Source organism: Aquibacillus halophilus, from assembly GCF_009649745.1.
Lineage (GTDB): Bacteria > Bacillota > Bacilli > Bacillales > Amphibacillaceae > Aquibacillus > Aquibacillus halophilus.
This window is the reverse complement of the sequence record NZ_WJNG01000010.1, coordinates 1-115,343: the sequence shown is the minus strand read 5'-3', so window position 1 is coordinate 115,343 and position 115,343 is coordinate 1. Positions and strand designations below refer to the sequence as shown.

The following is a 115,343-nucleotide window of genomic DNA, read 5'->3' as shown; positions in this document are numbered from 1 at the left end:
ATCATATATATGGCAGGTTTTGCAAGTGTACCTAAAGATGTTTTAGAAGCTGCTAGTATTGATGGAGCAAATTATTTCCAGGGCTTACGAAAAATTATAATACCCCTTTCGATTCCATCAATTATTATCTGTTTCTTTTTAACGATTACTCGCGCATTCTTAGCATATGATATTAATCTATCATTGACTGATGGCGGTCCTTATAATTCTACTGAAATGGTTTCTTACCATATTGTTCAGAAAGCCTTTTTATCTAATGATTTTGGCGCAGGACAAGCCGAAGCAATCGTTCTTTTCCTTGCAGTAGCACTTATTGCAATAACACAGACATATATACTTAAGAAACGGGAGGTAGAGGCTTGATGGTTAAAAAGAGTAATAGTCTTATAGCGTTTTTTAAAACAATTGTTTTATACTTCACGCTTCTCATCGTTTTAATACCTTTTGGCATTGTCGTAATGAATTCATTTAAAACAACACAAAAGTTTATTGAAAGTCCGTTTTCATTACCTGAATCATTTAAAATTTCAAATTATGTAGATGCTTTCCAAAGTATGAATTTTATGCAAGCCATATTTAATTCATTGATTTTAACAGTTGGTAGTATTGTTATCATTGTATTTTTTTCCGCTATGACAGCTTATTTATTTGCTCGCTTTAAATGGAAAGTTAATAAGATTCTCTTTTTTGCTATATTGTCATCAATGGCACTTCCATTTCAAGTTTTAATGATTCCTCTTGTCATTTTATACGGCGAAATGGGTCTTTTGAATATGCGTCCAACTTTAATGTTTATGTATGTTGGATTTGGATTACCTTTAGGTGTATTTATTTTTCATGGTTTTATTAAAGGGATTCCTTATGAATTAGAGGAAGCGGCTTTTATTGAAGGTTGCTCAAGATTAAGAACTTTCTTTGTGGTAGTTTTGCCATTATTAAAACCCGTTATGGTAACACTGATTATATTAGAGGTTCTAATAATTTGGAACGATTATCTTTTAGCTAGTCTAATATTACAATCGCCTAATCTTAGAACGTTGCCATTATCTGTATTTAACTTTTTCTCATCCTATTCTGTAGACTATGCACCACTAATGGCAGGATTACTTATGGCAATGGTTCCTGTATTGGTTTTATATTTGATACTACAAAAACATATTATTCAAGGGCTTGTAGATGGGGCACTAAAATAATTTTAATAAAATGACAGAAGTAATCACGTAGAAAACACTTGGATTACTGCAACTAGTTACTCATACATTTTTATTCACCTAATGATTTAAATAAAAGTTTGTTGGAATTGAGGAAACAAAATGACAGTAACGATTAAAGATCTTGCAGAAAAGGTAGGAGTTACCGTTACTACTATTTCCAGAGTATTAAATAATCGTGGATATATAAGTGATGACCTTAAGAAAAGAGTACAACAAGCCACCAAGGAGCTCAATTATCAACCTAATGAGTTAGCTAGATCGTTATCTAGAAAGAAGTCAAATATTATCGGGTTAATAATTCCTGATGTTTCTCATCCTTTCTTTGCCGAGTTAACAAAGCATATCGAATATTATGCATATGAGCAGGGTTATAAGGTACTCTTATGTAATTCTTTGCTCAATAAGAATAAAGAAAGAGAATATATAGATTTATTAAAGGCAAGTCAAGTAGATGGTATCATCATGGGGAGCCAAACGATAAGCGTAGAAGATTTTGAATTAATTAACCTGCCAGTTATAACTATCGATCGAAAAATTTCTAATCAGATTCCATATATTTGTTCTGACAATTATGATGGTGGAAAAATAGCAACTGAGTTATTAATTGATAAGAAATGTAAAAAAATTGCACATATTAGTGGGAATTTGCAACTAAACTTATTAGCAAAACAAAGACATGAAGCCTTTGTAGACAAGGTAGTCCAAAACGGAATTGAATATGTAGTGGTAGAAACTGATATCAATGGTTTTGATTTAAAAGATTACGAAAAGCTAGTCCATAAGCTATTCCAGGAGCATCCAGACCTAGATGGCGTATTTGCAAGTAGTGATATGATAGCTATGCAAGTAGTGAATGAATGCCAGAAATTAGGTTATCGAATTCCTGAGCAAGTAAAGGTTGTTGGGTACGATGGAATAGCACAAGGTTATAATCGCAATTATATGATTACAACGATAGAACAACCTATTAAAGAGATGGGTAAGTTAGCAGTTGAAAATTTAGTGCAACAAATATTAACAAAAAACCCTCCTATGGAGACGATTCTTCCGGTTAAATTATTGGAGAGAGAAACTACTTGAGTTATGGCCAAAGAAATAGTTTTAAGAACATTAAAGATGAGAGAATTTATTTAGAACGTTTTAGTTTGCACATGTGGTGATCCAGAAATGCAATATCATAGATTCATTACTTTAGTTAGTGGATTTAATTTTAGTTAAGCTAGGAACAAATGTCGATAGAAATGGATCAGTTGCAGAGTCTAGTAAAAGGAGAGTGTGTACAATCGCATTGATACAGGTTAATTTTCAATCAAAAGCCTTACAAAGAGAAGTAATATTTAATGCACTTATTCCAATAGACACCATGGAGATACCAGGTAAACAGAAAAACAATCAAGGGCCAATGAAAGCACTTTATCTGTTACATGGATATTCAGGTGGTTTGACTGATTGGATAAGCTTTAGTAATATTCGAGAATTATCAGACAGGTATCATGTTGCAGTTTTTATGCCCGTAGGAGAAAATCATTTTTATATCGATGATAAAGATAGAAGAGCATTATACGGAGAATATGTAGGAAATGAATTAGTACAGTACACAAGAGAGTTATTTCCATTATCACACCTTAAAGAAGATACATATATTGGTGGTTTTTCTATGGGTGGGTATGGTGCAATTCGCAATGGATTAAAATATGCTGAAAATTTTGGCCGTATTATAGCTTTATCTTCAGCTATAATTACATATAAGATACAGAATGCAGGTACCGATTATGACGACGGTATCGCAGATTATAAATATTTGAAAAGTGTCTTCGGTGACTTAAACCAACTTCAGGGGAGTGATAAAGATCCCGAAGCATTGTTAAATAATTTAAAAAACACAGACATAAGTATCCCTAATATTTATTTGGCTTGTGGTACAGAGGATTTCTTATTGGATGTTAACCATAAATTTCGTGATTTTTTACAATCTGAAAAAGTAGACCACTCTTATTTGGAATCCCAAGGAGAGCATTCTTGGGATTTTTGGAATGAATATATAGAAAAGGCCTTTTTGTGGGCGATTCAATAGTTTTAATTAAATAGATGAAATGTTGTTTTAATATAAAACATCAGTAAAAAGTTTTATCGTATTAAAAACGTTTTTAAAAAGCCAAGGAATTAAAAATAGGTGAGGGTGCTTATCGATTAAGGGTGATAGTAGTACAGGGAAAAAAAGTAAGACAAGTATCGATAAATCTATTGAATATATCTCTACTAATATTATCAGATAATGGATTAGATGAATTACGGAAAAAATAGGTTACTAAATAACAAGTCACTTTATCAAAACTTTAAAAGGAAGAAGAATTCTATGGTACAGAAATACAAAGTACCTTTGTGCTTAATATGTAATGACTAGAGTTTGTTGGTATGTTTGTAGTAATTAAGTGTTATTTCGAAAGGGTAGAATTATGAAAGTTACTGATAATATTTTTTATAAGGCATCTGAATGGATTACAAGGTTTGCTTTTCTAAACATCTTATGGCTTATTTTTTCTCTTGCGGGTTTAGTTGTTTTTAGTTTTTTTCCCTCAACAATGGCGATGTTTTCTGTTTTACGAAAATGGATTATGGGGGATAGGGATATACCCATATTCCGTACTTTTTGGAAATATTTTAAAACCGAATTTATATCTTCTAATTTAATGGGAGTAATCATTTTACTTATCAGCTTTACTGTATATTTAAATTTAAAATATATAGATCATACTTCTAGTAATGAACTTCAGTTTTTTCATGTTCCGATTTACGTTGTTATGATTTCACTAATTTTAACAATTTTATACCTTTTTCCAACTTACACTCATTATAAATTAAATTTTCTAAACTACTTTAAGAGAGCTTTCATTATTATGTTTACAAATCCGGTTGCGAATCTATTGATGATTGTATCACTTTTTATCAGCTACTCTATTATGAGTGTAATTCCAGTGATATTTTTAGTTTTTGGAGGAAGTATAACAGCCTATATTATTATGAGATTTTGTTACAATACATTTCAAAAAGTTTGAATAGATCTTACAAATTTATTATCTTTTAAGAAATGTCTAATAATCAAAAATGCTAACATTTTGCTAATACGATCAGATGAAAAGTTATATATTCCCTTAAAGGTGTTATTGTCATAATTTGGGGAAGTATTGATATACCATACTTTCACCGTGGTTCTCGGAACATATGGTTGATGGCGATTAACCTGGTGATTTGTTGAAACCAAGCTGCAGCATATTTAAAAGAACATCCTGAAGCAAAGGTGATCGTCACAGGTAAGGGACGTGGGGATTACACCGAAGCGGAAGTAATGCATCAATACCTTGTCAACGAAGGAATCGAGGCAGAACGTATATACCAAAGAGGCTCACGCACAAAGTACAAAGGAAAATTTTATTTTTTCCAAAGAGATCATCCAAGAAGAAAATTTGTCAGATCAAATACTATCCGTAACGAACAATTACCATCAGATGCGCTCCTACATGTATGCAGAGCAAAATGGAATTAACGTAAAGACCTTGTCTGCACCAACAACTTGGTACATGCTGTTTCCACTTTCGGAAAGAGAACGCCATATCATTTTGACTGAATGGTTGGGCTTAACTCCTGATTTAGTGAATAAGTATCAGGAGATATAGTAACGTAAACTGCGGAACTGATAGGATTAATATTATATTTTTTTATGAGTGCGAGGTACCGGGAGTGTGGCCAAGAGTCTGCACGAGGTGGCTCGCACTATTTTTTGCGCATCTTTTATTTATGTAGAATTAGAAGAATGAAATTTCAATGGCTCCAATAAGATTACGACAAAACAAAGATCAAACGCCAACCACTTTGTGTGAGTGTGTGATATCAATTGGAAGTCTAGGACTAGGATTTGGAGGTAGTTTAAGAAGTGATTTGAATACAGAATATTCTCAATTAATCACTCGAGTTGGTAAATTTTCAGCTGACACTGTTACTATTGCAATTAATAATAAGTGATTTGAGAAACCACCACAAATACCTGATAGAAAAAAACTTCAAAATTAATAAAACAGATCCATAATATAATTATGATTTGTATCTTGTATCTTTAACCCGCTGTGTAGTACGGTGGGTTTTTGGCGTACAAAAATTTAAAAACTTATCGTATTATAGAAAGCCGTGAGGAAAATGGCTGTTACTAATGAGAACTTTCATGGAGATATCTACTACTTACACAAACGTATAACGAAAAAAGGAAATGCATCCTATCACTTTTCCAATAAGAGCGCTGATGCGGATGTGGACAGAGGCCTATGAAATCTATCAAAATCCAAATGGTAGGGTATTTTGCGCAAGGCAAGTGCGACGAGGGGGAGAGGGGTACTACGCAATAACCACAAAACAAAATAAGCGAAAGTTGATAAACACCTCCGCTTATTCCAATAAGGTTAATTATGCGTTGTTACAATAAACTCTATCTTTCTAAAAGTCATCCGTAATATTTATAATCTAAATATTAGAACAGCCAATATGCTTCAGCCCTAACTTGTCTCGATGGTTAACGTAGACATTATAATAGTGTTTAACTAAGACAGTATAATCCTCAAGGTAAAATTTCGTATTTAAAGATTTTTCTCAAAATCATTAAATAATTTAAATACCATCACTCGTTCACCTGTATTAGAGCTTATATCAGTATGAAAACTTTTCACTTTTTCTCCGGTTATAGTTAAAATAGTATCCTTAAGATTTTCTACACCTGATTCAACTAATTCCGAACGAGTTTTCTTTATGGTTAACATTCCCTCTTTTGTTTCACAAACGGTGTATTCAGCTGGTGTTAGAATGCCTTGTAAATTCACAATTATCATATCCCGTAATATATCTGTCTTAACGGATACAGATCCACGCCCAAGAAAGTCCTTTTCCCATTGTGTAATCGCCCAACTTATCTCAGATTCATAAGAACCTTTAGATTGTTTCATATACTATACAACTCCCTATCGAATAAAAAATCGGCCTCTTTTATTTGCTTTTTAAAATTTATTAGATGATATTCCTTCTAAAGTTGAGCACCCGTCTTAAATTTTCAATTAGAAGAAATCTCCTTATTGCATCGGATAGATAGACAAGTATAATTCTTCTAACTCAACAATTAAAAATCTATTATAACATGTAATTCCTATAGACCTTTAATATCCATCCAACAAAATCTAAATTTAGTATAACAACTAAGGCATGGGAAGGGAAATGCACCTTATCTGGGAAATAATTAAGTTCTAATTAGTAACAACCTCAGCCTTTGAGTACTTTCCATTTTTATTATTTATTATTAAACCTCTTACTCTAACATCCGACGGTACTAATGGGTGGTTGCGGATGATATCAACACACTTTTCGATATTTTCACTAACATTTTCTTTTCCAGTTAGCCATTCATTAACCGTATCATCTAAAAAATCAGCCATACTATTTTGAATGGAATCGTCTAGTTTAAGAATTTCATCTTTTATTGAATCAACTTGGGTTAGTGAATTAACTGAGGTAATGCCTTTGTCTTTTATTCCTACAACAAAAATCTCCTTTACATTGGCCTGATAAATAGCCAAGACAACAGACCTCATTATATCCCCGAAAAGATTTGAGATTACGGGACCATAGCTTTGTATGGTCACCATGTTTTCTGGTCGGATTTTAGTCGCTTCTTGTAAAATAGGCTCTAATCCGTTTTCAATGTCTGTTAGAAACAATACCTTTTGATTAGTATCTAAATTCATAGTGTACACTTCCTTTTATACGTTGATAAATTGTTGATTAAATATTACCAGTTACCAGTTTTCCCAACGTCCTTCTGGATCAATACTAGCAAGTCGAACCCATCCATTTTGAACTTTTTCACGTAATGCGGAATCATTCTTTAATAACCGTTCTACATATTCATTAGGTGAATGGATGACAATCAGCAAACGTAGAGGAGAATGATAAGCCTCGTAATCTGATTGCATGACGGATTGCCAAGGTAGTCCAGCTAACAAGTCACTTGCATTCCCCTGCATAACACCGAGCCCTGCCGTAACGGTTTGCGTCGCTTTATTTCCACTACCATAATAATGAGGCACTACCGTTGACGCGTAGTATTGTAGATTAATCCATTGGGTCACCGTACCTGGTCCCGCTATGATGTTAGCTAGGAGATCACCACTTTCATCCTGCTGCCAATCATAATTATGAAGGAAGGCTCTCCCTTCCAAGTCACAATCCTGAGTTAGTTCACGTTGGCCGATAATAAAAGCGGCATTACGGGCTAATCCCCATTCCGGACGTATTTCACTCCAATCTTCCGCAAATCGATGCGCCTCAGCTCTTGGACTTTTAATTTTTGAATAAAAATTCGGTAATTGAGCTAGACGGTCTGCATTTGCATTTTGGCTCACTTTAGGCATAATAGCTTCAATACGGTCAAATGCTTCTTGTGCAGATACGGAAAGTTCAGGAACATAAATCCAGTGTAATTCATCTACCGTTGTTTTATGCTCAGCTGCTACGAAAACGGTGTCCTCAGGAATTTCAATACTTTCAAAAGAAAGCTTTTCTCTTACTTCTGGGAGGTTACATAAAGCAGCTAAAACCCTTGCATTGAATCCACCTGCCGCTCCACCGCAAGCACCACAGTCGAGAGCAGCAGCATAAGGGTTGTTTGTGCTTTGACTACCATGACCGCATATTACGACTAATGATGCAAAATTATCTGTTAGTCCCATCATTTTTAGAGCCTGGTGCGCATAATTCACTTTTTCTTCTTCAGAAAATCCAACAGGTATCTCTGTCTCTGTGTTATGAACATGATTAAGCGAGAGCCTTGTATCAGGTTTCCGTAAGTAATTCTCACGAAGGTTACGAATGAAACGATCTGCTCTTCTAGGCGCAAAGCTCCGGGCTACCATTTGTAGACTGAGCCAAGGTCCACTTAGTTCAGGTAAAAGTAAGCTCGCAAGTACGTTCTGTTTCATTGTTTTAAATGTATTGCTTAAGGAATTAACTGCCTGCTTCCGTTGTTGATACGATTTGAGTTCATTCTCATCAGCCGACTCTTTTATTTTGTGCTGAGGCTGTAGTATAACTGGCAAGGAAGGGTGACTGTGTTTACTTCCGAGTTCATTAGTTGCAATTGGTAAACCAAAGAAACCAGCAATTCCAATCGTTTCAAATGGACCTTCTTTTTCAAGTTGACGACGAAAAGGTTCTGATCGTACATCAATACAGAATGCTAATTGAGCTAATGTAGATTTTTTTTCATTGGTCTTCCGTTGTTTAGAGCTGATTTTCTGACTTAATCGATCTGTGTGTGTTTGTTCCCAAGCCTCTAACCAAAGTTTCCTACGAAGGTTCTCGTCAAAGCTGTAAGCAAATGATAAATATTCGTTTTGTTCAGCAGCTGACATCTGTGACCATGCCTCGGTTGTAAGGTCCCCCCAATGAATCCAAGCTGCTAATAGGGGAGTAATTGATTTTTTTTCCTCTGATTGTTGATTGGACAAAGGTAAATAAGGCTTTATTAGAGCGCACTCCATGGAAATTCGAACAGCTAAATATTCTGTTAGGAGTGCATGTTCATGGCTCGATTGTCGAGAGCGCCAAAGCATCATCCCTGCCCATCCAGGTAAGGCAAGTAAATGACCTTCAAGATAAGTCTGTATCTCTGATTCAGGGATTTCTAGTACGGATAATGCTTTTTTTATAGCTATATGTGGATCTTCGGGTATGTCCTTTAAGCTTTTGCGCTGATTTTTACTAAGTGCTGGATCATATGCTATGAGACGCTTCCATGCACGAAAGAAGCCTTCCTCACGATTTGGCATTGTCCAACCAGCTTGAGATTCATCAAGATATAATTTACACCACTTAATAATATGATGATCGAGAATGTTGACTAACCTTTCACCATTTTGATTCTCAATACGTGAACTTATTGGTTGCATCGGAGAATTTTCGATATTATCGGTATTAAGTTCACTGATTTCCTCTACCAATTTATCCAGCTTATTTGATGATAAAAGGTTAGAGGGTATTGGATCTAATTTTAGTGCTGCACGACAAAATTGCTCTGCCACGTCCCGCGGGATATGGAAGGAATGTGAATCAAGCCAGCGCTGCAGATTGATTTTCAGAAAATCTTCATCTATTTCACCTTTGCTATTTGCTGATAGAATCATAGAAGCACTAGGGTAGATATCTATATCACGAGTATTTTTTAACCACTCTGCAACCTGATCAAAAGGTTGGTTTTCAAGTCCCATCCAGGGATTACGTGCTGCAAAAGTAGAAATTGGCCAAAGTGGTGCAATGACTCGGCTAGCAGCTTCAATTAAAACGTTAATATCACTTTCTTTATGAATAATACTTGTATCTTCTTTTACATTTTCTTTTATTAATACAGATGTTCCGCCCATCACTAATTACCTCCTTGTGATAAAAATTTTTTAAGGTAGTCTGGATGACTTTCTACTGACTTTGGTTTTGCTTCACCTAGTCGTACTAACCAAAGATAGAGTATTGAGAAGGAAACTGAAGACCGATGACGAGCAATCCACATACCTATAGCACTACCAAATAGTAAGAGACATACGACAATGATGACAACTGACATTGGTGGTTGGCCACTTTGAAAAACGGTTGTATGCAACCATTCATAGAAGAGGTTATGAACGATAAAATAAACGATGGCAGCTCCTCCTAAAAATGATAAGCCAACAATTCGGCCAATTTTCCCCTGTCCAAAAGCTACGAGCTGTGTCCAAGAAACAGACAATGACCACCCTAAGATTAGCGCACTAATCAATCGATATCCCTCTCCGGGAGCCATGGACCAAAAAGCAATCCCTGCAAGTAAGCCTAAAACGCGACCAGCCATAACCCATAAATAGGATGATCTTTCATTAACGCGAGACGGTGCTTCGGAACGACGTACTGCCGAACCAGCCTGTAAAAACAATGTAGCTTTGAACAGACCATGTAAAATAAGATGAATAATAGCTGCTATATACGCTCCTAATGCACATTGAATAAGCATAAATCCCATTTGCCCAATCGTGGAACCTACTAACTGACGTTTATAGTCAACCTGCACTAAACCAATTCCGGATCCAATCAATACAGAAATGCTTGCAAGAATAACTAAAATAATCGAAGCTATATCTCCGTTAAAAAGAGGTGAAAATCGAGTTAGCATAATTCCCCCTGCATTTACTAATCCTGCGTGCATAATCGCCGAAACAGGAGTTGGAGCAACAACAGATTCGATTAACCACCTTTGGAAAGGCCATTGGGCTGCAGGAATTATCACTGCTAGAACAATTAATAAATTAATCCCTGTTCTGTCCCAAGCTCCAAGCTGATTTAAATTATCATTTGTAAGAGCTAGAGATAACTGCCATTGACCTGTAACTTGAAAAATCCAGATCACGGCAACTAATAATGCAACCCAACTTAATGTAAATAAGCGACTAGAAACCTTGGCAGCTTCAGAGGCTGCTTTCCATCCACGGTTTAACCTCATTAGTAAGATTAAACAGAAGAGAGTCGCTCCCCAAGATATAACCATCAAGCGGAGGTCACCACTTAACCATGCAATTGATGCAACAGCTGTAGTGAATGTAAAAAGCATAAAATACTTACGATAAGAGCGGTCACCCATTAAGTAACGCACAGAAAAACGCTGAATGATTAAGCCAATTGTAAGAACAAAGAAAGCCATTAACCAAGCTAAAAAATCCAAGTAAAAAGGACCAACATTTTCATTCACACCAGTATTAATAAGAGCAAATAAGGAAACCAAAGGCGGTAAAGCAACGATACCAATATGAATCCGAATAAAGCCCAGTGGTACTCGTGGAAGTAAAAACAATAGTCCACTTAGCCCAGAAGCAATTAGCATAACAAAAAATAATGTTAACAATGATGACGAACTCAACGAAACTAACACAAGACATTTTCCTCTCTAAAATGATTTTATTTCAAAAGGTCATTTCGCATATTTATCTAAAAAAACCATTCTTTTTATCTGCTCTATTACGACTTTTGAATAGATTTGTATTTTCTCAAAAAAAAAACCGACAACTTCAATATTCAATGATGTAAATTCATTGAAATATTGAAAATTGTCGGTTTTCCCTCAACTAAACTCAACGAAGTTTTTTTGAAGAACTACCTTATTTGATATCAAATACATTTTGTTTATAGTTGCCTTAGCGGTAAATTGCTAATCTAATAGTATAGGTGATTTACGTTACTTTTTCGTTCTTATCCATTGTAAAGCTTTTTCATCCGTTCAATAAAAAAATTAAAAGAATGCTAAAGCCCAACTTATTTAAGAAACAAAAATTAAACATCTATCGATTATTAAGTTAACTAAAAGATATCCTAAATATTAAAAGTTGTCAATATGGGGACGGTTCTTTTGTGTCACACATTTTCAATAAACAGGAAATGTGTGACACAAAAGAACCGTCAGAGTCCAAGTGAAAGGCTTGCGTTTTCTTATTGCTCTTTATTTCTAATTGGAAAGAAGAAACGGGCCACAACTGTAAAAGGTTATATCGTTAGAAAGTCGCTTTTTGCGTGATAAGAATTAGTAGTGCAAGGATGCCAGTAAATTAAACAGAACTCCTTCATTGTTTTATTATAATTGCTCGTCAATAAGTTCTAAATAAATCGTAACCATTCCTATTTACAAACAGGAATGGTTACGATATAATTTGTTTTTAGCAGAAGGGGATGAAATTTTGAAAATTTTTGCGAGATTAATAGTTCTTCTATTGATTGTTGTTCTGAGTGCATGTGGAGCGAGGGATGAGGTATCATCCAACTCCAGTGGAGAAGTTCAGTTGTTAACCATTTATACGTCCATGTACCCGCTAGAATATTTTGCAAGTGAAATCGGTGGGGCTCACACAGATGTGATTTCTATTCTGCCAGCTGGAGCCGATGCCCATACATACGAACCCACTTCAAAAACGATGATTGATATTGCTTCTGCAGACGCATTTATATATAATGGTGCAGGTTTGGAGGCATATGCTGTAAAAATTAACCAAACTTTAAAAGACGAAAATGTAATGATAGTTGAAGCAACAAATGGTATTGTATTACTAGGAAGCAACCATGAGCATGAGGATGAACCAGATGTTCATGAAGAAGATGCTCATGAGCATGAGGATGGAATAGATGATCATGAAGAAGATGTCCATGACCATGAGGATAAAATTGATGATCATAACCATGGAGATGTAGATCCTCATGTATGGCTAGATCCAATTCGTGCGATTACTCTTGCAGAAAATATAAAAAATGTATTAATAGATATTAAACCTGATGCAACAGAAGATTTTGAGGAGAACTTCCAAGACTTGAAATCTAGACTTGAACAATTAGATGAAGAGTTTCATAGTAAACTAGAAGCACAAGAAAGAAACAAAATTTTGGTTACCCATGCAGCTTATGGCTATTGGGAAAATGCATATGGATTAGAACAAATAGCAATCAATGGATTATCACCGTCTGATGAACCATCACAAAAAAAGATAGAGAATGTAATAAAATTAGTTGATAAACATGACATAAATTACTTATTATTTGAACAAAATGTTCGACCAAAAGTAGCAGAAGTTATTCAGAGTGAAACAGGTGTAGAATCTAGGGAAATCCATAATCTTGCTGTATTAACAGAAGATGATATCGAAAAAAATGAGAATTATTTTACATTAATGCATCAAAATCTAGAAGTACTATTGAGCGTATTAGAAAAATAAAGGATAATGTGGGGATATTTTAATTAAATATCCCCACAATGTTTATGTATGGGGGAAAACAATGTTCCGTATATTCCGATCAAGTTTAATAGATTTTACTGGAATTATATTATTCGGGTTGGCAATTTTTTTAATAACATCTAGCGAATCCTTGCGTGATGCTATTAACCTGCCTACTTCGGTGTACAATATGAATACAATCTTCTTGAGTATCCTAATCGAGGCTTTACCGTTTGTGTTAATAGGTGTTGTTATTGCAGGCGTAATTCAAATATTTATAACAGAAGATCATATTAAACGGTGGATTCCTAAAAATAAATTAATGGCTATAATAATGAGTTGTGTGGTAGGTGCATTCTTTCCAGCGTGTGAATGCGGAATTGTACCAATTGTTCGAAGGCTAGTTGCAAAAGGGGTACCGATCTATGCTGGAATTGGCTTTCTCCTAACTGGACCTCTTATAAACCCTATTGTTATCTTATCAACTTACATGGCTTTTGGAAATGACTTGAAGATTGCCTTATCACGTATGATTATTGGTTTTTTTGTTGCAATATTAATTGCTTTTGTAATTAGTTTGCTTTTTAAATCAAATCAATTAAAAGTTGGTTTAACTAATTCTAGCTGTGGACATACCCACTCAACTCCTACCGAATCGATTACAAGAAAAATCGCTAATGTGCTTGTGCATTCAGTTGATGAGTTTTTTGACATGGGAAAATACTTAATTATCGGTGCGTTATTAGCAGCCTTTGTACAAACATATATCTCTACAGGAGCATTAGCAGCTACCGGAAATGGTGAAGTAGCTTCTAGTATAGCCCTGATGATGGGACTAGCCTATATATTATCGCTCTGTTCTGAAGCAGACGCATTTATTGCTGCTTCCTTTAGTAATGTATTCCCAACAGCATCTATTTTAGCATTTCTTGTCTATGGGCCTATGATAGACTTGAAAAATACGATGATGATGCTAAGTGTCTTTAAGGCGAGATTTGTGGTAACTTTCGTATTTATTGTAACCGTAATTGTATTTGGTACCTTTATTATTGTACAAGGTTTGTACTGAGAAGGGAGAGACTAAACATGCGCTTTCATATGCAACAAGCTTTCAGAGCAATTATTTTATTACTTTTTGCAATCTATATTATAAAGTTACACTATACAGGTGATATTTTAAAATTGATAAATCCTAAGTATGATGTAATTAGTCAACTCGGTGTAATAATTTTACTAGTTTTGTTTGTAGCTCAACTACAAAGAGTCTGGTCGGCTAAGAGTGAAGACCATGATGACGATCACGCTGATCATAATCATGATCATGGCTATTCTTCCATGAACATAAAAAAATTGGTTTCCTACTCTATTGTTGTATTTCCGTTATTAACAGGATTTCTCCTTCCACCTTCTACTTTAAATGCATCGATTGCGGAGAAGAAGGGTGCAATGATGTCAATAACAAATAGTGCACTTAATAATAAAAAAGAAGAAGAAGAGTTAGCTGCTGAGGTAGAAAGTTCTCAACCCGAAATTAATTTACCAGACGACCAAACACAAGGAGAATTAGAAAATCCGCCTGAAAATGACTTGCTGTCAGATGATAATCCACCAGACCCTAATCTTGATTCAAATACTTATTCACAAGAAGAATTTAGGCAAATGGCCCAAGACCTTGAGAAACAATCAACAGTTCATATGGATGATTCAGTGTACACTTTAAATATGGACATAATTAGTATGAATTTAGAAAAATATGAGGGCAAAGAAATTGTTTTAAATGGCTTTGTATATAAGGAGGAAGGCTTAAAGGACAACCAATTTGTGTTAGCAAGGTTTATTATAACGCATTGTGTCGCGGATGCAGGTGTAACTGGCTTTCTTTCTGAACTTGATGAAGCTGTAGATTTACAGGAAGATACTTGGCTGGAAGCAAAAGGGACTATTGCAATTCAAGAATATAATGGTGTGGACTTGCCAATGATTAAAATCACAGAATGGAAAAAGATTGAAGAGCTAGAACAACCTTATATATACCCACACGGTATTATGATTAGATGATGTATGGGGACGGTTCTTTTGTGTCACATGTGACACAAAAGAACCGTCAGAGCCCCAGTGAAAAGCTCTCTCTGCTTCCCGTTCACTAAATTGTCCAAATAAAATCGTTAGGTTATGGTGTCGGGTACCACGTTGGGATACGTGATATTACCGGCACTATTTTTTTGCGGGACAAGGGACCTGACCCGACTTGACCTTTGTCCCGTTACAACGTAGTAATAATCGGTCCTTCTTTCGTAAGAATAATTGTATGTTCGTATTGAGCGACAAAGCTTTCATCGGTTAGATAGGTCCAGCCATCATCTTCGGATAGGAAAACTTCCTCTTCAAGTGTAGAAATAAAAGGCTCAAAGGCAATTACCATACCTTCTTTTAAAATTTCGTCATCCCAGCGAGCGAAGTAATTGAAAATATGATCTGGTGCTTCGTGAATCGAGCGCCCAACACCGTGTCCAGTAAGATTTTTAATGACAGTCAAGCCATGCTGTTTGGCTACGTCCTCTACAGCTTTTCCGAGAGCGTTTTTTTTCAAACCCGGTTTTGCCTTCTCAAGTCCAGCGTCGAATGCTTCTTTAACAACGTCACATATTTTCTGTAAAATTATTTCTCCTTTGCCAACTACAAAGGAAATTCCAGTATCTGCGAAATAGCCGTTTTTAGAACCTGAAACATCAATATTTACAATGTCCCCTTCTTGAATGGTCCGTTCACTCGGAATCCCGTGTGCTACTTCTTCATTTATGCTAATGCATGTATATCCAGGGAAATCGTATATTCCTTTTGGTGCAGATTGAGCCCCTGCTTTTTCAAAAAGCTGCCCAGCAATTTCATCGAGTTCTTTTGTAGTAATTCCAGGTTTAGTACGCTGGACTAATTCGTCTCGAATCGCTCCACAAATTTTGCCAATTTCTTTTAATCCATTAAAATCCTCTTCAGTCTTTGCAATCATGGTGAATCCTCACTTTTTAACGTATTTTATGATTATCATTCCATTTAGATTCTAGCATAAACGGAAAGATTTTTTCTTCAACAAAATGTCCTGATTGTAGATGTAAATCACATATTACCACATACCTTCAATAAGTATCCTACTGATTACACAGACTTTTGTGGTTTAAGGCAAATCAGAAAATCTAATCTTAACCAAAAAAGACCGGGCAGCAATGGTCGCTTTTTCTTTTATTACCATAGTTTTATTTTATTTTTTTCTACTGTATAATTGAGTTAATTAAATCAAATATAAATGAGGTGGTTATTCATGACTGCTGATGAAATTTTGAAAGCAATTGAAGAAATGGACAATGGTGAACGGATCAAATTACTTAATAAGTTATTTGATAATTATTTTGATAGCAGACCTCCAAAAGAGCAAATTATAAGAGAGAAAGAAGAAATATTTTGGGGTAAAGAAGGTGAGTAAAGCAGGTAAACGTGGAGAGGTTTGGACGGTTGAGTTAAATGGAAAAAGAAGACCAGTCGTAATTGTAAGTAATGATAATGTAATAGTAGAATTAGATCATTTAATAGCAACAGTTACAAGTCAACATGAAAGAAACGAATTTGATGTTGTGATTGATTACTGGAAGGAAGCTGGATTAGCAAAACCCTCCATAGTTAGATGTTCTAAACTAAACACTGTTCACTACAAAGAGTTACTATTTAAAATTGGGAAGTTACAGGATCAAGACTTAGAGAAAGTATTGGTAGCAATCCGAAATTACTTTTAATCTTTGTGTATATGATGTGGAAAATGATCGTCGGTCTCATATTTGATATACAACTGTTCTTACTATAATAAAACTCGAACTAATAAATTAACGGGTTCCTTTTCCAATTGCGAAACTCATGAATGTGATAGGAATCGTTAGCTAAATTGCGTCTGAAATGCACCACTTATTGTGGTGCATTTTGTTTTAGTAAAATAGAGTCTAGCACGTTTATCTGTAGTTATTGTTTTTTATACAACTTCTCACTAACCTATTACATAGGATATTTAAACACTTGTATTACATAGTCATTTAAGATGGGGAGGCAAATAAACAGTGAAAGTCACTTATAGAATGATTGATAAGCAGTTAAGGATTAAAGGGATGCTATACAATCTATTAATAAACAAACCTAGTGAAGAGAAGTATATAAAATTTATGCATACTGTCAAAAAACAAATGGAGAAACGAAAGGGTCAAGACGTTGAAGGATTGCAGTTTAGTGAAGAGTGGATTACACGCAAGGATGGCACAAAATTGCGTATCTGTATTTATAAACCCCTTAATCCTAAAAAGGAAATACCTGGAGTACTTTGGCTACATGGTGGTGGATATTCTCAAGGAATCCCCGAGTTGTTCGCTAACACCTACAAAAGATTAATTGGTGCGAGGGACTGTGTAATAGTAGCTCCTGATTATCGTTTATCTATTGATGAAGCACCATATCCAGCAGCACTAGATGATTCTTACACTGCCCTTTTATGGATGAAAAGTCATGCAAAGGAACTTGGCATCAGGGATAATCAACTCATCGTAGGCGGGGAAAGTGCCGGAGGGGGATTAACCGCTGCGATTACTCTTTATGCCAGAGATCAACAAGAAGTAACTATCGCTTTTCAAATGCCTTTATATCCGATGATGGACGACCGAATGATAACGGAATCAGCTAAAGAAAATAATGCCCCTATCTGGAATTCAAGAACCAACAGGTGGGCATGGAAGTTATACCTTGGAGAATTATTCGAGAAAGATGTGCCTGTCTATGCAGCACCTGCTAGAGCAACAGACTATAGTAACCTCCCACCGACCATTACATTTGTTGGTGATATAGAACCCTTTAGAGACGAAACAATTCAGTATGTTCAAAACCTAAAACAAGCAGGAGTCCCAGTCGATTTTGAATTATTTAAAGGATGCTATCATGGTTTCGATATTATTAACCCTAAGGCAAAAATAAGTAAACAAGCAATCTCGTTTTTCATTCATTCATTTCAATATGCAGTAGACCATTATTTTGCCGAACAGAAATAAATGCATGGGGACGGTTCTTTTGTGTCCAAATTGGCGCATGCCAATTCACTTTTTCACAGGTAGTGCCTGACACCAACCCCCTTTGTGTGCCGACTATTCAACATCCCTAAAATTACAGGTGAACTAAAAATGAAAATACCGCATTTGGTTTCTCGATATAATCAGAATCTAACTATCCTATAAATAATAACTCATCAAATGGTAATAGTAAGGAATACTATGCTTCTATTCCATTGATTGATAGCCAATTTTATTTAATTTAAAGTGAGGTACTTAATTTGAAGAAAATACTATTGTTTTTAATAACTTTGGCATTATGGTTTGTTTTTGCGGGCCGCGTTACTATCGAGGTATTTTTGTTGGGAACTATTATTTGTTCTATACTATCGCTTATGTTTGTAGATAATGGTTTTAAATTAGTTCAAATGAAATATGAAACGAAAGAATTCCTATTAAAGATATATTACATATTGTTGGTGATCATTTCTTTTATCTATGATGTATTTTTATCTGCAGTCAGAGTTTCGAGACATGCATTTGAAATTAAACCTTCATTTTCTCCCCGAACAGTTAGAATCAAAACATCTCTTGAAAATACAAACAGTATGGCAATGTTAATCAATTTTATTACATTACCTCAAGGGACCTTGGCTATGGATTTCGATAACTTATCTAAAAACTATTTTATTCACTGGATAGATGTTCACAGTGACGATGAAGCAGAAATAAAGAAAGCACGTATCAGTAAACATGAGAATTTGGTATCTAAACTATTTGGTTAATCAGTTTAACTATCTTATTTTCAGCTTTTATTTACTCAATCTGGAGTGTGATCATAGTGCTTTATTTGATACTGGCAATTGTCTTATCTGCTATTTTGACCTTTTATAGGGTAATTAAAGGCCCCAGTGTACCTGATCGAATAGCTGCTATGAATTCTATAGGTGTCATGTTTTTATTAGTTTTGGTTTTATTAAGTTATTATTTTGAAAGAAAAATTTTTATCGATGTGGCTTTAATTTATGGGGTTTTCTTATTTATAAATGTTTTAGTTATGTCTAAGTACTTTAGTGAACCAGAGAAAGGAGGAGTTGGTGATTGATTTCATTCATAGTTTAAGCCAACTACTTGTTTATGTATTTTTACTTACAGGTATTTATTTTTTGTTTAGTACTGCTCTGGGAATGATTCGTTTTCCTGATTTTTATACCCGGTTACATGCTGGCTCAAAATGCCTGATGGCCGGAGGTATTGCAGTTTTAATGGGATGTATAGTGCTGGAAGGGATTGGGTTTGTTTCGTTAAAGCTTATTGTACTCATACTTTTTTTAGTAATCACTAATTCGATAGCCATTCATGTGATCGCCAGTTTTGCTGATAATTATAATATATTACCCAAAACAATTGTAGAAAACGATAGTGATGAGTAATTGGAGGTAAAGTCTTGATTAATCTTATATTTAATCTGTTAATGATATTTTTAGTAATTACCGCTTTTTTTATGGTATTTACTAAAGATATATCCAACTCAGTTATTGCTCTCCCCGTATTCGGTGTTATTCTAGTAGTTATTTTCGTAATTCTCCAGGCTCCGGATGCTGCTATGGCTGAAGCGATAATAGCTGCCGGCTTAACTACTGTTTTTTTTGTAATTACGATAAACAAAACGGAGTATTGACGACATGAGTAAAATTAATGAAAGGCTTAAAAAACTCCATACGATAGCCCTTGTTGTAGCGCTGGCTGTTTTCTTATTAGTTGTAGTTTATGAAATACATAATCTAGATAACAATAGCAAAAGATATTTATCTGAACACTATATTTCTGAAGGGGTACGGGAAACCGGAGCGATAAATCTAGTTACTTCAGTCCTATATGATTACCGGGCTTTTGATACTTTGGGTGAAGCAACGGTGATTTTAACAGCTGCTGCTATTCTATCTTTACTGGTTCCCGTAAGCAAAGCAACGATGCTAGGTACTAAATTTTCCATTATTGTTTATCAAACTACAAAATTTAGTATTCCATTTCTAGCAGTTTTAGGAGTACATTTAATTTTTTTTGGTCATCTCAGTCCTGGTGGGGGTTTTGTAGGAGGAGTTGTTCTGTCTATAATTCCCATCCTGCTAACAATAACCTATGGTGTTGAATTTTCTGAATCTAAATTAAAACCTGCCAAAAAAAAGTTGGTTGAGGATATAGGAGCAATAGGTTTTATTTTACTAGGATTACTAGGAGTAGTTACTGGAAGCAATTTTCTGGCGAACGGGCAAGCCAATTTTGGTCCGGGAAATACAGGGGAATTGATCAGTGCTGGGTTAATACCTTACTTAAATGTAATGATTGGTATAAAAGTAGGAGCTGGTCTAGCAATAATTTTTAATAGTTTGATTAAGGAGAAATAATAGTGGTAATCCCATATGTTGTAGTAATCATTTTGTTTTCGCTTGGAATTTACACTGTCATTAGCAAAAAAAACTTAATTAAAATGGTTATTGGATTTACTATTGTAGAATCTTCTTTGATTTTATTATTAATACTAATCGGTTATAAACCGAGTGGAACTGCTCCTATTCTAGACAGGCAATATGAAATAGTCGTTGATCCTATCCCTCAGGCACTGGCCTTAACAACAATTATTATTGGGGGAAGTGTTACAGCTGTAATGCTAGCCTTGGTGATTAAGATATATAAAAGATATGGAACTTTAAATGTTGATGAGCTTCGAAAATTGAGAGGATAATTTTTATTTTGGGGAGGTCCATAATGGAAGCGGCTGTCTGGGTTATAATTTTACCTTTATTAACCGCATTTTTTCTTGGAATTTCTAAGTTATATTTTAAAAAGATCCTTTTTCCCCTGGTAACCGGTAGTGCGATCATTTATCTTTATCTATTAATTTCAGTTAGTACTAATAGTTATCCCCCCAAAGTATACAGTGTTGGTGGTTGGGGGCTCTTGGGAATAAATTTAATGGTGGATCCTTTTGCCGCCATGTTTTTGTTAATTATCGCTATATTATTTTTACCCGTTATTCTTTTTTCTCTAAAATATATCAAAATTGATAAACATGACTATTTTATTCTTACCTATTTAATGATAGGCGGTATTGCCGGAATGGTACTTACTGCTGATTTATTCAATCTTTATGTATTTTTGGAAGTGACCTCGCTGAGTTCTTGTGCTTTGGTGGCGATAAAAAAGACTGATAAAGCAATAGAAGGTGCTTTTAAGTATTTGATCATGTCTACATTAGGCAGCTTTTTTATTTTACTGGCTACAATCTTAACTTATCATTTAGCTGGGACTCTAAATATGGCAGAAATTGCCCTCGAATTTAAAGAGCTCCCTTTTAAGCTAAAAAGTATCCTTATGGCCTTGTTTGTTTTTGGTTATGCATTAAAGATAGGGTTAATTCCTCTTCATGCCTGGCTACCAGATGCTTATGAAGATTCCCCTATTCCTTATAATGTTTTATCTTCGGGATTAGTGATGAAAGCTGCTGTATATGCATTAATAAGAGTATTATATATCATTTTTGGAATTGATTTTTTGAGTGAAAGTGGAATGTTAGCTATTGGTGTTTTCTGGGGAGTAATTACTTTTATTATTGCTCATCTCTTAGCATTTCAGCAAACAAATTTAAATCGGCTGCTTGCGTACTCCAGTATTGCACAAATAGCGTATATCACGATCGGATTATTTGTGGGCACGGATGGAGGATTAATTGGTGGAAGTTTCCACATTCTAAATCACGCAATAATGAAAGGGACGTTATTTTTAGTTATCGGAATTTTCTATTATAGTTTAAGCGCTATTAATATAAAAGATATTAAAGGGCTGGGTTATCAATTTCCGATAATTTCATTTACATTTGTGGTTGCTTCCCTGTCAATAGTGGGTCTGCCGCCCTTCAATGGGTTTATCACTAAATGGCTTATTATTGAAGCAGCTCTAGAAGCCGGCTTTGGTTATGCTGCCTTTTTTATTCTTGTGGGAACATTTTTATCTTTAACGTATTATTTAAAAGTAATTGTTACATTATATACCAAAACCGAAAAGAAAATAGTCATAAAAGACCCAGGTTTATCTTTAAGATTACCGACTATATTTCTGGGCAGTTTATGTATTGTATTTGGGATAGTACCTTCGTTACCTCTAAGTCTAATTAATAAAATTCCGCAATTTTTATTGGATCATAGTGAATACATAAGAATATTACTAGGTGGTTGAAAATGATTACTCCAGGTTTGTTATATCTATCAGGTGCTTTACTATTATTTTTGCCCATTACTAATAGAATAAAATACATAATGTCTTTCCTTATTACTGCAGGGGCCCTTATTGTTACTTTTTATTTAATACCTGGTTATAGCTTAGAACTGGATTTTCTTAAATATACTTTAGTTCCGTTTAAAGTAGATAATATCAGTAAATTAACGGGATTGATTTTTGCTGTCGGTGGAATGGCGGCTGTAATTTATTCAATTAACTTATGTTCCCTAAGTAATTTAAGGCTAATATTTGTGTTTATTGGTAGTGCTTTGACCGTGGTTTTTGCCGGTGATCTGTTTACTCTTTATGTTTTCTGGGAGTTAATGACGATCAGTTCATCTTTTATAATTATAATGGCAAGTGATGTAACTAAAAAAACAGGTTATTTTTACTTTCTAGTTCAGTTGGTAGGAGGGTTAAGTTTATTATGGGGGATATTTTTACAGTATTCGGCTACAGGTAATTTATCTTTACATGCGATAGAAGCTGGACTCCCTTTTTTTATGATTGCGATCGCAATTAAACTGGCCTTTGTGGGTTTCCATACTTGGCTGCCATTGGTTTACAGCAAAGCACCTTTTTATGTTGCAGTAGTTTTGTCCATATACACGACAAAAGTGGGAGTGTACGTCATGTTCCGCCTGCTATCCGGGATAAATATTTTGGCTTATGCCGGTCTTATTTCGGCTTTGTTTGGAGTTGTAATGGCCTTAAGGCAAAAACAGGTCCTTAGATTATTGAGCTATTCCATCATCATCCAGGTAGGATATATGATTATGGGTATTAGTATTGGTACTGAAGAGGGAACAACAGGAGCGATTTTTCACTTAGTTAATCACATATTATATAAAACGGTATTATTTATGGCAGTGGGTGTTGTCATTTATACAACAGGGAAGGATAGTTTTGAAAATTTAGGGGTCATGGGCAGAAAACTTCCGTTAACTTCAATCGCAACACTGGTAGCTTTTCTGGGGATAGCTGGAGTTCCTTTTTTTAATGGGTATATGAGTAAAACGATTATTAAAGATGCTTTGCACGAACCATTATTAAAATGGGGGTTGGACCTAATGAGTTTTGGGACTTCTCTAATATTTTTAAAATTTATCTATTATGCATTTTTCAAAAAAAGTACGATTAACATAGATAAAAAACCAGCGATCAGCATGCAATTTGGATTGGGATTTTTAACTGTTTTTATGATAGTGATTGGTATTAATCCTTTTTTATTAGAAAATTTAACTACTATTAATTTAGGTATTAATTATTTCGATAAAAAACATCTGTTAAGTGGAATTCAGCCCTTTCTCTGGTCCATTGCTGCATTTATTTTATTAAAGAAATATGTAGTGAAGAACTATCAGAGACTTCTCTATTATGATGGATATCGTAAAATGGCTAAACTATTTGTAGCTACAGGCTATAAGTTAAGTAACTATCATGACGGAAAATTAAATAGATATTTGGTATGGGCAACTTCCACTTTAATCGTCCTACTGTTATTGTTAATGTTTTGATGTTCATCTCCTCTTATGATGAATTAAATTTGTATCTATTAGAAGAGTTACTGGCTAAATAAGATCAGTGGCTAAAGATAATCACAATAAAGGCACGAGAGCCCGTATGTAGCAACTATCCACATACGGGCTTTGGCTATTTGGAAATTGATCTATATAGTTGTCTCACTTTCAAACGATATGATTCTCACAAAAAACCATATCATTTTGAACATCTTCAAGAACAACATCGAACATATGTAATAAATCACTGACTTGTTGATTTCTAAGACCGTAATATATGTATTTTCCTTCCTGTCTTCCTACAATAAGCCCACAGCCTTTTAAACATGCTAAATGTTGGGAGATACTTGATTGACTAACATTTAAAGCTGTAACAATTTGAGATACCGTTTTTTCTTCTTCTTTAATATTTTCTAGTATTTGTATCCTGACTTTATTTGAAAACCCGTGTAAAAACTTTATTTTCAAATCTATATCAACTTTTACCATTCGTTAAGCCTCCAATCATATTAGACATCTCTAATGTGTTCTGATACTATCACATTAGCAATACCTAATATGTGTGTCAATCATTATACCAACTCGAAGCGTATGAAATTGGATTCGAATTTTAACCCTAAACCTTGGGCAAAGGCAGAAAGTATCATCCTTTTGTTGATACTCTCGGCTACAGCTGTTCTGGGACAACAATCCCCACCACATGATATTGATACAACAATAAGAAGTACAGGAATGTCTGAAATATTCACAGTTCTCTACCAAGGTACTATTCATTCCAGTATGGATGTTTCAATCCAATTAGGGGTTTATAGTGTGTTATTTATTATAGTGAGTGCATTGTTTCTAATTTTAACTCTATTGATGTTTGTAAAAAAAGCTCCAGTTTTACTATGTTTTATAACAAGTATGTTATTTGTAGTAAATGTCTATTTGGCATTAATGCTAAGTGTTATCTAGAAAAAAATAGAATTGAGGTAGTATATGTATGGCAAAAAGAAAAAACTCTCCTTTTAAAATGGCAGTTATTATTACACTCGTTATCTTTGCTGCAATGACAGCTCTCGTTGTGATTAGCACTAATAATGATTCAAATACAGAAACTTCATTTGAAAAACAACCACCTATTGATGGACAACCGATTTTAGGTGATCCTAATGCTCCCGTAACGGTTGTGGAGTTTGGTGATTTTAAGTGCCCAGCATGTAATGCTTGGGGTGAAAGTATTTTCCCGCAACTTGTAAATGACTATGTAGATACTGGCAAAGTAAAGTTTGCTTATATAAATGTATTATTTCACGGTAAAGAATCTGAGTTAGCATCACTTTCTGCGGAAGCTGTATATGAACAAAGCCCAGAAAATTATTGGACTTTCCATAAAGAACTATTTAACGCACAACCACCAATGGAAAATCATGATGAGTTATGGATTACTAATGAAAAGCTTTTAGATATAGCAAGTAATATCTCTGGCATTGACACACAACAGTTACAAGAGGACATCGAGAACCAAACGACAATAGAAAAAGTAAATTTGGACTCCGCACTAGTTGAGGAATTTGATGTGAGTCTTACACCAACTATTATGGTAAATGGTACGATGCTTGAAGATCCATTTGACTACGAGAAAATAAAAAGTCTTATAGAACAAGAACTGGAAGGAAAATAGAGCATGGTAAACATCAGACAATACTCTTTGTATATTGCTTGGGTAGTCTCTGTTATTGCAACGCTTGGTAGTCTGTACTTTAGCGAAATACGTGGATTTATACCGTGCGAGCTATGCTGGTATCAACGTATTTTGATGTATCCATTAACCTTAATACTTGGGATTGGGACATTTCAAAATGATCCATCTGTTAAAAAAATTGTCTTACCAATGGCGGTCATTGGATGGTGTATCTCTCTATTTCATTACCTTGAACAAAAAGTTCCAGGATTTGCGCCAATTAAGCCATGTGCCAGTGGTGTGCCTTGCAGTGCGGAGTATATTAACTGGCTTGGTTTTATCACCATTCCATTTTTAGCATTAACGGCATTTACTTTGATCATCATATCTATGTTTATTTTAAAAAATGAAAAGGACAAGGCTTAATAAGAATGACCTGTACCTTTGCGTTGAGCTTTCAGAAGAATTGCTGATTAGAGGTGCCGATTAGGAATAAAGGCGCTAGATCCCATACGTTGGCTAATGTCATAGAATTTAAATCTAGGATTATTTACAGACATTTGATGCTCGTATCTTGGTTCATGCTTATTTCAACGATTCCTACTTACTTAAATGCAATATCTTAAATCCTGACTGCCACGATTTTGTGTGCAGTTTTTCTTTGGTTCAGTTATATTTGATACTTTTCCGAAAACACAGGACCAAAACACAATCTCAAATACAGACAGTCCAAGTTTTCCCATTTCATCGACACTGGTCGTTTGCTACCGCTTTCATTAGTTATTATAATGGAAACAGAGTTTCATAAGGAGGAAGTAATATGGCTTTTGAATATCATGTAGCAAAAAATGGCTCGGATCTTGGTGAAGGCACAAAACAAAATCCATTCTTAACAATTAATAAAGCAGCTTCAATTGCTGTAGCAAAGGATACTATTGTTGTTCATGAGGGAGAGTACCGGGAATGGGTGAAGCCCAAAAATCAAGGGTTAAGTCCGACGAGAAGAATTACATACCAAGCTGCTGAAGGCGAAAAAGTAGTGATTAAAGGTTCCGAACGGGTTCAAGACTGGAAACAGGTGGAAGGAAGTGTATGGAAAACCGTATTACCAAATAGTTTTTTCAAAGACTACAATCCATATATAGAAGAAGTTTTCGGCGATTGGCTTTATAAATCAAAAGTACCAAAGCATTTAGGGGATGTTTATCTAAATGGCATGTCCTTTTATGAGGCTGAAAGCTTTGAACAACTAGTAAATCCTAGTGGTCAAACGGAAGTAGTAGATAACTGGACAAGACAGGTTGTTCCAGTACATAACCCGGAGCAAACGAAATATATCTGGTTCGCTGAAGTGGATAATGATACGACAACTATTTTTGCTAATTTTCACGAGTCTAATCCTAATGAAGAATTAGTGGAGATAAACGTGCGAAAGTGTTGTTTTTATCCGGAAGAAACGGGTAGGGATTATATTACTGTAAAAGGCTTTGAAATGGCTCAAGCAGCAACGCCATGGACGCCACCTACTGCTGATCAGCCGGCGTTATTAGGTGCAAATTGGAGTAAAGGATGGATTATCGAAGACAACATAATTCATGACTCCAAATGTAGTGGAATTAGTATTGGTAAGGAAGTCTCAACTGGAAACAACTATAGTTCGAAGCGAAAAAATAAGCCGGGTTATCAATATCAGATCGAGTCTGTTTTTCATGGGATAAAATCTGGTTGGAGCAAAGAAAAAGTAGGTTCCCATATTGTTCGTAATAATACAATCTATGATTGTGGTCAAAATGGTATTGTCGGTCATCTAGGCTGTATATTTAGCGAAATCTATAACAATCATATTTATAATATTGCACTAAAACGAGAATTTTACGGGCATGAGATTGCAGGTATCAAGCTACATGCAGCAATCGATGTACAACTAGTCAACAACCGAATTCATGATTGCTCTCTAGGCACATGGCTAGATTGGCAGACACAAGGGACAAGAATTAGTAGAAATCTGTTTTATCGAAATAATCGTGACATGTACATAGAAGTAAGTCATGGTCCTTACATCGTAGATCACAACATTCTAGCTTCAGAGTATGCATTAGATAACTATGCTCAAGGCGGGGCTTATCTAAATAACTTAATTTGCGGTAAAATGGTTCACCGGAAAATTCTTAATCGATCCACACCATATCATGTGCCTCATAGCACAGAGATCTTAGGATTTGCTGTTGTTCATGGTGGAGATGATCGATATTATAATAATATTTTCATTGGGCATGAATCCTTCGAAGGTGTTGTTCCTGGTCGAAATGATTCAATGGAAGGTGTTGGTACGGCACATTTCAACGGTTATACGACATCCGAAGAGGAATATTTGGAGAAAGTACACCAGAAACCTGGTGATGTAGAAATATTTTTAAATGTAGATCAGCCTGTTTATATTAACAAAAATGCCTACTTCAACGGGGCTGTACCTTTTGAGAGAGAAAATGAAAAGATTGTTGACGACAGCTTTAATCCGAAATTTAACATCACCGAAGAAGGAAGAGATGTGTATCTTTTTTGTGAGCTTCCTGAAAACTTTGAGAAAGTGCTTGGAGAAATTCACTCTACTAAAACCTTACACCCCGTGCGGATTGTGGATGCAGACTTTGAGAATCCAGACGGTAGTGAAGTAACAGTGGATAAGGATTTAGTAGGAGAAAAAAGGTCAGAAAAAAGCGCTTTAGGTCCAATCAGTCAGTTGCAATCAGGAAAAAATCGTGTAAAGGTCTGGGAATGACAGAGTACCAGCCAACACCTAAGGGGAGATTCTTTATGAAATCGCAAGAAAAAACAGGTAGGAACGTAACGGTAACGGATGCATTTTGGAAAGGAAAAATGGAAGTTATTCGTGAGCATGTAATCCCGTATCAGTGGGAAGCATTAAACGATCGATTACCAGATACAGAACCTAGTCATGCAATAGAAAACTTTAAAATTGCAGCTGGTGAAAAAACGGGTGAATTTTATGGAATGGTCTTCCAGGATAGTGATATAGCAAAATGGTTAGAGGCTGTCGCATTCAGTTTAGAAAACACTCCAGATGAAAGATTAGAAAATACTGCTGATGAGGTCGTTGACTTATTAGAAAGAGCACAAGGAGAAGACGGATATTTAAACACGTATTATACCGTTAAAGAACCGGAAAAACGTTGGACAAATGTTCGTGATAATCATGAATTATATTGTGCTGGCCACTTAATGGAAGCAGCGGTTGCTTATTATAATGCGACAGGAAAACGTAAATTTTTAACCCTAATGTCTAACTATGCAGATTATATTGACACTGTATTTGGTGAAGAAGAAGGGAAGATAAAAGGGTATCCAGGTCACCAAGAAATCGAGCTAGCGCTAATAAAGCTTTATGATGTAACAGGAAATGAGAAATATTTAAAGCTTAGTAAATTCTTTATTGATGAACGTGGCAAACAGCCCAACTACTTTGATATTGAAAAAGAAAAAAGAAACGATAAAAATCCATTCTTTTTTAACGATAGTTATGCTTATAACCAAGCTCACTTACCTGTTCGTGAACAAAAAGAAGCAGTTGGCCACGCTGTTCGGGCTGTTTACATGTACACGGCAATGGCAGCCCTAGCTACAAGAACAAATGACGAGTCCTTGAAGCGCGCGAGTGAAACACTTTGGGAGAATGTCACACAAAAACAAATGTATGTAACGGCGGGTATCGGCTCCATGGAATTCGGAGAAGCCTTCTCCTTTGACTATGATCTTCCCAATGATATTTCCTATACCGAAACCTGTGCGTCGATTGGGTTAGTATTTTGGGCAAAGAGAATGCTTGAACTTCACGCCCATCATAAGTATGCAGATGTGATGGAACGAGCGTTATATAACGGAACGATTAGTGGAATGGACTTGTCTGGTAAGAAGTTCTTCTATGTCAATCCGCTTGAAGTTCAACCAGAAGCTTGTGAAAAACGTCATGAGAAAAAGCATGTAAAACCGGTGAGACAGGAATGGTTTGGTTGTGCGTGTTGCCCACCTAATATCGCTAGACTCATTGCGTCCATTGGTCAATATATCTATACGCAAACAGAAAATGAATTATTTGTTCATTTATATATGGGTAATCAGACGAATGTCACTATGGGAGGACATCAAGTAGAGATTAGCCAACAAACGAATTATCCTTGGGATGGCTCTGTATTAGTAACAGTGTCACCTGAAGCAGAAGCAACATTTACACTAGCTGTACGTATTCCTGGATGGGCTAGAAGTGCACGTGTAAAAGTGAATGGAGAAGCAGTTGATTATCTATCACTACTAAAAGACGGCTATGTGTACCTGAATCGGACGTGGAAAAAAGACGATACAGTGGAATTAGATTTTGAAATGACGATTGAACGTATGCAAGCGAACCCATTAGTACGTGCGAATGTGGGTAAGGTTGCCATCCAACGTGGTCCTGTAGTTTATTGTCTGGAAGCAGTAGATAATGGCATCAACTTACCAGCGATTTTCTTGCCAAGGGGTTCTGAATTACGAGCCGAATATAAAGAAAATCTATTAAACGGTGTTGTTGTGATTACAGGTGAAGCGGAACGACTGAATGCTAATGCATGGGGTTCTGAACTATATCGTCCAGCTAGCCAAACAACAGAGACAGTAACCATCCAAGCAATACCTTATTATGCATGGTGTAATCGAAAACCAGGTGAAATGATTGTCTGGGTGAATGAAAGATAGAATCCTAGTTTCAAGCACTTGATAAGGACATTCGTCTTTTTCAAGTGCTTGTACTTTTTTGTGTAAGTTGATTTTTAGGGCGAAGGGAGAGACCTTCTGGTAAAGATCAAGAAATTCACATGATTTTGCTATACCTAATTATTGTCTAGTGAATCCATATTGGGCGATATGTTCAGCAGCATCTGTGGAAGTGACCACTCAAATTTTTAAATATGATATAATTTCAAAAGTAGTTTTATTTAATCAATTATGTGCGCCCAAGTAAGGGAAGGAGAAGCAATGCATGAATTTAATGACACCATTTTCCTATAAAGGACTAGAGTTAAAAAATAGAATTGTCATGCCGCCAATGTGCCAATTTCAAGTAGAACGCGAGGATGGTATCCCTAATGAATGGCATTATGTCCATTATGTCAGTAGGGCCGTTGGTGGAGCAGGATTGATTGTTTTTGAGATGACAGATGTCGAGCCAGACGGCCGCATTACAAATCGTGATTTAGGGTTATGGTCGGACAAGCATACCGAGGCATTCAAAAGAATCATTGATCAGTGTAAAAGCTATGGGGCAAAGACCTGTATTCAAATTGCTCATGCAGGTCGTAAAGCGGAAGATGCTGCAGTACCTGTAGCTCCTTCACCAATTCCTTACTCTGAAACATCCAAAGTTCCTCGTGAATTAGATGGCCAAGAGATCCAACGATTGGTAGACCTTTTTCAAGCTGCTACGAAGCGGGCTATAGAAGCTGGAGTAGATACGATTGAACTTCACGCGGCGCATGGATATTTGCTCCATCAATTTCACTCCCCCCATATTAATCGAAGAAAAGATAACTATGGCAAGGACCTTGCTCTATTTGGAGTGGAGGTTATTCGGACAATGAAAGCAGTGATGCCAGAAGATATGCCATTGATTATGCGGATTTCCGCAACTGAGTATATTGATGGCGGCTATGATCTCGATTATGCAATGGAGCTATGTAAACGATATAAAGAAGCGGGAGTAGATATGTTCCACGTTTCCACAGGTGGAGAGGGCCCGTTATTAACACAATTTAGTTCAAAACCGGGTTATCAAATTCGTTATGCGGATGAGATCCGTAAGCAACTGAACATCCCTGTAATCGCTGTAGGTAAATTAGATGACCCTGAGCTTGCCAATAGTGTTGTGGAAGAAGAAAAAGCTGATTTAGTTGCAGTCGGAAGAGGTATGCTCGATGATCCATATTGGGCTCATCATGCTGCCATTAAGCTTGGATTTGATTATCAAGCACCTGGTGTCTATCAGGAACATATAAAATAAAGAGAGTAAAGATAGGTTAAAAATGCCAGGTGTTACATATGGACGAAGGTTCATATGTGATACCTGGCATTTTTTTGATTCAACGATAACAAGAAAGAAACAAAGAAGATCATCCGCATTCGAATCATAGCCTTGTTTCAAATTTTTTAAATTCCCCATTTAAGATACATGGTTAAGGTACAGCATTGCGCCCCTTGAGCATCTGCATGAATCGTCAATAGTATTCCAGTTGGGTTGTATTCAGTTGTTATAGGTGCGGTTGTTCCTATCGACTTGATTAATCGGTCAACTTCGCTTTGATTTCCATGTTGGGCTGCTTTTAATAATTTATAAGTGAATTCGTGATCATTAAACTTTTCAAGGATAATAATCGATTCATTAGCTATTTTTTGAAAAGCAGTTACCGACTGTTGAAAAATATCAATGTCAACCGGGGGATATTGCCGTTCTTGGTAATACCCTTGGTATTGAGGATAAAGGCCTTGATGTTGTGGGTGAGGATAACAGTTTGGATTGTAATACATAAAGCACCTCCTAATTTCTAAGAGTATTTTATGCTTCTTGCTAGTATTGGTGCCCGGATGTTAAAACAGATCATCGGCACCTGGTACTTTAGATGGATAATGTCGTTTGAGAGTACTGGGTACCTAATTTTCTCATCATAAGAAGCCAGTTCCTCTATGTGACAAATGTCTTCATAGAGGAACTGGCTTTATTGCATTACTATAAATCGGGACAAGGTCCCTCGTTCCATCAAAGAGAATCCAGGTATTCCTCAGCTGCCTCTTTAGTAGGAAATATTTTGTTTTGTCCCATTTCATCTAATCTTTTTTCCAAATAGGGAATTAGATAAGATGAACTAGTGTACGAGGCAAGGGCCTTGACACCCTTTGCTACGACTATTTTTCGAAGTTCTTCCATTTGTGGTTCAACATCTGGCGTATTAGTCATTTCACTCATCATGTCAATAAGGATAGTGAAGCCAGGAGAGGCATGTTCTAAGCTTTCTTTAATCGCATTGCAATAGATATCTACATTTTCCTTGGTAATCATCTCTCTAATTCGGATGAATTGTCTATTTTTTGTTACATCAAAATAGACCACGAACTTCGATAAGTAATACCAATAAGTTAATTTTGTTTTAATACTTGGTGCTTCGGATTCCACTCGGATAAACGCTTCATTTTGTCTACCGTCAAAAATCATTGCTTTAAACAATTGTAATTGGACATCTTCAATCGACTGGTGAAAAATGAGGGAATCGTTATTCTTTATACCTTTAGGACTCCAAGTGATCCATCCCAATGCATCGAGCTCAATTAGGAATTTACGAAATTTACGTTTTGTGTATGATAAGGTATCAACTAACTCATTTAAATCCACTTCAATTTGTTCTCCGTTGTCATGATTAGAATAATAATTTCTGAGTTTAATATATAATTCTTCTATATTCACGCAATCACCTCAGGGAAAGGGCTTATCACCCATTAAATAGTATCATTTAATTTGAATCTAACTGCTAGATAATTCCATTTTATTATACCACTTTTATTTGAGCTAGCGCTTTAAAATAAATATGAAAAATTAAATCTAGGGTGAGTTTTTCTTCAGAGGGTGAAACAAGCAATCTCTAAAAATCGAATCTGTTCAATGATGCATCTGGTCCTTATTAAATAGGAATTGGTTCAATAAATAATTCTACATTAATAACGGACAATCTGTTTGTACATGAAAATTACTGATCAAGTTTTACGATAGGTGACTAAAGGGAGGCGAAGGAAAGTTTTTAGACTGTCTCTTTTAAATCACTTTTTTGATGCTAAAAAGTTTCCGACCAAATTTTGGTCGGAAACTCTTAGACTATTATTTATAGTAAATCTATTAGATTGTCATCTGTACCGTTTCACCATCTTTATCTAATTTAAAGCTTACTTTTTTATCTCCATAAACCAGATCATACTCACCAAGGAATCCTTCAAATGAAAGCATCCCATTGTCATCTGTTTTACTAGTCATAGTTGTATTCCAATCACCTTTAATTAGTTTCTTCAATACTTCATAAGAAGGTTTTGGGCTATTATCTTTTCGTAAGAATCCAGCCGGAGCACCAAGCCATGCCCCCTCATCACTGAATTTCCAGGTTGTAATCGCTTCTACCTGAGGATGCTTGAATAGAATCGAATACATTTCTTCTACCTCTTTAGCCTGACGCTCTTCGAATTCTGGTGTCGTTGGCCAATCATCAATCTGATAATCATTCAGGTCTTCTATTTCAGGTGGCATCAGATGTCCTGATGTTAAGGTGTTTTCGGTAAAGTGAATTGGAAGCCCAAAATGTGAGAAACGATCTAGCACTTCTTCTAATTTCTCGCGGCCCCAATAGCCTTGATGTTGATGGGACTGAATACCAATCGCATCAATTGGAACCCCTGCGTTTAAACACCCATCAATTAAGATTTCAAAGTTGATTGATGTATTAAAGTCATTTAGCAATAGGGTCGCACCAGGATTCGTTTCGCGGGTTTTAGCGAACATCTCTTTAACAATACCAACACGGCCAAGATCTTTTGCAATTCTCGTAATCCCATTGTCATACTTATCAAAGATTGGCATGATTACTACTTCATTGAGAACATCCCATGTATCGATTAAACCTTTGAAGTCGGATACGTCCCTCTCAATTCTCGCAAACTGTGCTTTCAGTCTATCCTCACTGCTCATATCTAAAAGCCATGGAGCAGTTAAGGTGTGCCAACAAAGGGGATGCCCTTTCAATGCTATGTTTCTTTTCTTTAACCACTGTGCAGCAACCTTTAATTCTTCTGTTCGGGGTTTTCCTTGTTCAGGCTCGAATTGCGCCCAGTAAAAAGGTAATGTCGCAAAATTAAAAACATCCATAAACTTGTCCATTTTATCTTCCAAAAATGCAAGTCTGTCTGAATCTACACTTTTATTTGCTACTTCAATCGCATCAAAAGTGCTGGCACCAAATAAGAACTTATGGTTTGTTTGTTTTAGTCCCACTTCCTTTCCTGCTACAGGATTACCTGATGCATCTACAAGTTTAATGGTTTTATTGGCCTTACGGTGCGCGTACTCATTGGTCTGTCCCATTATGTACCCTCCACTTTCATAATCGATTTTCAAGCTACATTAAAGAAAACGCTTTCTTGTTGCTAATCCAATTCTACCAAACTTTGTTCATCCAGCAAACTAACTAATCATTAATTGGTACTTTTTTTTAAGCTCAAGCATTTCAAGATTAAAATATAACGATTTTTGGTACACTTAAATCATAGAAGAAAATGGAGGGATTATTATGCATATTGAAATGTGGACTGACTTTGCTTGACCATTTTGCTATATTGGCAAAAAGCGTCTGGAGGACGCTATTAAAATGGTTGATTACCCAGTTGAGGTTACTTATCGAAGTTTCGAATTGGATCCAACAGCGAAACGGGATATAAATGAAAACATGTACGAAATGCTAGCCAACAAATATGGAATGAGCCTCGAGCAAGCGAAAGCAAATTCCAAGAACGTCATTAACATGGCCGAAGAGGTTGGTTTGGATTTCCAATTAGATTCGCTTATCTTAACCAATACATTTGACGCGCATCGCTTGGCTACTTTTGCAAAAAAATACAGTCTGATGAAAGAAATGACCGAAAGAATTTTACATGCTTACTTTACAGAGTCCGAGCATATTGGTGACCATGGCACATTAACAGAATTAGCGGTGGAAGTTGGATTGGATCGTGAAGCAGTAGTTAACATGCTGGCGAACGGTGAGATGACGGATGAAGTACGGGCAGATGAACAACAAGCTAAGGAACTACGGATTACTGGTGTACCGTTTTTTCTTATTAATAAAAAGTATTCTCTTAACGGTGCTCAACCAGCGGAAGCGTTTGTGCAAGCCTTTGAACAAGTGAAAGCAGATAACGAAGCATAAAAAGAAGCCTGCTATTTTTGCAAATGATGCAAAAATAGCAGGCTTTTTACTGTTAGGTGCATGTATAAACTGAAAATTTACTAGGGGAATCTCACAACTCTTAAGCATCCGACAACGCTCTATACCTATTTGGTGAGTAATTTGTAATTTTTTTGAAATTACGATTGAACGATCGTAAATTGGTATACCCGCAGTTTATAGCTATCTCACCAATTGACCGCTGACTATTTTTTAATTGATAACATGCCTGTGAAATTCGATAATGATTCAGGTATTCGGTGAAGGTCATGTTCGTCATTTGTACAAACAGCTTGGACAAATACGGATAATCATATTGTAAGCTTTTGGCGACAGCTTTTAATGTGCAGTCATCGTAATAATTTCTATCGACAAAAAGGAGAATCTTATGCAACACCTTGGTTTTGGTAGAGTGTTCAACAGGAAGAAAAGCGGTCTGATCAACCAACATACTGCAAATATCGTACAAGAAACTTTTTTGGCTATAAATGGAATCTAGTGCATGTAGGTTAGGAGCATGACTTAGATGTAACACATTATTTCCTGGGACATAGCCCTGATAATTCATAAAAAAATGTCCAATTAATTCAGGGGAAAAGAGGACAATGGTAATTTTGGAATGATCGATTGTTTTAAATTCATGCATTTGGTTATGAAAAATAAATGCCAAATCATTTTCTTTTAACACATACTCTTTTTGATCAATCGTTACTTCTAATTCCCCTTCATTGACGATGATCAGTTCATACGCTCGGTGAAAGTGTAGGGGGAAGCTTGAATGAACTAGTGTGAAATAGTGAAAGGATTCTTTTTCTTCGACTCCGTGATGCTCAAAAAATACCATACACTTCTCCTCCTATGATAAAACACTAATATTGTCTTAAATTATACTATTTTTCGAGTAGAAATATAGTCTTTTAACTTACTATAATGAAGATAGATTTGTGATCAAGGAGGAAGTAAAAATGGCTTTTGAATTTCATGTAGCAAAAAATGGTTCGGATATAGGAGAGGGAACGAAACAGAATCCATTCTTAACGATCAATCAGGCAGCTGGTGTTGCTGTAGCTGGAGATACGATTGTTGTCCATGAGGGTGAATACCGGGAATGGGTGAAACCGCAGAATGCAGGATTAAGTGAGACGAGAAGGATTACCTATCAAGCAGCAGAAGGCGAGAAAGTTGTCATTAAAGGCTCTGAGCAGATTCAGGACTGGGAGCAAGTCGAAGGAACCGTTTGGAAAACTGTTTTAGCTAATTCATTTTTCGGTGATTATAATCCCTATACAGAAGAAATCTTTGGAGACTGGGTCGTCTATAATCCAGGTAGACATCTAGGCGATGTGTATTTGAATGGGAAGTCTTTCTATGAAGCGGAAAACTTTGAACAGTTAAAAAATCCTAAAATAGAAACGGAAGTATTGGATCGCTGGACAAAGACAATCGTACCTGCTCACGATCCAGAGCAAATGAAATATACTTGGTTTGCAGAAGTAGACGAAAATCAGACCACCATTTTTGCTAATTTTCATGATGCTAACCCGAATGAAGAGTTAGTTGAGATAAACGTAAGAAAATGCTGCTTTTATCCAGAACAAACAGGCATGAATTATATTACGGTAAAAGGCTTCGAGATGGCACAAGCGGCTACGCCTTGGACACCACCGACAGCTGATCAGCCAGGATTAATTGGTGCTCATTGGAGTAAAGGATGGATCATTGAAGACAATATCATCCATGATTCCAAATGTAGTGCAATTAGCATTGGGAAAGAAGTTTCGACAGGAGACAACTTTCGTACGAAACGCAAAGACAAACCTGGTTATCAATATCAGTTAGAATCTGTCTTTCTTGCCAAGCAAGCTGGTTGGAGTAAAGAAAAGATTGGTTCCCATATTATCCGAAACAATACCATCTATGATTGTGGTCAAAACGGCATCGTCGGTCATCTAGGCTGTATATTTAGCGAAATCTATAACAATCACATTTACAACATTGCCTTAAAGCGTGAGTTTTACGGACATGAGATTGCAGGTATCAAGCTACATGCAGCGATTGATGTGCAAATACACCATAATCGTATTCACGATTGTTCACTCGGAACATGGTTAGATTGGCAGACACAAGGAACAAGAGTGAGTAGTAACCTGTTTTATCGTAATAACCGTGATTTATTTGTGGAGGTTAGTAGTGGGCCTTACCTGATCGATCACAATATTTTAACTGCAGACTATGCACTAGATAACCATGCGCAAGGTGGAGCATACGTAAACAATTTGATTCGCGGAAAAATGGTTCATCGAAAAATGCTTGATCGTGCCACACCATACCATATCCCTCATAGCACGGAGATCGCAGGATTTGCCGTCGTATATGCTGGTGATGATCGCTTTTACAATAACATTTTCATTGGTGATGACCATCTAGAAGGTGTTGGTACTGACCATTTTAATGGGTACACGACATCACTTGAGGAATACATTGAGACCGTCCATAAGGATGAGGGTGATCATGAAGCATTCAATGAAATAGAACAGCCTGTTTATATTAACCATAATGCTTATTTGAATGGGGCAAATTCATTTGATAGAGAGAAGGAAAATGTTGTAGCAGCAGATTTTAATCCGAATTTAGAGATTATTGAAGATGGCAACGACGTGTATCTTTCTGTTGAGCTTCCAAAAGAGTTTGAGAATTTACTTGGGGAAATTCAAACAACGCAATCATTGAAACGAGTTCGAATTGTTGATGCAGAATTTGAAAACCCGGATGGAAGCGAAGTAACCGTAGATACAGATTACCTAGGAGAAAAAAGATCAGACAAAAGTAACCTGGGACCAATCAGTCAGCTACAAGCAGGAAAAAATCGTATAAAAGTTTGGGGATAAAATCATAGGGACGGTTCTTTTGCTTCCTTTAATTTGTTTACTACCGCACATAAATTATTGGACGTGCAATCATGAGTGAAACTATCAATCGAGTAAACAGTCCGAAAAATGGGTAAGCATTATTTCATTGCTAGTGGGAATTATGTCATTTGTTATCAATTCCTTTTACCTCTGGAGTGTTGTTGTGATTGGATGGGGATTTCTATCACTAAGACAAAAGAATCAGAATAGACGAATAGCAATGGCGGTATCATACTGGTTTTTGCTAATCCTTTATTAGTTACTTTGATTGGAATAGGGGTTGTTTATCGACAGTTAGCTATAGCCCTTTTAAAAAGACCAGTTAACTTATTATTTCTAAACTAACGACGGGCGGAAACAAAAGAACCGTCCCCATGAATCTAAATATGGTGGTGCTGACAATGAAAAAACAAGGATTTAATCCATATCTTCCTTCATGGGAATACATTCCCGATGGTGAACCGTATGTTTTTAATGATAGAGTCTATGTTTATGGTTCACATGACCGGTTTAACGGACATGCCTATTGTTTAAATGATTATGTATGCTGGTCTGCTCCGGTGAATGACTTGGCTGACTGGCGGTATGAAGGTATCATCTACAAAAAAACAGATGATCCATTGAACCAAGCCGAAACTATGTGCCTCTATGCACCTGATGTCACAGTTGGCCCGGATGGAAGGTATTATTTGTACTATGTACTAGATAAAATTTCTATTGTATCAGTGGCCGTTTCTGATACGCCGGCAGGAACGTATGAATTTTATGGATATGTCCATGATGCAGAAGGCGGTCGTCTAGGGGAGAGAGATGGAGATGAACCCCAATTTGATCCGAGTGTGCTGACCGAAGGAGATAAAAATTATCTATATACTGGATTTTGTGCAGTTGGTGATAAATCAAGAAGTGGTGCTATGGCAACGGTACTTGGGCCGGATATGCTAACCATTTTGGAAGAACCGGTATTCGTAGCACCGAGTGAACCTTATAGTGCAGGAAGTAGTTTTGAGGGACATGAATTCTTCGAAGCACCTTCGATGAGAAAGAAGGGGGATACGTACTATTTGGTCTATTCCTCCATTGTCATGCATGAACTGTGTTACGCTACCAGCAAACATCCAACGAAAGATTTTGTCTATGGAGGAGTTATTGTGAGCAATAATGACCTTCATATCGACTCTTATAAGCCGGCCGACAAACCTATGTATTATGGAGGAAATAATCATGGCGGTATCGTTGATATCAATGATACCTGGTATATTTTTTATCATAGACACACGAATGGGTCGAATTTCAGTCGGCAAGGGTGCATCGAGCCAATTGAATTTCTAGGGGATGGTTCGATTCCACAGGTAGAGATGACATCCTGTGGTTCTAATGGAGGTCCACTTGCCGGACGGGGAGAGTATCCAGCTTATCTAGCATGTAATCTGTTTTGCCGAGATGAAGCGATGTATACCGGTGATCTATGGATGGACAGCCAATTCCCGAAAATAACCCAGGATGGAAAAGATGGGGATGAAGAAATAGGATTTATTGCCAATATGACAGATTCTGCAACAGCTGGGTTTAAATATTTTGACTGTAAGGGAATAACAAAGGTCAAAATCAAGGTAAGAGGATATTGTAACGGTGCATTTGAAGTGAAAACATCATGGAATGGTGAAACCCTTGGGAAGATACCTGTTGAATTTACAAATGTATGGACTGAATACTCCTCTGACATAGCTATCCCAGATGGTATTCAGGCATTATATATTACATATACAGGAAATGGTAGGGCTGCCCTAGCTTCTTTTACTCTAGAATAATAAATAAGAAAGTTAGGGACGGTTCTCATGTACTTTTTGGAGTCATGAGAACCGTCCCTATCAGTTAGATTGATTTAAGCTGTCGTATGTCTGCGACGGCTTTTTTGACTTGGTGTTGATTTTAAGATAGTGGTTTATTTTTCTTATATAGAGGAAAGGATTAAGTAGCCCCGTTTTATCGTTATTATGTAACTAATTGTATGAGGTGATGATGATGACTAAACAGAAAAAAACTATTTGGATAATTGGTAATATACTTATTGGAATAAGTGCTTTCTTAGCGTATTTATGGGGGATTCTTCGAGCTTGGGGTGACGATGGTGGGATAATTTGGACATATCCAATTGGAGCAGTTACCGTCGTTTTAGTAGTCTTTGGTTTCTTCAATTCCTTTATAATTTCTAGTGAAAAAGCAAAACAATGGGGATTATCAGTTGTTATACTACTAGGATCAGTTATTGCTACAATGGTAGTTCATGGAATCCTGCAGAATACGATATTAGAATAACTTGTATTGTTAGCAAAATATAGCGGATAAAGGCTAAGTCCAATATCTTATAGTAGTATTTAACTATATAAGAAGTTAGATATATTAAGTTTTTGTAAATTATAGTTAATATTTACCATTTATACTTGATAATAGTTTGCTAATTATGTAAAGTGAACTTTAGACGCTATAATTGGAAAAACATTATAATGCCATTATTATTTAATGTCTCTTTACTGAAAAAAATGATGTTAATTCAACTAAACTCTATATAAATACCTATTGTGCTTCAATAGTAGAATACCCCAGTTTTCTTTTTTGATAAATTTTACTATTTGTTTCCTCACCTATGAGAATTCTATAATTTCAAACTGAAAAATATGGTGCAAATACCATACTTTATTATTGAAAATGTTTTTTTGACTCATGAAAGAGGAGAGGGCCTTATATGATCACTGAGGTAAATGGAGTTAGTATAGATTTTCATCAATTAGTTGAGCACTCAATGAACGCAATAATGCTTATTGATGGTGAAGAGATAATTTATGTGAACAAAACTAGTATGGAGTTATTTGCTATTTCAGATCTGAGTGAGGTAATAGGTCAAAATGTACTTAAATATCTTCATTCTGACTATTATGAGATAAGTAAGGAAAGGTTAAGAAGAGTAGTAGAAGATAATAGAGTTGTCGGGACTATAGAACAAAAGGTAACAAGATTTGATGGTGAAATAATTGATGTAGAGGTAACAACAGCTCCTCACCGTTTTAATGGGAAGACGCTGGCCCAAGTAACTATACGAGATATCACTGAACATAAGATTGCGCTGAATTCGATGATACAATCTGAAAAATTAAGTTTAATTGGTGAAATGGCTGCAGGAATTGTACATGAAATAAGAAATCCTTTGACATCAATTAAAGGATTTTTACATCTTATGCAATCTGGAACTATCAAAATAAACGATTACATAGCTATTATTAAATCTGAAATTGAAAACATTGAAAGTATTGCGAATGAGCTTTTGCTCTTTTCAAAACCTAGTCAACAAGATCTTAAAGAGGAAGATATAATTAAAATTGTTAAAGATGTAGTATTTTTACTCAATAACGAAGCATCAAAAAAGGATGTTACTATCAGCTTGTCAACGGACGAAGAAGATGCGACTGTAAATGCAAATAAAACACAACTTAAACAGGTCTTTATAAACATTGTTAAAAACGCTATTGAAGCAACTCCAAATTATGGGGATATAAAAATTATTATCAAACAAGAACAGCAGGAAGTAAGTGTACTAGTTAGTGACACAGGCTGTGGTATTCCAGAAGATAAGCTTCAAAAACTTGGACAATCCTTTTTCACAACTAAAGATAAAGGAACAGGACTAGGACTGATGATCACTCATAAAATCGTTAAGAGTCATAATGGCGTAATATCCGTATCAAGTGAAGTGGATAAGGGAACGACATTTTGCGTAACATTACCTAGCGTGGAAACCTAGGAAACGTGGAAAGATAGGGAAGGTTCTCATGTACTTTTTTGAGTCATGAGAACCTTCCCTATCAGTATTATAAGATCGCCAATCGCGGCGATCTTTTTTTGTTTTATAAAATAGTCAAATTGGAATTTTATGTTAAAATTAATCTAATGATTTAGTTTGATTTTCGATAATTTTACTAAAGGAGTGCATGTTTTTGTCTAGAGAACTTGAAGGCTTTCTTTATTTCGGGTTTATGGGAATATCATTCTTGGTTTCAATTTTATTTATTGTTTTTATGTTTAGAAAAACCAATAACGCTAGGAGAACATATTGGCAATCAGTCGGACTTAGCTTTCTTTTGTTCGGTATGGGTTGCATATGGTGGTTTTTTCAAGCGAGTGACGGTATTAGTATGATTTTTGGCTGGACTTATTACGGTGTAGCTTTTTTCTTAGGAATTTTGTTAAACATAGCTGTTGTTACAGTTGTTAAAAGAAATTTCTTTTAAAAGTTAATTCCACAGTAATTTTTAATCAAAGTTCAGATGTGAGGTGCGAATGTGTTATTTAATACATTATTTGAAGAAAAAAACATGCAAATAAGTGGGAAAATCGTGAACCACAGAAAAGCGGTAAGAGCAGTAATTACACAAAATAATAAAGTTCTATTAGTACAATCAAATAAGGGAGATTATAAACTTCCTGGAGGTGGCATAGAAGAAGGTGAGAGCGACTCAGGTGGGCTTATACGTGAAGTGGGGGAAGAAACTGGTTACATAAACATCATAGTTAAAGACAAGATAGGTTCTGTTATTGAAAGAAAAATAGACGCATATGATAGTAACGCTTTATTCCAAATGACTTCCTACTACTATTTTTGTGAACTTGCTAGTGAACAAAGAGTTAATCAGAAATTAGATAATTATGAGTTGGAGCAAGAATTTACTCCTAAATGGGTCTCCTTGGATGATGCCATACATCAAAATGAAAAAATGTTAATCCAAAACAGTAAAAATAAATGGATAGAAAGAGAAAATTATGTTTTGAAAGAACTTAAAAAAACAATGAAATTGGATAAATGGATAAATAGGGACGGTTCTTTTGTACTTTTTTGGACTCAAAAGAACCGTCCCTATGAATTACCTATGAATTAGCCTAAATCTTTTGCCAATCCACGAGCAGCTTGACGGCCTGAGAAGAGACATCCTCCAAGGAATGTACCTTCTAGAGCGCGATAACCATGAATTCCACCGCCACCAAAACCGGCAACTTCCCCCGCTGCGTAAAGACCTGGGACTGGTTTACCTGATTGATCAAGCACTCGTCCCGACAAATCGGTTTGAAGTCCACCTAAAGTTTTACGGCTGACAATATGCAACCGAACTGCAATAAGTGGTCCACTCTTGGAATCCAAAAGTTTATGTGGCTTTGCAACTCTTATTAATTTATCACCTAGGTAGTTACGTGCACCACGTAGTGCTGTAATTTGTAAATCTTTAGTGAACTTATTATCCATTTCTCGATCCCGGGCTTGAACTTGTCGTTCAATATCAGCTAAGTTAAGTAATTTTTCATCAGTTAAATTATTCATACCGTCTACAAGCTCAGGTAATGTTTTGGCAACTACAAAATCTTCCCCTTTATCCATAAACGCCTGCACTGGACTAGTCGGACCCGGAAGTACACGAGATAAAACTTTCTTAATACTCTTACCAGTTAAATCGGGATTCTGCTCGGAGCCTGATAATGCAAATTCACGCTCAATAATCTTCTGAGTGAGAATGAACCAGGAATAGTCAAAGCCAGTTGCCTGAATAGTTTCTAACGTTCCTAATGTGTCAAAGCCAGGAAAATTAGGAGCCGGAAGTCTTTGCCCTCGTGCATCTAACCAAAGGGATGAGGGGCCTGGAAGGATTCGAATTCCATGGTTGGCCCAAACAGGATTCCAGTTTTTAATTCCTTCGGTGTAATGCCACATCCGATCTCTATTTACAATTCGGCCTCCAGCATCTTCTGTAATGGTAAGCATCCGCCCGTCAACATGCTCTGGAACACCGGAAATCATATTTTTTGGGGGGGAACCTAATCGAGCTGGCCAATGTTCTCTGATTAGTTCGTGATTTGCACCGATACCGCCACTAGTTACCATCACGGCCTGTGACTGGAACTCGAACTCACCAATTTTATTTCGGGAACTTGCTTCACCACGAGCAGCAGAACTTTGCTCAAGCACTCCCCCTTTGACACCAGTGATCGATCCACCAGTTGAAATTAGTTCATCAACCCGATGACGAGGCCGATAATCCACTAATCCTTTTTTAATAGCTTCACGCATTCTTTCCTCAAACGGAGCAACAATACCAGGACCTGTTCCCCATACGATATGAAACCTAGGAACAGAGTTACCATGCCCCTCTGCAAGATATCCACCGCGTTCAGCCCAACCAACAATTGGAAAAAAACGTATCCCCTGTTCATGTAGCCATTTTCGTTTCTCATTTGTAGCAAATTCTATATACGCTTTTGCCCATTTTTTGCCCCAATAATCTTCATCATCTTCTCGGTCGTATCCAGCAGTCCCCATCCAGTCTTGCCATGCAAGTTCACGGGAATCCTTTATCCCCATCCGTCTTTGCTCTGGCGAATTGACTAGAAAAAGGCCACCAAATGACCACCATGCTTGACCTCCAAGAGACGCTTCTGGCTCCTGATCAAGTAACAGTACTTTTTTTCCTTTATCTGCTAGTTCAACTGTTGCAACTAGTCCTGCAAGTCCAGATCCAACAACAATTACATCGTAATCCATACCTGTTCCCCCTAATAGTACAAAAGTAATTTAATGTTTATATAAGGCTCATTTCGTAAGCTTTGTTGTTATTAATCTTCGCAGTTGATGAAAAATGCTAAATAACTGCTATATGGATTTCCGCTTCAGGCAGTCGCTTTCCGCGGGCAACGCTTCAACTTCCTCGGAAGAAAACCACTTCCTCCGGGATTTTCAGCCGTCGCTTTTCCCGCTGGAGTCGACTGCCCTTCGCTCCAATCACTATCAAATAATTAAATAGCAGTTGTATGGTTATTGTATTTATCAAACACAACAGAATAATAGCTGGGGAAATAAACGAAACTCCTAATACAGTACAAACTTGAACGTTATGAAATTTCTAATTAATAAGTAGAAATGTTTCATGAAATAAACGTTGTTGGAGTTCATCTCATTTGAACAGAAAGCTACCTTAAGCTTCGGAAAAATGCGACACTCCTATGGGAAAGGAACAGTCTGAAGACCCCGCAGTGAGTGTTCTTTACGAGCGAGGAGGCTGAGGCGTTCCCCATGGAAAGGGAGTGTTTTTCTGCAGCGGTGAGATAGCACTATTCCCATAAAGACCGTAAGGAAGTCAGATAGTTACTTCGCAGTTTATAGATATTCTGTCAAAAACAATCTTTTAGAAAACAGCTTTATATAATGAAAACCCAATTATCAAAAAGTTTTGAAAGCGTAATTACTCCAATAAGTATATTCGATAAAAATTCTGTGAATCCTTCAATATTCCCTATAGTTCACACATAGAAAAAAAGTAATGGATTTGTTTTGGTTTTCTAGTAGATGATAAATTTAAAAGAACCAGCTTAATTTATATATATAAGTGCTTGCTTATATAATTGATCACTTATATAATGAAGTCATAAATTTAATCAATTAGGCAATTCAAATAGATGAGGAGATATTTAATGGAACGTTTACGTCCAGAAGCTATTTCAAACACTAGGTATTTATTTTTTACAGGTAAAGGTGGAGTAGGAAAAACCTCTACAGCTTGTGCTACTGCTATTGCTCTAGCTGATCAAGGGAAAAAGGTACTAATTGTAAGTACCGATCCTGCTTCGAATTTACAAGATGTTTTTGAGGTTGAACTTCAAAATAAACCAACAATGATTGCAGAAATTCCAAATCTTTATGCTGCTAACTTAGACCCTGAAGAGGCAGCCCGAGCTTATCGTGAAAAATTGGTTGGACCATATCGTGGGAAGCTTCCTGATGCTGCAATTGCTAGTATGGAGGAGCAGTTATCAGGTGCGTGTACGGTTGAAATTGCTGCTTTCGATGAATTTACGCATCTATTAGCCAATGAGCAATCGACGAAAGATTTTGATCATATTATTTTCGATACGGCGCCAACAGGTCATACATTACGTTTATTACAGTTGCCAACTGCATGGAATCAATTTTTAGACAATAGTACGCATGGCGCATCCTGCTTAGGACCACTTGCTGGTTTAGAAGAGAAAAAAGATCTTTACGAACAAACGATGAAAGCTTTAGCAAATGGAGAAGAAACACAGCTTGTACTTGTTGCCAGACCTGATCGTTCTTCATTGGAAGAAGCAGCGCGAGCGTCGTCCGAACTTGAACAGATTGGCATAACTAATCAAGCAATAATAGTTAACGGCCTATTTAAACGTCAATCCGATGATCCTATAGCGATCAAGTTAGAGGAAAAGCAACAACAGGCACTAGATAAGCTGCCAGCACTATTTTCATCGATGAACAACTACTTTTTACCACTTGTTCCTTACAATTTAACGGGATTAAGTGCCTTGAGAGAGTTTTTTCAAGAAGGCATAATGACGCATCCTGAACTAACTGAAGCAAAAGCGGTGGATCGTCTTTCTTCTATTAAACAAATCGTTGATGATCTTAGTCCAAGAAAACAAGGTGTGTTTATGACAATGGGAAAGGGTGGAGTTGGTAAAACTACGATGGCAGCAGCTGTTGCGGTCGGGCTAGCCGAAAAAGGACATCGTGTACTGTTAACAACAACAGATCCGGCAGCCCATCTATCGCATGTCCTCAGCCAAGAAACTGTTTCAGAGAATTTAACGATAAGCAAAATAGATCCGATAGAAGTAGTCGATGCTTATCGGAAGCAAGTGCTAGCGGGATTAGATAACAGTTTATCTGAAGAGGAAATTGCGTATGTTAAGGAAGACCTGGAGTCCCCATGCACAGAAGAAATTGCTGTCTTTCGTGCATTTGCAGAAGTGGTTGAACAATCAAAAGATTCGTTTGTTGTTATTGATACAGCTCCAACAGGACACACACTTTTGCTATTAGACGCAGCTCAAACGTATCACCGAGAAGTAGAGAGAACTACAGGGGAAATGCCAGAATCGGTCCAAAAATTAATACCTCGATTACGAGACCCTAAACAAACGCATGTTGCCTTAGTTACGCTACCGGAAGCAACACCTGTGTACGAAGCAAGCCGATTGCAGGATGACCTCCGTCGTGCAGGAATTGAACCTGCTTGGTGGATCATTAATCAAAGCTTCCAAGCAACCAATACGTTCGACCCGGTATTAAAGGGGAGAGCTTCGTCTGAACAGAAATGGATTGAAAAAGTTTCCAGTGATTTAGCAACAAAGACAGTTGTTGTTCCGTGGCAAATCGAGGATATTATCGGTATAGCTGAATTAAAAAAGTTCGGATAAGCTATTCAGGGAGGGTGTCATATGACAACGATAAATACAATTGATGTTGAAAAGGGGTCAATAGTATTAAAGCTTTTAGGAGATAAAACGAGATTAAGTATCGTGTCTCTATTAATGCATGATGAATGTTGTGTCTGTGAGCTCGTTGAAATACTGGAAATGAGTCAGCCTTCGATTAGTCAGCATGTCAAAAAATTAAAGGCTGCTGAAATTGTTAAAGAACGAAGACAGGGACAATGGATTTTTTGTCGTGTTAATACTGAATCTGAAATTTTTTCGTTAGTTAAGAGTATCATGATTCATTTTCCTGAACAGCGAGAGAAAATTAAAGATCTTGAAATTAAAGGACTAAGAGTTTGTTGTAATTAAAGAAAATAGAAGTGCTTGGGGGTACTAATTTTTATGAGTAATGAATACCTAGAAAAAGAAAAAGGAATTGGTTTTTTTGAACGATATTTATCTGTATGGGTAATCCTTTGTATTGTAGTAGGTATTGCCGTTGGACAGTTCTTGCCGCAAGTTCCAGAAACATTAAGTCGATTTGAATATGCCCAAGTATCTGTGCCGGTAGCGATCCTTATCTGGTTAATGATTTATCCGATGATGGCACAAGTCGATTTTTCAAGTATTGTCAATGCAGGAAAAAAACCTAAGGGTTTAGTGATCACCCTTGTTGTTAACTGGTTGATAAAACCGTTCACCATGTATTTCTTCGCCTGGTTATTTTTCAAGATATTATTTGAACCGTTTATTCCAGCAGACCTGGCAGCACAATATATCGCGGGTGCAGTTTTACTGGGTGCCGCACCATGTACAGCAATGGTGTTTGTTTGGAGCCTTTTAACAAAAGGGAATGCAGGTTATACGTTGGTCCAAGTATCAGTCAATGATCTAATACTAATTTTTGCTTATGCTCCGATTGTCATGTTCTTATTAAGAATTAATGATTTTATCATTCCGTTTGATACTATTTTTCTTTCCATTGTCCTATTTATCGTCATCCCACTTTTGGCGGGATATCTTTCACGGATTGTCCTTGTTAAGCGTAAAGGGCTTGAATGGTTTGAAACTGTCTACCTTAAAAATGCAAGCAAATTTACGATTGTAGGTTTATTGCTAACCTTAATCACCATCTTTTCATTCCAAGGTGATGTCATCCTAAGTAACCCAATTCATATTGGATTAATAGCTGTCCCGTTGATAATCCAGACCTTATTTATTTTTGTTATTGCTTATTTATGGGCTAAGGTATGGAAAATCGAGCACAGTGTTGCCGCACCTGCAGCAATGATAGGAACAAGCAATTTCTTTGAGTTAGCCGTCGCAGTTGCGATTGCATTATTCGGATTAAATTCAGGAGCAACACTAGTTACTGTTGTAGGTGTTCTTGTTGAAGTTCCATTGATGTTATTTTTAGTGCGCATCGCTAATAATACGAGACATTGGTTTCCAGAAGGACAATACAGTAAAGGATAACTAAAAAAACAATAATATGAAAAACTATATATGAAGGAGTTTTACTAATGACAAAACCAATTATTTACTTTTTATGTACAGGTAATTCTTGCCGAAGTCAAATGGCTGAGGCATGGGGAAAGAAGCACTTAAGTGATAAGTATGATGTGTATTCAGCTGGAATTGAAGCACATGGTGTTAATCCAAAGGCAATTAAAGCAATGAATGAGGTAGACATTGACATCTCGGATCAAACTTCTGATACAATTGACCAAGAACTTCTTCAAAAAGCGGATTTAGTAGTAACGTTATGTGGTCATGCCAATGATGTGTGTCCGGCAACACCACCAAATAAGGAACGCGTTCACTGGGGCTTTGATGATCCTGCAAAAGCTGAGGGTTCAGAGGAAGATAAATGGGCTGTTTTCCAGCAAGTTCGCGATCAAATCGGAGAACGAATTGAAAGATTTGCAAAGACCGGTGAATAAATGGGAGAATAGTTAGAGTTCTCTTTTCTAAAAGGAAGGTGTTAACCATGGCAACAATTGAAATCTTTGATCCGGCGCTTTGTTGTGCAACTGGAGTATGTGGTCCTAGTGTAGATCCTGAACTAACCCGGATCGCAACAGCTATTTTTCTACTTGAAAAAAGAGGTATTGATATTAAACGTTATAACCTAGCGAACGACGCACAATTTTTTGTTAATGAAATAAAAGTGCAACAGCTTTTAGAGGAAAAAGGGATTGACGTTTTACCGGTTGTCCTTGTTAATAAAGAAGTCAAAAAGCTTGGTGACTATCCTACAAATGATGAGCTAGAACAATGGACCGGAATTCCAAAAATGGATTTAGACAAAAAAGAAGAGAAGTCGAAAGGCATTTCGCTGTTATAGAATTGGGTAACTATTGTACAATTAGTATGAAAGAGGTGACTAAACCATGAATATTAGTGAACAAGCTAAAAGCCTTTTAATAGATGTCATGAACGAACAAGAAATACGCACGTTACGCATTTACTTCGCGGGTATGGGCTGAGGAAGTCCAAAATTAGGATTGGCTCTGGATGAGCCACACGCAGATGACGAATTAAAAGAGATAAATGGCATCAATGTCGCAATTGATCCTATCATTAAGGATCAAACAGAAGGCGTTATATTAAATGTTAAAGAATCAAATGGAGAAAAAGGTCTTGTTCTCGAAGGCATAGAGGATTGTTGTTAGATTTAACAAGGATTGACTATTGCTAACGGGTTCCTTTACCTATCGCAAACACAAAAAAAATGACTACCAAATTGTATATCAATTTGGTAGTCATTTTTTTTGTGATATTAAATGCCCTAATTTACGTTAACTGGTGTACGCCTGCAATTTTTACTGTAAATTCATACACAATTTCAGTAATCAATAATTAAGATTTGATTCTATCCTTTGCAAGGTGTTTTGGTTATTTATGGTAAAATTAAATTAAGATTATGAGTGAATGTACTTACACTGCGCAGGATTGTTGAATAAAAAAGGTAAGGATCGTTACGAGATAACCTTAGTATTTGGTCTAGAAGCATTAAGCAAATTTAAATTAATTGAGAAGGTGAGGGGAGATATGGATAAAAAGGGAGTAATTGCATTGCTTGGAATCATCATCGTTATTATAGCTGGGTATTTCATTGTTACTTACATTTCATTTGTTCAAGTACAGAAATTTGGTGGATTTCCTATTCCCAAAGATGCTGAAGTGACTAAAGAGGAAGAAAATATTATTGTATATAATTGGTCGAAAGCTTCCGAAGAAAATGGTATCCCTAAAAGATACCAGATAGAGTTGGAAAAGGAAGGATGGGATATCGAATGGCGTGAAGGTGCTGCAACAGTGTATAAGAAAGATGGCATAAAAGTTCTTTTGATTTGTTCAACAAATTACTTATCAATTAGCCCAACAGAATAAGGTATCTTCAACAAAACGGGTGCTTTACTTATATAAGGTAAATGCAACCACATTATAAACGAAGCACTTTAGTGGAATAAAAGTAACAATTAAGACGTGATGGTAAATGTGAATTTTTTTAAAAAATTAGTTTTGGGGTGCAGTATAGAACAATAGATCATTTATACTTAGTTTAATATTTTTCTAGTTTTAGGTGCATTCGGAGCGTTTATATATTATTTAAGGGTCCACGATAGATGTACTTAAATTTATTGCGGCAGTAAAGTGGAAGAGTTGGCAATTCCTTAACTATAAAGGATAGGAGGAATTAATTTTGTTTTTATTATCAGTAGTAGGTGGAATACATTTAGGCAGTGTTATCTTTCAATTAGTTTCTCTATTACTTCTAATTGCTCTAGTTGTGGGAATCACTTCATTGATTGTTATGTTTAACAAAAAAAATAAACGACTAAGTAAGATAGAAGAAAAAGTAGATAAGTTACTAACGGATAAAGACAAGAATAGTGAATAAATCAACAGGTACGGTTTTTCTTATTGCATCAACAGGTGCTAATGCGTAATAAGGAGCACTTGAGCTTATTGTATAGAAAATGATAAAGAGTAAGGATGATTGGAATATTATGTTAAATTTAATACGTGAACAGCTGTACTTAAATTAACGGCGCAGGCTAATTCAAAAAGAATTCAAATTATCATTGGAGGGATTAGGTGAGAGTATCTGTTGGAATATTTTTAGGAAGTTTTATAGGTAGCTTTATTCTATTTACGATTTTAAGCAATTTTTTTTCTGTTGATGGTGGAAGTAATTTAGAACCAATCATTTTATCTATAGGAATGGTCATCATATTATTGCTTTGTTATTTAATCTCTATAATCCATTATCTTATAAAGCAACAACAAGGTATTATTGATGAAAAACCAGATATTACAGCTTTTTCAGTAGATAATGAAAAAAATAATTACTAAATATATTCTTCAACGTAGGGTGCTTTACTTTTATTATAAGGCGAATGCAACTTTTTTAACTAACACAACAGGTTAGTGGAGTAAGTAAATCATAAGCGGATACATTTGCTGCACATTGAAAGATTGGTATTGAGTATGTATATATATCCTTTGTAAAAAAAGAAATAGGGGTTTCTATATGTCAAAGAGAAAAGTGTATTATTCAATTATTGGTATCGGATGTTTGTTTTTATTTGTATTAGCAATCTATAACGAAAAAAATTCTAAGGATGAAATAGTAGCAAAGCAAGATTCAGATGCTCTACAGTTGATCGAAGAAAACAGCACAAGAAATGCTATTCAAATATTGTTACAAGAAAATAAGCGAGCGTTAAGTGATTGGTGGGCTTGGTCTCCAAATAAACAGATGGTGGCATTTACTTATTTAGAAAAGGGTTCTAATCCAGTAATGTATTTATGGAAAGTTGGCGATACAAAACCCACAAGATTTAATGAGGTTACTGGATTGGAGGAACATCCTGGTGAATATTATTTTTGGTCACCGAATAGCAAATATTTTATAACAGAAACTGTTGATTCGGGTATAAAGAAAAAAGGTTATGTTTACTCGGTTGAAAAACAAAAGATGATAGATACAATTCCATATGTAATTTCCCTAATTTGGTCACCTGATTCGAGAAGAGTAGGTATCGGAATTGAAAATACTGAATTTGAACCGATGATTGCAACAGAGTTATATGGTACGGTTGATTTAGGTATATATAACATAGAAACAGGAAAAGTGTCTATTGTTGAGGGAGGAACGGGAGAATACTATCTTATCCCAAGTGATTGGGATGAGGATGGATATATACATGCTGAAAAAAGATATATAAACTCATCCAGAGTAAACACCAATTTAAAATTAAAGGTAGATTAGGAAAGTATGTATATGAACAGATAATGTTTCAACTTCGTTATTTGAAGCTAAAAATAGAAGATGATATTTGATTCAATTAAAGGGTTATCGTTGTCGTACTTCTATTGCGCCAAAGGGATGACCTTAGTTTAAATTTAAATAGGTTAAAAGTGTAAAGGGGATAACATAATGCTAACAGAAAAAGTTCATATTGCTGTGCCAACAGCTTTTTTTGAAGATGAATCTTTAAATATTCAAGGGACAATAAGTCATATAAGAGACTTATATAAACAAGGAGTAAAATCTGTTCTTGTCTCTGGAAGTACTGGAGAACAGCATAGTTTAAGCCTTCAAGAGAAAATTGAAATAATAAACGGTTTAGAACTGGAAGAAGAACTCATTAGTAATATGGAAATTATCTTTGGTGTGGCTTCAATTAGACAGAAACAGGCAGAGGAATTAGCTGATAAGATTCGACACACAAAAATATCAGGTATTATGCTTGGCTATCCACCGTATGTTATACCGACACAAGAAGAAGCATTAGTTTACACTAAAACAATTATAAACCTTAGTAATAAGCCTACTATTTTATATAACAATCCAAAAAGAACTGGATTTGATTTATCAGAGAAGAGTATTATTCAGTTAAGTAAGTTAGACTTAGTGGTTGGAATAAAAGATGCTGGCAACAAAGGAAAAGTTGAACGAATAAAGAAAGAGCTGCATAACAATAATTTATATTTTTATGCTGGTGGAGAAGTGGATTTAGAAGAAAGAGTATCTCATGGATATAATCGCCTTTCATCCATTGCTGGGAATGTTTCCCCGACAGAAATCAGCGAATGGTTTGAAAAAATACATATGAAGCAAAAAGTAAGTACACAAGAAAGCGAAAAAGTAGCAAATATTATGGAACAAGTTTATCAAGGAAATGCTATTGTGAATCTGAAACAAATCATTAATCGTAAAGGTATTCCAATTGGGATTTGCAGGAGTCCAATAGGTAATATTTAATTAGATAGATAGGTATTTTAGACGATTACTAGAGTTTAACAAGGGATCATCGATTACGATGAACCAAATTTTTGATTTGAATAATTATACACTTCAATTAACGAAGCAGATTTGTTCATCAAAACGATTATTATGACAGCGCTATCAACCGAATAAAGGGTGATTGAATTGAAAACATTTAAGATTGGATTTATTGTTATACTATTTTTCTTTATATTGGTGGGCTGTCAACAAGATGACCTTTCCGATACTGCAACTGTTGCTAAGGAGCATCTTGAAGAACTGGGATTTGAAGTCCTTTCGTATGAACAACACCAGGAAAAATATGAATTAACAAGTGATAAAGTTGATTCTGACCAACTTGACCCTAACTCTATCTGGCAGGAAGGAATTATGAATAACCCTAAACCATATATAGGCGAAAATGTAGATGTAGAGAAATTTGCAGTTAAAAATCATCCTTTAGATGACAAACAATGTTGTGGTAATGTGAACGCAGAAGAGAAGGTTTACACTTATGTCTATATTGTTGAAGAACAAGTGGTGGGAGGGATTGCGATACCTGACGTGCTAGACGGCATTGGACTAAAGGGTGGTTTTTGGTCATCATTAGATGGCGAAATGAAAGCAACTATGAGTTATTAAATTTTTCAATTAACTGGTAAGGCAAGGTTTTCCCTTGTTCCACTAAGCGACAGGATTGTTTAACAAAAGAATCATATTTTTGTGCTAAAGGAAGGATTATTTAAGAAAGAGAGAGGATAAGGAAATGTTTAAATCTAAGATTGCAAATAGAATAATATCATTGGTAGTTTTTTGGATATTAGTATCGTTTGTATTGTTAAATGATAACAATATTGCAAGAAGCCCTATTTTACTGAGTATTATTGTTGTATTGGCGATTGTATTTACTGCTTATCAAGTTTATAAAATTGTAAAATTAAGGAGAATGAGTTAGTTAGTAAGCTAACTTATTCAATTGTTCAACGAGGGATTACCGAAGTAGGTGATCCTATCTTTGTATTTAAAGAGTAATTGGAATCAGCTATTGCAATTACAGGTTATTTATTCTTGTATTAAATTCTGGGGGTATATTATGCACAGGGTTTTTAAGTATTTTATCTGGTTAATTGTTATATCAACAATTTTTTATTTTGGTGGATTATATGAATTGGAATTAATAAATTATGCAGATGAGTATTATGATGCTAGACTTTTTTTGATTTATTCTGGACTATTTTCGGATATGTTTTATTAGATAGCTTATTAAAAAAATAAATTATTATTAAGTTACAGCTGCAGGAGTTGAAGGAAATCGTCAATCGCGACGATTTTTTAGTTTTTTAAAAAAGTTAACTGGAATTTTATGTTAAAATTATTATGAATGTTAAGTGAACTTTTGAGCTAATAGTAAATAAAAAGTTATGTTCATTTTAATCTTTAGGGAGTAATGATACGTGAAAAATAAAATGAGTTATTATATTTTATTGTTTATAGCATTTTTGCTACTGAGTGCTTGTAATACCCCAAATGATGATATGAAAAACAATATTGGTCCTATTATGTACGATTTTAAGGAACCGGTAGTTTTTCCATTTGATGTAAATGATATCTCCACAGAAATTGATATCCAGAACCCAGACTACTTACATCAATTTATCTTCCATTACTACAACGAAGAAACAACACAAAAAATCAAATATATAGTAAGTAAAGTATTAGATGAACCAAAGGACAATGAGGTATCAAAAGAAAATAAAACGGAGTATAAACTAGCTAATGGCAAATCAGCATATTACGAAGAAAACACTACTTCGCAATCGATATGGTGGGAGAATGAAAACGGGTTTCTCGCCCGTTTTGTGTACTATACGAATGGGAACACAAGTGAATTAGGTGAATTTAAGTTAGATGTTAAGGAATTAGTTGAATTAGCCAACCAAGTACAATAATCTTTTTTGTGCTAACGGGTACATACTCTATCTAAACAAGGAGGCGAATTAATGAGAAAAATAATACAGGTAAGTTTAACAATCGTTGTATTTAACTATGTTTTACTTACAGTTCTATCTTTTGTATTTACTTCAAACTTTGAATTAGATTTTATCGGCAAATGGGGACTATTATCTGGATTTTTATTGTTAATTGGAGCTTTGCCATTTTTCAAAGTAGCCTACTTTGGTGGAAGAGGGATAATGGGTGTTCAAACACCTGAAATTCCACCCGATGAACATTTACACCATAAGGTTCATAGCCAACACGAAAAAGAAAATGAAAAAGAAATCGAAAAGAATAGAAAATATCAAGATATGTTAACGATAGCAGGAATAACAATTATAGTTTTATCAATACTTATGGTCTAATTCGACTATCGGGAGAGTGACTTAAGACGAATTACACTTTTTGTTCCTCTAAGAGGGCAGTTATATTTAACAAACACGATAGAGAAAATTAACTCTTTAAGGGGGAATTGTTCTGTATTCACTAAAATTTTTGCTTAGTTGGGTTATTGGTGTTATCGTAGCAGGATTTATATTGAGTCTATTTCAAAACGGAAAAGTTGACTTGGGATATATTGTTATGATGAGTATTGCTGGTCTGATAGGTGTACTTATTGCATCAGGAATAAAGAAGGTTTTAGAGAAAAAAGAAGATTAAACCTTTAATCAAAGACACTCGGATTCGTTCCAGCAAAAGCTACAAATTTCAAATGGTGGCTACATCGGTCCATCCCGAAAATCTCAGATCTAGTGCGATTTTGTTTTTTATTGTTACTCCTTACATAGTGAGAAAATTTCAACCCTAGGTTAGACAGGAAGAGGTGGAAAATTTTTTTATGAAGAAAGTATATGTAGGAATTGCATTAATTTTTATAACCCTCTTATTAGTCAGTTGTTCAGAACGTGAACAATACATTCTTGAAGGTGAAAGTGACCATTGGGAAGCAAAGTTAAAAGTGATTGTAAGGGAAGATGATGGAATATCAAAAGATTTTGTTGTTACCTACAAAGGGGATTTAAAACAATTAGCTGACTTAAGCAAGTTAGAATATTCTTTCGAGACTGCAGCATCCAGTGGGAAATCGGAGATTAACTTTAATGGAGACCCTCCTCAAAAGAAATCATTTACTCATCTTAGTGGAGGCAGTGGCAGTTACTTTGACGGTGATCAATCTGTAACAGTGACTGTAAAATGGGATGAACATGAAGAAAATATGGAACTAAAAGAATAGTATGATTTTCATATGTGAACTACAATAAGAAGCTTATCTTGAATTAAACTTAAGGCAGCGTTAGTTAAACTAACTTTGATTTGATTGACTGAAATAAGGGAGGGAGATGGTTCTATGAAACAAACAATGGTTAGTTCATCATTAATATTTTTGGGCGTCTGTATTTTAATAGGTGCTTGGGTGGTTTCAAGTGCAATAAAAACTGTTGCTATGCCCCAAAGTGGAGTACAGGAAGTACATATAAATGAAGAGGTAGATACACAATTAATGAGTCATATGGGACTGCAAGAATATTTAGGAATACAAGACAATGAATTAGACTTGATACTACCAGAATTGGATGATGAAGGACGTTTAAATAGTAAACTTCCATATATACAAATTGGGTCTAGTATTTATTTTCCTGTAAAAGCTATAAACAATTGGTTAGCTGATGTAGAAGCCGAAACCTTTAAATGATGTCTAACCTATGAAAGTAACGAGTGTGGAAATAAAAAAATGAAAATAATCATTGGTTTAATATTAAAGATTAGAGGAAATCATCTAATGAATTGTCAATGTTGGTTACTTAACTAACACTTGCACCCGTTTACTTTAAGTGTAACAAATCACAATGCATATTACTTCGCTGGTTAATTATATTACTTGACTTCAATAACAAAAGCGTAGGAAGAGTCAGCATCTAAATCATCATAATCCCATTTTGCATTTATTTCATAATAATATACCCCTTGTTCACAAGGTACTGTTAATGGCTGTTTATACAATGATTTTTCGTCTTTTTTTCTTCGAGTTATTGAAATATTATTTGGTTTTGGCTCGGAATTAAAAGTAATATTGATTCTAGCATTTTTAGAAACTATTGTTGGTTGTTTCCTTTCAACAATCCCTGGTATAGAAGGAGCGTCAGCACACTCATACCAACAATATCCTCCCCTTACAACAGGAGTATTAACTGAATCTATTTCAACATCAGGAATGGGTGGTTTAGTTCCTTCTAATTTGTTTCCTGAACAACTTGCAGTTATTACGAGGATTCCTATCATTAAAAATAAGAACATCATCTTTTTCATTAACCAAATCCCCCATCGATTAACTATTACTACCAATCGTATCTGAACTATCGCACCCGGTAATTAAACAATCCTAACGGTCATACCTAAAGAAATCTTCTTCAAGTTGACGGGAACTTCCGTTAGTGGGATTCACAACATAAAATAATTTTTCTCCAGAAACTTCAACTTCATAATGATACATAAAATCACCAATAAACCACGATGAATTATCAGTAGTTTGTATTAGTTTGTAATCCGTAGAAACAAAGGTTACTTCGTCATTAATTATTTCATTTTGGACAATAACCTTCCCACCTTCATAAGTAGTGGATGGTAGATTAAATATAAATAACAATGGAATTAGAACCAATAACCCGATATTAACTAAAAACCATTTCCCTTTCCCAACTTCTTGTATAAACACAAAGCATAATAATTGAAGAATAATTCCTACACCAAACAACAATGTGTTTATCACTCCGTAGTATAACGAGTCTATTAGATTAATTGCTAAAAACTCTACCATGAATATTACAAGAAGTAATTTTGCTAGTTTCTTATTGCTCATTTATACACCCCCTTTTCAGAGTCCTGACTTTGAAACGGTTACTTACCATTCACGTCAGCATAAACTTAAATCATATCATTACCAAAATCTTCGGCGTAGATTTCTTTCCAGGTTTCCTTCCCACCGTTAGGTACTTTACCATGCATTTTCTTTATTTACGATAGGTTACGGAAACTATTAAGGCTAATACACTAATCTTTTTTGATAGTCACGAAATTTTTATAAGCTACCTGCTTTTTCGTTTCTTCTAATGCTTCTTGAAAGGGTTTAATAATAAATGTAAAATGGTTTTATATGGGAGGGTCGGCTTATTATGAATTATAACTATCAAACACCGCGATATCTACTAGTCATTGATCAAATTAAGGAAAAAATTAACGATGGGGAACTAGAGCCAGGTGAACGTTTACCTTCAGAGACTGATTTTGCTAAAGAGCTACGTGTTTCCAGAAATACATTAAGAGAAGCACTTCGGATTTTAGAGGAAGAGAATATTATAATTAGAAAACATGGTGTTGGTACCTTTGTTAATAAAAAACCAGTATTTTCTGGAGGGATTGAAGAGCTATTTAGTATTACTGATATGATACAAAGAGAGGATAAGATCCCAGGTACAGAACTTCTGTTTACTGGTTCTGTTGATCCACATAGTGATGACATTAAGGAATTAAACTTAAATGAAAATGAACAAGTTCTTTTAGTAAAACGTGTTCGAACAGCAGATGGATCCCCTTTGGTGTACTGTATTGATAAAATCCCGGCAAACCTGCTTGCAAAAGGATATAAGCTAAATGAGGAATCAATGCTAAAGTCACTACAAGAGAAAGCGGGTATAACGATTAGTTATGCGAAAGCTGATATCAAAACAATTGGTTACCATGAGGAAATTTCTGAAATTTTAAATTGTGATTCAGATACTCCACTGTTAATACTTAAGCAAATTCATTATGACTTGTCAGATAAGCCAATCTTATATTCACTTAACTTCTTTCGTTCAGATCAGATTAGTTTTAGTGTGTTTAGAAAGCGAGTCTTTTGAATTAACTCTATGCGAATAGTTTGTTGCTATTGATGAAAACTGTGAGATAACTTCTGTTTATAATGGACGAGTAATCGCAGGAGCAGCTGAAAATCCCACAGGACTTGAATTAGCTTCCTGAATCAACAACGCACGCAGAAAAAGTGTTTTTCTTTTTCAAGGAAGTGGTTTTCTTCCGAGGAAGTTGAAGCGTTGCCCGCGGAAAGCGACTGCCTGAAGCGGAAATCAACATGACAGTTATGTTGTAGCTAATAGACTTTGACTGAAAAAACAGTAAACAGACTTATATTTAAAAAAGTAGTTTAATAGACCTTTGACAATTCTGTGAACGATTGTTGGAGGTCTGTTATATTGTTTAAAGCCCTTGTACATAAAGCGTTTGCACTAGTATTATTGCCTACTTCTAGTTTTTGGAAATAAAAAAAGTCTAAAACTGTGTTGACTTGTTGGACGTCTCACCTTTATAGTTGTAAATGTAATTACGATGTAAGGGCATTCAATACAATATAGTTGTTGGACATCCTACCTAATTCGTTGAAAATTACAAAAACTTTATAAACGTAATAGAAATTACATTAAAAAAATAACTAGGAGTGAACAGCATGAATTTAATATGGGGTATATTTGGAATCTTTGTAGTTTTATCAATAGCGTTTCTGTTTTCAAACAAAAAGAAAGCGATTAATTTAAGAACAATTTTAGGCGGATTAGCAATTCAATTGTTTTTTGCCTTTATCGTTTTGGAATGGGAAGCAGGTCGAGCCGCTCTTAAGTGGTTAACATTGCGCATCCAGAATGTTATTAATTATGCGAATGAAGGAATTGGCTTCTTATTTGGATCACTTGCCAACAGTGATGATTTTGGAACAATCTTTGCATTTCATATATTACCAGTAATTATATTCTTCTCGGCCTTAATTTCAGTTTTATATTACCTTGGTATTATGCAATGGTTCATAAAGATTATCGGTGGAGGACTGGCTAAACTATTAGGTACTAGTAAGTCTGAGTCTCTATCAGCAGCAGCAAATATTTTTGTTGGGCAGACGGAAGCTCCACTAGTTGTTCGTCCGTTCCTTGCAAAAATGACTAATTCCGAGTTGTTTGCCGTAATGACAGGTGGACTAGCTTCTGTAGCTGGTTCGGTACTAATTGGATACTCACTACTAGGTGTACCACTTGAGTACCTATTAGCAGCTAGCTTCATGGCAGCTCCAGCAGGTTTAGTTATGGCTAAAATTATGATGCCTGAAACGGAGAAGTCAGAAACGTCAGATGAAATTCATTTTGAAAAAGATGAAGATACTGCCAACGTTATCGACGCAGCCGCAAAAGGTGCTTCAGATGGTCTAAAGCTAGCATTAAATGTAGGTGCAATGTTACTAGCGTTTATCGCTCTTATTGCACTTGTCAACGGATTGCTAGGCGGAATTGGTGGATTATTCGGATTTGAAGGATTAACGATCGAAGGCATTTTAGGTTACATTTTCGCTCCGATTGCATTTGCAGTAGGTGTGCCATGGTCAGAGGCTGTCCAAGCTGGTAGTTTCATAGGACAAAAGCTAGTATTGAATGAATTTGTTGCTTATGCAGCCTTTGCACCAGAGATTGCAGCTTTATCAGAGAAAACGGTATTAGTAGTAAGTTTCGCTCTATGTGGATTCGCTAACTTGAGCTCGATGGCAATCCTACTTGGTGGACTTGGTGGTTTAGCACCTAATCGCCGTAAAGATATTGCTAGATTAGGACTTCGTGCTGTTGCAGCGGGAATGCTTGCTTCCCTACTAAGTGCAGCTATTGCAGGTATGTTCTTTTAATAAAATCTGTCCTAAAGGATGATGAAAAATGAGAATGGTAGATTTAATTAGTAAGAAAAGAAATGGTGATGAATTAACAAAACAGGAAATTGATTTTGTTATTAAGGGTTATACAAATGGGGATATTCCTGACTATCAAATGTCAGCTTTCGCGATGGCCATCTATTTTCAAGATATGACAACATCAGAAAGAGTTCATTTAACAATGGCAATGGTTGAATCAGGTGACCAAATCGATCTATCTGATATTGAAGGTATAAAAGTAGATAAACACAGTACTGGTGGAGTGGGAGATACTACTACTCTTATCTTAGCGCCGCTGGTTGCATCTGTTGGTGTACCAGTTGCTAAGATGTCAGGACGTGGGCTTGGACATACTGGTGGAACCGTTGATAAACTTGAGTCAATCAAGGGATTTGAAGTAGAACTTGATAGTGAAAAATTTAATGAGTTAGTTAACAAAAATAAAGTTGCTGTTGTTGGACAAAGTGGAAACTTAACTCCAGCTGATAAAAAGTTATATGGGCTTCGCGACGTTACAGGAACTGTGAATTCAATTCCACTAATTGCGAGTTCAATTATGAGTAAGAAGATAGCTTCTGGGGCCGATGCCATCGTACTTGATGTGAAAATTGGATCAGGTGCATTTATGAAAAATCTAGAAGACGCTAAAGAACTAGCACAAGCGATGGTTCAAATCGGAAATGGTGCTGGACGCAATACAATAGCGGTTATCTCAGATATGAATCAACCATTAGGCTTCGCAATCGGAAATGCACTAGAAGTAAAAGAAGCAATCGATACGCTAAGAGGAAATGGACCAGCAGATCTTCATGAGCTTTGTTTGACGCTAGGAAGCCAAATGGTTTATTTAGCAGGAAAAGCTAAAACGATTGAAGAAGCTAGAGAAAAATTAGAAAATGTAATTGAGACTGGTGCGGCAATTGAGAAATTTAAAACGTTCATTACTTCTCAAGGCGGAGATGCATCTGTAGTTGATGATCCAAGTAAATTACCGACTGCAGCTTACACATTTGAAGTGAAAGTAAAAGAAGACGGTTTTGTATCCGAAATCATTGCAGATGAAATTGGCATTGCTGCAAGCATTTTAGGCGCAGGTCGAACGACTAAGGACTCTGTAATTGATTTAGCTGTAGGCATCATGCTAAATAAAAAAGTCGGTGAAAAAGTAAGTACAGGTGATACGCTGGCAACTATTCACAGCAATCAGGAATTAGTAACGGATGTTATTGAAAAAGTGTACAATTCTTATAAAATTTCGAAAAAGGTTGTCGAACCAAATCCTTTAGTTTATGATATTATTCATGACTAAGTTGTTCGGAGAAAAGTAAGGGTCCCAGTGGGGCCCACTTTTTAACAACTAAGAGGTTGGACGTCTAACAATAAAGTCTTTATATACGTAAAAAAGGAGAATTATGATGAAAGAATTAATTTTAAGTTTAATAGCTGGTTTAGTTATAGGTGTTGCCTTCAAGTTACTAAAGCTACCACTTCCAGCTCCACCGGTACTAGCTGGAGTGTTAGGGATTGTTGGAGTCTACAGTGGTGGAGTATTAGTTGATTGGATTAGTAAAACTTTTTTACAAGCTTAATCATGCGTTCAGTTTATAGTTTCAAAATGAAGGAGGATGTAATTTATGGTATCCAAATTTAAACGTGTTTTTTTACTTGTACTTGATTCTGTTGGGATTGGAGAATCACCTGATGCAAAAGAATACAACGATTCAGGTGCTGATACATTAGGACATATTGCTACTCATAGGAACGGGCTTAACATGCCTAACATGGCTAAGCTAGGCTTAAGTAACATTCGAGAAATCGAAGGGATTAACAAAGCTGATAAACCGATGGCTTACTATACAAAAATGCAAGAGGCTTCAGCAGGTAAGGATACAATGACAGGCCACTGGGAGATCATGGGTCTTCATATTGACACTCCTTTTCGAACTTTTCCAGATGGATTCCCAGACGAATTGATTAATGAAATAAAAGAGAAGACTGGCAGGAATATTATTGGAAACAAGCCAGCTTCCGGGACAGGTATTCTTGACGAACTTGGGGAAGAACACATGAATACAGGTGATTTAATTGTGTACACATCAGCTGATTCTGTCTTGCAAATTGCAGCCCATGAAGAAGTTGTTCCTCTAGAGGAATTATATGAAATTTGCGAATTAGCTCGTAAGTTAACAAAAGCTCCCGAGTACATGGTTGGTCGTGTGATTGCTCGTCCTTTTATCGGCAATCCTGGTGCATTTGAACGGACACCTAATCGACATGACTATGCATTAAAGCCTTTTGATCGGACTGTGATGAATGAACTTAAGGATGCCAACTATGATGTTATTTCGATAGGAAAAATTTCTGATATCTATGATGGTGAAGGGGTAACAAAATCGTTAAGAACGGTTTCTAATATGGACGGTATGGATAAATTAATCGAAACGATGGATAGCGACTTTACAGGTCTAAGCTTTTTGAACTTAGTTGATTTTGATGCTATTTATGGTCATAGACGGGATCCCCAGGGATATGGAGATGCATTAGAGGAGTTTGATGCAAGACTAGCTGAGGTATTGGAAAAATTAAATGAAGATGATTTGCTCATCATTACGGCAGACCATGGGAATGATCCTGTTCATCATGGGACTGATCATACGAGAGAATATGTACCACTGTTGGTACACTCTAAATCTATGAAACAAGGGAATTCCTTCCCAATCAGAGAGACGTTCGCAGATATTGGTGCAACAATTGCCGAGAACTTCTCAGTTACTAGCCCAACGTACGGTAAAAGTTTCTTTAAAGAAATAAAAGATTAGGGGAATGAAAATGAATATCGAATTAATAAAAACAGCTTCCAGTTTTATATCAGAAAAGATTGATCAAGAACCAAAGGTGGGATTAATCCTAGGATCAGGTCTGGGAATGTTAGCTGATGAAATTGAGAATCCAGTTAAAATTAAGTACTCAGAAATTCCAGGTTTCCCCACATCAACGGTGGAAGGTCATGCAGGTCAGTTAGTAATTGGTAGTTTAAAAGGATTGCCAGTCCTTGCGATGCAGGGGAGATTTCATTTTTATGAAGGCTACGGACTTGATCAAGTTACTTTTCCTGTCCGTGTCATGCGCGATCTAGGCATCGAGACAATGGTAGTAACAAATGCTGCAGGAGCAGTAAACCCTTCACTTGAACCTGGGGATTTGATGCTTATTACCGATCATATAAATAACACGGGAGCAAATCCGCTAATCGGATCAAATGATTCTGCACTAGGTGTTCGCTTCCCTGACATGTCTACAGCGTATTCACCACAGCTCCAACAACTAGCACGAACAGTTGCTGAAAACTTAAATTTACCTCTTAGAGAAGGTGTCTATGTCTGGAATAGCGGTCCAAGCTATGAAACACCAGCAGAGATACGTATGCTACAACAGATTGGTGGCGATGCAGTTGGCATGTCCACTGTCCCTGAAGTAATTGTTGCTCGTCACGCAGGTATGGATGTTGTCGGTATATCCTGTATTTCAAACATGGCAGCAGGTATTCTAGATCAACCACTTTCCCACGATGAGGTAATTGAAACAACGGAGAGAGTTAGAGAACAGTTTTTAAGCTTTGTTAAAGAACTGGTAGCTAATTTTTCTAAGAAACTTGATTAATAACATTTGCTAAAGGTGGAGAAGATGATGAAAAACATGATTGAGGAAGCTCTAAAAGCGAGAGAAATGGCGTATACTCCTTATTCTAAGTTCAAGGTGGGAGCGGCATTACGTACAACAGATGGTAAGATTTATCACGGATGTAATATCGAAAATGCTGCCTATTCGATGTGTAATTGTGCAGAACGAACAGCGTTATTCAAAGCCTATTCAGAAGGAGATAAATCATTTGATTTACTTGTAGTGACTGCAGATACGGAACGACCAGTGTCCCCATGTGGAGCATGCAGGCAAGTAATCTCTGAATTATGTTCTCCAGATATGAAAGTGATTTTAACCAACCTTCAAAATGATATATTAGAAACAACTGTCGCAGAACTATTGCCCGGTGCATTTACACCTAAAGACCTTAGTAATTAGATGGAGAATACAACAAAGAGAGGATGAAGAAAATGACTAAGAACATTGCCCGTACCATTGATCATACTGCTCTAAAAGCAGATACGACAAAAGAACAACTAATCACTTTATGTAAAGAAGCAATCGAGTATGGTTTTTATTCGGTTTGTGTCAATCCAACTTGGATAGAAGAAGCAGCAACACTGCTTAAGGGATCAGACGTAAAAGTATGTACTGTTATCGGTTTTCCGTTAGGAGCATCAACATCCGAGGTAAAAGCACTCGAAACCAAAGATGCAATTGAAAAAGGTGCAACAGAGGTTGATATGGTAATTAATATTGGTAAGATGAAAGATGGTAACCATGATGCAATTGAAAAAGATATTCAGGCTGTCGTTCAAGCAGCCAAAGGTAAAGCGTTAGTTAAGGTTATCATTGAAACTAGTTTGCTAACCAATGATGAGAAAATTATCGCATGTGAACTTGCAGTTAAAGCAGGAACTGACTATGTGAAAACATCAACTGGCTTTTCAACAGGCGGTGCGACCGTAGAGGATATCAAGCTCATGCGTAATACAGTTGGACCTGATATAGGTGTAAAGGCATCTGGAGCAGTACGTGACCGTGAGACAGCATTAGCAATGATTGATGCAGGAGCAACAAGAATAGGTGCAAGCGCAAGTGTTGCCATTGTAAAAGGCGAAAAAAGTAATAGTGATTACTAATTACCAAATTTAAACGAGTATGTCTCTTTCTTAGAGGCACACTCGTTTTTTAAATAACAAGGATATTATGAGTTTTACTACTGGATTCCGTTACCTATCGCAAACAATTTTTATGTTTTTTTTCGGAACTCAAAAAAATATTATGCAATTGTAAATGCAAGTCAGAACAAGGTAAAGTTTAAAGATTTACTTGAGTAGAACATTAATTTGCCAATGCAATATGATACAGCAATTGTATTTTTTTTGATATGATTAAGTAAATTATTTGATAACTTTGTGGAGAAGAGTGACATAATGGAGTTGTTCACTTTGTAGGGAACGGGTAAAACTATAATAAAGAACAATAAACAATTTTCATAAAAAATACAAACAATTACACTACAGAATAGGTGGCGATATATGCTTACTATTAATAATATGATGAATAATTCATTCATTCTTGTTGCTATTTTATTAATCATTGGTGTTTTAACAACAAAATTTTCCTCTCGATTTGGTTTACCCTCCCTTGTTTTTTATATTATAGTAGGTATGTTCTTATCCAATTTTATATATTTTGATAATGTTAATTTAACACAGATGTTTGGGATTCTAGCTTTAGTAATTATTCTCTTTGAGGGTGGTATGCAAAGCGACTGGAAACAAATTCGTAAAGTGGTTAAACCATCTATCTCTTTAGCAACTTTTGGTGTATTGATTACAACAGTCGTAATAGGGATCTGTGCGAAATTTATTCTAAATGTTACTTGGCTCGAAGGGTTATTATTTGGAGCAATTGTTGGTTCAACGGATGCCGCTGCTGTATTTGCTGTAATTGGAAGTAAAAATATAAAAAGAAGGTTAGCATCAACATTAGAAGCAGAGTCAGGTACTAATGACCCAATGGCTGTATTCCTTACAATTGCATTAATTTCGCTTATTCAAGACCCTGATGCAAACATTTGGATTACATTGTTGAACTTTATTTGGCAGATGGGATTAGGTGTAGGAATGGGACTCTTAATGGGGAAACTAACAGTCTGGAGTATCAATAAAATTAATTTAGATTCCTCAGGTCTTTATCCAATTCTATCCGTAGGCTTCGTAATATTGACTTTCAGTTTAACCTCTACATTGAATGGGAGTGGATTTTTAGCTGTTTATATTATGGCTGTTTTGGTTGGGAATTCTGAATTAACCTTCCGCCATTCCATATTTCGTTTCAATGAGGGTTTCGCTTGGATGATGCAAATTTTAATGTTCATTCTTTTGGGGTTACTCGTTTTCCCAAATCAATTGGTTGATATCATTTGGCAAGGAATAGCGCTTTCGCTGCTTTTAATGTTAGTTGCAAGACCAATTGGAGTGTTTATCAGTACAATAAAGATGGGCTTTACTTTAAATGACAAAATTTTTATTTCAAGTGCTGGATTAAAAGGGGCCGTTCCAATTGTACTTGCCACGTATCCAATGATTGCTGGATTGGAAAACAGTCAGTTATTGTTTAACGTTGTATTCTTCGTTGTTTTAACATCTGCCCTTGTTCAGGGTGCTTCAATTACCCCATTAGCAAACTTATTAGGACTAACTGGTGAAAAAAAGGTAAGTTCTCCACATACCTTGGAGCTAGTTTCAATGGGAAAATCTGCATCTGAAATCATTGAGATTCAAGTAAAAGAAGACTCTACTGTTATAGGTGAAACCTTAACGGAGTTAAAACTGCCTAGTGATACGCTGATCACTGCTGTTATTCGAGGAGATAATGTGGTGACTCCTACTGGAAGCACAGAGTTGATTGAGGGAGATATTATCTACGTTTTAGCTCCTAAATCAAAAAGAAAACAAGTAACTCAGGTTTTTATAAATAAAGTAACTGAAAGAGTTGATTTTTAAAAGTTAGCTTTTATATACATTAACAATAATACAGAACTTGAGATTATGTGTTCTTAGGTACTATATTTAGGCTATATGGTTAAGGAGTAAGTCTAAAGTTCTTGTTACAAACCGTGAATGCGTGAACTTCATCTTAGCAATAGGTTTAACAAGGGATCATCGATTACGATGATCCTTTTTTGTATTTGAAAGAACTATTGGAATTTTATGTTAAAATTAATAGTGAATAGATGTACTTAGTTTAACGTCTAGTTTTGTTTAAATCATATAAATGTCTATTTTTCCAGGAGGAAAAAATGAATATTTTACTGTACTTTATTGGTCCATTGATAGTGATTTTAATTCTTCATCCGATAATATCGGCAATGTATAAGGATGATGAAAAAAGGATAGAGGTTTTGTATTAAACTATCATAAATTGACTTATAGAAGACGGTTGGTACGTGCATTGTGGGGGATACCTTTTGCTTCACTGATATACCTTGCGGCGATATTTCTACAAAAAAAATCCAATCCATTTTCACGAGATGCAGTAGATTAGTCAACATCTGATGGTCTTATGTTTGATGCTAATGGTGAAAGTTAAATTAAAGAGAGAGTGGGAGGGGAAGAAGTGACTATTACAACAGGTTTGATAGGATTTGTTATTATGATCTTATTTTATCTTTTTATTTCGGAGTTATATTTGAAAAGGTACTTGAAAATCAAACCACCCAGAAGGGTATTATTTTACGAAGGGAGAAGCAAGCTATTTGTCGTCATTGAAGTTATACTAATGGTTTTATTTATTATAAGTTCATATTATTTAGCAAGGAACTATCATCTTTCCCATAACATTCGAACATTACCAATGTTTATATTTTTTTTACTAGTTTTTTTCAATCGAGGTATGGAGGAATGGAAAGTTAGAAAAAGCGAAAGAGGTTATTTACACGAATGGTTAGGTTCCATAATGTTCTTTAATATGATTTTATTTATTTTTATTGGTGAGTATTTAAGCAAATAGGCTAAACCTATAACAAATAAGTTATTAAGCTAACCGGTGCAAGAGTTCGGACAAAGGATTCTCAATACGATCCGATTTTTTGTGTTTAAAAATTATTGGAATATTATGTTAAAATTAATTGAGAATAGTTGTACTTAAATTAACGATCAAGGATAGTAAACTTAAGTATTAAGTCTTGAAGAATTGTAGAAATGAAGGATTTTCCTGAAGAAAATAGTAAGTCAAACGATGTACTAGAAGGTTTGATTACGGATAGGGAAGAGAATGGAGGTGTTTACCATTATGGCAAGTATTTGGGTTTTGTTAAGCATCATTGCTATTTTTACATTGCCAATTTTATATGGAATCATTCGTGATTTTTTTGGCTGGAATAATAATAAGTTTTACGGTGATGAAATGAACAAGAAGAAAAATAAGAAAAATATCACAGATAAAGTGTATGAAAAAAATTCTTACTATTGGTAACTATAATTCAGGTTAATTTAAGAATACAAAAACTCTTGTAAATTAAATTCAGGGTATAAATATTTGAATACGGGGTTAAAAACTGAAAGGTTCCTGTTTTGTAGCGATATACTATCTATTGCTTGTATGGGGCTTCGTAATATAGTGAAAAAGTATTCTTAACCCAAAGATAAATAATAATTGGATAAATTACTTCCTTTATTCAACAAACGGGTGCTTTAATTAAATAGAAGGTGTTTGTTGTTCACGCAAAGGTAAGTTTTTTAAAAGGAGAAGATTTTATGATGAAACTAAAAATTACAACATTTGTTCTAATAGGTGGACTTGTGGGAGCATTGACAGATGGCATAATGCTAGGGGTAGGTGCCTCAGCACTTGTTTTTATAGCTTATCAATTTGAAAAATATATTGATAAGATGATGAAGGATTAAATTTAATAGTTTGTTCAGCTATAGGGTTGTTAGATACAGTATTTAAAGTTAATGACGTTAAATGCAACTATTAGTTATTTTTCAGTTCACATGAACTGGGTTATTTTTTTGCAAACAAAAAGCGCTGCAAAAGACAGCGCAATTTTAGATAAAATGAGATTGGTTTTTTGCAAGTAGGTAACGTAACCCCGTTACGCTTTTACAGCTTCTTTTTTCGGGAAAAACTGTGGCAAATGCTCTTTGTGTGCTTCTAGCATTTCATCCACGATTTCTCTTGCAATTGTGTCAGAAGGAGTAAGTGGATTGATTGTCAAAGCTAGAACTGCTGTATCGTAGTCACCAGTTACGGCGGCCTCGGCAGCAATTCTTTCAAAGGATTTGATTTGTTGAACTAATCCTCGTACCGCAATAGGTAAATCTCCGATGACAATTGGCTTTGGTCCTTCTTTTGTAATTACACAGCTTACTTCCACAGCCGAGTCATTAGGAATACTTGCAATTGCTCCGTTGTTTTGCGTATTTACTGGTTGGATATCACCTTTGTCTGTATAAATAGATGTGATCAAACGAACAGCTGCTTCCGAATAGTAAGCCCCACCGCGTTCTTCTAATTGAGGTGGTTTGATAGCTAGGTTAGGGTCCTTATATAGTTCGAATAATTCTTTTTCTAGCTTGAGCACAACTTCAGCACGAGTACCCTCTTCTTTGGCTTTTTTAATGTCCTTTTCGATCATGTCCTTCGTTTTGTAATAATAATTATGGTAAGGACATGTTAGCAAATTAAGTGATCTGATAAACGATGGCTCCCAGCCTAAGCCTTTAACATTTTTTACGAAACTAGTGTTGTTAGGATCTGTAAGTAGTTCAATAACCTTGTCTTTGACACTTTCACCATCGACGTAAACATCTAATCCGTACACCATGTGGTTAAGTCCGGCGAAATCGATTTTAATTCTTGAATGATCTACATCTAATAACTTAGCTATACCCATTTCCATTCCGATTGGAACATTACAAAGACCAACAACTTTTTTTATGTTTGAATAGCGTAGGACTGCTTCTGTAACCATACCTGCAGGATTCGTGAAATTAATTAGCCAAGCATTAGGGCACAGTTCTTCCATGTCTTTGCAAATATCTAAAATGACTGGAATTGTTCGTAGTCCTTTGAACAAACCACCTGGTCCATTTGTCTCTTGACCTAAAACACCATATTTCATTGGGATTCTCTCATCTTTCGCACGAGCTTCTAATAATCCTACACGAAACTGAGTTGTTACAAAGTCAGCATTTTCTAATGCAGCTCTTCTATCTAATGTTAAATGAACCTCAATTGGCAGACCTGCTTTTTCAATCATACGCTTTGCTAAATTTCCAACAATCTCTAGCTTTTCTTTTCCTGCCTCTATATCTACTAACCATAACTCTCGTACTGGTAGTTCATCATAGTGTTTAATAAAGCCCTCTACTAATTCAGGTGTATAACTAGAACCTCCACCAATTGTTGTGATTTTAATTCCTTTTACCATTTCAAGCACCTCCACTTATTATGAAACTTGAAAATTTCTTACTCATAGTTTCATTGTAAGGGGTTTCCATTAAGGTGTATAGATGATCAGAGCTTCTAGTTGGATGTAACGAAACCGGTAATTTGTTTCAGGAAAGTAACAAGGTGTTTTATATAATTGCTTATGATAAAATTAGCATGAGGTAGAAGGGAGTTAAACTTATGTTTACAAATGAGGAAATTGCTTCTTTTAATGCTTTAGAAGCAAGCTTATACAATTATATTTCTCAAAACAGTGAGAAAGTAGCATATATGAGAATTCGTGAGCTTGCAGATGAAACGCATGTATCAACAGCAACCATTTTACGTTTCTGTAGAAAAAATAACTGTGATGGTTTCTCAGAATTTAAGGTAAAGCTTAAATTGCATCTAGAAAAGGATAAGACTACCGTCGTCAAACCGGGTCAACATTCCATCACTGAATTTTTTGAACGGACATTAACGGGGAATATAGACGAAAAGATTCATCAGGCCGTAAGTATCGTCGCAAAGGCAGAGACAGTTATCTTTATTGGAATTGGTAGTTCCGGGATACTAGCTGAGTATGGAGCAAGGTACTTTTCCAGTCTAGGTAAGTTCTCGATGTACATAAAGGATCCGCTCTTTCCAATTCGAACCCAACTTCTGAATAATAGTGCAACAATAGCCTTGTCGGTCTCAGGTGAAAGCAACTACACGATTACCCATATTAATCAGCTAAAGCAAGAGGGTAGTAAGATTATTAGCATTACCAATAGTAAACATTCCACAATCGCTACTATTTCTGATGTTAATATCCCTTATTATGTTACCCAGGAGCGCTATGAAAACTCTGATATTACTACGCAGGTACCAGTTGTCTATATTTTAGAAACATTAGCACGTGAACTATATAAACGGAACGATTAGGATAACGAGGTGAAAAAAATGGATAGTAACTTTTATTTCATCAATGCTTTCACAAAAGAAAAATTCAAAGGTAACCCAGCTGCAATTGTGATGCTTACAGAAAAAGTGTCAGAAAAATGGATGCAATCATTGGCAAGTGAATTCAATCAACCAATCACCACGTTTATGTCAAAAATAGATGACAACTCATTTGGTCTAAGATGGTTTACACCAACAACAGAAATTAACCTATGCGGCCATGGCACATTAGGTGCAGCACACATTTTGTGGAGTGAAGGAATGGTTTCATCACAGCTACCGATTAATTTTCACACGAAAGCAGGAGAGCTTCAAGCCAATCTTATTCAACAGCAAATTCAATTGACTTTTACAATCATTGAATCCCAAAACATTCAACAAACAGAAGAACTAGAGACGATAGTTGGTTTACCAATTAAGGCGTCTGCTTGGGCGAAAGATAGATACATAATTGAACTAGAAAATGCAGACATGGTTCATCGAGTGAATCCTAATCTGGAAAGAATGAAAAACTTGGACGGTGCAGGTATGGTTATTACCAGTCGTGGGTTTGATAAATATGACTTTGTATCCAGGTACTTTGCTCCTAAGATAGGAGTTAACGAGGATCATGTCACAGGTTCTGCACATTGTGCATTAGCTTCATATTGGGGCAGGATATGTAAAAAAGATGTTTTTTTTGCATATCAAGATTCAGCTCGTGGCGGAGAATTAAAGCTTAAAATAATTGATGGAGAAAAGGTTGAATTAATTGGAGATTGTATCAGTTTAATGAACGGAAAATTGAATAGTTAATCGTTTTATTTGGAATACTTTTGTGGAGGATTAAGCTTGTTTGTAAAAATGGACAAGTATATATGACAAATGTCATATAGATGAATTGACATTTATTACTTTTTTAACTTGTTCATGTCGTCTATGATTGGTAGTATTACAAATTCCAGATGAAGCATTATTATACATGCTTAAGGAGGAACCTATGAGTAAGCAAAAAACAGCACAATTGAGAAAAAATGTAAAACCATTTGAAACATCTGACACTAAAGCGAGTATAAAACAATTAATAAATACGATACCACCATTTTTTATAGTTTGGTTCCTTGCATACCAAAGCTTATCTATTTCGATCTGGTTAACTTTGGCATTGTCAGTGGTTGCAGCCGGATTTGTTGTTCGAACATTTATCATTTTTCACGACTGCACACACCAATCATTTTTCAAAAATAAAAAAGCGAACCGAATTCTTGGTACAATTACTGGGGTAATTACCCATTTTGCCTTTGAAAAATGGAAAAGAAGCCATTCTATCCACCATGCAACGAGTGGTAATTTAGATAAACGTGGCACAGGAGATATGTGGGTGATGACGGTAGATGAATATACTTCTGCACCGTTCTGGGAGAAGCTAACCTACCGCCTATACCGTAATCCTATTGTTATGTTTGGCTTTGGTCCGATTTACCTTTTCTTAGTAGATAATCGTTTTAATCGTAAAGGTGCGAAACGAAAAGAACGTTTAAACACTTACGTAATCAATGCATCTATTGCCATTATTTATGCGCTTTTAATATGGGCAATTGGTTGGCAAGCATTTTTAATCATTCAAGCTCCGATTCTATTCGTGTCAGGTACACTTGGAATTTGGTTGTTTTATGTACAGCATCAATTTGAGGATTCTTATTTTGAAAATGAAGCTGAGTGGGATTATGTAAAAGCTGCAGTAGACGGTAGTTCATATTATAAATTGCCAAAAGTAATGCAGTGGATCACAGGGAATATTGGTTTCCACCATGTGCACCATTTAAGCCCTAGAGTACCGAATTATAATCTAGAGAAGGCACATGAATCTACACCACCACTTCAAAAAGCAACAACGATTACGTTAGCTGCTAGTCTAGTGTCAATCCGATTTAGACTATACGATGAGAAAAACAAGACATTTGTAGGTTTTAAAGAGGTTAAGGAATTAATGGCTAACTCCAAATCAAACATGCAGCTGAAGAACCAAAGACCTAGTTTTCAAGATAAATAAAAGTGCATTCCGAAAACCCTTCAGCATGTTAACTGAAGGGTTTTCTTATTACAGTGAGAAATGTATTTTTTTGTTATACTATTAGTGAGAAATTAAGGGGAAGATTTAATGGACTTTCGGAATATTATCATGCTTATACACCCCAGAGACACATTGGCAACCAAGGAGACTACTATGCAGAACTGGTATCAAATTTTTCCAAGAAATACCGGACTGAGCTCATATATTTGGATTATATTTTGCATTTTGCCTTTTTATTTTATATTTAAGTCGTCATCCATATATGATATTTTGATAGGGATTTTCTTAATCTTATTGTTCTTCACTTCTTATAGGCTTTCTTTTGTTACCAAAGGTGCACTTGTTTATCTTTGGGTAGGGATTGATATGGTTATAAGTATTATCCTGACATTATTATTCGGTTATGTTTATTTTTCACTTTTCTTAGCCTTTTTCATTGGGAATGTCCAAAATAAGGCTGGTTTTATAACACTGTACGTGGTCCATCTTGTGACAACAATTGGGGCAATAACAGCGGGTTTTTTAATAAAAACAGATATATTTTTAAATCAAGTACCCTTCATTGTTATTTGTATTGTTGGTGTAATTTTACTTCCTTTCAATATGCATAACCGGATAAAACGCGAAAAATTAGAAGGTCAATTAGAGGATGCCAATCAAAGGATCTCTCAATTAATGGTTATTGAAGAACGTCAACGAATCGCGCGTGATTTACATGACACACTAGGACAGAAGCTTTCCTTGATTGGCTTAAAAAGTGATTTGGCCGGAAAATTAGTATCAGTAAATCCTGATTCGGCGATAAATGAAATTCGTGATATTAATCAAACAGCAAGAACCGCGTTAAAGGAAGTACGTGAGATGGTTTCGGATATGCGAGGGGTAAGGCTAAAAGATGAAATAATTCATATTGAACAGATATTAGAAGCGGCTCAAATTGAATTTAACTTAGAAGGTAACTCGGTACTAACGAATACACCATTATTGGTTGAAAATGTGCTAAGTATGTGCTTAAAAGAGGCTGTAACTAATATAGTTAAACATAGTCAAGCATCTTCCTGTGACATTCTTATTGAGCAATCGCCGAACGAGTTACTCATTAAAATTGAAGATAATGGTGTTGGTATGTCCGGTGGTATTGAATCTGTTAATGGGCATGGTCTTCAAGGAATGAGAGAACGATTAGAGTTTGTCAATGGAAGTTTAGACGTTGAGTCATCTGGAGGAACAACACTTCAGGTAAGGGTACCGAATGTAATAAAACAATCGAAATAGGAGGGATTGGAGTGATTCGTATTGTACTTGCCGAAGACCAAGGCTTGTTACTTGGAGCTCTTGGATCTTTGCTAGATTTGGAAGAAGATATGCAAGTTGTAGGTAAAGCGAGGAATGGCGAGGAAGCATTAGTTTTAGTGAAACAACACGATCCGGATATTTGCATAATGGATATTGAAATGCCATTAAAAAGTGGATTAGATGCTGCAGAAGAACTGAAAGATCATAGGTGCAAGGTGATTATTTTAACAACATTTGCACGAGCGGGCTATTTCGAACGTGCTAGAAATGCAGGGGTTAGTGGTTATTTGTTAAAGGATAGTCCTAGCGAGGAACTAGCTAGCTCAATCCGAGCAATTATGGATGGACGTCGTGTGTATGCTCCCGAGCTAGTTGACATGGCATATAACGATGTTAATCCACTAACCGAACGAGAAGAACAGGTAATTAAATTAATGGCAGACGGGAAAAACACGAAGGAGATAGCTAGTCAGCTTTATCTTACAAATGGAACTGTCCGCAATTATATATCAGTAATTTTAGATAAATTGGAAGTTAGTAATAGAATCGAAGCAATAACTCGTTTTAAGGAAAAAGGTTGGTTTAAATAAAAAGTTCCAAATCTTATTATACAGAAAAATTCTATCTTGCCCCAGTCGATGAGACTGGGGTTTTAACTTTTATATAGGGTTAGGTTATTTCTGGATTCTTTTTGTTTCTTAAATTTTCGCAGTAGATGAAAAATACCATCCATTCCTTGTCCTATGGAAGCAAAAGTTTTTTCAATGGGAAGAATAATCGCAGTCCCACGTGTTTGAAGATCCCTTATGATGCGCCAGTATCCAGTATTCTCTACAATAATAGAATTCACTGCGATATTTCATTGCCGTACAGCGATTTATCACTATTTCATTTCAAAATCACATAACAAACATACCCATTTTCACATATGGAAATTAATAATTCGCCTTGTGAATTTCCTGAGATTTAAAAAGTGAATTACTATAAGAAACAAAGGAATTTGGAAATTTATGTTGAAATACTATGTTGAAATACATAGAAATAATACTGAGGTTGTGCAATTTCACACTTAAACTAACGGAGCAGGTTAGTTCAAATAAAATTAAATTATAATTGGAGGGATTAGGTGAGAGTATCTGTTGGAATATTTTTTGGAACTTTTATTGGTAGCTATTTTCTATTTACGATTTTAACCAAGTTTTTTTCTGTTGATGGTGGAAGTAATTTAGAACCATTCATTTTATCTATAGGAATGGTCATCATATTATTGCTTTGTTATTTAATCTCTATAATCCATTATCTTATAAAGCAACAACAGGGTGTTATTGATGAAGAATCAGATATTACAGCTTTTTCAGTAGATAATGAAAAAAGTAGTGACTAAATATATTCTTAAACAAAAGGGTGCTTTCCTTGAATAAGGGATTGCATCCTTGTTCAACTATAGACGCAGATTAATTCAATAAGACTTTAAGAAATCGTAAGACAAAATAAAAAGGGGGGGTGAAAGCAATTTGAAGAAAATATGGTGTTTCTTAACATTAACTATTCTACTTGTAGGTTGTAACAATGAGGTAACAGAGGAACAAACCACTCAACCAAATGAAGGAAATATTAGTGAGGACATAAAATATGGTGAACATATGTCGATGGAAAAGGCATTGTCCGCAGTATCATTTGTACCTAAACAAATTAGTAAAGATAATTCGCCATTTCCTATAAAGAAGACGGGAGCAAGTCTAAATAAAACAGATAAACCAAGTGAAATCATTGAATTAGGATACGGGGGTTACGGACATAGCATTACTTTGATTGTAGAAAATACGCAAGAATTAAAAGAAGACACTGCATTGGATTGGGACGCTTCAATGCAGTATGAAGAAATAGCTTTAGAAAAAAGCAAAACTGCCTTATATGCAGAAGGAGAAAATTCTCATCATATTTTATGGGTTGAAGATGGATTGAGTTATTTTATGAATTTATCTTATAAAATCAGAATATCTCCAAAACCTGTGAGGTTTTCGAAAACAGAGATTATTGAAATAGTTAATAATCTTGAGTGAGTGGCAAAGAACAAGATAGTTGTTGTCTAAAAACACCTTATGTTTATTCAATTAACGGGTGCTTTACTTCAATAGGATTTGCGCCCTTGTTCCACTAAAGCAGCAGGTTAGTTCAACAAAGTTTTTTCGAATTTTCCATCTTTTAAACTGGATTTAAAATATTGTTAGGTTATTTATTAAATTTAGGAGTGGTACTTTCTTATGAAGAAAAAAATATTTGGTATTTTATTTGTAACCACTGTTCTTGTTTTATTATTAGGAGGATGTGCTTCATCTAACATAATCCCTGCATTAAAAGGTGGCTATCAAAGCAAAAATGTGAATGGGTATATTGTTCAAATGTCATTTCAACCAGATGATAATAGTTTTATTGAATACATTGATAACAGGGAAGTAGATAAAGGAACTTATGAAGAATTGAGAACTGGTTTGTATAAAATTAATGGCGATCTGCAAGAATTTGAAATCACATTAAATAGCGATAACTCCTTTGATATTATCGTAAAGGGACTAAATAAGGGTCAACCAATTGAAATGAAAAATATTGATGACATTCCAGTATATTTTTCAACAAAATTTAATGATGTAGATAAATATAAATCTTTGTTAGAAGATTAAGGGCATCTATTCCTTTAATTATATCGATTATGATATTGGGGGAAAGATTTTAAACCTAACATTGTAATTAAATACTTTAAGAAAGGCGATATTTTAACCGTTATCGCAAAAGTAAAAAAACAGTAATTGCTTATCAGGGTATGGGTATATTTTTTGATGTAAAGTTGTGTACTTGCGACTTATTGTCAAAAGAGTGGGATTTTAAGGTCTGAAGTTTTTCAGTGGGCGCCAGTCATAGCTGGAGCAAGATTATCTGAAAATGTCTCAACGGATAATTGTGAAAGACTTATGGAGATTATCAATTACGACTGATTAGTATTTCACATAAAATAAAAGGTGCAATAGTTTGACTAGGGATTACCGATTTCGGTGATTCTATTTTTGTATTTGAAAAAATATTGGAATATTATGTTAAAATTAAAATGTAAGCAACTGTACTTAAATTAACGTAGATGATTAGTTCAGTAAGCTAATAATGAAGGGGTGAATAATATGAGAGCATTGATAGGCGGCTTACCTGATATGTTAATTTTCATGATTTTATATGGGTTTCTCGTGACAGGAATTATTATCACAGTTAGACTATTAAAATTGTTAGACGTTAAAAGTCAAAAGAATAACAACTTGATAATACTCTTTATCGCTTTGCTGTTTAATGCTTTTAATTTTTATATTATCTATGATTTGATGACTCTTTCACCCCAAAGTATTTCTGGTAATGGTAACCCACATATTCTGCATATCTTTATCTCAATATTACTATTTCTTTCTTTTTGCATTGTTCTTTCAAAGCAGATATTTGAATCTCTATTAATGAAGAATGTTTTGTTGAGTCTACTAATAATCACGATGACTTTGACGATTGGTTGTTTTTCAATTGTTTATCAAATGGATTTTGTTTCAACAATAAAAGGCGAACTTTACTATCCAATGGGTAACTGGCTGAATTGGTGGAAAGACATCCATTTAAACTATCTATATTTCAATCCATATACGTTTCTAATTGGAATTAGTATATCTGGTTTAATCGCTGGAATTCTCGCTTTAATCAAAAAAGGAAGCTAATAGAGTTAAAACATCTTTCACTAACAGATGCGCTCTTAAAAAAGTGGTAACGCTTATTTAGCTTCCTATTTTTAATGAAAAAGGGGTTAAGTGTATGAAGACCTATTGGGATTTGAGTTATAAGAAACAGTTTAAATTTAATTTATTGTTAGTACCATTGGTTATCGTTGTAATAATATGGTTTTTATTATCTAATCTTGTGCCAACCTTTATAAAAATCATTGTAATAACAGCCCAAGTTGTAATAACAGTAACTACATTACTTTATACTTATATAAAATCTAAAAAGGAAGAACAAAATTTTGCAAATATCTCTTAAAGAAACGAATGCAATAGTTTAGGAAGGGATCATCGATTATGAAGATCCCTTTTTTGTATTTGAAGAATTATTGGAATATTATGATAAAATTAATATGTGAACAGCTGTACTTAACTTAACGTCGCAGCATTACTTAAAGAAGAATTGGAACAGTTATTACCACTATCTTTTAAGTTAGCTATCAGATAGATCCTCTTTTACGTTACGTTAATGTAAAGAGGAAAGTTCAAAAAAACGATCAATTAAAAATGGAATAATATGTTAGTATAGTAAAGTGATTGAGTGAAAAAGGTGGAATAAAAATGGACCATGAATATAGTTTAAAAGAGATTCTATTTAATGATGAAATACATAAGAAGACTAAAAATGTAATTGGAGGTATTTTCACATTACTTTTGACAATTTTGCAATTTATTTATCTAAATGATAGTAATGTAGTCATCGTGTTCTTACAAATTTCAACCATAGGTATGATTATTTTCTTATCTTTAAAAATAATAATCTATAATATAGGTGAAAAGAAAAAGTTAGGGATAGGGGATATAGCCCTAGCTGCTTTCTGCTTTTTATTTTTAGTGTTCATCAATTATAATTTAGTGACATGAGTGGCTATGATGCTATACTCATATAGTGAATTTTTCTATTTATTATATTTTCTACTTAGAGAGGAACAAACGTATGCAAACATCAAGTTACAAGAGGTCCACTATTGTCGCGCTTCTGCTCGCCGGATCGTTTATAGCCATTTTAAATCAAACACTAATGATTACAGCGATACCACCGATTATGAAAGAAATGGGTATTACTGCTAACTCGGCACAGTGGCTAACGACTGTGTTTATGCTTGTTAACGGAATTATGATACCAATTAGTGCTTTCTTATTAGAACGATTTACAACGAGGCAGCTGTTTATCACAGCAATGAGTGTATTTGCTTTTGGAACATTGGTAGCTGGAATAGCTCCGAACTTCGAGATTTTATTAGTAGGACGAGTCATCCAGTCAAGTGGAGCGGGTGTTATGCTACCACTGATGCAGACGGTATTCCTTATGATCTTCCCCGTCAATAAACGTGGTGCAGCAATGGGGTTAATCGGGCTTGTCATATCTTTTGCCCCTGCAATTGGCCCTGCATTATCAGGATGGGTGACGGAAAATTATTCCTGGAGGCTTTTATTCTTTATCATTCTCCCAATTGCAATAATTGATATCGTTGTTGCTTTTTTTGCCTTGAAAAATGTTACAGAGCTTAAGAATCCAAAAGTTGATGTCTTATCGATTATTTTATCTTCCTTCGGGTTTGGTGGATTACTCTATGGATTCACATGTGCTGGAAATTATGGGTGGTTGGCTCCAATTACGCTTTTATCACTTGGAATCGGTAGTCTAGCCCTTACTTTATTTATTTTAAGGCAGTTAAAGATGAAACATCCAATGTTGGAGTTTCGAGTTTTTACCTATTCGATTTTCCCTTTAGCTGTAATTGTTGGCATGATTGTATTTATGGGGTTAATAGGAGTAGAAACACTTATACCACTATATATGCAAAATATGCGTGATTTCACTGGACTTCAAGCTGGATTAGCCTTGTTACCTGGTGCGTTAATTACCGGTTTTATGTCTCCAATAACAGGAAGGATATTTGATAAAATTGGTGCGAGAAAGTTAGCAATTGTCGGTTTAACAATTATTACAATTTCATCATTTGCTTTTACTAGGTTAGATGCTTCGACATCAATGACTTTTATTACAGTTATGTATGGGATCAGGATGTTCGGATTATCAATGGTGATGATGCCAATTGCTACGGCGGGGTTAAATCAATTACCAAAAAGATTAATTCCACATGGTGCCGCAATGGACAACACGATGCGAATGATTGCAGCTTCCGTTGGTACAGCTATTCTTGTAACAGTTATGACAACTACTGCTGAAACCGCAGAACTTCGCCCGGAAATTTCATATCCTGATATTCATGGTGCAAATGTTGCATTTATCGTTGTTTCTGTCCTTTCCTTAATCGGATTAATTATTTCATTCTTCATAAAGGATAGTAGACCTTCGGAAGAGGAGCTAGAAGAACGGGAGAAAGTACGCGGAAACTAAATAGAAGAAAAGGTGATGTGAAGATGAAAGAGTTTGAGCTCAGTTTTGAAAACAAACATTTAAGAATCTGGTTTGTGGTCATGATCCCGGCTCTGATTTTAACAATCCTTTTGTTTATTTTCTTGCCTAGCGAACTGCAATACTTACCTATATGGATTCCAATTATCACGATTAGTTTTTATTGGGGATGGGTAATTATAAAAGAGAAGCAAAATAAAACTAATGACTAGATTGAATCCTATTGTGCGAGGTTTAGTTGAAACTTTTCAACTTCTAAAAACGTATAAAGAGCTATCATGCTTTAACGAAAGGGGCGAGTGTTAATGGGTAAATATTCAATTGAAGAATTCATTAATAAAACAAAACAGGATGAAGGAGAAAATGAATATTTTGAGTTAGAAACACCACGTATTCTAGAAGTTAACTTGAGCGACCAGGTCTGGGCAAAAGCCGGTTCGATGATATCGTATAATGGACAAATCAAATTTGAACGGGAAAAGATGTTAGAACATGGTGTAGGTAAAATGTTCAAAAAAGCTTTTACTGGTGAAGGTAGCTCGCTAATGAAAGCTACTGGTAATGGTCGTTTATATCTTGCAGATCAAGGTAAAAAGATTACAATTTTAGAACTTGATAACGATTCAATTACAGTGAACGGTAATGACCTTCTTGCATTTGAGCCAGGTATTGAGTGGGACATTAAACTAATGAAAAAAGTAGCTGGGATGATGTCCGGAGGATTGTTCAATGTAACTTTAAAAGGAAGCGGAAAAGTTGCGATAACTTCTCATTATGAGCCTTTAACATTACTAGTACGTCCTGGTGAAAATGTTATCACTGATCCTAACGCAACAGTAGCTTGGTCAGGACATCTACAACCAGACTTCAGAACAGATATAAGCTTTAGAACATTACTTGGTCGTGGAAGCGGAGAATCGATTCAAATGGAATTTTCCGGAGATGGTTTTGTTATTGTTCAACCCTTTGAAGAGATATCCTCTTCAGGAACAAGTTCTTAAAACAGAAGTGTACAAAGGTATTAGGAGTCTCTCTCCTAATACCTTTAGTTATATCCGCTCATTTTTCCGAAAAAACTGTAACTTAATGAGAAAACTTACGTCCATATAAAAAAGATTACTTTTTTCAATCCAAATGTAAGGGGGTTTTTTCATTGAGGCGGTTGATGGTAACAGCGTTAAGTACTTTTATCTTATTTTCTAGTCCTATAGTGGGATTAGCAAATCCAGCTGATTTAACCGAGAAGATATTAGAATGGGAAAAACAAGGTATTGATCCAAATCATTCGGAAGTTATCGACAAAATAAGGGATTATATTGAAAAAAACATCGATGATGGTATTTTTGCAAGTCTGCATATTGATAGAGAAGAACGAGATCTAGGGATACTTGTCTTTTCTTTCACTGAGCCAATAGCTGAAGAGCATAAGCAAGCGATGGAACAATTTCTAACTGAGCACGCAGAAATTCAGTTTCGAGAAGTGGAATACACCGAAGATCAATTACTAGCCAAATTAGAAGAAATGGATTTTGAAGATTTTAAAGATGAAGGCATAACAATCCATCATACATCACTAGATACCATAGGTAACAAAATAGAAGTTGGTATTTCTCCTTATAGTGAGGAAAATGTGAACGTTATCAAGGAACAGTATGGATATGAGATGATCACGGTTGTCGAGAGTGACCAATCAGCTGTACTAGAAGATAATGAGCAAGCAGAAACGGCAAACACCGACGAAACCCAAGCTGATGATAAAAACTTTTTAAAAAGAATCCTCGCTTCAATAAAGGAGTGGGTAGGTAATCTTTTTTAAGTTATTAATATGTTATAAACCCCTTAAACAAGGGGTTTATATTTTTTAAGTGATAGTTTGTTAATGTTTTTTATTTTTGGGTATAGCCTGTTCCATAAAGTTATCAGCGAGTTCATTGAGTTGCTCTCGTAAAATGTCACCCTCCATTGGTAAGCCATGTCCGGTTAGAAGTACTTCTGGCTCGAGTTCTGCCAGTTTTTTTGCTGATTGCTCAGCGTCATCCCAATTAGAGGTGAAATAAGCCGGAGGACCATAGACTTTTTGCAAAGGGATGAAGATTGCCACTGCTGATTCGGGATTTTCCGTTACAATTGCATCACCAGTGATTAAAGTACGATCACGTTCTCGAAACAACACGATATGACCCGGACTGTGCCCTGGGGTATGAATGTATTTCCACTCTTCTAAAAAAGGAATCTCACCGTTCTCCGGTAAAGTTTTTATCCATTTTTTTAAATTTACTGGTTTTTGCGGAAAAATTGGGGAAAGTAGTGACAGAGTACCGCCACCTACAGTAGGGTCAGCAGGTGGATAGGTTTCTTTTCCAGTTACATAATCTAATTCTTCTGTATGGATATAGATGGGTACATCCCAAAATTTCGCTAAATCTTTAGCTGAACCTACATGATCAAAATGCCCATGTGTAAGTATAATTGCTTTTGGAGGATTGTTACCAAATCTTTTTTCTGCAGCCGCAATGATTCGTGAACTATAGTGAGCAACCCCGGTGTCGACAAGGACCCAATCACCTGATGAGGGGTCACCTATCATACATACATTTGCGACTAATGTTCGATAAAAGGCAAGATCCTCAAGAACCTCTTCGGCCTCCGCATGATCCATATCCAAATCTTGATGCTCGAGTTCTTCTGGATTCTTATCCATCCCACATTCGCCTCCTTTTTAATAGTTTGCATTGGAAATGGTCTACTTATTCAGAAAACAAATTCAAATGAAGTAGCAATTAAATAATCAGACTTTTTCAAAGTAGTTGCTGTAGAAATATATGGTAAAATTAAATTGTTCGATATAGAATTTCTTCCTGCAAAGAAGATAGAACTGATAGAGCAATTAAGGAGTGATTGTCGTGTTACATAACAAAGTAAAAGAGAATTTAAAAGCTGGTAAAGCTTCGGTTGGAATGATCATTGGAATATATTCACCTTCACTTGTGGAGATGTTTGGGTATGCTGGTTATGATTTCGTTATAATTGACGATGAGCATGGGACCTATGGTGCTATTGAAATGGAAAATATGATTCGTGCCGCTATGTTAGTTGATTTGGTACCAATTGTCAGAGTGGACTATAATCCTTCAAGTATTCAAAAAGCGCTCGATCGTGGTGCGTTAGGAATCCAAGTACCAATGGTAAATACAAAAGAGGACGCAAAAAGAGTGGTACAACGAGCTAAATATCCCCCAATGGGCACAAGAGGAACTGCTCCAATGACACGGGCTGCAGGCTATGGATATCATGCAGGCAAGAAATTCATGGATGCTTCTGATGAAAATATTTTAATTGTTGCACATATCGAGACACCACAAGCAGTAGAGAACATCGACGAAATTATGGGGGTGGAGGGAATTGATCTAGCTTTTGTTGGACCATATGATTTATCTGTCAACATGGGACATAAAGAAGGGATTGATCACCCCGATGTCCAAGAAGCAATTGAATTAGTATATAAGAAAGCAAAATTACATAATATACCAGTCGGTACGGTTGCTAACACAAAAGAGGATATTGAGAAACTGATAGAAAAAGGTACATTATATATCCCAGCTGTCGCGACTGAAGTAATGAAAAGGGCATTTAATGGAGTTCTTCCAGATTAATCAAACGTGACTTTAGCTGATTGTAAAACTTGATTCGCCATGATATAGGTCACAACGGAGCAATGGACTCTCGGATACAATGGATGTAAGAAGAAATGAATAAACATATCTAGGAGGCAACTATAATGGTAAAAAGGAATAAAGGAATAGAAAGACACGAGTCGTTATACCCGCTTTCCCACCATCATCACCATGCACTTTTCCTAGCACTAAGTTTAAGAAAGGTCGGAACAGAAAAAAGCAAGTTATCGGTGGATGAGATGAAGAAGGAGTTACAATTATTTTGGGAACCAAATGGTCAACAGCATTTTCGCGATGAAGAAGAAATTTTATTACCTGCCTATGCACAAAATGAGTCGATTGATCATCCTGAAATAACTGCAATGCTTTTAGAGCATGTGAAAATTCGTTCACTTATAAATCAAATCCTTAATCAAACAGAAGAGCTCGAGCCAATGATGCATGAACTAGGACAACTATTGGATATACATATTAGAAGGGAAGAGAGAGTTATCTTCCCAATGATAGAACAGGCACTTCCTGAAGATGTGCTGAAAGGATTGGAACCATACCTGCATAAAGACTGATATAAAAGAAGAAAAATAGGTAGCCGAGTTGGCTACCTATTCGTAGTTAGTGGTTAATACAATTATTCAATCAAACCTTTAGATGATAGAAATTCTCTTGCGACAGTTTCATATTCTTCGCCATCGATATCCACTTGTGCATTCATTTGCTGCATATCAGCTTCAGAAATTTGTCCTGCTAAACTATTAAGTGTCTCCTCAAGATCTGGATAGTTATCTAGCACTTCCTGTCTGATTACAATTGCCGCATCATACTTAGGGAAGAAACCTAGGTCATCCTCTGTTGTTTGGATGTTCTCCCGTTCGATACGTCCATCGGTTGTGAATGCGGGAATGACATCAATTTCACCTTGAAGCAATGCTTTATACATTACGTTGGGATCGAAGCTCTCTGTTGCCGCGAAATTAAACTCATAGGCTTCTTTAAATGCATCGTATCCATCACCCTCACGTTCATAAAAAGCATGTGGTGCGCCAAATGATAGATCTTCAGATAAAGCTGCAATATCAGAGTAAGTTTCCGCTTCGAAATCAGCGCTCTCTGTATATGCAAGCGTGTAGTTGTTTTCGAAACCTAATGGTTCTAGCCAAGTTGCATTGTAGGTATCCTCATAGCCTTCTCTAACCCGGTTCAAAATACTTTCACTTGATTCTCCAGCTTCGGCCTGTTCATTTAAGACTGCTTCCAAACCAGTTCCAGTGTATTCGACGTACATATCAATCTCTCCATTTTCAAGTGCAGGAGTTAGAATTGCTACCTCACCTAGTCCATCCTGTAGATCGATTGTGTAATCTGTGGATTCTTCAATATAAATTGCTAATACTTGAGAAAGAATATATTGTTCTGTCCAGTTTTTACCCGAAACAACTATTGGATCCTTTGATGCTTCCTCATTGCTTCCATCGTTCCCTCCACAAGCTACTAAAAATAGTGTTATTGCTATTGTTAAAGTTATAAATAAATTATTTTTCTTCATGTTCTCCTCCTGGAATTAAGAATTTATGCCTTTAGGTGTAACTTTTTTCTCTACCGTCTTTAAGATAAAATCAAAAACTAGTGCCATTAAAGCGACGGGTATTGCTCCTGCTAACACAAGACTATTGTTCCAAGATTGAAGACCTCTCCATATGACATCTCCAAGTCCACCCGCACCAACAAATGTAGCTAGTGTGGCTACACCAACAGTCAAGACAGTAGCAGTTCTTACCCCGGCCATCATGAATGGTAATGAAAGCGGTAATTGGATTTTCCATAAGATTTGCCTTTTTGTCATTCCCATTCCTTCACCAGCTTCAATAATCCCCTCATCGACTCCAGTTATCCCTGTGTATGTATTTCTGAGGATTGGTAATAGGGCATAGATTATGAGTGCTACGAGTGCAGTAGTTGCACCAATACCAAGTACCGGTACTAGAAAACCGAAGAGAGCAAGACTAGGTATCGTTTGAAGCACCGCAGTTACTCCTATATAAAACTCAGCCACTTTTCTTTTTCGAGAAATATAAATTCCTAAAGGCAGTGATATAGCGACAGCAACTAATATGGCGACGAAAGATAGATATAGGTGTTCAATTGTTCTCTCAACAATTAAATCTTGTCTGCTTATGATAGTCTCTAAAAACACCTGAATGGCATCCACCTACTGCACCTCCTTTTGAATACCTGCAAGCTCCTTGAGCAATTGATTTTTTTCTATTATTCCTGTTGGTTTTCCATCTTCCGCAGTAATAATAATTGCTTCGGCTTGTTTGGACAGCATGATGTTTGCTACCTCGTGTAGGTTAGATTTGCTAGATATTTCTGGGAGATTGTTCAGTTCAACTTCGGCTTGGATTGGTTGCATAATTGTATCTGCTAGAAGCTCGCCTCTGCTACCGGAAGCCTTTTTCACTCGATCATCACCAACAAAAGATCGGACAAAATCATTAATAGGATGTTGAACCAGCTTGGTAGGAGTGGCGATCTGTTCAACACGACCATCCTTCATAACGACAATTTCATCGGCAATTTTTAATGCTTCATCCATGTCGTGTGTGACGAATACAATCGTTTTATGTATATTTTTTTGAAGTAATTTCAATTCGTCTTGAAGTTGCTCACGGCTGATGGGATCAAGAGCACTAAAGGGTTCATCCATTAAAATAATCGGAGGTTCGCCAGCTAACGCTCTAATTACACCAATCCGTTGTTGCTGACCTCCACTTAGTTCTAATGGATATCTTTTTTTATACACATTTGGATCAAGACCGACCATGTCAAGCAAATCATCGACTTTTTTTTCATAGTCCTTCTTTTTCCATCCTTTTAACTTTGGTACCAATGAAACATTTTCCTCTATTGTCATATGTGGAAGTAATCCAATTCGTTGAATGACATAACCGATATTTCGTCTCAGTTCAACATCATTCTCTGTTGAAATGTCATTTCCATCAATTGTTATTGTGCCGGATGAAATGGGAATGAGTTTATTAATCATTTTCATTGTTGTTGTTTTTCCACAACCACTTGGTCCTATTAATGTGATTAGTTTTCCCTTTTTGACAGTAAATGAAACATCGTCGACAGCAACCGTTCCATCCTCAAAAGTCTTCGTGACATTATTGAATGAGATCAACACAATCACCTCCTTAGAAGGTAAGTACATAATTTTTAAAAATAGAATAGTAATATTTTAATTTTATAAATAGACTCAAGAATAGTCAAAGAATCCGTACTTGCTAAGCCATCCTTTTGGCTTATTATTCAGATGTTATTTTGCTATTCTTTGCGTTCTTTTAGTTAAGTATTGATGCTTTTTAATTTCCACAATTGATGAAAAATTGCGACGTAAAATACCACACTCTTCACCACTACGGAAATACACTACGCTTTCCGCGGGTGGCTGTTGAGCCTCCTCGTGCTACGCACTGTGGGGTCTCACCTATGCCATTCCCTCCCGCAGGAGTCTCCGTGTATTTCCTGCGTTAGTATAGCATTGTGGTTGATAACTACATTAAACCAACAAGGGCTAAATACTTATAATGGTTGATTGTGGTGTAGGCTAACTAGGCAATCGACTCTAGAGTGAAAAGTAACAAAAGTTTTCATGCGACTAATTATCTACCTAAATCAACCCACACAAAGAAAAATGGTTTGTATTTTCGAGATGTCTATGGATTCCGCCTACGCTAGTAGCAGTGTTCTTTTTATTAAAGAATAAAACACATGAATTTATTGCCCCAAGGACTTTATCCACCCTTGAACAGTGAGCTACTCAAAGCGGAGGAAAAATACGACACTCCTCGAAAATGAAGAACACATTTTCTTCGTGTGATGAAAATTCTTGGATGTCAATTCTAGTCCTATGGGAAAGGAACAGTCTGAAGACCCCGCAGTGAGTGTTCTTTACGAGCGAGGAGGCTGAGGCGTTCCCCATGGAAAGGGAGTGTTTTTCCACAGCGGCGAGATAGCACTATTCCCATAAAGACCGTAAGGAAGTCAGATAGTTACGTCGGAGTATATAGATATTGTGTAAAAAGAGCATTTCTCATTTAAATAAAGGGTTTCAGGCAGTCGGATTAGAATAACTAAGCAACAAAATTAATAATCTATCTTAAAGGAAATCAATAATTGGAGGAATGAATGTGGATAAGAATACCGCTTTAATTATAGTTGATGTCCAGAAAGCTTTTTTCGATCAAAAGTGGGGAGAACGAAATAATGAAGAAGCTGAAGAAAATATTAGTAAACTGCTAGGTATCTGGAGAGAAAAAGGTTGGAGAGTAATATATATTCAACACACTTCAGATGATCCCGAGTCATTATTCCATCCAAGTAATGAAGGGTATGGTATTAAAAAGATAGTGGAGCCTATGCAAGATGAAGAAATAATAAATAAGAAGGTTAATAGTAGTTTTATTGGAACAAATCTAGAAGAACTATTGCATTTATATGGAATAGAAAATGTTGTAATAACAGGTTTAACCACACCGCACTGCGTATCAACAACAACGAGGATGAGCGGGAATTTAGGCTTTGAGACTTATCTTATTTCAGATGCCACAGCGGCATATGGTATGAGTGATCAAAATGGGAGATACTACGATGCCGAATCAATACATTCGATCTCCTTAGCGACATTGCATGATGAATTTGCAACAATTATAACAACAGAACAATGTATAAATACTATTGAAAATTATTTGAGTGAATACTAATTTTTGGTTTTATATTAGTATTCTGATTAGTGTTTAAGGTTATTAAATTACTGAATACTCTATTTAATATTGGGAAGAATAACCTTATAACACTAGCAATAGGAGTGAATGGCATTGGAGAATCAATATACTTTAACTGCAGGAGAGGTAGCAAACCTTTGGAATTCTTACATGGGAAACACAATGGCTGTAGGTGTTACTTCATACTTTATTAAAACAGCAACAGATCCGGATGTAGTTGAAATGCTTCATAATGCAGTTGACATCGCTGATTTCGAGGTTCAGGGAGTTAGAGAATTGCTTAAAAAATATGGTCATCCTCATCCCCAAGGGTTTTCAAGTGAAGATTTTAATTTCGAAACACCAGCCCTTTATAAAGATACTATTATTATTTTAATTAAATATATATTATCTCAAGCTGCCGGACCAATCTATACTGTAGCCCATTCAGAAGCAGTAAATTATGATGTTCGTCAGTTCTATCTGACATGTTCGTCAAGAACCTCTAACTTTAATGCTCAACTAGTTGAATTGATGGAAAAGAAGGGGTTGTTTCATCCGAAAATCCATTTGCCGATTCCTGTCAGTGTGGACAAAGTACATAAAAAGTCTTATATGGGCGGTTGGCTTGCTGGACGTCGACCTTTAAATGCAGGAGAAATAATGCATCTAGTCACTAATATCAGAAACATAGAAGTTGAAAGAGAATTTCTAACAAGCTTTGTGCAAGTAAATACATCAAAAGTATTAATAGATCATTTCAAGCGTGGAGAACAACTCGCAGAGAAACATTTAAAGGTTTTTCAGTCTTTATTAGCGAAGGATAACTTACCTCAGTTTCCTACTCTCGAAAATGAAATCACAGATAGCACAGACAGTCCTTTTTCAGAACGAATGATGTTATATAAAATTGCAGTGTTTGCATCATCCACTATTGCAAGGTATGGGACAGCAATTTCTACAATAATGAGAAAAGATGTAGGGGTTGATTTTTCTCGTTTAATGGCAGAGCTTAGTTTGTATGGGGAAGATACGTTAGAGTTAATGATTGAACTGGGTTACTTAGATCAGATTCCATTAGCTAAAGATTCGGACTAATTTATGATTAACTATAATTTGTTAATCAATGAAGGATTTAAATTTTTAAATATAACCAAGATCACGGTTTGTCTAGATGCCTGATCTTGGTTTTTTAGAGGTTTTCATAGTCATTTCTCTAGGTATTGTTTAATTTTCGTAAGGACTATTTCTCGTATTTGTTGAGCCTCATTAAACAGTTCATGTCTTCCGTTATCAACTAATACTATCTGTGAGTGACTAAATTTGTTTTTCATAAATTCAAGGTTATATTTCCAATCAACTGTTTTGTCTTTATTCCCTTGAATAATATAAGTAGTTGAGTTCGTTGGTCTGTATTTTTGAATTTGTTTGTTCCATCTAACTAGTGCTCCAATCCAATCTAAAGGGATTGCGTTTGTTTGCAGGGGGTCTTTACTTGTGAAATTCAGGTAGCTAATATTCGACGAGTTTTTACGATAATGCCTCTTCACATCAGTTAGGAATGGAAGGGTTCTTACCATTCCAAGACCAAACTTAGACAGATGCCAATGATTTGATCTAATAAGCGGTGCAACTAAAATGACCTTTTTAAATAAATGATCTCTATGTCTTAGAATATAGTCGATAGCTATTGCTGCTCCGGTGCTGTGCCCTATCAGATAAAAAGTGCCTGTCATTTTTTCCTGTGCTATGTTCAGAAGCTTTTCCATTGTAACAACATAATCAGCAAAGTTTTTGATTGAGGCTGGCCTTCCTTCAGAAAGTCCATGACCTTGCAAATCATAACTAATTACAGTGTATTCATTATCATTTAGGTACTGAATTATATGCTTTAAATGGCCTACATGGCTTAAGTAGCCATGTAATAAAAATACTGTCCCTTTGCTATGGATTGGTTTGAAAATTTGTACAATGACTTTTGTTTTATCAATTTCAACCATGCCAAAGTGAAAGTGAACATTTTTTAAATCGAAACCGTAATAGTCAAGGTATTGATTAATGTCAGTGTCTTTTTCTACAGGTTCATTAAAATTCAATTCTTGTTGCCAATTGGACAATCTTTCTAAAACATTTTTTATTTCTGCATTTTTATCCACGAGACATTTCTCCTTCACTACTGTGGTCAATTGCTATTATTTACGAAAGGGGATTGAACTATTAAAAATAAAGAACAATTAACTTATTTTCTTCACACAACAAAGGCTATACATTCAAGATCAAAATCGCGATCTTGGATGTATAGCCTTACTTTAGCATTTTGTTATTCGTTAATCCATTCGTTAATTAAATCTTGATTTTCTTCCACCCATACTCTTGCACCATCAATTGGTTCTTCTGCTGCTTCTACTTCAGTCATTAGTGTACCAATTTGGTCATCTGTCATCTTCCAATTTTTCAACCATTGGCTAAACTCTGGAAAGTCTTCCTCGAAGCCGTGTCTAGTTGCATGGTGAATTTTTTCAATACCACCATAAACATTCTTAGGATCTTCAAGATACTTTAGGTCATGTTCTGCGAAGATTCTATGTGGATTCCATAGTGGAGAAACAATAGCTTCTTCATTTTTAATAGCCTCTCCGATTGCAGTCAACATAGCCGGTTCAGAACTTGGAATTAGTTCGAAATCCAACTCATATTCTTCAATCAAATCCTCAGTAACCTCCATAGTTCCGGCACCAGGATCAAAACCAGTAATTTGACTTTCAAATAGTTCTTTATGTTCATTTAAATCTTCAATGCTATTTATTTGATCCATATAAGCTGGAACTACTAAACCAACCTTTGCGTTGTCATACCAAACTTCTTCAGAGAAGTTAACATCATCTTTGTAAGTCTCGTAGTAATTGGCATCTTGAACGGGTAACCATATTTCAAGACTAAGATCAAGTTCGCCATTTTCCAAGGCTTTCATTGTCGTTCCCATGTCAATTACACTAAATTTGACATCGTAGTCTCTGTCTTCTAGTATAACTTTCCACATATTTGTAACAGCTATGTTTTCAGCCCAGTTTATTTGTCCCATATGAACTGATTTCTGTTCCGTTTCTGTTTCTGTAGCATTTTCACCATTTTCATTGTTCTCGTTATTACCACAAGCAGCTAATACAATAATTAGGGATAGAAGTAATAGTATAGACTTTCCTTTAAATAAATTCATAATTACCCTCACTTTTTAATTTTTATGTTGTCTCTTTTTAACTAGGATGCTCAATTTCTGGTTAATTACTTAAGCAAGAAGTTGTTAGTGTCCTATATCCAATAGAATGGATTGGTTAAAACAATAATTTAACTAACTTGTTAATTCGTACAAGTTATCTTTCCAATGAAACCCCGAAACATTCATGAATTTCTCTGTGTCTTTTAGCTCATGTTGTTACCATATAGTCATTCCTTTCGTTTCAATAAATAAAAATATTTAGAACGTTAAATATTTATTTTACAAACTTAATATTATAGAATATATTTTATTTGTCAAATTTCATTTATATAGAATTGCTTGAAAAACACAGAAATAGGGTCGATTTACAGATCCATGTTACGATGCAGAAACCCCTAATTCCTTTTATTTGTCTAGTAATAAATGTAGTGGCATCTTAAATCTAATAAAAAGATTATTTCTTTTTTAGCATGCCCATTGAATTAACATGTAATTTGCAGACTTCAATTAATTTAAGTGAAAGTTCCCCTTCTTTATCAAAATAGGTATATAATTACTTCTCAATATTTTTTTTACATAAAAGAAAGTGGGACAAGGAATGAGGTTTCGAGATTTTCATAGAAATATACAAATTCGGATTATCGAATCGTTTATAAGTCGGTTTGTCGGAAGTATGATCTTTCCATTTATGGCAATTTATTTAGCCTACTATTTTGGGGCCAAGGTTGCCGGATTACTACTAATATTCAACGTACTAGTTGGAATAGGTGTCAATTTTATAGGAGGTTATTTTGCAGATCAGTTTGGACGAAGGAAAATTATGCTTTTCGCTGAAGTGTTACGGTTCATGGCATTCTTGACAATGATGATTTGTAACTCTCCATGGTTGGAATCTCCTACAGTAACCTTCTTAATGATGACGGTTAATAGTGTTTGTTGGGCATTAGCTGGTCCTGCTAATCAAGCCATGTTAATTGATGTTAGTACCCCGAATCAGCGTAAACTGATGTACTCAATTATGTACTGGGCGAATAACCTTTCAATTGCAATAGGTGGTATTATCGGAGCCTTTTTGTATCAAGACTACCTGTTTGAACTTTTTATCGTACTAAGTGTTGTCGGAGCTATTGTTGTTTTTATGGTTGCCGTATTGATACAGGAAAGTTATGTGCCAGATGACAAATTAAGTTATACAGCAACTCAACATGTGTTGCGAATTTTTTCTAGTTATAAACGAGTGCTTCAGGATCGTTTATTTGTTCTATTTGTCATTGGTGGTGTTCTAATCATGTCAATGGAGTTCCAGTTAACCAACTACATTGGGATTCGTCTTAGCGATGAGATGCCCAAACAACAGTTTTTGTTTTGGGAGATTGATGGTGTGAAAATGATGGGTTTCTTGCGTAGCGAGAACACAATCATGGTTGCGCTATTGGCTCTATTTGTAACAAGAATATCCGGTCGTTTTAAAGACAGACCAATGCTTGTCATTAGTTGCTTATTATTTACAATCGGATATGCGGTTATTTCTTACTCGAATAGCATATGGTTGCTGCTGATTATGATGATTATATTAACAATCGGAGAAGTGTTTCGTGTTCCAGTTGAGCAATCGTATATGGCAGCTATTCCTCCAGATGATGCTAGGAGTGCATATATGGCATTTAACGGATTAAAATTTAATCTTGGTATGTTAATTGCTTCCATTACTATTACTATAAGTTCCTATTTATCTTCCATAGTAATGTCTATAATCATAACAGTTATAGGGTTGCTAGGTACCTGGATTTATTTTGTTATTACACCGGAGTTAGATGAACGTAAAGCAAAGGCAGAATTGAAGCAAGTAAGCTAGAAGAAGTTGTTCATCTTCAACTGTGGATTGAGGTATATGGATTTATGGATTTTCAAGTTATGTTTCCAGAATTAGTCTTCGGAGTTGATGAAAATTGCGTCGTAAAGTAGCTACTAGTTGATTTGCGCTTCGGACAGTCGCTTTCCGCGGGCTACGCTTCAACTTCCTCGGAAGAATACCGCTTCCTGCGGGATTTTCAGCCGTCGCTTTTCCCGCAGGAGTCGACTGCCCTCCGCTCCAATCATCATCTTATTACAACAATAATGAAAAAAGACGGATATAGCGGAAAACTTACCAAAGTGTGGTTCAACATCTTAAAATAGCTTTGTGTTCAAGAAGATAAAATCCAGTGCACTTAGAACGATGGGATTCATCCTTCGATAATCAGAACACTATTACCAGTGTAGCAGAATACGTACGCTCCTTGAAAATGAAGTTCAATTTTCTTTGTGAGTGTGTGGTTCAGGAAGTTAATTCTAGTCCTGTGTAATCTTCAAGGTTACTTGTTTTAATGTAGTAATCTAACAACGAAACGATCCCAACGGAGGGAATACACAGAGACTCCTGCGGGATGGAAAGGCATAGATGAGACCCCACAGTGCGCAGCACGAGGAGGCTGAAGCCGTGCCGGCGGAAAGCGACTGCCCGGAGCGCAAATCAACATAGCAGTCGATTAAGGAAAAGAGTGTAGAAATAAATTTAAAAAAAGTTACGCGGAGTCTATGGATATTGCGTCAAAAAAAACAATCTGTTAAAAACAGTTTTTGTATAAGAAAAACGACTCCATTATGAATGGAGTCGTAACAGTTTCTAACTATGTTTGTTTCTTAATCCTCCAGATTCCAGTAGCATATTCCTGAATCGTTCGATCGCTTGAAAACTTTCCTGAATGAGCAATGTTCACAAGACTTTTCGATAGCCATTTATTATTGTTGCGATATGCTTGATCAACTAGCTGTTGAGTTTCTACATAACTATCAAAGTCTTCTAGAATAAAGTAAGGATCGTTGGTAGAAAGGATGTGGTAATAAATATCCTTAAACTCTATATCTTGCTGACCAAACGTTCCATCCCTTAACTGATGTAGTATCTGGCTGATTCTTTCATCATTTTCATAGACTCCGTTGGCGCTATACTCACCGTTTTGATAATAGTTATAAACATCTTGAGAACGTAAACCAAAGATGAAAATATTCGGGTTACCAACTAAATTTTTAATTTCAACATTGGCTCCATCAAGTGTGCCGATTGTTAGGGCACCGTTCATCATCATCTTCATATTCCCAGTTCCTGATGCTTCTTTACCGGCTGTTGATATTTGTTCACTTAAATCAGCAGCTGGTATTATTTTTTCGGCAAGACTAACGTTATAGTTTTCAAGAAAAACCACCTTTATTTTTCCTTTTATACTAGGATCATTGTTAACAATGGAAGCTACTGTATTAATTAGCTTAATAACTTCTTTAGCAAAGTAATAACTAGGTGCAGCCTTAGCACCAAAAATAAATGTTCTAGGCGTAATTTCTAATTGAGGATTTTCTTTCAATTCATTATATAGATAAATTACATGAAATATATTAAGTAGTTGCCGTTTATATTCATGCAATCGTTTAATCTGCACATCGAAAATAGATTGATCATCGACAACAATACCAGTTGTTTTGTGGATGTGCTGGGCCAAGTCTTGCTTGTTTTGCTGTTTTATCTGGCCAAGTTTTTCTAACAATGGGCGGTCCTTAGTATAACGAAGCAAATGAGTTAGCTCCCTTGGATGCTTTATCCAACTAGGCCCAATTGTTTCGGTAATTAAATCGGATAACCGAGGATTAGCCATTAACAGCCAGCGCCTGTGTGTAATGCCGTTTGTCTTATTGTTAAAACGTTTTGGATATAACTTATAAAAGTCCTTCATTTCTTGTGTTTTTATAATTTCAGTGTGTAGTTTAGCAACACCATTAACACTAAAGCTTCCTACTATTGCTAGTCGTGCCATATGAATTTGGTTATCAGCAATTATCGCCATTTCTGGTATTTTATCGCGAAGGTCATGATGATCAAACCAAATCCCCTGACAAAAACGCTCGTTTATCTCATCAATAATCATGTACAATCGAGGGAGAAGGGACTTGATCATGTCGATTGGCCATTTTTCAAGTGCTTCACTTAAAATAGTATGGTTGGTATAGGCGAAAACATTTGTTGTGATGTTCCATGCAACATCCCATCCAAATCCCTCATCATCCATTAACATTCTCATCAATTCTGGAATTGCTAAGCTTGGATGAGTGTCATTGATTTGGATGACCACTTTTTTAGGTAAGTGAATTAACGATTGTCGTACGTTTAATTTATACTCGTTGACAATCTTTTTTAAGCTAGCTGCGACGAGAAAATACTGCTGTTTGACACGTAATCGTTTTCCTTCCTCGCTTGAATCATCAGGATAAAGAATCCCAGAAATTTGTTCAATCGAGCGATTGTGATCAAGTTGATGGTAGTATTCGTCGGTATTTTCTTCATCGATAGATGACACAGGCTCAGCGCTCCATAAACGAAGGGTATTAACCACTTGATTTTGATAACCTACTACTGGAACATCATATGGTACAGCAAGTACCTTATCGGTATTTTCATACTTACATTCGAGCGATCCATCATTTCGTTTTAACATATGAACCGTTCCGCCAAATTCAATTTGAACGGATTCGTCATCTATTCTTCTTTCCCACGGATAAGGATTTTTCAACCAATAATCCGGAAGTTCTGTTTGATAACCATTAATAAACCGTTGTTCAAACATTCCGTAGCGATATCGTATTCCATAACCATGACCTGGATATTGTAGTGATGCCATTGAATCTAAAAAGCACGCTGCTAAACGTCCTAGACCGCCATTTCCTAAACCAGGATCACGTTCTTGCCGGTATATCTCAACGGGATCAAATCCTAGCTTCTCGAGTGCCTCGTTACAAACTTTCCACATACCACTATTTAGCAAATTACTTTCAAGTAACCCACCAATCAAAAACTCCATCGATAAATAATAGACTTGTTTTGGTTTCTTTTTTTGATACTTTTCATTTGTGGTAGTCCAGCTACTATTGATTTCTTCATTAACAATAGCGCTGACGGCATAATATACATCGTTTAACGACACATTTTCAATTGTTTTTCCCTGTGTTTCTTCTGTTTTGCTACTAATTGCTTGAATAAATTCATCAACAGTCCATTTCGTCAACGCTCATTCACTCCTTCTTTCCATATAGCGGAAACTTTTCCTCGTCTTAATCGAGTTGATTTTTTTCTCTGTATTAAAGTATCAATTCGATAACCTAAACGTTCTACCATCAATGAGTATTTTCATTGATGGTAGTTTTTGCTTGTATTTTACCAAGCTATCTTATGAAATTACTTTATTTAATATGACTTTTATGCATTATGAAGAGATTCATCCAGTGATTGATACAGATTAGCATATTCTCGAGCCGATTCATTCCAACTAAAGTTGCTCTTATTAACATTTTTGATTAGGGCAGCCCACTTATCTGGATCATGATAGGTTTCAAGAGAATACCTTAATGCATATAACAACTCATGCGCGTTATAGTTGGCAAAGCTGAATCCATTACCAGTAAGATTGACTTCATCGAAAGGAGTTACCGTGTCTTTTAGTCCACCAGTTTCTCTAACAATTGGTACTGCTTTATATTGAAGAGCAATCAATTGTGATAATCCACAAGGTTCAAACAGAGACGGCATTACAAAAAAATCACTTGCTGCATAAATTTGTCTCGCAAGTCCCTCATCGAAACCTAAATAGGACACTAATTTTCCTTTATTACGTTCTTCCGCATGGTAACAATAATTTTCAAACTCGTAATCTCCAGTACCCAGCAAAACAAATTGAATATCTTCCTGTAAGAACTCGTCGAGAATACTTTGAACTAAATGTAGTCCTTTTTGTTCGACTAAACGAGTAATCATTACATATAAAGGCTTGTCAGAATCCACTGGTAAGCCAAGCCTTTCTTGGAGGATTTCCTTGTTTTCCTTTTTCTTTATCCTCGAATACTTATAGTTTGACGAAATATGCGGGTCTGTCATTGGATTGTACTCATCCAAATCAATTCCATTGATGATCCCAATTAAATCATTCTGTCGATCTGCAAAAATTGAATGCAAGCCTTCCCCGTAGTAAGGGGTCTTAATTTCTTCGGCATAGGTAGGACTTACTGTTGTAATCTTATCGGCATGAAATATACCACTCTTCATGCAATTTAAAAGACCGTTCCATTCTAGACCACCGACGTGCTCTAGTGGTATGTTGAATAGTTCTTCAAACGCATCCCTTGGAATAATCCCTTGGTACTTGATGTTGTGTATAGTGAATACCGTTTTCATATTTTTAACTGGTTCTGAAATTTTTGCAAATGCTACTGCTAAGCCAGCCTGCCAATCATGGGCATGTAGGATATCTGGTTTAAAGTCCAATACAGGTAATGCCTCAATTACTGCATGACAGAAAAAGACGAATCGTTCACCATCATCGTAGTAGCCATAAACACCTCTACGAGCAAAATAATAGTCGTTTCCAATAAAATAGTAATGGGTGCCATTATGTGTTAATTGGTAAATATTTGCTTCCTGAGTTCTCCAGCCTACTGGTACAAGGACAGATGTGACTAACTCCATCTGATCCATCCATTTTTCAATTATCTCTTGATAAAGAGGAAGAATGACTCTCACATCAGTTTTTTCGTTTTTATTTAGCACTTGTGGTAATGAACCTACTACGTCTGCAAGGCCTCCGGTTTTGACAAAAGGGCTACACTCTGATGCGACAAATAGAATTTTTTTCCCCATAACAACATTCGCTCCTTATATTTTTCTTCTCTTCGCTATGACAAACGGTTGCTCTTTTGCACCTTTTAATACTTGACCCTTAGTTATTGTTACATCTTTATCCATAATTACATTTTCTAAGTGTGCTCCTGCTTCGATATTACATCGTTGCATAATAATTGAATTTTTAACAACAGCTCCTTCACTAACGTTCACGCCTCTAAATAAGACACTATTATCTACCTGCCCATCAATTACACAGCCAGTAGCAATAAGTGATTTGGACACTTTTGATAATCCACTATATTTTGTTGGTGCCTGATTACCAACTTTGGTCAACACATTTTCTTCATTAGAAAACAGGCTATTATATGATTTACGATCTAACAGAGCCATATTATGTCGATAATAGCTATCAACTGAATTAACGATAGAACTATAACCGTCATAATGATAGGACTGGATGTTTAAACGATCAAGATTCGATTTAATACCGTCTAAAAAGAAATGGTTACTGTAATTAGCTATACATTCATCTACTAATTCCAACAGCAATGATTTTCTTAAAACATATACACCAGAAAAGACGTGTGGATTCTTGGCATCATTCGTTAATGATAAGACAGAGCCGTCTTCGTCAACCTTAACCTTTATACAGGCATTATGTTCTGGATGTAATTCTTCGTATGTTGTTGTCAACAATGTCACGTCAGCACCTGTTTCAAGATGATGTTGAAATAGCTTATGATAAACAGTGTTAGAAATAAACTGACTTCCACTAATTAAAACATAATCCGATTTTCCTCTTTCAAAGTAATCTCGGTTATTATGAAAATGGCTTAGATCTCCTTTAGATATATCAGTAGGATCGTTCCAATCGGGTGGAAGGATAAATAAACCCCCGTGTCGCCTGTCTAAGTCCCAATCAGCTCCTGAGCCTAGGTGATCCATTAAGGATCGATATTTACTTCTAGTGAATATTGCCACTTCATTAATATTTGATTTTGCCATGTTAGAAAGGGTGAAATCAATCATTCTGAAACGACCTGCAAATGGAACAGCAGCCCCGCAACGAAAATACGTTAATTCATTTAAAAAATCATGTTCGTGCTCTAAATTTATTAAACCCATCATTGTGTCCATTTTAAACCCTCCACAATTATTAATCTTGCTATCCGTTAAGATATAGATTACTAAGATACTGATGTTATTTTATCGAGATTATTAATCGCTAACTGGTTTCTACGTAGTATGTGTTGATTGAATTCACTATGAATGAACAGCTTTCAAGTTATGGCTAGACACTATAATTGGTTCCTCTTCTCGACTAGCTACAATCTTTGTGCCATCAGGTATCGTGACATTTTCTTGTACGATAACCCTGTCTAGTAGGACATTCTTTCCTATACAAACTCCTGGATGCAATATTGATTGTTTAACAACAGAACCCTCACTGACCTCAACATTTTCAAACAAGATTGAGTGATCAAGACTCCCTGCAACAACACAGCCATTATTGATTAACGAATGTTGAATAACAGCAGTATCCTCAATCAATTGTGGTGCGAAATTTGAGTCATGAGAATAGGTTCTCCAGTCATTATTGTTTAACGACAGTGATAAATCTTCTTTCAATAAATCCATATGGGCTTCCCAGTAGCTTTCAATAGTCCCTACGTCTTTCCAATAACCGTCAAATCGATAAGCATAAAGGAGGCGGTCATCTCCTATCATGGCAGGAAGAATATCCTGTCCAAAATCATGATTGGACGATGATAGTTTTGCATCTTCCACAAGATAATTCTTTAAAACTTTCCAATTGAAAATATAGATACCCATAGATGCTAGGTTACTTTTAGCGTTTTTAGGTTTTTCTTCAAATTCATAGATTCTTAGATTTTCAGTTGTGTTAAGAATACCGAAACGAGATGTTTCTTTCCATGGAACTTCAACAACAGAAATCGTAACATCTGCTTCTTTTTCTTTATGGTGTTGTAGCAGTTTATCATAATCCATGTGATAAATATGGTCACCTGAGATAACAATTAAATATTCAGGATCATAACCCTCAATATAATTCATATTTTTAGCGATAGCATCAGCTGTACCAAGGTACCAGCTGCCTCCGTCTTTCTCAGTGAAGGGAGATAGAATCGTAAGACCATCCTCCATCCGGTCTAGATCCCAAGGCTTTCCAACCCCTATATGCTTATGGAGTTCTAGAGGTGAGTACTGGGTTAATACTCCTACGGTGTGCATGTGTGAATTCAGGCAATTGCTTAACGCAAAATCTATAATGCGATACCTTCCACCAAAAGGCACTGCAGGCTTGGCTAAATTTTTAGTCAACAAACCTAGACGTGTTCCTACGCCTCCTGCTAATAGCATTGTTACGCACTCTTTTTTCATATCTGTTCCTCCTCAATTGTGATTTCAGGGATTTGTTTAAAAATACAGATTGCGAGTGGCGGAACTTTTATTTTAATATGCTGGTTCTGCCCATGCCATATATCTGGAATACTGAAATGTAAATCGGTATTGCGCTGGTCTGAACCTCCATAGGAAGCAGAATCAGAATTGAATATTTCCTGATAAGTTCCAGGAGAAGTAACTCCAACTTTATAGTCGTAGTAAACATTAGGTGTGAAATTGCAAATGATGAGTAAATCTTTTGAAGAATCATTACTTTTTCGTTTAAAAGCAATTACGCTTTGCTCCATGTTGTCTGCATCAATCCATTGAAATCCAGCCGGTTCATGGTCAAGCGCGTACAGAGAAGATTGGTCGAGATAAAAATGGTTTAATTCCTTTACATAATCAAATAATGCGCGGTGCATTGGGTATTCTAATAAGAGCCAATCAAGTTCATGTTGATCTCGCCACTCGATGTATTGACCAAATTCTCCACCCATAAATAATAGTTTTTTTCCTGGGTGTACCATCATATAACCATAAAGTAGTCTTAGGTTAGCAAACTGCTGCCATTGATCCCCGGGCATTTTATTTAATAAGGATTTTTTACCATGGACGACTTCATCATGAGATAACGGGAGTACAAAATTCTCGCTATACATGTACACAGAAGAAAATGTCAGTAGATTATGGTGCCATTTGCGATAGACTGGGTCATATTCCATATAGGTGAGCATGTCATTCATCCAACCCATATCCCACTTAAAATTGAAGCCCAGTCCACCAAGATAGGTAGGCTTGCTAATTCCAGCAAGATCAGAACTATCTTCTGCCATCATTAAAGCAGTTGGGAAATAGTTAAAGATAACCTCGTTTAGCTTTTTAATAAAAGCCATTGCTTCAAGGTTTTCATCTCCTCCGAATCCGTTCTTGAGCTGTTCCTCATCGTCCCCTATATCAAAATTTAAGGAAGTCATACTAGCAACCGCATCAATCCGAAGGCCATCAATGTGATATTCTTCTAACCAGAAAACCGCATTAGAAATAAGGAAGCTTTGAACTTCAGGGCGACCGAAGTCAAAAGTTAACGTTCCCCAGGATCGTTTTTCAGCCTTTTTAGGATCGCTATATTCATATAATGGTTCACCGTCAAACAATCGTAAGCCTTGCTCATCCTTACAAAAATGACCCGGAACCCAATCCATAATGACTCCAATGTTATTTTGATGACATTGATCAACAAAGTATTTGAAGTCATTTCGGTTGCCGTAACGGCTAGTAGTGGCATAATACCCAGTTATTTGATAGCCCCATGATAAATCAAATGGATGCTCAGCAAGAGGTAGTAGCTCAATATGGGTGTACCCAAGTTCTTTCACGTATGGGATTAATTCACCCGCAAGCTCTCGATACGTATAATAGGTACCGTCCTCTTTTGTTTTCCAAGTACCAAAATGGATTTCATAAATGAGAATCGGCTCCTTGTAGGGATGATACTCTTTCTTTTTTGCTTCCCATTTATCATCTTCCCACATATACTTATCAGAAGAAGGAGTCACAGATGCAGTGAGTGGACGAAGCTCTGCCTGGAAGGCGTATGGATCAGCTTTTAAAAAAGCTGGGCCATGGTTAGGTGTAATCCTATACTTGTAAGGTGTATTAAGCTCGATGCCAGTGAAACAACCGACCCAAAGTCCTGCCTGATTAATTTGTTCCAATTGAAAGTTGTTACCTGTCCAATTATTAAAATCACCTGCTACTTCTACTGCCGATGCATGGGGGGCCCAGACGGCAAAGCGGAGGCAACTCTCTCCATTGCATTCACTAATATGGCAGCCAAGTAATTTGTAGCTATGATAATGAGTTCCCTGGTGGAAAAGAAAGATGTCTTGGTCTGCGACTCGATTCGACATAAAGAGCTCCTTTCGTTGTTGTTTTTTGTCGATAATTGTAAAAATATTCTGACTATTTTGTTGAAAAATAAAAGGCGCTACAACTCACTGTTATCAAGCTCTGATAGGTGAAGTGAAATATGCCCGGCTACCCAATGAATTCTTTATTCTGTTACTATGTAAGTATAACATGTCATGGATTGAAAGTGTATATTGTTGGGTATAATTGTAAATATTAAATAGTTATCTAAATACGAGAGGAATGAAGAATCTATTATGGTAAATGCCATTGCTTGGATAGATGAAAAAAACAAATTAACTATCGAGTTTAATGGACTTGAGGGATTGAAGGAAACAAATCCTGCCGTTGACGTAGCTGGTGAAGAGATAACAATCCAATCTACTGAACTACTAAACTCGGAAACTGCAAAAATTACTTTGGAAAACAGCTTTCCGCTTGGTAAGGAAGCTTATCTTTTTTGGGGAGATAACAAGATACCTATTTTCCCCAGAGATGTTGTCCGGACAGATTGGTTTGATCAAACTTATGATGCTAGTGACGAGCGACTTGGGTATGTTTACACACCAGCAAAAACGTCCTTTTCAGTGTGGGCACCAACTGCCACAACTATTTATTTAGTTTTGCAGGACTACCGAGTTGAAATGGGGAGAAAGTCTAATGGTGTATGGCACACGATTGTCGCAGGAAACTGGGATCGTTCCGAATACCACTTCGTCGCAACAGTCAATGGAAATGAACAGGAAGTTAATGATCCATATGCTAAAGGTATGACAGCAAACAGTGGCCGTAGTGTTGTTCTAGATTTGAAAGCAACAGACCCAAGTGGGTTTCGAACGGTTAGCTATCCAAAGTTAGCTAAAAAAGATGCCATCATTTATGAACTTCATATTCGTGACGCAACAAGTTCTGCAGATAGTGGTGTGAAGCATAAGGGGAAATTTCTTGGTTTGACAGAAAAAAACACAACCAATTCAGAGGGTTTTTCAACTGGGTTGTCCTATATTAAAGAACTTGGATGTACACATGTGCAACTTCTTCCAATCCAAGACTTTGCTCGTGTTGATGAATTAAAACCAGAAGAAGGATATAACTGGGGTTATGACCCATTATTTTATTTTGTGCCTGAGGGAAGCTATTCAACAGATGCCAGCAATCCTTTTCTACGAATTAATGAATGTAAGCAAATGATACAAGCCTTTCATGAAGAAGAACTTTCAATTATTTTGGATGTTGTTTATAACCATGTCTTTGTTCATGAGGACTCTGCTTTTGAAAAATTAGTTCCAGGTTATTATTTCCGCTATCAAAAAGATGGAAATCTTAGTAACGGAAGCGGAACTGGCAACGATATTGCGACTGAGAGAAAAATGGTTCGTAAATTCATATTAGATTGTATTGATTATTGGATTAGGGAATATAACGTTGATGGGTTTCGGTTTGATTTGATGGGTGCCATTGATGTTGAAACGATGAAAGCGATTCGTATCCGTTGTCTGCAGGAAGATAGACCTATTCTACTGTTAGGAGAGGGATGGGAGCTTAATACTCAGCTTTTACCACACCAAAAGGCGACTAATTCCCAGTCTGATCAACTGCTAGAAGTGAGCTTTTTTAATGATAGCTTCCGTGATTCAATAAAAGGTAATCTATTTGAACAAGATGCTGTTGGTTATGCTAATGGTAACGGACATTATATCGAACGGTTGCCACAGTTGGTTTCAGGCTCATGTCTAGATCGCTTCGGTAACAAGATTTTTTCTAATCCACTCCAATCGGTAAATTATGTGGAATGTCATGATAATCATACACTATTTGATCGTTTAACAATTTCTAATCCGGATGCAACCGAGCAAAATCGCAAGCGGATGCACCAATTAGCAACAGGCTTAACAATTCTAAGTCAAGGGGTACCTTTTTTACACGCAGGTCAGGAATTCTTCAGAACAAAAGATGGCGATGAAAATAGCTATATATCTGGTGATAGTATCAATCAAATGGATTGGCAACAAAGAGGAAAAGAGAATGAGAATATTCAATGGGTTCGTGCTCTGATCTCACTCCGTAAACAATATAGCTTATTACGACTAAACTCAGCTAAAGAGATTCGACACCGACTACATATTATCCACGCACCTAATCCGACTTTTGGATATATGCTAGTTGGGGAAGTGGAAGATATTGCAATTTTTGTTAATCCAACAAATAAAACAGAGGAAATTGTGATGCCATCCTTAGGGAGATGGGAAAAGCTTGTTAGCAATTTATCAGGTGGGCAATCACCATTATCTAGTTTGTTGCAGGAAACAGCTGAAATAGAAGCCTATGAACTATCAGTTTGGAAGAAGCAACGAAGCTAGGTATTCGATGCTTGGAGATGGATTGAGAATAACATTTAATTTAAGAAGTCTGGCCATCTCGTTAAGTCGAGAAGGTCAGCCTTTTATGTTTGTGCTGTTTTACAAAAGATTGTTGTTTTGACAGAGTATCCATAAACTACGAAGTAGTACCTTCTATCTCTGACACTAATTAAAGTAAAATGCTTATATGCCGTTCCGGCAGAATACTTCGCTTTCCATGGGCACGGCCTCAGCCTCCTCAGAATCAAAAAGCGATTCTTCCGGGGTCTTCGGACACGCGCTGTTCCCATAGGAGTCTACGTATTCTGCCTACACTGGTAGTGGTGTTTTGATTATTGAAGGATAAAGCCTAAAGCCTAGCCCTATGTGAAGATTTAAACACAAACCTATTCTAAGCTTCAGAACTACATACGTTAGTTTTGGACTATATCCTTCTCTCTTTATTGTACTAAATAGATAGTGATTGGAGCGGAGGGCAGTCGACTCCTGCGGGAAAAGCAACAGCTGAAAATCCCACAGGAAGCGGTTTTCTTCCGAGGAAGTTGAAGCGTTGCCCGCGGAAAGCGACTGCCCGAAGCGCAAATCAACTAGTAGCTACGCTACGACGCTATTTATATCCACTGCGAAGGCTAAATTGAAGAGGAACGGCGTTATTATTTCGCTAATTTGCAACTAGTTCGTAGTAAAGCTAATAAGTTAAATATTACGCTTACATTAAAAATTAATAGTTTTATAGACTTTTTGAAATATCGTGTTAAAATTTAAAATAAGTACATAAAAGGGAGATATTCATATGAAGCTGTGGATTAAAAAAATATCAGTTGTCCTAATTACATTTATGGCTTTAGGGGTATATATCCCGCCTACTTATTTAGACACGAGTGCCGATAATGATGAAATCGTTTCTGCGAAAACGAATTTCAATGATGATATATTTACACCTGTTTCAGAAGTTGAAATCGGAAATGAGTCAGAACAAGAAGAAATTGATACAGATGAGTATTTAATAGGTATAATAACTGAACAAGCAAAAGAGCAGACGATTTCAAAAATGGGGCCTAGAATTGCAAAGCAAGTTGAAGACGATTTTTCAACTTCTATTCTCCCTCACATTGAGCAAGTTGTTAGAGATATCTTAGTGGAGTCAGGAAAAGAACAGTTCCAGTATTATGGAATTTCTGAACAGCCTTCAGCAGGATACGGAGAAAAGATTTTTCATTTATACAATTTTAAAGCAAATACAGATATAGCTAAATTCCACGTTAGACGTGAAAACCGACCTGGTGATGGTTACTGGTTCAATTTTCATTATCACCTGAAGAATGATAATTTTGAGGAACACCATTCGATTGGGGAAGTTTTTTGGGCAAAAGATACACCACCGAAATGGATGGCGTAATAAATTATTAAATAAACCAGCAGCTAAAACTTTATTAGTTTAGATGCTGGTTTTATTTTTTTGTTAACCAAAGTTAGGATAATCACAATATTCAATGATTGTTCCTTCTGTATCAGCAGGATTTAAATAGATAAGTCGTCTTCCATGTTTATTTATTCTTAATGAGTCTTCTAAAACACGAATGCCTTGCTCTTTTAATTCATCTAGTGCCATATCTAAATTTTCTACTCGATAGGCAACATGATGTACACCCTTTCCTTTTTGTTTTATAAAACGTGCAATTGGTGATGTGGTGTTGTTGGTTGGTGCAAGTAGCTCTATTCGTTCTCCGTTTATTTCTAAAATGGCAATTTCACTTTCTACACCTATTGCATCACTTCGATAACGATCGATGAGTTTTGCTTCTAGTACTGTTTGATAAAATTGAAGACTATTTTCAATATCTCGAACGGCAATACCGATATGATCTAGACTTTTATTCATACATACGCTCCTGAATACTTTTCGTTAATTGTAACATAGAGGAAAGCAATGAACGATGTAGGTTGGAAAGGAGACTATACGTGGAAGAAATAGTTGGGGAATGTGCAAAATGCAGAAGAGTTATTTATTGTCTAGATGGGTTTCTAAATGGTGTGATAAACGAAGATCATACGCTTTACTGCTTTTCGTGCGTGGATAACAATGAGTAGATGTAGCTTATGCACATCTGGGGATACTTTGACATGAGAACTAATCCTAGACATCGAATCCATCAATCGGTACAATTTCTTTAAGGGGAGGGGATTAAAAATGAGTGAAAACAAGAAAGTAACTATCCAAGTAAAAGATAATGGTTCAATACGAATAACAGGAGATGTCGAGCTACTAGACGCTGATGGAAATGTGTATGATCCAAAGCCTGCCTTTTCATTATGTAGATGTGGAGCTTCAAGTAATAAGCCATTCTGCGATGGAACACATAAAAAGATTGGGTTTGAGGATAAATCAAGAGTAGGGCAATAATCAGGAGCGGAGCCAATGGGCTCTTTTTCTTTTTATTTCAATACAGTAAACAGATTTTTTGCGAAATATAAAGTAACCTCTTAGTAAGCTGATGTAGCATGGTATAAGGAGTTGAAGAGTGAAGCATGAATAAAAAAATGGCATTCCTATTTATTGCTTTTGGAGCTTCTCTATGGGGAATCATTGGAGTTTTTGTTACATATCTAAATGAAATTGGATTTACATCAGTTCAGATAGTAGCAATTCGTACTATATCGGCCACTATTTTTCTTGTAGTATATGTGTTTTTTAAAAACCGTCGATTGTTAAAAATAAGGGTAACGGACAGTAAATATTTTATTGGTACTGGTATTTTCAGTATCGTACTTTTTAATTGGTGCTTGTTTAGTGCAATGGAAGAAACATCAATATCAATTGCTACGATTCTTTTATATACTGCTCCTGCATTTGTCACTATAATAGCAAGATTTCTATTTAAAGAATTATTTACGGTTCGCAAGTTATTAGCTTTACTAATAACATTTATCGGGTGTGGGTTTGTAGTTGGTGTAGTTCCAGCTACTAGTGAACCAATCTCTTTTTACGGATTAATTCTTGGTCTTGGCTCAGGTTTTTTCTATGCGCTCTACAGCATATTCGGAAAGTTTGCGCTGAGGAAATATAACTCGTTAACAGTTACTGTTTATACCTTTTTATTTGCAATGATTGCGATAACACCTTTTAGTAATTTATGGTCTGTATTTCCCTTGTTTTCAACATTAGAAGTATGGTTATACATAATTGGTCTAGGGTTTCTATCGACAATGCTAGCATTCATCTTTTATACGATTGGCTTAAATAGAGTAGAATCAAGTCAAGCTTCTATTATTGCTACGGTTGAACCTGTAGTTGCGTCGTTAGCAAGTTTTGTTATTTTTCAAGAAAGATTGAATTATTGGCAATACTTCGGAATAATTCTTGTAATATTAGCTGTGATTATTGTTCAAGAGTCAGCGAAAAAGTCAAAGTTGGTAAAATCTAGGAACGCTTCATTAAGTAAATGAGGAGGGAAATAGATGGGAGTCATTTTTTATATTATTTCGTTAATAATTTTATATTTTGTGATTGAAACAGCTGTAAGAAACGGTATTAATAGATCTAAAATAGGTCAGTTTATTGAAGAACAACAGGAGGTACAAGAACATAAACAATCAAGGGAAGCGAAGCAAACTTTTCTTAATAATGATTTAGACGATTGATTAGATAGCTAAGTTTTGTTGAGGTTTCTTTGGTGCTTTTGTTTTTAAAATACATATAGAAATAGAAGCGATCTACTTAAATCGCTTCTACTTCTTTGAGAAAGTTTTAGTGTTCAACACTTGAATAGTAATCAAAGGTATCCATAGCTAACGTTACACCTTGGGAAAAAGCTGCTCCGCCACCTAAAGCTGCACTAACCGCAACTGTCTCCATAATCTCATCTTCAGAAGCACCGTGCTCGATAGCACCTTTTGTATGATACATAATGCAGTACTCATCTTGTGAATAAATACTAATACCTAGAGCGATTAGCTGTTTTTCTTTTGAGGCAATTGCACCTTCTTGAAAACAAGCTTCTGTAAAATCAAAATAAGCTTGCGTCATTTTAGGTAATCTCTCTCTAAAACGAGTGCTACCTTCTTTATAATCCAAAATCGATTCATCAAAAAAGTTAACCATATCTTCTGAGTTTATATCCATTTGACCCCACCTTTATAGTGAAAATAGTTTTGACATATACCCTATCTTCTTTAAAATGGTTAATTAACATACGTGGGATTAGTTGGTAAATATGGTCTTTTAATGTTCTCCTGCTTCTAGGTCATTATCCTTTCCATCTGCTGTTACTTTAATAAACCCTACTGCACCTTTTTGCACGTGATTGAACTGATGGGTAACCATCGGGTACATTCCTTCTTCTTTTAAAGTAAATTCGACGATTGCCCCTCCACTTGTAGGCAACATTACAGTTTGTAATCCCTTCATATGATTAGCAGGATTACCATCAATATAAACATCGTCAAACACTGTTCCAACTACATGGAAAGAACTAACTTCATTTGGTCCAACATTATTAACATATAGTCTTACTTTATCTCCGACCTTTGCAAGAAGTGGTTCATCTTTTAAGCTGTTTAGTACGCCATTTGTATTTGGTTGCCCCTGCTCTAGGGCTTTTGTTGAAAACACAACCTGAGAAGGTTCACCATTAGTCATATCATCCAAATCGTTGTATTTATACCATTCGTTTTGAATAATCACATATTCTTTGTCGACTTCATTGTCTGTAGGATAGCCGTCAGCTGGCTTAACAATAATTGTACCGTGCATTCCATTTGCGATATGACTTAACACCGGAGCTGTTCCACAGTGGTACATAAACACACCGGGATAAGATGCTTGATATGTGAATGTATCTTCTTCGTTTGGCATGACATCAGCAAATTTCTTGTTTGGTGCTGCATGGACTGCGTGAAAATCCATACTATGTGGAATCGAAGGATCCATGTTCTTTAAGGTAAAGTGAATAGTGTCACCTTCGTTTACTACAACAAGTGGTCCTGGCGCTTCACCATTAAATGTCCATGCTTTGTAAGGTTTATCCTTTTGTATTTCGATGTCAGTAATCTGTGATGTCATTTCAACATATACATCTGTACCATCACGTTTGATTTGCAACGGAATTGGTTCTTGATTTATACCTTGATGCGGTTTAATTACTTCGCTTTCTGATTCTTCTGCTTGAACGTGATTGTCAACGTCTTTTGTCTCAAAGCTACTGTCATTAGAGCTTGAGCAACCAGCCATAGATAAAAATATAGTTCCAACTAATAAGACTACCACTACATAACCTTTCTTCAACACAATCACCTCATTATTTTTTTGAATGAATGGGAGAATCAATGAAAAGATAAGGTGTGAATGGTTTCTTCTTGATTTAGTTAACGGACCTTTTCTTTTCATCTAAAGCTTAATAGTTATTTAGTAGCGTTTTTGTGATTTAAATCACAGAAATATTTCTAATTGTGAACACACTATGACGATGAGTTAAATCCTTGTGGATTGTGTCAGTAGTTAAATAAAATGTGATTCAGAAAAGAAGATGTTGACATTTAAGTTTCCATGAGTTTAAAATGTTTACTTAAGGAAACATTTTTAAACTCGTGCATATAAATAAATTCAAACAACAAATGGAATAGACGATTAATACAGAATAAGTGAGTTTTTACGAAGATAAGGGGTGGGGAATATTGGATGCAAATTTGCTATTTGCTTTTGGGTTGACATTAATGGCAGGCTTGGCTACAGGTGTTGGTAGTATTTTGGCATTTTTCACGTCTTCTACAAATACAAAGTTTTTATCACTTGCCTTAGGCTTTTCAGCAGGTGTAATGATTTATGTTTCGATGGTTGAAATCTTCTTTAAGGCACAAGTTGCGCTTGTTGGTGCAGTAGGAAATGAGCTTGGGCAATGGTTGACTGTAGCAGGTTTCTTTGGTGGTATGATTTTAATAGCGATGATTGATAAATTCATTCCAAAGCAGGGGAACCCTCATGAGTTGAAGAAGGTCGAGGATATGAACCAACCTGAGAAATTTGTAAAGGATCCAGATTTATTAAAGATGGGTACTTTTACAGCCTTGGCAATAGCTATTCATAACTTTCCAGAAGGGATTGCAACTTTTACTTCTGCATTGCAGGATCCGGCACTAGGTATCGCGATTGCCATCGCGATTGCCATTCATAATATCCCAGAGGGTATTGCTGTTTCTGTTCCAATTTATTTTGCTACAGGTGATAAGAAAAAAGCATTTAAGCTGTCATTCTTATCTGGATTGTCAGAACCAGTAGGTGCTATCGCGGCATACTTCTTCTTATTGCCATTTTTAAACGATGTTATGTTTGGTATCATCTTTGCTGGGGTTGCAGGGATAATGGTGTTTATATCCTTGGATGAACTATTGCCAGCTGCAAAGAAATACGATGAGGCACATATTTCTATTTATGGATTGATTGCTGGAATGGCTCTTATGGCGTTAAGTTTACTACTTTTTATCTAAATGAAACGTTTCATAACAAAAAGGATTAGCTCTGCTAATCCTTTTTGCTTTTTGAAAAACACTAATCTATGAGAGAATAGAAGGAGAGTTAGTCTTGAGATTGTTAAATATAAATTCTTGAAAAATGGAAATAGCTATTAGAAACTATTAATTATTCTTAGATGGGGGCGGTAACAATGAATCGTAATTTCTTAGACCAATTTTATACTTTAGACTCCGAGACAGGGAATTATATAATAGAAATTGCTTTAAAAGATTATGATGATATTTTTAATAGCTGGGATTCATCCGTATATAATATACGTGATCTTGACTCAAGTTTGAAATCTTTCTTAGAAGAATGTTCGTTCGATATAACTTCAAGTAAAGATATTGTATTGCGTTTTAATATTAAAAATCAGGTGAAGGATGAAGAGAGAGAAAAGAAGATTGAACGAGGAATTCGTAATTATTTTAACTACTGTCTATATATAACAAAAACAAAATTTTCCTATAGAAGGAAACGATCTTTTTATTACATAATAGCTTCTTTCCTCTTTACAGTAGTATCTTATTATCTACAGAATATTGTTGAGAATGAATTTTTCAACCAGATTGTATTGTTGGGCTTGACCGTTGGTGGTTGGGTATTTTTATGGGAAGCATTCTCGCTACTGTTTATTCATAGTAGTGATCTAACTAGGAAGAAGAAACAATACAAAAGAATATTATCCGCACCGATGTGGTTTAGATACGACGATTGATCATCAGATTGGGGTAAGACATTCATTTAAGTAGAGATATAAATTCAAAAAACATTCCTTTTTAAAAGTAAGGAATGTTTTTTGAATTGGCTCTTTTCGTAAGCTTTGTTGTTTTTTATCTTCGTAATTGATGTAAAATGCGTCGTAACTACTGCATTGATTTGCTTTCTTTCGCTCTAGTTAAATCGGTGTTGTACTACCGTTTCGGCAGAATACTTCGCTTTCCATGGGCACGACCTTAGCCTCCTCAGAATCAAAGAACGATTCTTCCGGGGTCTTCGGAACGCGCTGTTCCCATAGGAGTCTACGTATTCTGCCTCCACTAGTAATGGTGTTCTGATTAGCGATAGTAAAAACCTATAATCATTAAGTTTCCATGGACATTGCTCTAATTGAAAGGGAGTGTTTATCAGCAGCTTAGAATAGCTTCTGTTCAAGTGAGCTGAACTCCATGAAAAGTTTATTTCGTGAAATATTACTACTTACTAATTTGAAAATTTCATTGCGTAGAGGTTTATATTTTTTTATGAGTTTTAGTGTATTTACAACGCTAGTAATGTTAATAACTCCGCTTATCTGATGATTGGAGCGGAGGGCAGTCGACTCCTCGAAAATAAAGTTCAATTTTCTTTGTATGAAAATCTTCACGTGAAAAGGCAATAAGAAATTAGACCCTACAATAATTATCTTTTTTGAAGAGCCAACATATCCTTAACTGATATTTGTTTTAGATTATGCTAC

General features: G+C 35.8%; 119 protein-coding genes (1 of these 119 running past the window's edge). 91 read left to right on the top strand and 28 right to left on the bottom strand.

All coding sequences use genetic code 11. The features are described 5' to 3' along the window. From GH741_RS13020 to GH741_RS12985, 7 genes are all read left to right on the top strand, one after another. Positions 1 to 363, top strand: partial view of a carbohydrate ABC transporter permease gene (locus tag GH741_RS13020; protein ID WP_153737224.1) — the end only. Its footprint begins 519 nt before the window's first position; the window shows 363 of its 882 coding nt (coding positions 520–882); the start codon falls outside the window, past its left edge; its stop codon occupies positions 361 to 363. Next, positions 363 to 1,193, top strand: a complete 831-nt coding sequence (locus GH741_RS13015) for a carbohydrate ABC transporter permease (protein WP_153737223.1) — start codon at positions 363 to 365, stop codon at positions 1,191 to 1,193. The genes GH741_RS13020 and GH741_RS13015 overlap by 1 nt, the downstream gene beginning before the upstream one ends. 120 nt (positions 1,194 to 1,313) lie before the next feature. Beyond that, entirely contained in the window at positions 1,314 to 2,294 is a 981-nt protein-coding gene (locus GH741_RS13010) for a LacI family DNA-binding transcriptional regulator (RefSeq protein WP_153737222.1), read from the top strand. Between the two features lie 118 nt (positions 2,295 to 2,412). Further along, complete coding sequence (locus tag GH741_RS13005; RefSeq protein ID WP_338079420.1) at positions 2,413 to 3,288, top strand: alpha/beta hydrolase; 876 nt, start codon at positions 2,413 to 2,415, stop codon at positions 3,286 to 3,288. A gap of 382 nt (positions 3,289 to 3,670) precedes the next feature. Then, positions 3,671 to 4,270, top strand: coding sequence for a YesL family protein (locus GH741_RS13000; RefSeq protein WP_153737221.1), 600 nt, complete (start codon positions 3,671 to 3,673; stop codon positions 4,268 to 4,270). A 303-nt stretch (positions 4,271 to 4,573) separates the two neighbouring features. After that, a complete protein-coding gene (locus tag GH741_RS21940) occupies positions 4,574 to 4,888 on the top strand; it encodes a YdcF family protein (RefSeq protein ID WP_153737220.1) in 315 nt (104 codons plus the stop codon). Between the two features lie 148 nt (positions 4,889 to 5,036). Next, positions 5,037 to 5,234: a hypothetical protein gene (locus GH741_RS12985; RefSeq protein ID WP_153737219.1), complete on the top strand. Its 198-nt coding sequence runs from the start codon at positions 5,037 to 5,039 to the stop codon at positions 5,232 to 5,234. 605 nt (positions 5,235 to 5,839) lie between these two features. Here the strand turns inward: GH741_RS12985 and GH741_RS12980 are convergent. From GH741_RS12980 to GH741_RS12965, 4 genes are all read right to left on the bottom strand, one after another. Then, positions 5,840 to 6,202 (bottom strand): Na-translocating system protein MpsC family protein, encoded by a 363-nt coding sequence (locus GH741_RS12980; protein WP_153737218.1) that lies wholly within the window; start codon positions 6,200 to 6,202, stop codon positions 5,840 to 5,842. 294 nt (positions 6,203 to 6,496) lie between these two features. Next, entirely contained in the window at positions 6,497 to 6,994 is a 498-nt protein-coding gene (locus tag GH741_RS12975; protein WP_153737217.1) for a carbonic anhydrase, read from the bottom strand. A 51-nt stretch (positions 6,995 to 7,045) separates the two neighbouring features. Next, complete coding sequence (locus GH741_RS12970) at positions 7,046 to 9,667, bottom strand: DUF2309 domain-containing protein (RefSeq protein ID WP_153737216.1); 2,622 nt, start codon at positions 9,665 to 9,667, stop codon at positions 7,046 to 7,048. Positions 9,668 to 9,669: 2 nt separating this feature from the next. Further along, positions 9,670 to 11,199 (bottom strand): NADH dehydrogenase subunit 5, encoded by a 1,530-nt coding sequence (locus tag GH741_RS12965; protein ID WP_338079419.1) that lies wholly within the window; start codon positions 11,197 to 11,199, stop codon positions 9,670 to 9,672. A gap of 799 nt (positions 11,200 to 11,998) precedes the next feature. Here GH741_RS12965 and GH741_RS12960 point away from each other — a divergent pair. The 3 genes from GH741_RS12960 to GH741_RS12950 all read left to right on the top strand — a co-directional run bounded on the left by GH741_RS12960 (position 11,999) and on the right by GH741_RS12950 (position 15,082). Continuing rightward, on the top strand, positions 11,999 to 13,024 hold the full coding sequence (locus GH741_RS12960) for a metal ABC transporter solute-binding protein, Zn/Mn family (protein WP_240795491.1): 1,026 nt from the start codon (positions 11,999 to 12,001) through the stop codon (positions 13,022 to 13,024). A gap of 61 nt (positions 13,025 to 13,085) precedes the next feature. Then, entirely contained in the window at positions 13,086 to 14,093 is a 1,008-nt protein-coding gene (locus GH741_RS12955; RefSeq protein ID WP_153737214.1) for a permease, read from the top strand. 17 nt (positions 14,094 to 14,110) lie between these two features. Continuing rightward, positions 14,111 to 15,082: a TIGR03943 family putative permease subunit gene (locus tag GH741_RS12950; RefSeq protein ID WP_153737213.1), complete on the top strand. Its 972-nt coding sequence runs from the start codon at positions 14,111 to 14,113 to the stop codon at positions 15,080 to 15,082. Positions 15,083 to 15,287: 205 nt separating this feature from the next. Here GH741_RS12950 and map read toward each other — a convergent pair whose 3' ends face one another. Continuing rightward, complete coding sequence (gene map / locus GH741_RS12945; protein WP_153737212.1) at positions 15,288 to 16,031, bottom strand: type I methionyl aminopeptidase; 744 nt, start codon at positions 16,029 to 16,031, stop codon at positions 15,288 to 15,290. Positions 16,032 to 16,340: 309 nt separating this feature from the next. Between map and GH741_RS21630 the strand changes: the two genes are divergently transcribed. From GH741_RS21630 to GH741_RS12895, 11 genes are all read left to right on the top strand, one after another. Next, positions 16,341 to 16,502, top strand: coding sequence for a hypothetical protein (locus GH741_RS21630; RefSeq protein ID WP_170287631.1), 162 nt, complete (start codon positions 16,341 to 16,343; stop codon positions 16,500 to 16,502). Continuing rightward, the gene (locus GH741_RS12940) at positions 16,495 to 16,809 is read left to right on the top strand and encodes a type II toxin-antitoxin system PemK/MazF family toxin (protein ID WP_338079418.1); all 315 of its coding nucleotides are present in this window, start codon (positions 16,495 to 16,497) and stop codon (positions 16,807 to 16,809) included. The genes GH741_RS21630 and GH741_RS12940 overlap by 8 nt, the downstream gene beginning before the upstream one ends. Positions 16,810 to 17,124: 315 nt before the next feature. Beyond that, positions 17,125 to 18,099, top strand: a complete 975-nt coding sequence (locus GH741_RS12935; RefSeq protein WP_338079417.1) for an alpha/beta hydrolase — start codon at positions 17,125 to 17,127, stop codon at positions 18,097 to 18,099. Positions 18,100 to 18,377: 278 nt separating this feature from the next. Beyond that, positions 18,378 to 18,881 (top strand): Na+/H+ antiporter subunit E, encoded by a 504-nt coding sequence (locus GH741_RS12930; RefSeq protein WP_153737211.1) that lies wholly within the window; start codon positions 18,378 to 18,380, stop codon positions 18,879 to 18,881. Positions 18,882 to 18,937: 56 nt separating this feature from the next. Then, entirely contained in the window at positions 18,938 to 19,201 is a 264-nt protein-coding gene (locus GH741_RS12925; protein WP_205677337.1) for a monovalent cation/H+ antiporter complex subunit F, read from the top strand. Beyond that, entirely contained in the window at positions 19,194 to 19,529 is a 336-nt protein-coding gene (gene mnhG / locus GH741_RS12920) for a monovalent cation/H(+) antiporter subunit G (protein WP_205677336.1), read from the top strand. The genes GH741_RS12925 and mnhG overlap by 8 nt, the downstream gene beginning before the upstream one ends. Before the next feature lie 14 nt (positions 19,530 to 19,543). Further along, complete coding sequence (locus GH741_RS12915) at positions 19,544 to 19,777, top strand: Na(+)/H(+) antiporter subunit B (RefSeq protein WP_153737210.1); 234 nt, start codon at positions 19,544 to 19,546, stop codon at positions 19,775 to 19,777. Between the two features lie 4 nt (positions 19,778 to 19,781). Next, positions 19,782 to 20,504 carry a hydrogen gas-evolving membrane-bound hydrogenase subunit E gene (gene mbhE, locus GH741_RS12910; RefSeq protein WP_153737209.1) on the top strand — a complete coding sequence of 241 codons (723 nt, stop codon included), beginning with the start codon at positions 19,782 to 19,784 and terminating at the stop codon, positions 20,502 to 20,504. 2 nt (positions 20,505 to 20,506) lie between these two features. After that, positions 20,507 to 20,842 (top strand): NADH-quinone oxidoreductase subunit K, encoded by a 336-nt coding sequence (locus GH741_RS12905; RefSeq protein ID WP_205677335.1) that lies wholly within the window; start codon positions 20,507 to 20,509, stop codon positions 20,840 to 20,842. A 23-nt stretch (positions 20,843 to 20,865) separates the two neighbouring features. Beyond that, positions 20,866 to 22,332: a complex I subunit 5 family protein gene (locus GH741_RS12900; RefSeq protein ID WP_153737208.1), complete on the top strand. Its 1,467-nt coding sequence runs from the start codon at positions 20,866 to 20,868 to the stop codon at positions 22,330 to 22,332. Positions 22,333 to 22,334: 2 nt separating this feature from the next. Then, on the top strand, positions 22,335 to 23,891 hold the full coding sequence (locus GH741_RS12895; protein WP_153737207.1) for a proton-conducting transporter transmembrane domain-containing protein: 1,557 nt from the start codon (positions 22,335 to 22,337) through the stop codon (positions 23,889 to 23,891). Positions 23,892 to 24,062: 171 nt separating this feature from the next. On the opposite strand, the gene GH741_RS12890 is transcribed toward GH741_RS12895, so the two are convergent. Next, positions 24,063 to 24,383, bottom strand: a complete 321-nt coding sequence (locus GH741_RS12890) for an ArsR/SmtB family transcription factor (RefSeq protein WP_153737206.1) — start codon at positions 24,381 to 24,383, stop codon at positions 24,063 to 24,065. 102 nt (positions 24,384 to 24,485) lie between these two features. Between GH741_RS12890 and GH741_RS12885 the strand changes: the two genes are divergently transcribed. The 6 genes from GH741_RS12885 (at position 24,486) to GH741_RS12860 (ending at position 31,609) form a co-directional block, all read left to right on the top strand. Continuing rightward, complete coding sequence (locus GH741_RS12885) at positions 24,486 to 24,851, top strand: hypothetical protein (protein ID WP_153737205.1); 366 nt, start codon at positions 24,486 to 24,488, stop codon at positions 24,849 to 24,851. Between the two features lie 28 nt (positions 24,852 to 24,879). Then, positions 24,880 to 25,560 carry a DsbA family protein gene (locus tag GH741_RS12880; RefSeq protein WP_153737204.1) on the top strand — a complete coding sequence of 227 codons (681 nt, stop codon included), beginning with the start codon at positions 24,880 to 24,882 and terminating at the stop codon, positions 25,558 to 25,560. 3 nt (positions 25,561 to 25,563) lie between these two features. After that, the gene (locus GH741_RS12875; RefSeq protein WP_153737203.1) at positions 25,564 to 25,986 is read left to right on the top strand and encodes a disulfide oxidoreductase; all 423 of its coding nucleotides are present in this window, start codon (positions 25,564 to 25,566) and stop codon (positions 25,984 to 25,986) included. A gap of 394 nt (positions 25,987 to 26,380) precedes the next feature. Then, complete coding sequence (locus tag GH741_RS12870) at positions 26,381 to 28,339, top strand: right-handed parallel beta-helix repeat-containing protein (protein WP_153737202.1); 1,959 nt, start codon at positions 26,381 to 26,383, stop codon at positions 28,337 to 28,339. Positions 28,340 to 28,374: 35 nt separating this feature from the next. Further along, the gene (locus GH741_RS12865; RefSeq protein WP_153737201.1) at positions 28,375 to 30,309 is read left to right on the top strand and encodes a glycoside hydrolase family 127 protein; all 1,935 of its coding nucleotides are present in this window, start codon (positions 28,375 to 28,377) and stop codon (positions 30,307 to 30,309) included. Positions 30,310 to 30,592: 283 nt separating this feature from the next. After that, on the top strand, positions 30,593 to 31,609 hold the full coding sequence (locus GH741_RS12860; RefSeq protein ID WP_153737200.1) for an NADH:flavin oxidoreductase/NADH oxidase: 1,017 nt from the start codon (positions 30,593 to 30,595) through the stop codon (positions 31,607 to 31,609). Between the two features lie 146 nt (positions 31,610 to 31,755). Here the strand turns inward: GH741_RS12860 and GH741_RS12855 are convergent, their stop codons facing one another. The 3 genes from GH741_RS12855 to GH741_RS12845 form a co-directional block, all read right to left on the bottom strand. Beyond that, on the bottom strand, positions 31,756 to 32,133 hold the full coding sequence (locus GH741_RS12855; RefSeq protein ID WP_153737199.1) for a YuzC family spore coat inner layer protein: 378 nt from the start codon (positions 32,131 to 32,133) through the stop codon (positions 31,756 to 31,758). A gap of 229 nt (positions 32,134 to 32,362) precedes the next feature. After that, positions 32,363 to 33,064 (bottom strand): SgrR family transcriptional regulator, encoded by a 702-nt coding sequence (locus GH741_RS12850; protein WP_153737198.1) that lies wholly within the window; start codon positions 33,062 to 33,064, stop codon positions 32,363 to 32,365. A gap of 426 nt (positions 33,065 to 33,490) precedes the next feature. Beyond that, the gene (locus tag GH741_RS12845) at positions 33,491 to 34,723 is read right to left on the bottom strand and encodes an endo-1,4-beta-xylanase (protein ID WP_153737197.1); all 1,233 of its coding nucleotides are present in this window, start codon (positions 34,721 to 34,723) and stop codon (positions 33,491 to 33,493) included. Positions 34,724 to 34,973: 250 nt separating this feature from the next. On the opposite strand from GH741_RS12845, the gene GH741_RS12840 reads away from it, so the two are divergent. Further along, positions 34,974 to 35,564 (top strand): DsbA family oxidoreductase, encoded by a 591-nt coding sequence (locus tag GH741_RS12840; protein WP_338079423.1) that lies wholly within the window; start codon positions 34,974 to 34,976, stop codon positions 35,562 to 35,564. Between the two features lie 100 nt (positions 35,565 to 35,664). On the opposite strand, the gene GH741_RS12835 is transcribed toward GH741_RS12840, so the two are convergent. Beyond that, on the bottom strand, positions 35,665 to 36,426 hold the full coding sequence (locus GH741_RS12835; protein WP_153737195.1) for a helix-turn-helix domain-containing protein: 762 nt from the start codon (positions 36,424 to 36,426) through the stop codon (positions 35,665 to 35,667). A 121-nt stretch (positions 36,427 to 36,547) separates the two neighbouring features. Here GH741_RS12835 and GH741_RS12830 point away from each other — a divergent pair, with 121 nt between their 5' ends. The 6 genes from GH741_RS12830 to GH741_RS12805 all read left to right on the top strand — a co-directional run bounded on the left by GH741_RS12830 (position 36,548) and on the right by GH741_RS12805 (position 43,422). Further along, a complete protein-coding gene (locus GH741_RS12830) occupies positions 36,548 to 38,470 on the top strand; it encodes a right-handed parallel beta-helix repeat-containing protein (protein ID WP_153737194.1) in 1,923 nt (640 codons plus the stop codon). Between the two features lie 422 nt (positions 38,471 to 38,892). Then, positions 38,893 to 40,302, top strand: a complete 1,410-nt coding sequence (locus tag GH741_RS12825) for a family 43 glycosylhydrolase (RefSeq protein ID WP_153737193.1) — start codon at positions 38,893 to 38,895, stop codon at positions 40,300 to 40,302. Positions 40,303 to 40,516: 214 nt separating this feature from the next. After that, positions 40,517 to 40,810: a hypothetical protein gene (locus tag GH741_RS12820; RefSeq protein ID WP_153737192.1), complete on the top strand. Its 294-nt coding sequence runs from the start codon at positions 40,517 to 40,519 to the stop codon at positions 40,808 to 40,810. A gap of 427 nt (positions 40,811 to 41,237) precedes the next feature. Next, positions 41,238 to 42,290, top strand: a complete 1,053-nt coding sequence (locus GH741_RS12815) for an ATP-binding protein (RefSeq protein ID WP_153737191.1) — start codon at positions 41,238 to 41,240, stop codon at positions 42,288 to 42,290. A 193-nt stretch (positions 42,291 to 42,483) separates the two neighbouring features. After that, on the top strand, positions 42,484 to 42,777 hold the full coding sequence (locus tag GH741_RS12810) for a hypothetical protein (protein WP_153737190.1): 294 nt from the start codon (positions 42,484 to 42,486) through the stop codon (positions 42,775 to 42,777). A 51-nt stretch (positions 42,778 to 42,828) separates the two neighbouring features. Further along, positions 42,829 to 43,422, top strand: coding sequence for an NUDIX domain-containing protein (locus tag GH741_RS12805; RefSeq protein ID WP_338079414.1), 594 nt, complete (start codon positions 42,829 to 42,831; stop codon positions 43,420 to 43,422). Here the strand turns inward: GH741_RS12805 and GH741_RS12800 are convergent. Then, positions 43,419 to 45,074, bottom strand: a complete 1,656-nt coding sequence (locus tag GH741_RS12800; protein WP_153737189.1) for an FAD-binding dehydrogenase — start codon at positions 45,072 to 45,074, stop codon at positions 43,419 to 43,421. The two genes, GH741_RS12805 and GH741_RS12800, sit on opposite strands and share 4 nt — an antisense overlap. Before the next feature lie 926 nt (positions 45,075 to 46,000). Between GH741_RS12800 and arsA the strand changes: the two genes are divergently transcribed. The 18 genes from arsA to GH741_RS12710 all read left to right on the top strand — a co-directional run bounded on the left by arsA (position 46,001) and on the right by GH741_RS12710 (position 57,729). Beyond that, positions 46,001 to 47,761: an arsenical pump-driving ATPase gene (gene arsA, locus GH741_RS12795; RefSeq protein WP_153737188.1), complete on the top strand. Its 1,761-nt coding sequence runs from the start codon at positions 46,001 to 46,003 to the stop codon at positions 47,759 to 47,761. 21 nt (positions 47,762 to 47,782) lie between these two features. Next, the gene (locus tag GH741_RS12790; RefSeq protein ID WP_153737187.1) at positions 47,783 to 48,130 is read left to right on the top strand and encodes an ArsR/SmtB family transcription factor; all 348 of its coding nucleotides are present in this window, start codon (positions 47,783 to 47,785) and stop codon (positions 48,128 to 48,130) included. Between the two features lie 33 nt (positions 48,131 to 48,163). Next, positions 48,164 to 49,237, top strand: coding sequence for an ACR3 family arsenite efflux transporter (gene arsB / locus GH741_RS12785; protein WP_153737186.1), 1,074 nt, complete (start codon positions 48,164 to 48,166; stop codon positions 49,235 to 49,237). A 47-nt stretch (positions 49,238 to 49,284) separates the two neighbouring features. Beyond that, positions 49,285 to 49,704, top strand: a complete 420-nt coding sequence (arsC, locus tag GH741_RS12780) for an arsenate reductase (thioredoxin) (protein ID WP_153737185.1) — start codon at positions 49,285 to 49,287, stop codon at positions 49,702 to 49,704. A 47-nt stretch (positions 49,705 to 49,751) separates the two neighbouring features. Continuing rightward, complete coding sequence (gene arsD, locus GH741_RS12775) at positions 49,752 to 50,108, top strand: arsenite efflux transporter metallochaperone ArsD (protein ID WP_153737184.1); 357 nt, start codon at positions 49,752 to 49,754, stop codon at positions 50,106 to 50,108. 160 nt (positions 50,109 to 50,268) lie between these two features. Then, the gene (locus tag GH741_RS12770) at positions 50,269 to 50,436 is read left to right on the top strand and encodes an iron-sulfur cluster assembly accessory protein (protein WP_153737183.1); all 168 of its coding nucleotides are present in this window, start codon (positions 50,269 to 50,271) and stop codon (positions 50,434 to 50,436) included. 259 nt (positions 50,437 to 50,695) lie between these two features. Further along, positions 50,696 to 51,157, top strand: a complete 462-nt coding sequence (locus tag GH741_RS12765; RefSeq protein ID WP_170287629.1) for a hypothetical protein — start codon at positions 50,696 to 50,698, stop codon at positions 51,155 to 51,157. Positions 51,158 to 51,470: 313 nt separating this feature from the next. Beyond that, positions 51,471 to 51,668: a hypothetical protein gene (locus GH741_RS12760; protein ID WP_153737181.1), complete on the top strand. Its 198-nt coding sequence runs from the start codon at positions 51,471 to 51,473 to the stop codon at positions 51,666 to 51,668. A gap of 197 nt (positions 51,669 to 51,865) precedes the next feature. Beyond that, positions 51,866 to 52,123 (top strand): hypothetical protein, encoded by a 258-nt coding sequence (locus GH741_RS12755; protein WP_153737180.1) that lies wholly within the window; start codon positions 51,866 to 51,868, stop codon positions 52,121 to 52,123. A 178-nt stretch (positions 52,124 to 52,301) separates the two neighbouring features. After that, positions 52,302 to 53,042 carry a TolB-like translocation protein gene (locus GH741_RS12750; RefSeq protein ID WP_153737179.1) on the top strand — a complete coding sequence of 247 codons (741 nt, stop codon included), beginning with the start codon at positions 52,302 to 52,304 and terminating at the stop codon, positions 53,040 to 53,042. A gap of 168 nt (positions 53,043 to 53,210) precedes the next feature. Then, complete coding sequence (locus GH741_RS12745; protein WP_153737178.1) at positions 53,211 to 54,038, top strand: dihydrodipicolinate synthase family protein; 828 nt, start codon at positions 53,211 to 53,213, stop codon at positions 54,036 to 54,038. 168 nt (positions 54,039 to 54,206) lie between these two features. Then, on the top strand, positions 54,207 to 54,683 hold the full coding sequence (locus GH741_RS12740; protein WP_153737177.1) for a hypothetical protein: 477 nt from the start codon (positions 54,207 to 54,209) through the stop codon (positions 54,681 to 54,683). Between the two features lie 451 nt (positions 54,684 to 55,134). After that, entirely contained in the window at positions 55,135 to 55,296 is a 162-nt protein-coding gene (locus tag GH741_RS12735; protein ID WP_153737176.1) for a hypothetical protein, read from the top strand. Positions 55,297 to 55,495: 199 nt separating this feature from the next. Beyond that, positions 55,496 to 55,990 carry a hypothetical protein gene (locus GH741_RS12730; RefSeq protein ID WP_153737175.1) on the top strand — a complete coding sequence of 165 codons (495 nt, stop codon included), beginning with the start codon at positions 55,496 to 55,498 and terminating at the stop codon, positions 55,988 to 55,990. A 51-nt stretch (positions 55,991 to 56,041) separates the two neighbouring features. Then, positions 56,042 to 56,401, top strand: a complete 360-nt coding sequence (locus tag GH741_RS12725; protein ID WP_153737174.1) for a hypothetical protein — start codon at positions 56,042 to 56,044, stop codon at positions 56,399 to 56,401. Positions 56,402 to 56,531: 130 nt separating this feature from the next. Beyond that, on the top strand, positions 56,532 to 56,696 hold the full coding sequence (locus tag GH741_RS12720; protein ID WP_153737173.1) for a hypothetical protein: 165 nt from the start codon (positions 56,532 to 56,534) through the stop codon (positions 56,694 to 56,696). Positions 56,697 to 56,874: 178 nt separating this feature from the next. Next, positions 56,875 to 57,270, top strand: a complete 396-nt coding sequence (locus GH741_RS12715) for a hypothetical protein (protein ID WP_153737172.1) — start codon at positions 56,875 to 56,877, stop codon at positions 57,268 to 57,270. Between the two features lie 114 nt (positions 57,271 to 57,384). Next, positions 57,385 to 57,729, top strand: a complete 345-nt coding sequence (locus GH741_RS12710; protein ID WP_153737171.1) for a hypothetical protein — start codon at positions 57,385 to 57,387, stop codon at positions 57,727 to 57,729. 182 nt (positions 57,730 to 57,911) lie between these two features. Here GH741_RS12710 and GH741_RS12705 read toward each other — a convergent pair whose 3' ends face one another. Together GH741_RS12705 and GH741_RS12700 are read right to left on the bottom strand one after the other, a co-directional pair. Continuing rightward, positions 57,912 to 58,343: a hypothetical protein gene (locus tag GH741_RS12705; RefSeq protein WP_153737170.1), complete on the bottom strand. Its 432-nt coding sequence runs from the start codon at positions 58,341 to 58,343 to the stop codon at positions 57,912 to 57,914. A gap of 73 nt (positions 58,344 to 58,416) precedes the next feature. Next, positions 58,417 to 58,893: a hypothetical protein gene (locus tag GH741_RS12700; protein ID WP_153737169.1), complete on the bottom strand. Its 477-nt coding sequence runs from the start codon at positions 58,891 to 58,893 to the stop codon at positions 58,417 to 58,419. A 313-nt stretch (positions 58,894 to 59,206) separates the two neighbouring features. Between GH741_RS12700 and GH741_RS12695 the strand changes: the two genes are divergently transcribed. The 12 genes from GH741_RS12695 to GH741_RS12640 all read left to right on the top strand — a co-directional run bounded on the left by GH741_RS12695 (position 59,207) and on the right by GH741_RS12640 (position 70,331). Then, positions 59,207 to 59,932: a GntR family transcriptional regulator gene (locus tag GH741_RS12695; protein ID WP_153737168.1), complete on the top strand. Its 726-nt coding sequence runs from the start codon at positions 59,207 to 59,209 to the stop codon at positions 59,930 to 59,932. A gap of 602 nt (positions 59,933 to 60,534) precedes the next feature. Further along, entirely contained in the window at positions 60,535 to 61,749 is a 1,215-nt protein-coding gene (locus tag GH741_RS12690) for a NupC/NupG family nucleoside CNT transporter (RefSeq protein ID WP_153737167.1), read from the top strand. Positions 61,750 to 61,777: 28 nt separating this feature from the next. Beyond that, a complete protein-coding gene (locus tag GH741_RS12685) occupies positions 61,778 to 63,082 on the top strand; it encodes a pyrimidine-nucleoside phosphorylase (protein ID WP_153737166.1) in 1,305 nt (434 codons plus the stop codon). 106 nt (positions 63,083 to 63,188) lie between these two features. Beyond that, positions 63,189 to 63,362, top strand: coding sequence for a DUF1427 family protein (locus tag GH741_RS12680; RefSeq protein ID WP_153737165.1), 174 nt, complete (start codon positions 63,189 to 63,191; stop codon positions 63,360 to 63,362). Positions 63,363 to 63,407: 45 nt separating this feature from the next. After that, the gene (gene deoB, locus GH741_RS12675; RefSeq protein WP_153737164.1) at positions 63,408 to 64,592 is read left to right on the top strand and encodes a phosphopentomutase; all 1,185 of its coding nucleotides are present in this window, start codon (positions 63,408 to 63,410) and stop codon (positions 64,590 to 64,592) included. Between the two features lie 10 nt (positions 64,593 to 64,602). Beyond that, complete coding sequence (locus GH741_RS12670; protein WP_153737163.1) at positions 64,603 to 65,433, top strand: purine-nucleoside phosphorylase; 831 nt, start codon at positions 64,603 to 64,605, stop codon at positions 65,431 to 65,433. A 27-nt stretch (positions 65,434 to 65,460) separates the two neighbouring features. Then, positions 65,461 to 65,853, top strand: coding sequence for a cytidine deaminase (locus tag GH741_RS12665; protein WP_153737162.1), 393 nt, complete (start codon positions 65,461 to 65,463; stop codon positions 65,851 to 65,853). Between the two features lie 32 nt (positions 65,854 to 65,885). After that, entirely contained in the window at positions 65,886 to 66,557 is a 672-nt protein-coding gene (deoC, locus tag GH741_RS12660) for a deoxyribose-phosphate aldolase (RefSeq protein ID WP_153737161.1), read from the top strand. Positions 66,558 to 66,956: 399 nt separating this feature from the next. Continuing rightward, the gene (locus GH741_RS12655; protein WP_153737160.1) at positions 66,957 to 68,429 is read left to right on the top strand and encodes a potassium/proton antiporter; all 1,473 of its coding nucleotides are present in this window, start codon (positions 66,957 to 66,959) and stop codon (positions 68,427 to 68,429) included. Positions 68,430 to 69,042: 613 nt separating this feature from the next. Beyond that, positions 69,043 to 69,435, top strand: coding sequence for a DUF4181 domain-containing protein (locus GH741_RS12650; RefSeq protein WP_153737159.1), 393 nt, complete (start codon positions 69,043 to 69,045; stop codon positions 69,433 to 69,435). A 282-nt stretch (positions 69,436 to 69,717) separates the two neighbouring features. After that, on the top strand, positions 69,718 to 69,900 hold the full coding sequence (locus GH741_RS12645; protein WP_153737158.1) for a hypothetical protein: 183 nt from the start codon (positions 69,718 to 69,720) through the stop codon (positions 69,898 to 69,900). A gap of 281 nt (positions 69,901 to 70,181) precedes the next feature. After that, entirely contained in the window at positions 70,182 to 70,331 is a 150-nt protein-coding gene (locus tag GH741_RS12640) for a hypothetical protein (RefSeq protein ID WP_153737157.1), read from the top strand. Positions 70,332 to 70,522: 191 nt separating this feature from the next. On the opposite strand, the gene GH741_RS12635 is transcribed toward GH741_RS12640, so the two are convergent. Then, entirely contained in the window at positions 70,523 to 71,860 is a 1,338-nt protein-coding gene (locus tag GH741_RS12635) for a 6-phospho-beta-glucosidase (protein ID WP_153737156.1), read from the bottom strand. A 200-nt stretch (positions 71,861 to 72,060) separates the two neighbouring features. Here GH741_RS12635 and GH741_RS12630 point away from each other — a divergent pair, with 200 nt between their 5' ends. The 15 genes from GH741_RS12630 to GH741_RS12560 all read left to right on the top strand — a co-directional run bounded on the left by GH741_RS12630 (position 72,061) and on the right by GH741_RS12560 (position 84,158). After that, positions 72,061 to 72,786, top strand: a complete 726-nt coding sequence (locus GH741_RS12630; RefSeq protein ID WP_153737155.1) for a MurR/RpiR family transcriptional regulator — start codon at positions 72,061 to 72,063, stop codon at positions 72,784 to 72,786. Positions 72,787 to 72,804: 18 nt separating this feature from the next. Further along, positions 72,805 to 73,599 carry a PhzF family phenazine biosynthesis protein gene (locus tag GH741_RS12625; protein ID WP_153737154.1) on the top strand — a complete coding sequence of 265 codons (795 nt, stop codon included), beginning with the start codon at positions 72,805 to 72,807 and terminating at the stop codon, positions 73,597 to 73,599. A gap of 184 nt (positions 73,600 to 73,783) precedes the next feature. Further along, a complete protein-coding gene (gene desA, locus GH741_RS12620) occupies positions 73,784 to 74,836 on the top strand; it encodes a Delta(5) desaturase DesA (RefSeq protein WP_153737153.1) in 1,053 nt (350 codons plus the stop codon). 174 nt (positions 74,837 to 75,010) lie between these two features. After that, the gene (locus GH741_RS12615) at positions 75,011 to 76,132 is read left to right on the top strand and encodes a sensor histidine kinase (RefSeq protein WP_153737238.1); all 1,122 of its coding nucleotides are present in this window, start codon (positions 75,011 to 75,013) and stop codon (positions 76,130 to 76,132) included. An 11-nt stretch (positions 76,133 to 76,143) separates the two neighbouring features. Next, positions 76,144 to 76,743, top strand: a complete 600-nt coding sequence (locus GH741_RS12610) for a response regulator (RefSeq protein WP_338079413.1) — start codon at positions 76,144 to 76,146, stop codon at positions 76,741 to 76,743. A 536-nt stretch (positions 76,744 to 77,279) separates the two neighbouring features. Then, positions 77,280 to 77,537, top strand: coding sequence for a hypothetical protein (locus tag GH741_RS12605; RefSeq protein ID WP_153737152.1), 258 nt, complete (start codon positions 77,280 to 77,282; stop codon positions 77,535 to 77,537). A 130-nt stretch (positions 77,538 to 77,667) separates the two neighbouring features. Beyond that, the gene (locus tag GH741_RS12600) at positions 77,668 to 78,216 is read left to right on the top strand and encodes a hypothetical protein (protein ID WP_153737151.1); all 549 of its coding nucleotides are present in this window, start codon (positions 77,668 to 77,670) and stop codon (positions 78,214 to 78,216) included. A 201-nt stretch (positions 78,217 to 78,417) separates the two neighbouring features. After that, a complete protein-coding gene (locus tag GH741_RS12595) occupies positions 78,418 to 78,834 on the top strand; it encodes a hypothetical protein (RefSeq protein ID WP_153737150.1) in 417 nt (138 codons plus the stop codon). A 492-nt stretch (positions 78,835 to 79,326) separates the two neighbouring features. Then, entirely contained in the window at positions 79,327 to 79,899 is a 573-nt protein-coding gene (locus GH741_RS12590; RefSeq protein WP_153737149.1) for a hypothetical protein, read from the top strand. Positions 79,900 to 79,993: 94 nt separating this feature from the next. After that, positions 79,994 to 80,218, top strand: a complete 225-nt coding sequence (locus GH741_RS12585) for a hypothetical protein (RefSeq protein WP_153737148.1) — start codon at positions 79,994 to 79,996, stop codon at positions 80,216 to 80,218. Positions 80,219 to 80,520: 302 nt separating this feature from the next. Beyond that, a complete protein-coding gene (locus GH741_RS12580; RefSeq protein WP_153737147.1) occupies positions 80,521 to 80,823 on the top strand; it encodes a hypothetical protein in 303 nt (100 codons plus the stop codon). Positions 80,824 to 80,896: 73 nt separating this feature from the next. After that, positions 80,897 to 82,324 (top strand): DHA2 family efflux MFS transporter permease subunit, encoded by a 1,428-nt coding sequence (locus tag GH741_RS12575; RefSeq protein ID WP_153737146.1) that lies wholly within the window; start codon positions 80,897 to 80,899, stop codon positions 82,322 to 82,324. Between the two features lie 23 nt (positions 82,325 to 82,347). Further along, a complete protein-coding gene (locus tag GH741_RS12570) occupies positions 82,348 to 82,554 on the top strand; it encodes a hypothetical protein (protein ID WP_153737145.1) in 207 nt (68 codons plus the stop codon). Between the two features lie 93 nt (positions 82,555 to 82,647). Then, positions 82,648 to 83,343, top strand: coding sequence for an AIM24 family protein (locus tag GH741_RS12565; RefSeq protein WP_153737144.1), 696 nt, complete (start codon positions 82,648 to 82,650; stop codon positions 83,341 to 83,343). A 152-nt stretch (positions 83,344 to 83,495) separates the two neighbouring features. After that, positions 83,496 to 84,158, top strand: a complete 663-nt coding sequence (locus tag GH741_RS12560) for a hypothetical protein (protein WP_153737143.1) — start codon at positions 83,496 to 83,498, stop codon at positions 84,156 to 84,158. Between the two features lie 60 nt (positions 84,159 to 84,218). Here GH741_RS12560 and GH741_RS12555 read toward each other — a convergent pair whose 3' ends face one another. Beyond that, the gene (locus tag GH741_RS12555) at positions 84,219 to 85,043 is read right to left on the bottom strand and encodes an MBL fold metallo-hydrolase (RefSeq protein WP_153737142.1); all 825 of its coding nucleotides are present in this window, start codon (positions 85,041 to 85,043) and stop codon (positions 84,219 to 84,221) included. A 202-nt stretch (positions 85,044 to 85,245) separates the two neighbouring features. Between GH741_RS12555 and GH741_RS12550 the strand changes: the two genes are divergently transcribed. After that, positions 85,246 to 85,995: an aldolase/citrate lyase family protein gene (locus GH741_RS12550; RefSeq protein ID WP_205677334.1), complete on the top strand. Its 750-nt coding sequence runs from the start codon at positions 85,246 to 85,248 to the stop codon at positions 85,993 to 85,995. A gap of 125 nt (positions 85,996 to 86,120) precedes the next feature. After that, positions 86,121 to 86,582, top strand: coding sequence for a hemerythrin domain-containing protein (locus GH741_RS12545; RefSeq protein ID WP_153737141.1), 462 nt, complete (start codon positions 86,121 to 86,123; stop codon positions 86,580 to 86,582). 62 nt (positions 86,583 to 86,644) lie between these two features. Here the strand turns inward: GH741_RS12545 and GH741_RS12540 are convergent, their stop codons facing one another. The 3 genes from GH741_RS12540 to GH741_RS12530 are packed head-to-tail and all read right to left on the bottom strand — an operon-like array spanning position 86,645 to position 89,197. Next, positions 86,645 to 87,559, bottom strand: coding sequence for a glycine betaine ABC transporter substrate-binding protein (locus GH741_RS12540; RefSeq protein ID WP_153737140.1), 915 nt, complete (start codon positions 87,557 to 87,559; stop codon positions 86,645 to 86,647). 15 nt (positions 87,560 to 87,574) lie between these two features. Beyond that, the gene (locus GH741_RS12535; protein ID WP_338079422.1) at positions 87,575 to 88,213 is read right to left on the bottom strand and encodes an ABC transporter permease; all 639 of its coding nucleotides are present in this window, start codon (positions 88,211 to 88,213) and stop codon (positions 87,575 to 87,577) included. A gap of 9 nt (positions 88,214 to 88,222) precedes the next feature. Then, positions 88,223 to 89,197, bottom strand: a complete 975-nt coding sequence (locus GH741_RS12530) for an ABC transporter ATP-binding protein (RefSeq protein WP_153737139.1) — start codon at positions 89,195 to 89,197, stop codon at positions 88,223 to 88,225. Positions 89,198 to 90,206: 1,009 nt separating this feature from the next. Here GH741_RS12530 and GH741_RS12525 point away from each other — a divergent pair. Together GH741_RS12525 and GH741_RS12520 are read left to right on the top strand one after the other, a co-directional pair. Further along, positions 90,207 to 90,779: a cysteine hydrolase family protein gene (locus GH741_RS12525; protein WP_338079412.1), complete on the top strand. Its 573-nt coding sequence runs from the start codon at positions 90,207 to 90,209 to the stop codon at positions 90,777 to 90,779. Between the two features lie 114 nt (positions 90,780 to 90,893). Then, the gene (locus GH741_RS12520; RefSeq protein ID WP_170287628.1) at positions 90,894 to 91,877 is read left to right on the top strand and encodes a DUF3231 family protein; all 984 of its coding nucleotides are present in this window, start codon (positions 90,894 to 90,896) and stop codon (positions 91,875 to 91,877) included. A gap of 110 nt (positions 91,878 to 91,987) precedes the next feature. Here GH741_RS12520 and GH741_RS12515 read toward each other — a convergent pair whose 3' ends face one another. Together GH741_RS12515 and GH741_RS12510 are read right to left on the bottom strand one after the other, a co-directional pair. After that, complete coding sequence (locus GH741_RS12515; RefSeq protein ID WP_153737136.1) at positions 91,988 to 92,935, bottom strand: alpha/beta fold hydrolase; 948 nt, start codon at positions 92,933 to 92,935, stop codon at positions 91,988 to 91,990. Between the two features lie 164 nt (positions 92,936 to 93,099). Continuing rightward, a complete protein-coding gene (locus GH741_RS12510; protein ID WP_153737135.1) occupies positions 93,100 to 93,996 on the bottom strand; it encodes a glycine betaine ABC transporter substrate-binding protein in 897 nt (298 codons plus the stop codon). A gap of 598 nt (positions 93,997 to 94,594) precedes the next feature. Between GH741_RS12510 and GH741_RS12505 the strand changes: the two genes are divergently transcribed. Next, positions 94,595 to 95,851, top strand: coding sequence for an MDR family MFS transporter (locus tag GH741_RS12505; protein ID WP_153737134.1), 1,257 nt, complete (start codon positions 94,595 to 94,597; stop codon positions 95,849 to 95,851). Positions 95,852 to 96,665: 814 nt separating this feature from the next. Here the strand turns inward: GH741_RS12505 and GH741_RS12500 are convergent. The 5 genes from GH741_RS12500 to glgB form a co-directional block, all read right to left on the bottom strand. Beyond that, entirely contained in the window at positions 96,666 to 99,089 is a 2,424-nt protein-coding gene (locus GH741_RS12500; protein ID WP_153737133.1) for a glycogen/starch/alpha-glucan phosphorylase, read from the bottom strand. A gap of 191 nt (positions 99,090 to 99,280) precedes the next feature. Further along, a complete protein-coding gene (gene glgA / locus GH741_RS12495; protein ID WP_153737132.1) occupies positions 99,281 to 100,714 on the bottom strand; it encodes a glycogen synthase GlgA in 1,434 nt (477 codons plus the stop codon). A gap of 15 nt (positions 100,715 to 100,729) precedes the next feature. Further along, entirely contained in the window at positions 100,730 to 101,836 is a 1,107-nt protein-coding gene (gene glgD, locus GH741_RS12490) for a glucose-1-phosphate adenylyltransferase subunit GlgD (RefSeq protein ID WP_153737131.1), read from the bottom strand. Positions 101,837 to 101,962: 126 nt separating this feature from the next. Next, positions 101,963 to 103,102 carry a glucose-1-phosphate adenylyltransferase gene (locus GH741_RS12485; RefSeq protein WP_153737130.1) on the bottom strand — a complete coding sequence of 380 codons (1,140 nt, stop codon included), beginning with the start codon at positions 103,100 to 103,102 and terminating at the stop codon, positions 101,963 to 101,965. Further along, a complete protein-coding gene (gene glgB / locus GH741_RS12480; protein ID WP_153737129.1) occupies positions 103,099 to 105,018 on the bottom strand; it encodes a 1,4-alpha-glucan branching protein GlgB in 1,920 nt (639 codons plus the stop codon). The genes GH741_RS12485 and glgB overlap by 4 nt, the downstream gene beginning before the upstream one ends. A gap of 255 nt (positions 105,019 to 105,273) precedes the next feature. Here glgB and pulA point away from each other — a divergent pair, with 255 nt between their 5' ends. Further along, on the top strand, positions 105,274 to 107,376 hold the full coding sequence (gene pulA / locus GH741_RS12475) for a type I pullulanase (protein WP_153737128.1): 2,103 nt from the start codon (positions 105,274 to 105,276) through the stop codon (positions 107,374 to 107,376). A 793-nt stretch (positions 107,377 to 108,169) separates the two neighbouring features. Then, on the top strand, positions 108,170 to 108,775 hold the full coding sequence (locus GH741_RS12470) for a YpjP family protein (protein ID WP_153737127.1): 606 nt from the start codon (positions 108,170 to 108,172) through the stop codon (positions 108,773 to 108,775). Between the two features lie 63 nt (positions 108,776 to 108,838). On the opposite strand, the gene GH741_RS12465 is transcribed toward GH741_RS12470, so the two are convergent. Next, complete coding sequence (locus GH741_RS12465; protein ID WP_153737126.1) at positions 108,839 to 109,258, bottom strand: VOC family protein; 420 nt, start codon at positions 109,256 to 109,258, stop codon at positions 108,839 to 108,841. Between the two features lie 309 nt (positions 109,259 to 109,567). Here GH741_RS12465 and GH741_RS12460 point away from each other — a divergent pair, with 309 nt between their 5' ends. The 3 genes from GH741_RS12460 (at position 109,568) to GH741_RS12450 (ending at position 111,018) form a co-directional block, all read left to right on the top strand. Then, positions 109,568 to 109,780, top strand: coding sequence for a CDGSH iron-sulfur domain-containing protein (locus GH741_RS12460; RefSeq protein ID WP_153737125.1), 213 nt, complete (start codon positions 109,568 to 109,570; stop codon positions 109,778 to 109,780). A gap of 125 nt (positions 109,781 to 109,905) precedes the next feature. Further along, entirely contained in the window at positions 109,906 to 110,823 is a 918-nt protein-coding gene (locus GH741_RS12455; RefSeq protein WP_153737124.1) for a DMT family transporter, read from the top strand. Between the two features lie 12 nt (positions 110,824 to 110,835). Continuing rightward, positions 110,836 to 111,018 (top strand): DUF6019 family protein, encoded by a 183-nt coding sequence (locus GH741_RS12450; RefSeq protein ID WP_153737123.1) that lies wholly within the window; start codon positions 110,836 to 110,838, stop codon positions 111,016 to 111,018. Positions 111,019 to 111,124: 106 nt separating this feature from the next. Here GH741_RS12450 and GH741_RS12445 read toward each other — a convergent pair whose 3' ends face one another. Then, positions 111,125 to 111,499 carry a carboxymuconolactone decarboxylase family protein gene (locus GH741_RS12445; protein WP_153737122.1) on the bottom strand — a complete coding sequence of 125 codons (375 nt, stop codon included), beginning with the start codon at positions 111,497 to 111,499 and terminating at the stop codon, positions 111,125 to 111,127. A gap of 99 nt (positions 111,500 to 111,598) precedes the next feature. Continuing rightward, complete coding sequence (locus GH741_RS12440; protein WP_420809402.1) at positions 111,599 to 112,663, bottom strand: multicopper oxidase domain-containing protein; 1,065 nt, start codon at positions 112,661 to 112,663, stop codon at positions 111,599 to 111,601. A gap of 386 nt (positions 112,664 to 113,049) precedes the next feature. On the opposite strand from GH741_RS12440, the gene zupT reads away from it, so the two are divergent. Then, positions 113,050 to 113,859 (top strand): zinc transporter ZupT, encoded by an 810-nt coding sequence (zupT, locus tag GH741_RS12435; protein ID WP_153737121.1) that lies wholly within the window; start codon positions 113,050 to 113,052, stop codon positions 113,857 to 113,859. A gap of 176 nt (positions 113,860 to 114,035) precedes the next feature. Next, positions 114,036 to 114,602 carry a hypothetical protein gene (locus GH741_RS12430; protein WP_153737120.1) on the top strand — a complete coding sequence of 189 codons (567 nt, stop codon included), beginning with the start codon at positions 114,036 to 114,038 and terminating at the stop codon, positions 114,600 to 114,602. Positions 114,603 to 115,343 lie beyond the last annotated feature (741 nt).

Bases quoted from the DNA above. Each gene is read 5' to 3' on its own strand.
- GH741_RS12835 (WP_153737195.1), bottom strand. From the start codon at position 36,426: ATGGTATTTTTTGAGCATCACGGAGTCGAAGAAAAAGAATCCTTTCAC.
- arsB (WP_153737186.1), top strand. From the start codon at position 48,164: ATGAGTAATGAATACCTAGAAAAAGAAAAAGGAATTGGTTTTTTTGAA.
- GH741_RS12445 (WP_153737122.1), bottom strand. From the start codon at position 111,499: ATGGATATAAACTCAGAAGATATGGTTAACTTTTTTGATGAATCGATT.
- GH741_RS12970 (WP_153737216.1), bottom strand. From the start codon at position 9,667: ATGGGCGGAACATCTGTATTAATAAAAGAAAATGTAAAAGAAGATACA.
- GH741_RS12640 (WP_153737157.1), top strand. From the start codon at position 70,182: ATGATGAAACTAAAAATTACAACATTTGTTCTAATAGGTGGACTTGTG.
- deoB (WP_153737164.1), top strand. From the start codon at position 63,408: ATGGTATCCAAATTTAAACGTGTTTTTTTACTTGTACTTGATTCTGTT.
- GH741_RS12565 (WP_153737144.1), top strand. From the start codon at position 82,648: ATGGGTAAATATTCAATTGAAGAATTCATTAATAAAACAAAACAGGAT.
- GH741_RS12630 (WP_153737155.1), top strand. From the start codon at position 72,061: ATGTTTACAAATGAGGAAATTGCTTCTTTTAATGCTTTAGAAGCAAGC.
- GH741_RS12685 (WP_153737166.1), top strand. From the start codon at position 61,778: ATGAGAATGGTAGATTTAATTAGTAAGAAAAGAAATGGTGATGAATTA.
- GH741_RS12800 (WP_153737189.1), bottom strand. From the start codon at position 45,074: ATGGATTACGATGTAATTGTTGTTGGATCTGGACTTGCAGGACTAGTT.
- GH741_RS12815 (WP_153737191.1), top strand. From the start codon at position 41,238: ATGATCACTGAGGTAAATGGAGTTAGTATAGATTTTCATCAATTAGTT.
- arsC (WP_153737185.1), top strand. From the start codon at position 49,285: ATGACAAAACCAATTATTTACTTTTTATGTACAGGTAATTCTTGCCGA.
- GH741_RS12505 (WP_153737134.1), top strand. From the start codon at position 94,595: ATGAGGTTTCGAGATTTTCATAGAAATATACAAATTCGGATTATCGAA.
- GH741_RS12695 (WP_153737168.1), top strand. From the start codon at position 59,207: ATGAATTATAACTATCAAACACCGCGATATCTACTAGTCATTGATCAA.
- GH741_RS12895 (WP_153737207.1), top strand. From the start codon at position 22,335: ATGATTACTCCAGGTTTGTTATATCTATCAGGTGCTTTACTATTATTT.
- GH741_RS12670 (WP_153737163.1), top strand. From the start codon at position 64,603: ATGAATATCGAATTAATAAAAACAGCTTCCAGTTTTATATCAGAAAAG.
- GH741_RS13015 (WP_153737223.1), top strand. From the start codon at position 363: ATGGTTAAAAAGAGTAATAGTCTTATAGCGTTTTTTAAAACAATTGTT.
- GH741_RS12845 (WP_153737197.1), bottom strand. From the start codon at position 34,723: ATGGGACAGACCAATGAGTACGCGCACCGTAAGGCCAATAAAACCATT.
- GH741_RS12715 (WP_153737172.1), top strand. From the start codon at position 56,875: ATGAAGAAAGTATATGTAGGAATTGCATTAATTTTTATAACCCTCTTA.
- GH741_RS12870 (WP_153737202.1), top strand. From the start codon at position 26,381: ATGGCTTTTGAATATCATGTAGCAAAAAATGGCTCGGATCTTGGTGAA.
- GH741_RS12575 (WP_153737146.1), top strand. From the start codon at position 80,897: ATGCAAACATCAAGTTACAAGAGGTCCACTATTGTCGCGCTTCTGCTC.
- GH741_RS12875 (WP_153737203.1), top strand. From the start codon at position 25,564: ATGGTAAACATCAGACAATACTCTTTGTATATTGCTTGGGTAGTCTCT.
- GH741_RS12855 (WP_153737199.1), bottom strand. From the start codon at position 32,133: ATGTATTACAATCCAAACTGTTATCCTCACCCACAACATCAAGGCCTT.
- GH741_RS12680 (WP_153737165.1), top strand. From the start codon at position 63,189: ATGAAAGAATTAATTTTAAGTTTAATAGCTGGTTTAGTTATAGGTGTT.
- GH741_RS12540 (WP_153737140.1), bottom strand. From the start codon at position 87,559: ATGAAGAAAAATAATTTATTTATAACTTTAACAATAGCAATAACACTA.
- GH741_RS12450 (WP_153737123.1), top strand. From the start codon at position 110,836: ATGGGAGTCATTTTTTATATTATTTCGTTAATAATTTTATATTTTGTG.
- GH741_RS21630 (WP_170287631.1), top strand. From the start codon at position 16,341: ATGACTGCTGATGAAATTTTGAAAGCAATTGAAGAAATGGACAATGGT.
- GH741_RS12615 (WP_153737238.1), top strand. From the start codon at position 75,011: ATGCAGAACTGGTATCAAATTTTTCCAAGAAATACCGGACTGAGCTCA.
- GH741_RS12635 (WP_153737156.1), bottom strand. From the start codon at position 71,860: ATGGTAAAAGGAATTAAAATCACAACAATTGGTGGAGGTTCTAGTTAT.
- GH741_RS12830 (WP_153737194.1), top strand. From the start codon at position 36,548: ATGGCTTTTGAATTTCATGTAGCAAAAAATGGTTCGGATATAGGAGAG.
- GH741_RS12825 (WP_153737193.1), top strand. From the start codon at position 38,893: ATGAAAAAACAAGGATTTAATCCATATCTTCCTTCATGGGAATACATT.
- GH741_RS12510 (WP_153737135.1), bottom strand. From the start codon at position 93,996: ATGAATTTATTTAAAGGAAAGTCTATACTATTACTTCTATCCCTAATT.
- GH741_RS12690 (WP_153737167.1), top strand. From the start codon at position 60,535: ATGAATTTAATATGGGGTATATTTGGAATCTTTGTAGTTTTATCAATA.
- GH741_RS12545 (WP_153737141.1), top strand. From the start codon at position 86,121: ATGGTAAAAAGGAATAAAGGAATAGAAAGACACGAGTCGTTATACCCG.
- GH741_RS12980 (WP_153737218.1), bottom strand. From the start codon at position 6,202: ATGAAACAATCTAAAGGTTCTTATGAATCTGAGATAAGTTGGGCGATT.
- GH741_RS12725 (WP_153737174.1), top strand. From the start codon at position 56,042: ATGAGAAAAATAATACAGGTAAGTTTAACAATCGTTGTATTTAACTAT.
- arsD (WP_153737184.1), top strand. From the start codon at position 49,752: ATGGCAACAATTGAAATCTTTGATCCGGCGCTTTGTTGTGCAACTGGA.
- GH741_RS12865 (WP_153737201.1), top strand. From the start codon at position 28,375: ATGAAATCGCAAGAAAAAACAGGTAGGAACGTAACGGTAACGGATGCA.
- glgA (WP_153737132.1), bottom strand. From the start codon at position 100,714: ATGGGGAAAAAAATTCTATTTGTCGCATCAGAGTGTAGCCCTTTTGTC.
- GH741_RS12465 (WP_153737126.1), bottom strand. From the start codon at position 109,258: ATGAATAAAAGTCTAGATCATATCGGTATTGCCGTTCGAGATATTGAA.
- GH741_RS12625 (WP_153737154.1), top strand. From the start codon at position 72,805: ATGGATAGTAACTTTTATTTCATCAATGCTTTCACAAAAGAAAAATTC.
- GH741_RS13000 (WP_153737221.1), top strand. From the start codon at position 3,671: ATGAAAGTTACTGATAATATTTTTTATAAGGCATCTGAATGGATTACA.
- GH741_RS12975 (WP_153737217.1), bottom strand. From the start codon at position 6,994: ATGAATTTAGATACTAATCAAAAGGTATTGTTTCTAACAGACATTGAA.
- GH741_RS12735 (WP_153737176.1), top strand. From the start codon at position 55,135: ATGCACAGGGTTTTTAAGTATTTTATCTGGTTAATTGTTATATCAACA.
- GH741_RS12470 (WP_153737127.1), top strand. From the start codon at position 108,170: ATGAAGCTGTGGATTAAAAAAATATCAGTTGTCCTAATTACATTTATG.
- GH741_RS12765 (WP_170287629.1), top strand. From the start codon at position 50,696: ATGTACTTACACTGCGCAGGATTGTTGAATAAAAAAGGTAAGGATCGT.
- GH741_RS12645 (WP_153737158.1), top strand. From the start codon at position 69,718: ATGGCAAGTATTTGGGTTTTGTTAAGCATCATTGCTATTTTTACATTG.
- GH741_RS13010 (WP_153737222.1), top strand. From the start codon at position 1,314: ATGACAGTAACGATTAAAGATCTTGCAGAAAAGGTAGGAGTTACCGTT.
- GH741_RS12790 (WP_153737187.1), top strand. From the start codon at position 47,783: ATGACAACGATAAATACAATTGATGTTGAAAAGGGGTCAATAGTATTA.
- GH741_RS12665 (WP_153737162.1), top strand. From the start codon at position 65,461: ATGAAAAACATGATTGAGGAAGCTCTAAAAGCGAGAGAAATGGCGTAT.
- GH741_RS12750 (WP_153737179.1), top strand. From the start codon at position 52,302: ATGTCAAAGAGAAAAGTGTATTATTCAATTATTGGTATCGGATGTTTG.
- GH741_RS12485 (WP_153737130.1), bottom strand. From the start codon at position 103,102: ATGAAAAAAGAGTGCGTAACAATGCTATTAGCAGGAGGCGTAGGAACA.
- GH741_RS12900 (WP_153737208.1), top strand. From the start codon at position 20,866: ATGGAAGCGGCTGTCTGGGTTATAATTTTACCTTTATTAACCGCATTT.
- GH741_RS12585 (WP_153737148.1), top strand. From the start codon at position 79,994: ATGAAGACCTATTGGGATTTGAGTTATAAGAAACAGTTTAAATTTAAT.
- deoC (WP_153737161.1), top strand. From the start codon at position 65,886: ATGACTAAGAACATTGCCCGTACCATTGATCATACTGCTCTAAAAGCA.
- GH741_RS12820 (WP_153737192.1), top strand. From the start codon at position 40,517: ATGACTAAACAGAAAAAAACTATTTGGATAATTGGTAATATACTTATT.
- glgD (WP_153737131.1), bottom strand. From the start codon at position 101,836: ATGGACACAATGATGGGTTTAATAAATTTAGAGCACGAACATGATTTT.
- GH741_RS12700 (WP_153737169.1), bottom strand. From the start codon at position 58,893: ATGAGCAATAAGAAACTAGCAAAATTACTTCTTGTAATATTCATGGTA.
- GH741_RS12710 (WP_153737171.1), top strand. From the start codon at position 57,385: ATGAAACAAACAATGGTTAGTTCATCATTAATATTTTTGGGCGTCTGT.
- GH741_RS12590 (WP_153737149.1), top strand. From the start codon at position 79,327: ATGAGAGCATTGATAGGCGGCTTACCTGATATGTTAATTTTCATGATT.
- glgB (WP_153737129.1), bottom strand. From the start codon at position 105,018: ATGTCGAATCGAGTCGCAGACCAAGACATCTTTCTTTTCCACCAGGGA.
- GH741_RS12885 (WP_153737205.1), top strand. From the start codon at position 24,486: ATGAAATTGGATTCGAATTTTAACCCTAAACCTTGGGCAAAGGCAGAA.
- GH741_RS12955 (WP_153737214.1), top strand. From the start codon at position 13,086: ATGTTCCGTATATTCCGATCAAGTTTAATAGATTTTACTGGAATTATA.
- GH741_RS12705 (WP_153737170.1), bottom strand. From the start codon at position 58,343: ATGAAAAAGATGATGTTCTTATTTTTAATGATAGGAATCCTCGTAATA.
- GH741_RS12880 (WP_153737204.1), top strand. From the start codon at position 24,880: ATGGCAAAAAGAAAAAACTCTCCTTTTAAAATGGCAGTTATTATTACA.
- GH741_RS12950 (WP_153737213.1), top strand. From the start codon at position 14,111: ATGCGCTTTCATATGCAACAAGCTTTCAGAGCAATTATTTTATTACTT.
- mbhE (WP_153737209.1), top strand. From the start codon at position 19,782: ATGAGTAAAATTAATGAAAGGCTTAAAAAACTCCATACGATAGCCCTT.
- GH741_RS12430 (WP_153737120.1), top strand. From the start codon at position 114,036: ATGAATCGTAATTTCTTAGACCAATTTTATACTTTAGACTCCGAGACA.
- arsA (WP_153737188.1), top strand. From the start codon at position 46,001: ATGGAACGTTTACGTCCAGAAGCTATTTCAAACACTAGGTATTTATTT.
- desA (WP_153737153.1), top strand. From the start codon at position 73,784: ATGAGTAAGCAAAAAACAGCACAATTGAGAAAAAATGTAAAACCATTT.
- GH741_RS12455 (WP_153737124.1), top strand. From the start codon at position 109,906: ATGAATAAAAAAATGGCATTCCTATTTATTGCTTTTGGAGCTTCTCTA.
- GH741_RS12745 (WP_153737178.1), top strand. From the start codon at position 53,211: ATGCTAACAGAAAAAGTTCATATTGCTGTGCCAACAGCTTTTTTTGAA.
- pulA (WP_153737128.1), top strand. From the start codon at position 105,274: ATGGTAAATGCCATTGCTTGGATAGATGAAAAAAACAAATTAACTATC.
- GH741_RS12985 (WP_153737219.1), top strand. From the start codon at position 5,037: ATGGCTCCAATAAGATTACGACAAAACAAAGATCAAACGCCAACCACT.
- GH741_RS12570 (WP_153737145.1), top strand. From the start codon at position 82,348: ATGAAAGAGTTTGAGCTCAGTTTTGAAAACAAACATTTAAGAATCTGG.
- GH741_RS12595 (WP_153737150.1), top strand. From the start codon at position 78,418: ATGAAGAAAAAAATATTTGGTATTTTATTTGTAACCACTGTTCTTGTT.
- map (WP_153737212.1), bottom strand. From the start codon at position 16,031: ATGATTGCAAAGACTGAAGAGGATTTTAATGGATTAAAAGAAATTGGC.
- GH741_RS12460 (WP_153737125.1), top strand. From the start codon at position 109,568: ATGAGTGAAAACAAGAAAGTAACTATCCAAGTAAAAGATAATGGTTCA.
- GH741_RS12580 (WP_153737147.1), top strand. From the start codon at position 80,521: ATGGACCATGAATATAGTTTAAAAGAGATTCTATTTAATGATGAAATA.
- GH741_RS12555 (WP_153737142.1), bottom strand. From the start codon at position 85,043: ATGGATAAGAATCCAGAAGAACTCGAGCATCAAGATTTGGATATGGAT.
- GH741_RS12890 (WP_153737206.1), bottom strand. From the start codon at position 24,383: ATGGTAAAAGTTGATATAGATTTGAAAATAAAGTTTTTACACGGGTTT.
- GH741_RS12860 (WP_153737200.1), top strand. From the start codon at position 30,593: ATGAATTTAATGACACCATTTTCCTATAAAGGACTAGAGTTAAAAAAT.
- GH741_RS12655 (WP_153737160.1), top strand. From the start codon at position 66,957: ATGCTTACTATTAATAATATGATGAATAATTCATTCATTCTTGTTGCT.